We start from the raw sequence: 112657 nt of genomic DNA on the forward strand, positions 1-112657 counted from the left end.
CTTCGCGGCCGGTGGGCGAACCAGTTTTCGACGGACGGATGACAAGTGATGACCGATAGCGACCTGCCGCGGATCCTGCTGATCGACGACGAACCGTCGATCCGCGAGCCGCTCAGCGAATATCTGACCGCGCAGGGGTTTTCGGTTACCGATGTCGCGAGCGCCGCCGAGGCGCGATCGGTGCTGCGCGCCAAATCGGTCGATCTGGTCGTCAGCGACATCATGATGCCCGGCGAGGACGGCCTTTCGCTTACGCGTCACCTGCGCGAGACGAGCAGTATCCCCGTGATCCTGCTGACGGCGCGCGCCGAAGATACCGAACGCATCATCGGGCTGGAGATCGGCGCCGACGATTATGTCGTCAAACCGTTTAATCCACGCGAACTGGTCGCGCGCATCCGCACCGTGCTGCGCCGTACGCAGCAGGGCGGGCGCGCACTCGACACCGGCGGCACCTGTTATGCCTTCGGCGACTGGGTTCTGCGCGAGGTCGAGCGCGTTCTGGTCGACAGCGACGGGACCGAAGTCGCGCTGTCGTCGGGCGAATATCACCTGCTCCACGCACTGCTCCGCCACCCGCGACAGGTGATGAGCCGCGACCGGCTGCTCGACCTGGTGCGCGGGCGCGAAGCCGACATCTTTGACCGCGCGATCGACAATCTGGTTAGCCGCCTGCGCAAGAAGATCGAGGTCGATCCGGCGCATCCGCAAATCGTCAAGACGGTGTGGGGGGGTGGCTATACGCTCGCATGCGAAGTCAAACGCCTGGACCCCTCGACATGAAGCTCCGCCTCTGGCCCCGCAGCCTTATCGGGCAATTGGTATTCGCGGTCGCGGTGATGCTGTTCGTTGCGCAGGCCGTCAATTTCGCTCTGCTCGCGCGCGGGCAGAAACAGCAGGCGCTGGCGCATGGCGGCGGCATGGCGGTCGCGCGGATCATCGACGCGATCGACCGCCAGGGGCGCGGACGTAGCGAGACATTATCCGACCGCGCCGACGATCCGCGCCGCGGTCGCATCCCGAAGCTATGGGTCGGAGACACCGTGCCGCCCGTTCCCGAACGGGCGGTTGCGATGCCGGAACTGGCGGACTATGTGCAAAGCCTGCTTGTCGAAGCGGAGATTCGAACACAGGGCGTGACGGCCTGGGCCCTGCCGCAACGACCCCGCCTGGGCCGCACGCGGCTGCCCGGACGCACGGTGCTGGTCGTCGCCGAAGTCGATGGACGCTTTTACGGGGTGCGGAGCCGGGTCGCATCGAGCGGCGGCCGGTTGCAGGGTTTTCTGGTCTGGCAGACGCTCTCGCTCTATCTGTTGCTGCTCATCCCGATCATGGTGATCGCGTGGCGCGTCGCGGCGCCGCTCCGCGACCTGACGCGCGCGGCGCGCGCCAACCCGGCGCAGCGAGAAACCGTGCCGCTTGAAGCGGCCGGGCCGTCGGACGTGCGCGACCTGATCGCCGCCTTTAACGCCTATCGTGAGCGGATCACGGCGATGCTGTCGGACAAGGACCGGATGCTCGGCGCGGTGGGCCATGACCTTCGCACCCCGCTTGCCAGCCTGCGCGTGCGCGTCGAGCAGGTCGACGATGACCGGTTGCGCGAAAAGATGATCGCCAGCATCGACGAGATGACTGCGATGCTGACCGACATATTGGCGCTGGCGCGGTCGGGCGCCGGAACCGAAGCGGCCGAGGCGGTTTCGCTACGCCAGCTGGTGGGCGAACTGGCTGCCGATTATCGCGAGAGCGGCAAGGATGTCGCGGCGGGACCGCTTGTCGAGGCGGTGGTGCGGGCGAGACCGATGCTGCTGAAACGCGCGATCCGCAACCTCGTCGACAATGCCGTGTCCTATGGAACGCGCGCGCGGCTGTCGGTGGCGGTCGAGGGCGGTGAGGCGCGGATCATCGTGTCGGACGATGGTCCCGGCCTGACCGACGAGCAGATCCGCACACTGGTGGAACCCTTTGCGCGCGGCGAGCAGTCGCGCAACCGCGCGACCGGCGGTGCGGGGCTGGGCCTGTCGATCGCACGCGAGATCGCCGAGGGCGAGGGCGGCACGCTGACGCTTGCCAATCGCGCGGGCGGCGGGCTCGATGCGGTGATCGCGTTGCCGGTTCGAGTATAGCAGTCTTCGGTCATGCCGGCCGTTCCAAAGTTCAGGAAAAGTCAGCCTTACGCGGCGGCCAGTTTGGCGCAGAGGCCGCGAAATCGCTTCAACGGTCAGTAAAGGTCAGCCTTACGCGGCCGCCGATTTGCGCCCTGGTGCCTCCACACATCCCCAACCCTGGCAGCGACATTTTTGTCTATTTATTGAAAGAGCCGAGATGGAGGCTGGCACAGCCGGGCCATGTAGGACAGCATTTTTTGCAGCGGATTTCTGGCTTACGGTGGAAAGCGGACACTAGGCTCAGCAGTCGCCTCCGGCATCGACGACCGTTCCGTTGATATGCCTTCCCGCACCTCGTCTATACGTCACCATTAACCATTTTTGCTTAGCCGAGAAACAATGAACTAGTAATGAAAACGGGCTTCTCTACGAGGGCGGTCTTTCATAGGGATTGTGCATGCATATAGTTTTCACGATTGCCGGACTTGGCGCCGGCGGGGCCGAACGTGTCCTACAGTTGATTACGGCGGACTGGGTACTTGATCGTCAAATCACGATAGTGTCTTTCGATGCACCAACTGATCCAATTTTTCATCCCTTTGATTCGAGTGTAAATTTTGTCCGACTAAATATCCCGGCGGCTAAGGCAGGATTGCTCAGCCAGGTTTTCACAACACTTCGACGTATCATAGCACTTCGTCGAACGGTCAAAAAACTAGATCCAGATGTGGTGATTTCTTTTCTGACTAAAATAAATGTCATATCTCTTATTGCGTGTCTTGGTACCAAATATCGCGTGATAATTTCGGAACGAAATAATCCGAAAATGCAGAAGGCTCATGGAAGTTGGAATTTTCTTCTCTCGTGTCTTCAATGGCGCGCCTCAGCGATAGTGATGCAAACCCGACGTAGTTTGGAAGTTCTTTCGGGCAAGACGCGTGAACGTGCGTGCGTCATCGGAAATCCGGTTGAGCGGCTGGCAAGGCCTCTCGCGAAGCGCGGCCCGCCGGTTCTAGTCGCTGTAGGCAGGCTCACGCCGCAGAAAGGTTTTGACCTATTGATTGAAGCCTTTGCGGCGATCGCGCCCTTGCATCCCGATTGGACATTGCGCATTTGGGGCGAGGGCGAGTTGCGGCAGCAGCTACAGCTTCAAATTCAACGCCTTGGTCTTTCGGACAGAATTGAATTGCCGGGGAAGAGTAAAGACCCGGCAGCATGGATTGCGGGCGCCGATGCGTTCGTGTTCCCTTCACGTTACGAAGGTTTCGGGAACGCCCTTGCCGAAGCTGCAGGGGCTGGCCTTGCCGTCGTGTCGTTTGATTGTCCGTTCGGGCCTTCTGATATTATCGACCATGACCGAACGGGTCTTCTCGTTCCGGCTGGGAATGTGGAGGCGTTATCATCGGCGCTCGACCGCGTGATGGCGGATGAAGACTTGCGCAGAAATCTGGGTGCAGCCGCGCGCGCCGACATTCAGCGGTTTGCGCCCGATAAAATTATTGCGAAATGGGACGCCTTGTTGGACCGAGTGCTCGAGGACTCTTCTGGCGCTAGGTGAACCGCACTTGGGAAAAAAGACACCCGGTTTCAGCGAAATATGATGCAGTGCAATTGAGGTGACCTGAAACCATGACCGCGTCCGAGACGTTTTACTGAAAGCGTCGCGCCGCCTCCACCAATCGCTACATTCGCAAACGTTCCAATCAGACGTAGATTGCAATCGCCTGGCTCCCGCTCAGAATCGGCTCGCCCGCGCGGTTCCACAGCATCATGTCCTGCACCGACAGGCCGTGGCGCGCATAGCCGGTCCTTGCCGAGAGCAGCCACCAGCCGTCGTCGGTTGTCGGCGCGGCGGTCAGCATGTTGACCGTCCAGTTCATCGAGCTGATCGGTCCGAACTCGCTGAACAGCGCCATCGCGGCAGGGGGCAGCGCGTCGCCCATCGCCAGCAGTGCGACCGCGGGATGGCATACGGGTTCTTCGACGAAGCGCACCCAGGTCAGATATTCGCCGATCTCCTTTTTCCACGCAAAACGCGGCCCCGTTGTCGGGCGCATGTCGAAATGGCGCGTGAAGGCCGGGCGCGCGCGATGTTCGGGCACGGGCGCCAGCGTTTCGGGGTCGGGCGCGGCGGGCATCGCCAGCCGATCATGGTCGACATGGCTCGATCGGTCGGGCGAGAAGGCAAAGACTGCGGCGGTGCCGAATCCCATGTCGCTCGATACGCCGGCGTCGATAAACAGCGAGGATTTCGACTGGCGCAGCACGCGCGTTTCGACCGTGCAGTCGCCGCCCACGGGGCCGACGAAACTGATCTGCGCATAGCGGAGCGGCACGTCGGTCGGGTGGAGCGTCATCGTGCCCGCGAGCGCGACCGCCGAGCTGATTCCGCCATAGGCGGTGCGGCCCTGCATCCAGCCGTCGTCGATATGCGCCTTGGCCGCGCCGTCTTCGGTGCGCAGCGTCGAAAGCAGCGCGTCGAGCGCGCTGGGAGAGGTTTCAGCGGTCATTGGGCTCTGTTCTCTTCATTCGATCCAGCAAATCCGCTCGCCCTGAGCTTGTCGAAGGGCCGTCCTCTTTTCTTCCGGCCCCGTGACGAAGAACGGTGCTTCGACAGGCTCAGCACAAACGGACGAGGGGTTAGCTTTCGATCTGAAAGGTCAGGCCGGCATTGGCGGTCAGCCGGCCGATCAGCGCCTGACCAAGTAGCGCGCCCGGCGTCCACACGCCGCCTGCGCCCTTGTTTTCGAGCAACGCCATGCCCGTTTCGGCGAGCATCTTCGACGTCGAGCCGTAGCCGGGGTCGCGGTCGCCCTGAATGCTCGCGCGCACCGTCGTCCCGTCCGGATATTCGCCGATGAAGAGGATGTCGTAGAAGCCGTTTTCGCGCTCCTCCTTGCTAGGGCCCTCACCGGGCTGCAACTTGGAATCGCCGAACGGGTTGGCCTTGGCCATGGCTTCGGCCATCGCCTTGCCGGCATCGCCGATCGTCGTCATCACCATCTCGTCATAGACGAGGTCGGCGCCCCATTGGTGGCCGAGCAGGAAATTGGTGCGATGGACGTTCTTGGTGTTGATCGGCGCCATGATGAAGGGGGCGGTCCAGGTGCCGGTGGCGCCGTCATATTCGGGGATCAGCCCGGTTGGTTGCGAGGGCCCCTCGAAGCCGGGGGTCAGCGCGAAGGAGGATTGGAGCAGCATCGCGAGCGAGGGCTTTTTGGCGACGGCTTTCAGCGTTTCGGTGAGGCTTGCGATCGTGCCGCCCGACGCACCGCCCGCCATCTTGCGCACGCGACCCTTGACGCGCGGCGCGGGCTTGCCGTGGCGGCGCACCGCTTCCGCCTGCAAAAACAGCACGCCAAGGTCGAACGGAATCGAATCGAAACCGCACGAAAAAGTGATCCGCGCGCCCGACATCTTTGCGGCGGCTTCGTGCGTGTCGATCATCTCGCGCATCCAGCCGGGCTCGCCGCACAGGTCGGCATAGGCGGTGCCGGCGCGGACGCAGGCGGCGACGAGGTCGCTGCCGTAAAGCTGATAGGGGCCGACGGTGGTGAGGATGACCGTGGCGCGCGCCGCCATCGCGTCGAGGCTCGCGGGATCGCTCGCGTCGGCGACGACCAGCGGCGTGTCGGCATCGGCGCCGATCAGGTCGCGCACCTCGGCGAGCTTGGCAAGGCTACGCCCCGCCATCGCCCATTTGGGGGCATCGGCGCGGCCGCGATAATGCTGCGCCAGATATTCGGCGACGAGGCGCCCGGTGAAACCCGTTGCGCCATAGACGATGATGTCGAACTCGCGGCTGGCCATGCTAGCCTCCCTTTACGTAAACGTAAGGAGAGGCTAGCGCAGCCTGCGCGCGATGCCAAGCGCCAAGCGTCAGCGGCGCCAGAAGGGCCGCTTCTTGACTACGACCGGCTCGCCGACAACGGCTTCGGCACGTCCTTCGGCTCGCGCAGCACGCACTTCAGCCGCGGTAGCGCGCAGCTGCGCGTCGCGGGCGGCGAGTTCGTCGCGGCGGCGCTGGCGCAGCGCATCATAGCTCCAGCGCGTGTGACCATATCCGAACAGGCAGAGGAGGCCACCGGCAATCGCCAGGTTCTTCATCGCCGCCATGGCCTGTACCGGGTCGGTGAATTCGCGGTGAAAGAACAGAATCGTTGCAAGCACGAAGCCCGCGAGCAGGACCGACCACAGCCGCACCGCGATGCCGAGTGCGATGCACACGCCGGCGATCAGTTCGAACAGGCCGGTCGGAATGGCCAGACCGGAAGGAAGGCCGGTGGCGGTGATCATCGCATCGGTATTATTGACGTGGATCAGCTTGTTGATCCCCGAAACGATAAAAATCAGCGAGATGAAAAGGCGCCCGATAAAGACCGCGATCATCGACATGCGTCGTCCTCCAAACGATGCCCCCGCCGCTTGTGCAAAGAGGACGCTTGGGAGGACGACTGGTTCCTGACGGTGCCCCGACGACCGGTTACAGCTTGGGCAGCGTAACGCCCTTTTGCCCCATATATTTGCCCGCGCGGTCGGCGTAGCTCGTCTCGCAGGGCTCATTGCCTTGCAGGAACAGGAACTGGCACGCGCCTTCGTTGGCGTAAATCTTGGCGGGCAGGGGGGTGGTGTTGGAAAACTCCAGCGTCACATGGCCCTCCCAGCCCGGTTCGAGCGGGGTGACGTTCACGATGATACCGCAGCGTGCATACGTCGATTTGCCGAGGCAGATCACGAGCACGTCGCGCGGGATGCGGAAATATTCGACGGTTCGGGCGAGCGCAAAGCTGTTCGGGGGGATGATGCAGACGTCCGTTTCGCGGTCCACGAAATTCTTCGGATCGAAATCCTTGGGATCGACGATCGTGCTGTCGACATTGGTGAAAATCTTGAACTCCGGCGCGACACGCGCGTCATAGCCATAGGATGACAGGCCATAGCTGATGCAGCCGTCGCGCCGCTGCGCCTCGACGAAAGGCTCGATCATACCCTGCGTTTGGGCGGCTTCGCGAATCCAGCGGTCGGAAAGAATGGCCATGCTTGTCTCTTGTCGGGATGGCGGGCGTTGCGCAAGCGGTCAGTCTGGAATGAGGCCGAGGTCCTTGGGACCAAAGGCGGCGGGCAGCAACTGGCTGAGCCGGTAGGTTCTGACCGTCTCTCCGTCGCCCGAAGCGCAATGGACCAGGATATCGACCTTCGACCGCTCGGCGGCTTCGTTCAATATCTGGCGGCAGCGTCCGCACGGATTGACGGGGGCGGCGCCCAGCAATTCGTCGCCATGGGGACGCCCGCCGACGATCGCGACCTCGGCCAGTTCGCCGATCCAACCTTCGTTCGCGATCTTCGCCACCGCGGCGGTTTCGGCGCAGAGCGTCAGGCCGTAGCTTGCATTTTCGACATTGGCGCCGGTCACGACGTCGCCGTTCTTGAGCAGCAGCGCGGCGCCGACGTGAAAACCCGAATAAGGGGCGTAAGCGCGGCTCGCGGCGTCGCGCGCCGCGTCGATCAGCGCGTCGCGGGTCGGTTCGGTCATCGCATCTCTCCTCGTGCGCGCAGCGCATTCCAGCCGACGGTGCCTTCGGCGCCCGACAGGCGGACATAATCGTTCGCTTGCCACATCGCCCACGGGTGCGCGCCGTAATCGGGCTCAAAGAAATCGCGCCGCAGCCAGGTCGTGCGCGCGATGCCGCGTGTCACCTGATAATCAGCCTCGAAGGCAGGGCCCGGCGCGATCACGCTTCGCTTGCCCATATGCGCCTCGATCTGCGCGAGGAAAGTCGCGAGTTCGGACAAGAGCAGCGCGCGCGTCGGCCGGTCGGGGCAGTGGTCGTCATAGTCGAGCCAGACGACCGCCGGCAGCAAATCGGCGCGGCGCGGGACGTGGCGGATAAAATTCGCGGCCTGATCGGTCGCGAGGCGGCAAAGGCTGTAGCGGTGGACAGCGCCCGCCTGCACCCCGGCGTCGCGCGCGCCCATGAGATTGCGTGCAAATTTCGCGTCGATGCCCGCCGCGCCATTGGTCGCGGCAATATAGGCGAAATCGGCGCCCGCAGCCTTGATCGATCCCCAATGGACATCGCCATTGCCCGCGTCGATCGTCACACCCTGCACCGGATAGATGGCGCGGTCGGGCGTCCAGCGCGCGGCCCACCACAGCGCGATACCCGCGGCAAGGAGCAGCAGCACGACGCTGGCACCGATGCGGCGCAGGAAGCGCGCGATCGCACCGCGCCAGTCGCCGCCGCTCCTTGTTCCATGTCCACCCCTGATTGCCCCCGCCTTCATCGTCAGCCCTTGATATGCAGCACGCAGATCAGCGTGAACAGCCGCCGTGCGGTGTCGAAATCGACCGCAATCTTGCCGTCGAGCCGATCCATCAACATCTCGGCTGCTTCGTTATGCAGCGCGCGGCGCGCCATATCGACGGTCTCGATCTGCTGCGCGGTCGAGGTCTTGATCGCCTGATAATAAGAGTCGCAGATCGCAAAATAGTCGCGGATCGGGCGACGGAAGCGGCCGAGGCCGAGGATGATTGCCTCGAGCGGAGAGCCATCTTCGCGTGATATTTCAAAGATCAGGCGGCCGTCCTCGACACGCAGTTTCAACCGGTACGGCCCGGCGTAGCTGTCGGCATGGCCGCGCTGCGGGACGAACTTGTTGTCTTCAATAAGGTCGAAGATCGCGACGCGCCGCTCCTGCTCGACATCCGGATTGCGCCAGACGATCGAGCCTTCGTCGAGCTCGACTGAAATGATGCGCTGCTTGGAAGGATCGGCGTCGGACATGTGACCGTGCTTCTACCTGCCGTGCGGCGAAGGGCAAGGGGGGCGACTTATTCACAGCATTCCACAGTTATGATATGCCTGCCGACATCGCCGGTTGCGCCGCCACCGCCACCGGCCCATGAAGGCCGTCATGCCCGAATTAGCCCTTATCCCCACCCCGGCAAGCACCGGGGATGAGCGTCAATTGCCCCGCAATATCGAGGCGGAGGCCGCGTTTTTGGGCGCGATCCTGATCGACAATCGAGTCGTCGAGGACCTTCCCGTTGCGCTGACCCCCGACCATTTCTTCGAGCCGCTGCACGGCCGCATCTTTCAGCAGACGATGGCGCTGATCGAGCGCAACAGCATCGCCACCCCGGTGACGCTGAAACCCTATTTCGAGGCCGACGAGGCGATGAAGGCGGTCGGCGGCGTCGGTTATCTGGCGCAGCTCACGGGCAGCGGTGCGGGCCTGATCGGCGCGCGCGACTTTGCGCGGCAGATTTTCGACCTCGCGCTGCTGCGCGAACTTGCCGGGGTAGGGCGGTCGCTCGTCGAGAACGCGCTTGATACCAGCGAACGCGTCGATCCGCAGGCTCAGATCGAGGAAGCCGAAACCGCGCTGTATCGCGTTGCGGGGGGCGAAGCCGAGATGGGGTCGGTCAAAAGCTTCAGCCAGGCGAGCCTCACCGCGCTGCAAGCGGCCGAGCGCGCCTTGAACTCGGGCGGCCATCTGTCGGGCATCACCACCGGCATCGCGAGCATGAATGCCAAGATCGGCGGGATGCATAACAGTGACTTGATGATCCTCGCGGGACGTCCCGGCATGGGCAAGACCTCGCTCGCCACCAACATCGCCTATAACGCCGCCGAACGCTGGCGCCGCGACGAAGAGGACGGAATCCCGCCCGAAAAGAATATGGGCGCCAAGGTCGCTTTCTTCAGCCTCGAAATGTCGGCCGACCAGCTGGCGACGCGCGTGCTTGCCGAACAGTCGGGGGTGTCGGGCGAGGCGCTGCGCATGGGCAAGATCAGCAAGGAGCAGTTCCAGCAGCTCTCACGCGCCGCGCAGACGCTCCAGACGCTGCCGCTCTATATCGACGATACGCCTGGGCTGACGATCGCCGGGCTGCGCACGCGCGCGCGGCGGCTGCAGCGACGCCACGGGATCGGTTTCATCATCGTCGACTATCTTCAGCTCTTGCAGGGTTCGTCGAAAAGCGGCGACAACCGCGTGCAGGAAATTTCGGAAATATCGCGCGGTTTGAAGACGTTGGCGAAGGAACTTAACGTTCCGGTGATGGCGCTGTCGCAGCTCAGCCGCCAGGTCGAAAGCCGCGAGGACAAGCGGCCGCAGCTCTCCGACCTGCGCGAATCGGGCTCGATCGAACAGGATGCCGACATGGTGCTGTTCGTGTTCCGTGAGGATTATTATGTCGCCGCTCGCGAACCCAAGCGCCCGATCGAGGGCGATGACGTCAAGATCCACGCGCAGCACGAGGAATGGGCGGCTGAAATGGAGCGCGTTTTCGGCCTTGCCGAAGTCATCGTCGCCAAATCGCGCCATGGCTCGACCGGCAAGATCCGCCTGCACTTCGAGGCGAAGACAACGAAATTTAGCGACTTAGCCGACGATAGTCAGGCGTATGAGGATTATGAGTAGGCTGGCAGAATAATCGTCATCCCAGCGAAAGCTGGGATTGTTAGCGGCGGTTTTGTAACCGTAGCGGCCCCAGCTTTCGCTGGGGCGACGGGTTTGGCTAGATTGACGTGTCGGCCAGATCGCTCCAATCTGGATTGCTTGCTTCGATCAACTCGATTTTCCATTGTCGTTTCCAAGCCTTCATCGCTTTCTCGCGTGCGATTGCTTCTTCGATCGTCGGATATTCCTCGGCGAGGACAAGCATGGTTAGTCCGTATTTTCGGCAGAAGGCCGATCCTCGTCCCGTTCTGTGTTGAAAAATGCGTGCTGCAATGTCGGCCGTGACTCCAATGTAGAGTACGCCGCCGCGCTTGTTGGTCATGATATAGACATATCCGCCCCGGCCCATGCCAACAGCCTAGCGCAAGGTGGCCAGCGATCCCAGCTTTCGCTGGGATGACGATTGATTAGAACGCCGGGTCGTTCGCTGGGTCATCGTCGATCGGCGTCACCACCACCTCGTGGATCCCGCATTCGGTCTTGTCCCACCCGCGCCAGCGGCCCGAGCGCGGGTCTTCGCCGGGCTTGACCTTCGACGTGCAGGGCGAGCAGCCGATCGACGGATAACCTTGCGCTTCCAGCGGATGCCGCGGCAAGTCGTGCTCGGCAAAATAGTCGTCGAGCATCGCGCGCGTCCAGTTGGCGAGCGGGTTGAATTTGAGGCGGCCGGTGGTGCCGTCGAGCTCGAAGCGCGGCAGGCCCTGCCGCGTCGCCGACTGAAAACCCTTGCGGCCGGTGATCGAGGTGTCGAAACTCGCCAGCGCCTTTTCGAGCGGCTTCACCTTGCGGATTTCGCAGCAGCCGTCGGGATCGTACGACCAACGCAGCTCGGTCGCGTCCTTTTTCGCCAGATCGTCGGGATCGGGAGTCAGATTGACGATGTTGAGCTTCAACCGCGTCGCCAGTTCGTCGCGATAGGCGAGCGTTTCGGGAAAATGCTTGCCTGTGTCGAGAAACAGCACCGGCATGTCGGGCGCAACTTGGGCGACGAGATGGAGCAGGACGGCGCTTTCGGCACCGAAGCTCGACACGATCGCGGTTTCGCCGAGCAGGCCCGCGCCGATCACGCTCGCGACGACCTCGGCGGCGTCCTGGCCGCGGAAAAGGTTGTTGAGGCGGATGACGTCGGCGTCGGTGAAACGCGGCGCGACGTCGATGCGGTCGCGCTTTCTATCATTTGCCTCTCCGTTCGTGCCGAGCGAAGTCGAGACACCGTGAAGGCGCGGGTCGTCGATGGGCATCTCGACGTCGCTCGATGCGAACGGAAATTTGGGATCATGGTCAGCCATGACGTAATTTCCATATCGGCACCGCGCCGTCGGCCGCGGTCTGATAATGTTCGGGCCAGCGCGACAGCGCGGCCTCGACATCGGCGGGATTGAGCGATTTTTCGGGCGCAAAGCTGTCGAAACCGCAGCGCTTCATATAGGCGATCTGGTCAACGAGGACGTCGCCCTGCGCGCGCAGTTCGCCCGTGAAACCGGCCTCGCGAAGAATACGCGCCGACGAATAGCCGCGACCATCGCGGAACTTCGGGAAAGCGACCTCGATCAGCTTGAGCCGGTCGAGAAAAGGGATGAGCGCGCGCGCGTCCTCATCGGATTCGAGCCGCACAGCGGTCGCGTTCGACTGTTCGAGGAAGGCGTCGAGCGTGACGCAGGGTTCTTCGCCGTCCGAGTGAATATGTTCGACCATCTCTATTCTCCGTTCGTGTCGAGCGAAGTCGAGACACCGTGAAGGCGCGCACGACCGATGGGCATCTCGACTTCGCTCGATGCGAACGGAATTTTTGACGAGCAGTTACCCATAAATCGCTTCCTTGAACGGAGCCATGCCGACGCGGCGATAGGTGTCGACGAAGCGTTCGCCGTCGGTGCGCGTCGCAAGATATTTGTCGGTGACGCGCTCGATCGCATCGACGATGCCGTCCTCGTCAAAGCCGGGGCCGGTGATCGTGCCGAGGCTGACGTCCTCCGCGCCCGATCCGCCGAGCAAAAGCTGGTAATTTTCAGTGCCTTTGCGATCGACGCCAAGGATGCCAATATGGCCGGCGTGGTGGTGACCGCAGGCGTTGATGCAACCCGAAATCTTGAGCTTGAGTTCGCCCAGTTCCTTCTGACGGCCGAGATCCGAGAAGCGCCTCGCGATCTTTTGCGCGACCGGTATCGAGCGCGCATTGGCGAGGCTGCAATAATCGAGCCCCGGACAGGCGATGATGTCGCTGATCAGGTCGAGGTTCGGTGTCGCAAGCCCCGCGGCGTCGAGTGCCTGCCACACCGCGTAAAGATCGGCCTTGCGGACGTGCGGCAAGACGATGTTCTGCGCGTGCGTAACGCGCAGTTCGTCATGGCTATATTGCTCGGCAAGGTCGGCCATCAGGTCGATCTGCGCCGAGCTGGCGTCGCCGGGGATGCCGCCGACGGGTTTCAGGCTGATGTTGACGATCGCATGGCCCGGCACCTTGTGCGCGGCGACATTCTGGTCGAGCCAGACCGCGAAATCGGGATCGCTGCGGTCGATGTCGTCGGGCACCGACCCGTCGAGCGGCGGAGGCGCGAACTGCGCGGCGATGCGGTCGAACTCGGCCTTCGGCGGGTCGATGCCGAGCGACTTCACATGCGCAAACTCTTCCTCGACCTGGCGGCGATATTCGTCGGCGCCAAGCTCGTGGATCAGGATCTTGATCCGCGCCTTGTAAATATTGTCGCGGCGGCCGTAGCGATTGTACACGCGCAGGCACGCCTCGGCGTAGCTCAAGAGATCGTCGAGCGGCACGAAATCCTTGATCAGCGGCGCGATCATCGGCGTGCGACCCATGCCGCCGCCCACGTAAAAGGCGGCGCCGTGCTGTCCATCCTTTTCAACGATCTGGATGCCGATGTCGTGGAGGCGCATCGCGGCGCGATCCTCGTCGGCGGCAATCACGGCGATTTTAAATTTGCGCGGCAAATAGCTGAATTCGGGGTGAAAGCTCGACCATTGGCGCAGCAGTTCGGCCCACGGCCGCGGATCGGTGATCTCGTCGGCGGCGGCGCCCGCCCATTGGTCCGAGCTGATGTTGCGGATGCAATTGCCGCTTGTCTGGATCGCGTGCATTTCGACCGAAGCCAGATCCTCGAGGATGGCTGGTGCATCTTCCAGCTTGATCCAGTTATACTGGATATTCTGACGCGTCGTGAAATGGCCGTAGTCGCGGTCATATTTGCGCGCGATATGCGCGAGCATCCGCATCTGACGGCTGTCGAGCGTGCCGTAGGGCACCGCGACGCGCAGCATATAGGCGTGAAGCTGAAGATAGAGGCCGTTCATAAGGCGCAGCGGCTTGAACTGGTCCTCGGTGATTTCGCCCGCGAGGCGGCGGCGCACCTGATCCGAAAATTCGGCGACGCGCGCCGCGACCATCGCATGGTCATATTCGTCATATTTATACATGTCAGATCACCCAGTCGCCGGCCGCGGGATCGGCGGGTTTCAAAGTCAGGTCGGGGCGCACGGTGGGGCCGAGCGCGCGGATACGATCCTTGATATGCGCGGGGCGCGGGCCGTCGGGCGTCATCTCGCCCGCGATGATATAGGGGGCGTTAACCCGGCGCGCGCCCTCCTCGGCGGCAAGGATCGCCTCGCCATGCTCGCCGACATCGGCGGCGTCCTCGATATGCAGTGACCAGTCGCTGCCGGTCCACCAGGTGACAAATCCTGTTTTCAGGTCGTTACCCGTGAGCAGTTTCATGCAAAATTCCCCAATTTTTCGGCGACGCCAGGTGCGCCGAGGCAGTCGAGCGCATCGGCGCGCGCCGCGACCTTGCCGACGATGATCAGCGCCGGGCTTTGCACCTTTTCGCGCGCGACGAGGTCGCCGAGGTCGGCGAGCAGGGTGCGCAGGATGCGGGCATCCTTGGTTGTGCCGCGCTCGACCACCGCGGCGGGCAGATCGGGCGAAACGCCGTCGGCGATCAGCTTGTCGGCGATCGCGCTGGCGGTCGCGAGGCCCATATAGATAACGAGCGTGCGGCCATGGCCTGCAAGCCCCGACCAGTCCTGATCGGAAAGATCCTTGCACTGGCCCGCAACGAAGCTGACCGCGCTCGCGTCATCGCGGTGAGTGAGGGGGAGGCCCGCCTGCGCGGCGCAGCCCGCGGCCGCGGTGATGCCGGGGACGACCTCGACCGCAACGCCCGCGTCGCGCGCCGCATCGAGTTCCTCGCCGCCGCGGCCGAAGATGAAGGGGTCGCCGCCTTTCAGGCGCACGACCTGCTTTCCGGCCAGCGTTTCCTTGACGAGCAGCGCGTTGATCAGTTCCTGCTTCATCGTGTGACGGCTGCGCTGCTTGGCAACGCTGATCCGCTCAACATGCGGCGGGATCAGCGCAAGCACAGCTTCGCCGACGAGGCCGTCATGGACGACGAGATCGGCGCTTTGCAGCAGCCGTGCGGCGCGCAATGTCAGCAGGTCGGGATCACCGGGACCGGCGCCGACCAGCCAAAGCTTGCCCGCAGGAGGGAGAGTCTTTTCCATGCTGGAAACATGGTTTGCCCGCCTCAAAAGCGCAAAGCAGGCTTTGTTGGCGGGGGTGTAGGTAAAATTGCGCCGCCGTGTTCCACCGCAATGACGGGCCTTAGAGGTACTTCTTCGTCACCAGCTGTGATCCTTCGGGATCGCGCAACCCCACGCCGATCGAGGCCCGCATCGCGTCGCTTTCGGCGCTCGCGACCGGATAGGCGCAATAATCGGCGGCGTAAAAGGCGCTCGGGCGATGATTGCCCGACAGGCCGATGCCGCCAAAGGGGGCGGCCGACGAGGCGCCGTTGGTCGGGCGGTTCCAGTTGATTACCCCGGCGCGCGCATTGGCCCAGAACTGGTCGTAAAGTTGCGGCGTGCCGCCGACCAGCGCCGCCGACAGGCCGAATGCAGTATTGTTCGCCTCGGCAATCGCCGCCTCGAACGTCTCGACGCGGATCACCTGCATCAGCGGGCCGAACAGTTCGACGTCGGGGCGCTCCGTCATCGCGGTGACGTCGATGATGCCGGGGGTCAGGAATGGGCGATCAGCAACCGGGCGCGTCATGTGGCGGATAACCTGCCCGCCGTTCGACATCAGGATCAGAAAGCTTTCGGTGAGCGCGTCGGCCGCGTCATTGTCGATCACCGGGCCCATATAGGGCGCGGGGTCGGCGTGCGGATGATCGACGATTAGCCGGTTCGCAAGGTCGCGCACTTCGTCGATCAGTGCATCGGCGAGGCTGTCCCTGACGATCAGCCGCCGCGCGTTGCTGCATCGCTGCCCGGCGCTGAGGAACGCCGACTGGACGATGATGATCGCCGCAGTGCGAATGTCGGCGGTGTCCCACGCAACGATCGGGTTGTTGCCGCCCATTTCGAGCGCGAGCATCTTGCCCGGCTGCCCCGCGAACTGGCGGCTCAGGGCCAGCCCGGTGCGCGCCGATCCGGTGAAGAGCAGCCCGTCGATGCCGGGATGGCCGGCAAGCGCTTTGCCTGTATCCGGGCCGCCGATGACAAGGCGCAGCACTTCGGCCGGCACGCCCGCGCTGTGGAACAGTTCGACGAGCTTGGCGCCGACCGCCGGAGTTTTCTCGGACGGTTTGAAGACGACCGAATTGCCCGCGATCAGCGCGGGGACGATATGGCCGTTCGGCAAATGCGCCGGGAAATTATAGGGGCCGAGCACCGCGAGCGCGCCGTGCGGTTTGTGACGCACGGCGCTCCGCAGACCCATCGCGCCTTCGATGCGGCGATTGGGGGTGCGTTCGGCGTAAGCCTTGACCGAAATATCGACCTTGTTCGCGACCGATTCGACCTCGGTGCGCGCTTCCCAGAGCGGCTTGCCGGTCTCGCGCGCAATCAGGTCAGCGAGCGCGTCGCCCTCGGCTTTCACCCGATCGGCGAAACGGCGCAGCGTCTCGGTGCGAAAAGTGACGGGTTTTGCCGCCCATTCGGGCCAGGCGCGCCGCGCAATCTCGACCTCGGCGTCGACGTCGCTCACCGTGCCGCGCCAAAGCTGTTCGCCGGTGGCGGGTTCGAAGGAAAGCAGCTCTTCGCTCATGGTCGACCCGCTCTTATCGGCGAAAGCCGGCGGCGGCAACCGCGACGGGCGCTTTCGCGACGGATTGCTTGCACCTTGGGGCCGGGTTGGCGATAGACTTGCCGCGAATCCTGCGCGTCGTGGCGAGCGGGGCGAATATCCAAGGGGACGATCGATTCTGGCCAGACAGGACAGCCGCCGCGAATGGGCCGACCATTTTTGGTGGTCGCATGACGGCGTCCGGCTGCACGCACGCGTCTATGCCGGACCCGACGGAAGCGAGGACGCGCCGCCGATCCTGTGTATGCCCGGCCTTGCGCGCAACGCCCGCGATTTCGAGGAACTGGCCCCGCATCTGGCAAAGTGGCGGAAGATCATCGTGATCGAGTTTCGCGGCCGCGGCGAAAGCGCCTACGCCAAGGATGCGATGACCTACGTCCCGCTTACCTATGTGCAGGACGTCGTGGCCTTGCTCGACGATCTCGGCATCACGCGCTTTGCGACGATCGGCACCTCGCTCGGCGGGCTTGTGTCGATGCTGATGGCGGCGAGCCTGCCGGGGCGGATCGTCGGCGCGGTGCTCAACGACGTCGGGCCCGAGCTTCAGGCGGCGGGGCTCGAGCGCATCCGCGACTATATCGGCGCGGGGGGCAGCCAGCCGACGTGGATTCACGCCGCGCGCGCCTTTGCCGACCTAAACGGCGCCATTTATCCCGATTATGGGATTCACGACTGGCTGCGGCTGACCAAGCGCACGCACAAGCTGACCCCAGAAGGGCGGATCGTCACCGATTACGACAAGCAGATCGCGGCGCCGCTGCGCGTTCCCAACGGCGGCGACGCGGGCATCGACCTGTGGCCCGCCTATCGCGCGCTCGCGGATATGCCGCTGCTGATCCTGCGCGGCGCGCTGTCGGACATATTGGCGCGCAGTGCGGCGGAAAAAATGGCCGCCGAATTGCCCGGCGCGCGCTTCGTCGAAGTGCCGGGGGTCGGCCACGCGCCGACGATGGACGAACCCGAAGCGCGCGCGGCGATCGACGCGTGGGCGGCGGAACTACCGCAAGCGTGAGCGCCCGCGAGTCCCAGGCGCGCTGGCCGGTCCGCATCCTGCACCTCCATTCGAGCTTTTCGCTCGGCGGCAAGGAAGCGCGGGCGGTGCGGCTGATGAACCTGATGGGGGGTCGCGCGCGTCACACCATCCTGTCGGCCGTGCCGGAGGCACTTGGTGCCCGTGAGGCGATTGATCCCGCCATTGGTGTGGATTTTCCGCAGGATGCGCCGCCGCTGCACGGAAAACCATCGCTCGACCGCTATCGGATGCTGGCGCGATACATGGGCGGCTTCGACCTCGTGCTCAGCTATAATTGGGGGGCGATGGACGGGGTGATGGCGCACCGCATATTCTCACGCCGCAATCGTCTGCCGCCGCTGATCCATCATGAGGACGGCTTCAACGAGGATGAAAGCGTCCGTCGCAACTGGAAACGCAACATGTTCCGGCGCCTTGCGCTGCCAACCGCCCAGGCGCTGGTGGTGCCGTCAACGCTGCTCGAACGGATCGCGGCGGATGAATGGCGCGCGGGCGAACGGGCGGTGATCCGCAACGGGATCGACACCGCCTCCTATCAGGCCCCGCCATCGGTTGCGATTCCGGGGCTGCAGCGGCGGCCGGGCGAGGTGGTGATCGGTACCGTCGCCGGGCTGCGCAAGGTCAAGGATCTGCCCCGGCTGGTGCGCGCGGTGGCGACGCTGCCCTCCAATGTCCGGCTGGCGATCGTCGGCGAGGGGCCGGAGCGTGATGCCATTAAGGCCCAAGCCGCGGCGTGCGGCCTGGCCGATCGCCTCGTCATGCCTGGCTTCATGGCCAAACCCGCGCGCTGGATCGGGCATTTCGACCTGCTGGCGCTTTCGTCGCTCAGCGAGCAGGCGCCGATTGCGGTGATCGAGGCGATGGCCGCAGGCTTGCCGGTGGTCAGCCCCGACGTCGGCGACGTCGCCGCGATGGTTTCGGAGGCGAACCGGCCATACGTCGCCGCCGACGAGGCAGGTTTCCGCGCAGCGCTTACGCAACTGTGCGAACAAGCGTCGCTGCGCGCGGATGTGGGCGCGGCCAACCGGCGCGCCGCGGCGGCGCGGTTCGACGAATCCGATATGGTCGGCGCTTACGAAAAGCTCTATGCTCGCGCCCTTCAAGGTTATGGGCCGTTCAGCGGCGGATGGGTCGGCGTCGATTGACAAGCGGGCCGAATTTCCGCTTACGCAAGCGGTAACGGGGAGCCGGTTCGCGATCGCGCATCGGCGGAAAGAGAGAAGGTTTAGCGTGTTCAAAGGTTTGAAGCCCATTCTTTACGGCGGGCGTGAAGTGTGGCCGCTCGTCGAAGGCGGCAAGGGCGTGTCGGCGACGAACCATATGTCGAGCGGTGCCTGGGCGGCGGCGGGCGGTATCGGTACCGTGTCGGCGGTCAATGCCGACAGCTATGACGCCGAGGGCAAGATCATTCCGCAAATCTATCGTGCGCTGACGCGCCGCGAACGGCATGAAGAATTGATCCAATATGGCATTGAGGGTGCGGTAGCACAGGTCAAGCGCGCCTATGACGTGTCGGGCGGCAAGGGCGCGATCAACATCAACGTCCTGTGGGAAATGGGCGGCGCGCAGCAGATTTTGGAAGGCGTGCTGGAACGCACCAAGGGTCTGGTCGCGGGCGTCACCTGCGGCGCGGGAATGCCGTACAAGCTCAGCGAAATCGCGGCGCGGCACAATGTTCTGTACCTGCCGATCATCAGCTCGGCGCGCGCCTTTCGCGCGCTGTGGAAGCGCGCTTACAGCAAGGTGCCGCATCTGCTGGGCGCGGTAGTGTATGAAGACCCATGGCTCGCGGGCGGACATAATGGCCTGTCGAACGCCGAAGACCCGCTGGTGCCGCAGGATCCCTATCCGCGCGTCGCGGCGGTGCGCGAGACGATGCGTGCCGAGGGGATCGCCGACGACGTGCCGATCGTGATGGCGGGCGGCGTCTGGTATCTGCGCGACTGGGAGGATTGGATCGACAATCCCGAGCTCGGCCAGATCGTCTTCCAGTACGGCACGCGCCCGCTGCTGACCGAGGAAAGCCCGATCCCGCAACAGTGGAAGGACCGGCTGCGCACGCTCGACGAGGGCGATGTGCTGCTCCATCGTTTTTCACCGACCGGATTTTATTCGAGCGCGGTGCGGAACCCCTTTCTGCGCGACCTTGAGGCGCGCTCGGAACGCCAGATTCCCTATTCGAAACAGGAAGCGGGCGATCATGTCGTCCAGCTCGATGTCGGGGTAAAGGGCAAGAATTTCTGGGTCACCCCGCACGACCGGGACCGCGCCCGCGACTGGTATGCCGAAGGCTATACCGAGGCGCTGAAGACCCCTGACAATACGGTCGTGTTCGTGACCGACGCCGACAAGGCGATGATCCGCAAGGACCAGACCGACTGCATGGGTTGCCTGTCGCATTGCGGTTTTTCGTCGTGGAAGGACCATGACGATTACACCACCGGCTATCTCGCCGATCCGCGCAGTTTCTGTATCCAGAAGACGCTGCAGGACATCGCGCACGGCGGCGACGTCGAACAGAATCTGATGTTCGCGGGCCACGCCGCATTCAATTTCAAGACCGATCCCTTTTATTCGAACAACTTCACGCCGACGGTGAAGCAGCTGGTCGATCGGATTTTGACCGGGGATTGAGCGGCGCACTTGGTTGGTTTTGAAACTCGCACAAAGCGATGAAGGCACCAAGAGGTTCTAAACTCCGTTCGCCCTGAGCTCGTCGAAGGGTCGTCCTGTCCTTAAACGTCGAAGAAGTACGGTGCTTCGACAAGCTCAGCACGAACGGAATAGAGGGATTTCTTTATGGCTTCGTGGCTTTGTGCGAGCCCAACCAGCGGCAAGCCTCAGACCCATCCCTCCAGCACTTGATCGGGCGGGCGGTGTCCGTCGCACCAGGCGCGGATATTGGCGATAACCTTTTCGCCCGATGCTTCGCGGCCTTCGATCGTCGCCGAACCGAGGTGCGGGAGCAGCACGACATTTTGGAGCGCGAGCAGCGTGGGGTCGACCGCAGGCTCGTGTGTATAGACGTCGAGCCCGGCCCCAGCGATGCGGCCGCTCTGGAGCGCCGCGATCAGCGCCTTTTCGTCGACGATCTCGCCGCGCGCGGTGTTGATGAGATAGGCGGTCGGCTTCATCGCGCCGATGCGCGCGGCGTTGACCATTTCGTGCGTTTCGGCAGTGTGCGGACAATGGATCGTCACGACGTCGCTGATGCGCAGCAGCGTGTCGACGCTGGCATGATAGCTCGCGCCCAATTCTTCCTCGATCGTCTCGGGCAGTCGCCGGCGGTTGTGGTAATGGATCGACAGACCGAACGCGCGCGCGCGGCGCGCGACCGCGAGGCCGATGCGTCCCATGCCGATGATGCCGAGCAGCTTGCCGCCGACGCGGTGCCCGAGCATCGCGCTCGGCGCCCAGCCGGCCCATTTGCCCGATCGCATCAGCTTCTCGCCCTCGGCCAATCGCCGCGGGACGCTGAGGATCAGCGCCATCGTCATGTCGGCGGTGTCCTCGGTAAAGACCCCCGGCGTGTTCGACACCATGATGCCCTTCGCGCGCGCGGCGGCGAGGTCGATATGATCGACCCCGGCGCCGAAATTGGCGATCAGTTTAAGCCGTTCGCCCGCCGCTGCGATCACCTCAGCGTCGATCGTGTCGGTCACGGTCGGGACGAAAACGTCGCAATCGGCGACGGCAGCTTTCAGCTCGTCCTTCGTAAAGGCTTGGTCGTGCGCTGACAGCGCCACGTCGAACAATTCGGCCATGCGCGCTTCGACATGCGGCATCAGCTGGCGGGTGACGATGACGCGCGGGCGTTTCGGACGGGATGAATCGGGCATGGCCGCCGATAGAGCGCGCTCGCGCGGAGGGGTCAAGGGGGCAGGCGGGGTTAGGACTGTGGATGACCGCGCCTTTGCCCGATACGGCCGGTTGATAAAGGTGCGTGAGTTTGACAAGGGAAGGGGATGACCAGCCGCAAATTTGCCCTGATTTTGCTCAGCCTCGCCGTCGTGGGACCGGCTTCTGCGCAATCGGACCCCGAACTCCCCTATTGGGCGTCGATCAGCGTCGACGAGGCGCGGATGCGCAAAGGGCCGTCGCCCGACGTGCCGGTATTGTGGGAATATCGGCGCAAGGATTTGCCGGTAAAAGTGATCGCGCGTCACGAAAACTGGCGCCGCATCGAAGACCCCGATGGCACGCGAGGCTGGATGGCGGCACGGCTCTTGAGCCGAACACGCACCGCGATCGTTACCGGCGGGGTGCGTCCGCTGCGCGCGGAGCCCAGCCCATCCGCGGCAATTGCCTATCGTGCCGAGCCCGGCGTCGTCGGACGGATTACCGAGTGCAAGGATGGCTGGTGCCGCTTTGACGTCAAGGGCCGCAAGGGGTGGATCGAAACGGATCATATCTGGGGCGATTAAGGGCGGCGCGGGAGCGGCGGGTTCCGACTGAAAGCGGACATAAGGAAACCCAACCCCTCCCCTAAAGGGGAGGGGCTTCCGTCGCGTCGAACTTCAGCTCACCACCTTAAAGCCGTCATCCAATCCGCCAACAAAAAGAAAGCCGGACGGTCGCCCGCCCGGCCCTCTTCGTCATCCGCGAGGCTTAACGCCAGCGGAAATGGTTGCGATAGACGCGGACCACCTTGCCGCTGCGTACATTGACCAGCAAAAGGTCATTGTAATGGCGCACATAGGCCAGGTTACGGCCCGGCCTCGGCACGCCCCAACGGCTGTCCCACGCCGGGCGATAGGCCGGCGCATAATAGGTCGGGCGCAGCGTCACGCCGACGCCGAACGACTGATAGCGGAAGGGCGCGCGATAGTTCTGATAACGCTTGTCGCGGCGCCAATCCTGCTTGCTGTCGCGAAGGTCGCGGCGGGCGTCGTTATATTCGCGACGTTCCTCGCGCACGTCGTCGCGGTCGCCATAGCGGACGGCATCCTTATATTCGCGGCGCTCCTCGCGGACATCGCGCCGGTCTTCACGGATCTCGCGCGTCTGCGCCTGCGCGGCCGCCGGGACGATCATCGCGGCGATCAGACCGGCGGTGAGAAATTTCATCTTCTTCATGTGCCATTCCTTTCAAATCCGTCAGGGGGAGGGGAGATCTGCCCGACGACAGGAAGAGCATTAGGCGCGTCCGTTTGAACGGTGCCGGAATGGAGCGTTTATGTTCAGGTCATTAGTGTCGCAATTTGTCGCGGAGTTTCGATGGGGTGGCGCGATCTTGCGATGAGTGCCAGGAACTTTCAATCGTGGCGCGAACCGGCTTTCGCCGGGTTCGCAACCACCGGGATTTTGTCGTCAGATCAGCTCGATCGCCACCGCGGTCGCTTCGCCGCCACCGATGCACAGGCTCGCGATGCCGCGCTTTTTTCCGTGGCGTTGCAACGCCGCGATCAGCGTGGTGATGATGCGCGTGCCGCTAGCGCCGATGGGGTGACCGAGCGCGGTCGCGCCGCCGTGGACGTTGATCTTGTCGTGCGGAATGCCGAGGTCGTGCATCGCGAACATCGCGACGCAGGCGAAGGCTTCGTTGACCTCGAACAGATCGACGTCGCTAATGCTCCAGCCGGTCTTGGCGAGCAATTTGTTGATCGCGCCGACGGGGGCGACGGTGAAATCCTTGGGCTCCTGCGCATGGGCGGCGTGTGCGACAAGGCGAGCGACGGACTTCGCACCCTTGGCATCGGCAACCGACTGGCGGGTGAGGACAACCGCGGCGGCGCCGTCCGAGATCGACGAGCTGGTCGCCGCGGTGATCGTGCCGTCCTTGGCAAAGGCGGGCTTCAGCGTCGGAATCTTGTCGGGCATCGCCTTGCCGGGGGCCTCGTCCGTATCGACAATCACGTCGCCCTTGCGACCTGCAATCGTGACCGGCGCGATTTCTGCGGCGAATGCGCCGCCGGCGATCGCGGCCTTGGCGCGGCTTAGCGACTCAAGCGTATAATCGTCCTGCTCCTGGCGGCTCAGCTGATAGGCGTCGGCGGTGTCCTGAGCGAAGGTGCCCATCGCGCGGCCCGCCTCATAGGCGTCTTCCAGCCCGTCGAGGAACATATGGTCATAGGCGGTATCGTGACCGATGCGCGCGCCCGAGCGATGCTTCTTGAGCAAATAGGGCGCGTTAGTCATCGATTCCATGCCGCCCGCGACGATCAGGTCGACGCTGCCTGCGGCGAGGGCTTCGGCGCCCATGATGACGGTCTGCATCCCGGAGCCACACACTTTGTTGACGGTGGTTGCTTGCACCGACTTCGGCAGGCCCGCCTTGATCGCGGCCTGGCGCGCCGGCGCCTGGCCGAGCCCGGCGGGCAGGACGCATCCCATATAGATACGCTCGATGTCGTCACCCGAAACGCCGGCGCGTTCGACCGCTGCCTTGACCGCGGTCGCGCCGAGATCGGTCGCGCTCGCGTCCGACAGGCTGCCCTGCATACTGCCCATCGGGGTGCGGGCATAGGACAGGAAAACGACGGGATCAGTGGCGGTCATATCGAGAGACTCCGTAGGGGAAAGATACGTCGGCGGGTCGCTTAGCCGAAATGCTGCACATGCGAAAGGGGCAGGAGGCACGATCGGCCCGGCTCGCGTTTTGCGGGGCGAAGGGCGGCTGAAACTGACGCCATGAGGGCAAAGTTCAGTGAAGTTCAGCCCAATGGCGAATCCGTTAGGCGTGCGGCCCGCGACGATCGACGGTGCAGTGGCGGGCGGGAGCGGGAAGGGCGCCGATCACCTTGAAGCATAGCGAACCATAGTAGGAAAGCGGTTTTTCAGGGGGCGAGGACAAGGCGAGTTTCCTAATCATCCAGCCATTCGCAGATGATTTTTCCCCGATGGCCATCGGGCGCCAGCGCGGCGCGCGTGGCTTCCAGCAACGGCGGCAGCGCCTGCGTGAAGGCGTAGGGCGGGTTTATGATGAACAGGCCCGCTCCGTTGTAGATGCCGGGCTGTTCGCGGTCGTACAGCCAATGTTCGACCACCAGAAATTTCGGGATGCCGAGCTTGCGCAGCTGCTGTTTCCACCGCCAATGCGTCTCGCGGTCTTTCAGCGGATACCAGATCACCGTCACGCCATGCGCCCATTTGCGATGCGCAGCGGCGAGCGTGGACGCGATGCGGGCGCGTTCATCGGTCTGTTCATAGGGCGGATCGACGACCACCACGCCGCGCGGGGTGCGCGTCGGCAGCATAGCCAGCCACAGTTCATAAGCGTCGCGCTGGTGCACGGCGGCGGGTGTACCGCGCATGGAGCCGCGCAAGGCATAGGCGTCATCGGGATGTTTTTCGTTGAGGATCAGGAAGTCCTGAGGGCGCAGCAACTGGGCCAGAACCTGCGGCGAACCGGGGTAGAGACGCGGTTCGGCCCCGGCATTTACCGCGCGTACGGCGGCGCGGTAATCGTCCAGCAACGGGTTGGCGTCGGCAAAGGCTCGCAATACGCCGGCTGTCGCCTCACCCGTGCGCCTCGCCTCGTCGCTGCCAAGGTCGTACAGCCCGCAGCCGGCATGGGTGTCGATAAGGGTCAGCGCGCCCGGTTTTTGCTGTAAGGCGCGCACGAGCGCGATCAGCAGGCCATGCTTGACGACATCGGCGCTGTTGCCGGCATGAAAGCTGTGGCGATAATTCATCGTAATTCAAAATCCTGGCGTTCTGCCTCCGCACGGGCGGTACGGCGCGGGAGCCGGGCGCGAGCGGTGGAAACATCGGGTCGGGTGCCCGTATAGGGTTCGACGGAAAGCTTCAAAACATTCTGCGTGCGGCCCGAACTCCGGCGTCGCGATCGACGGCCGAGGCGGGTCCATCGCGTACGCAGGTTTCAACTTGCAACTAGCCGTGCGTCATGGTGAAGTCGTGCAAGTCCAAAACAGGGAGACGGGTCATGGCGAGCGCGATCAAGCAGGATATTGCCGGTGAAACGGCGCGGATGCACGCGGTGCTGGCGGCGCAGAAAGCGAGCTTTACCGCGGCGATGCCCGAAAGTCTGGCAGTGCGTACCGACCGCATCGACCGCGCGATCGCGATGCTCGTCGATCATGCCGAGGATTTCGCGAAGGCGGTGAGCGAGGATTTCGGGCATCGCAGCCGCGAACAGACGCTGATGACCGACATCATGCCGTCGGTGAGCGCGCTGAAACACGCAAAAAGACATATGGCGAGCTGGGCGAAGGGCGAGAAGCGCAAGCCCACCTTTCCGCTGGGCCTGCTAGGCGCGAAGGCCGAGGTCGTCTATCAGCCGAAGGGCGTCGTCGGCGTCGTCGCGCCGTGGAATTTCCCCGTCGGCATGGTGTTCGTGCCGATGGCGGGTATCCTCGCGGCGGGCAATCGCGCGATGGTGAAGCCGAGCGAGTTTACCGAACATGTCTCGGCATTGATGGCGCGGCTGGTGCCTGAATATTTCGACGCGAGCGAAATGGCGGTGTTCACCGGCGACGCGGAGGTCGGAATCGCCTTTTCGAAGCTCGCTTTCGACCATATGATCTTTACCGGCGCGACGAGCGTCGGGCGGCACATCATGCGCGCCGCCGCAGATAATCTGGTTCCGGTGACGCTGGAGCTTGGTGGCAAGTCGCCGACCTTTATCGGGCGCAGTGCGAACAAGGATCTGGTCGGCCAGCGCGTTGCGCTCGGCAAGATGATGAATGCCGGGCAGATCTGCCTTGCCCCCGACTATCTGCTCGTCGCCGACGATCAGGAACTTGAGGTAATCGACAGCGTGACCAAGGGCGCCGCCGCGCTCTATCCGACGTTGCTGTCGAACGACGATTATACGTCGGTGGTGAACACGCGCAATTACGACCGCCTGCAATCTTACCTCACCGACGCGCGCGACAAGGGCGCCGAGGTGATCGAGGTCAATCCGAGCGGAGAAGATTTCGCGAGCGCCAACGGCCACAAGATGCCGCTCCATATCGTCCGCAACCCGACCGACGACATGAAAGTGATGCAGGAGGAAATTTTCGGCCCGATCCTGCCGGTCAAGACCTACAAGACGATCGACGACGCCATCGACTATGTAAACGCCCACGACCGCCCCCTCGGCCTCTATTATTTCGGGCACGACAAGAGCGAGGAGGACCGCGTACTGACGCGGACGATCTCGGGCGGGGTGACGGTCAACGATGTGCTGTTCCACAACGCGATGGAGGATCTGCCCTTTGGCGGCGTCGGACCGTCGGGAATGGGCAATTATCACGGGGTCGACGGCTTTCGCACGTTCAGCCACGCCCGCGCGGTGTACCGCCAGCCCAAACTCGATGTCGCAGGGCTGGCTGGATTCAAACCGCCCTATGGCAAGGCGACGGCGAAGACGCTGGCGAAGGAACTGAAGAAGTAGGGGAAGAAGCAAGCCCCTATTCCGTTTGCCCTGAGCTTGTCGAAGGGCCGTTCCTTCTCTTTGATGCTACAAAAAGAAGGACGGTGCTTCGACAAGCTCAGCACGAACGGATTTTCGTCACAGCCTCAATCCGCCCCAGCGATCTTGACGTCCTTGCCCAGCAAGGTTTTTACATACACCCGCTGAATCAGCACAAAGATCACCACCGTCAACGGCGCCGCGAGCAGCACGCCCAGGAACCCGAACAACAGCCCGGCCGCGACGACCGCGAACAGCAGCACCGCGGGCGGCACGTCGACCGCTTGCTTCTGAATCATCGGTTGCAGGAAATTGCCCTGAAGCTGCTGAATGACCAGAAACAGGACCAGCGTCCACAGCGCGGTCATCGGCGACACTGTGAAGGCGAGCAGGACGGCGGGGATGCCGGCAATGATCGGCCCGATCATTGGAATGACGTCGAGCAGGCCGGCAATCAGGCCGAGCCCGCCCGCCGCGGGCACGCCGAGCAATGCAAGCCCCGCCCAGGTGAGCGCCGCGACGACGAGCGAGGATACGGCCTGTCCCACCATCCAGCCCTTCAGTCCGCGCGCCGCATCGTCGAGCGCGAGCGCCGCCGTCGGCTCGGCGCGCGCAGGCATCAACATGAGCAGCCCGCGACGATAGGTGGCGGGATCGCTGGCGAGGAAGATTGCCGCAACGAGCACAAGCACGAAATCGGCGACCCCGCTGCCCGCGGCGAGCGCATAGCCTCCGGCTTGCGAGACGAGCTGCGAAAAATCCTGGCTCCCCACCTCGGCGAGTTCGCGCACGCGCGCGCCAAGGCCATAGCGATCAAGGAACGCCTCGACTCCGCGCAGGGCCTGCGGCAGTTGCTGCTGAATCGTATCGATCTCGCGCGCGAGCTGCGATCCGAAGAGAATGAAGGCGCCGGCAAAGACGGCCACGATCCCGGCAACCGACAGCGCGAGCGCAATGCCACGCCCGACGCGCACGCGGCGCACGAGCGCACTTGCGATCGCATCGAACACCGCGCCGAGCACGACGGCCGCAAAAACCAGCATGAAAAAGCGCGTCAGGCTGACAGCGAGCCATGCGACGCCGACGATAGCGATCACGATGGCCGCTGCCATCGCGATCCGTCCGGGGCCGAAAGCGGGCGCGAGAGGCGCCTCGGTGGGGGCGGGGCATGCCTTGTTCTGCTCAATCATATGCCTCATCTTATGCACGAAGCCGCTTATCCACTAGACGGAAAGTATCTTTTTGTGGCAACGGCTGCCCCGCATCGGCGAGCGCGGGGAGTCGAAGTCCGCGCCGTCGCCGTCCACGGGCCCCTGTGGTGAAATTGGTAGACGCGCTCGACTCAAAATCGAGTTCCGCAAGGAGTGCTGGTTCGAGTCCGGCCAGGGGCACCAAAGCTGTCGAGGTCGACGGCACAGAGTTTCTGGTTATCGCAACATATGTGCTCGTCGATAGGCGCTGGTCGTTAAAGCTCGGGCAGGTTACCGGCGATGGGCAACAATCAGGATTAAAAAAGGGCGCTGAAGTAATGCATCAGCGCCCTTTTTTCTCAGAATCTCTGAAATGCTCAGTTGGCTGGCCGACCGCCAGTGGCCTGCGTGACCGCCTCCGCGAATTGCTCTGCGGTATATGCCGCTGCGAGTCCGGATGGTGACATCAGAAAGGCGTCGCGCGGCAGGCTAACATCTTCGCCGGCGGGTGTAGTGACCACCACAGCTTCGGCGCTTGCGGATTTCACCTTGCCGAGCACTGCTGCGCCTTTGAGGCTGCGAACTTCGGCACCGGTGACGAGTGCGGCGGCAACCGCGGCATCATCGGCAGCGGCGGCGGTATTTACTTCCTTCATTGCGGCTGCGAACTGCTCGGCGGTAAAGCTGGTTTGAAGACCAGCCTGGCCCATGAAAAATGCGTTACGCGGCAGTTTGACTTCGCCGCTCGGCGTCGTCAGCACGACCCCCTCGGCATCCGCAAGCTTCACCTTGCCAAGCACCGCGGTGCCGTTCGCGCTGCGCACGTCGGCACCAGGTTGCAGCGCTGCGGTCAGCTGCGCTTCGCCTGCGGCTGCGGCCTGATCGACGGCCGCCATAACCTGCGCCTTGGTCGCGCCGATGGTCGGGCCTTTTTCAAGCATACCAAAGGATGCGCTGGGGAGGGTGACCTGCTTGCCGTAGCCCAGATCAACGATGACATTCGCGCCTTGTACGGTCGTAACGGAGCCGAGCTCGACGCCTTCGGAATCAAAGACCTTGGTTCCGACCGAGAGATTCACCGCCGCCGAGGCGGCATCCTGCGCAACCGCCGGCGCCGCGGCAACAGCTGCCATGGTAAGAGAAAGAGTTGCGACAAAGCCTGCGAATTTCCGCATTGCTTACGATCTCCTTGAGATAATGGGGATTGGAACGATGAATCTTGAACGCGTATGAAGCGTCAGGAGCTACGCCAAGACTGATGAACCGTGCGTATGACAAGACGAAGCGACGTTATCTTGCCGAATGGTTCGAGCTGACGCAGCTGTAGGTCATAGGAAACCGGGATTTTTGCGCTGTGGGTCTCGCAACTGCATCTTCGCGCGCAATGACGGGGGGACTTGCAAGCCGCACGGGCTCCACCTAAATAGCGATTGTGCGGGCCGGGCCCCTCTGGCGTCGGCGGGATATTTCCCGCTGCGTGATGTCGGACCGCATCGGGTGACACCGATGCTCTGGCCCTTCCTCCCCCTGTTCGAGGGTTCGGCATCGGCGTCACCTGCTTGATTTATCAATCAGGAGGCCCTTTTCGATGATCTTTCATCCTAATTTCTATCGTCTGGCTCTGCTCCATCGCCAGCTTGCCGAAGCCGAACGGCGCGAAGCACGGCGTCAAAGCGCCAGCCCGTTTCGGCTGCTCCGGCTAAAGACGCTGAAGCTTGCAGTTAAAGAGCGGTTGGCCGCGCTGACCTTGCGGTCCCTAAACCCGTCGGCCCGCGCAGCGCTCGCCCTGTAGACTTCAGATCACGCGCCGCGCGCGCTGTCGAACGGCGGCCCGCGCGGCATATCCAGGGAAAAGACCATGGAATTTCTGTTTGCTGACTGGCTGGGCACCCCGGCCTGGTTTTGGCTGGCCTTTATCGCGATCGTTATCGCGCTGACGGCTTTCGACCTTGGCATCCTGAACAAGGAAAACAAGGAAATGGGAATCGGCGAAAGCTTGAAGCTCTCGGCGCTCTACATTGGAATCGCACTCGCGTTCGGTGCGTGGGTCTGGGCCGCGAAAGGGGGCGAGGCGGGGCTGCAATATTACACCGGCTTCTTCATCGAGAAGGCGCTGTCGATCGACAATATCTTCGTCATCTCGCTGATCTTCACGACCTTCGCGATTCCGCCGCGCTATCAATATCGCGCGCTGCTCTGGGGTATCGTCGCGGTGATCGTGCTGCGCGGGATCATGATTGCGGGAGGCGCGGCGCTCGTCACCGAATATGGCTGGCTGCTCTATGTGTTCGCGGCCTTCCTTGTGTTCACGGGGATCAAGATGCTGTTCGCGGGCGAAAAGCCGATGGACGTGGCGGGGAACCCGGTGGTCAAGTGGCTGTCTCGGCATATCCCGATCACCAACGAGTTGCACGGCGAGAAGTTCTTCGTCCGCGTGCCCGACGGGAAGACGGGCAAGCTGATCCTCGCAGCAACACCGCTGTTCCTCGCGCTCGTTGTCATCAATCTGGCCGACCTGGTGTTTGCGGTCGACAGCGTGCCGGCAATCTTTGCGATCACGACCGACACGTTCATCGTCTACACGTCGAACATCATGGCGATCCTGGGGCTGCGCGCGCTGTATTTCGCTTTGTCGGCGATGGTTCACCGCTTCCATTACCTTAAATATGCGCTTGCGCTGGTGCTGGTATTCATCGGGTCGAAGATATTTGTCGCCGACTTTATACTAGGTGGCGACAAGTTCCCGCCGCTTGTCAGTCTGGGCGTGACCGTGGCGTTGATCGCGGGCGGTATCATCTGGTCGCTGATCAAGACGCGCGACGAGGAAGTGCCCTTGCCTCAATAAAATGCCCGCCGGAAGCTTTGCGGCTTCCGGCGGACAGGCTTTCCTCCCCAGGAAAGCTCGGGAGGCGCGGGACGAGTTTGCAAAGGCGTCCCGCGCCAAGAGGGTTGGCGCGAGGGGTTGCAACGGGCCCCTCGCGCCGAACTCGCTTAAGCGGCGAACTGGTTCATCGTGTTGTCCTTGCCAGCAGCCTTCAGGGCTGCTTCGCCAGCGAAATATTCCTTGTGGTCGTCGCCGATGTCGCTGCCCGACATATTCTGGTGCTTCACGCAGGCGATGCCCTGACGGATTTCGGCGCGCTGGACGCCCTTGACGTAGCCCAGCATCGCTTCGTCGCCGAAATATTCCTTGGCCAGATTGTCGGTCGACAGCGCCGCGGTGTGATAGGTCGGCAGGGTGATGAGGTGGTGGAAGATGCCCGCCCGCTTTGCTGCGTCGCGCTGGAAGGTGCGGATGCGGTTGTCGGCTTCTTCGCCGAGCTCGGTGCCGTCATAATCGACGCTCATCAGCTTGGCGCGATCATAGGCACTGACGTCTTTGCCCTCGGCCTGCCAGCTGTCGAACACCTGCTGGCGGAAGTTCAGCGTCCAGTTGAAGCTCGGTGAATTATTGTACGCAAGCTTCGCATTCGGGAAGACTTCGCGGATGCGATCGACCATGCCCGCGATCTGTTCGATGTGCGGCTTTTCGGTCTCGATCCACAAGAGGTCGGCGCCGTTCTCGAGACTGGCGATGCAATCCATCACGCAGCGGTCCTCGCCGGTTCCGGGGCGGAACTGATAGAGGTTCGAGGGCAGGCGCTTCGGACGCATCAGCTTGCCGTCGCGGTTGATCAGCACGTCGCCGGGGTTGCCCGCGCCGTCGACTTCTTCGCAATCGAGGAAGCTGTTGTAGCGGTCGCCGAGGTCGCCGGGTTCCTTCGAGAAGGCGATCTGCTTGGTCAGGCCGGCGCCGAGGCTGTCGGTGCGCGTCACGATGATGCCGTCCTCGACACCGAGTTCCATGAAGGCGTAGCGGCAGGCGCGGATTTTCGCGATGAAATCCTCGTGCGGGACGGTGACCTTGCCGTCCTGGTGACCGCACTGCTTTTCGTCCGAGACCTGATTTTCGATCTGCAGCGCGCAGGCGCCGGCCTCGATCATCTTCTTGGCGAGGAGGTATGTCGCCTCGGCATTGCCGAAGCCCGCGTCGATGTCGGCGATGATCGGCACGACGTGCGTTTCGTGATTGTCGATCGCGGCCTGAACCTGTTTCGCCTTGAGCTCGTCGCCCTCGGCGCGCGCGGCGTCGAGATCGCGGAACAGCATGCCGAGCTCGCGGGCGTCGGCCTGGCGGAGGAAGGTGTAGATTTCCTCGATCAGCGCGGGAACGCTGGTCTTTTCGTGCATCGACTGGTCGGGCAGCGGACCGAATTCGCTGCGCAGCGCCGCGATCATCCAGCCCGACAGATAGATGTAGCGACCCTTGACGGTGCCGAAATGCTTCTTGATCGAAATCATCTTTTGCTGGGCGATGAAGCCGTGCCAGCAGCCGAGCGACTGGGTGTAGTTCGCGGGATCGGCGTCATAGGCGGCCATGTCGGCGCGCATGATGCGCGCGGTGTAGCGGGCGATGTCGAGGCCGGTGCGGAACTTGTTCTGGGCGCGCATCCGGGCGACGCTTTCGCCGCTGATGCCGTCCCAGGTGCCGTCATAGTCGCGGATGAGGCGGCCGGCCTGTGCCATGTCTTCCTGATAACCCATCGTCGTATCCTTGTGCGGAGGTGATGGGTGGAAGTTGGCGAAGGTGTCGCGAAAAGGGAAAAGATTTGTCAATAATATTTGTGAAATATGGCCAATAGGTGTAAAGCGACATGTAATATTGTAAAGAAAGTTACAAAATGAGCGAGCGGCGGGTGTTTGCGGGGCCGGCGGTGCGGCGGGTGCGGCGCGAGGCGGGGATGACCCAAGCCGCCATGGCCGACGCGCTCGACATTTCGCCGAGTTACCTCAACCTGATCGAGAATGGTCAGCGGCCGCTGTCGGCCACAGTGCTGGTAAAGCTGGCCGAACGCTTTGCGTTCGATGCCGCGACCCTGGGCGGCGAGGAGGTGCCGGGGGGCGCGGCTGGGCTCAAGCGCCGGCTCGCCGACCCGCGCTTCGCCGACCTGGGGATCGGCGCCGAGGAGGTCGAGGAATGGCTTCAGACCGCGCCCGCGACCGCCGCGGCGTTCGCGCGGCTGTTCGACGCGGCGCCCGAAGCGGCAAGCGAAAGTGACGGCGACGCGCCCGAAGTTGCCGCGGTGCGCCGCGCGATCGAGAAATGGCGCAACCATTTCCCCGATCTGGACGCGCGGGCTGAGGAGCTGGCCGACGAGCTGCGGCTGGCGGGCGGCGACCTTTATGGCACGATTTCAGAGCGTTTGCGCACGCGCCACCAGCTCGGCATCCGCATTTTGCCCGCCGACGTGATGCCCGATCGGCTGCGCTGGCTCGACTGGCACGCGCGGCAACTTATGCTGAGCGAACTGCTGCGCCCCGCGTCGCGGACCTTTCAGGCGGCGGCGACGCTCGCGCAGATCGAGGCGAAGGGCGAGATCGACGCGCTGGTCGCGGGCGCCGAATTTGCCGAGAGCGCGGCGGCGCGGCTGTTCGAGCGGCACCTGATCCACTATTTCGCCGCGGCGCTGATGATGCCGTACAGCCGTTTTTTGCGGGCATGCGACGCGACGGGATATGATTTGCTGCTGCTCCAGCGGCGCTTTGGCGCGGGGTTCGAGCAGGTTGCGCACCGGCTGACGACGCTCCAGCGCGTCGGCGCGCGCGGGCTGCCCTTTTTCATGCTGCGCATCGACCGCGCGGGGCAGGGGAGCAAGCGGTACGCCGGGGCGAGCCAGTCGCCGCTGACCGACGGCGACGCGCGCTGTCCGCTGTGGGGCATCCACGAAGCCTTTGCGCGGCCGGGCGAAGTGATCGCCGATCTGGTCGAGCTGGAGGATGGATCGCGCTGGTTCACGCAAAGCCGCAATGTCGCGGCGCCGGGCGCGACGGGCAGCGGCACGCCCGCGCGCTTTGCCGTGTGCGTCGGGGTCGATGCCAAGGTCGCGGCGCCGCTGATCGCCGCGCGCGGGATCGACCTGATGCGCAGCCCCGCGACGCCGATCGGCCTCGGGTGCCGCCGCTGCACGCGCACGGGATGCGTGCAACGGTCGATGCCGCCGCTGGGAAGACCACTGCGGTTCAGGGATGGCGAGCGCGGGGCGAGCGCGTTCGATTTTGCGGGGGACTGAATCGCGCTAGCCAGTTTTGCGATAGCCGATTAACACCACGCCATGGGCGTTGGGGACATCAGCATCGAACGGCTGGAGAAACTGGTCGCGGAGGTAAAGCCTTCGGGCGGTTCGGAAATGTCGAACTATCAACTGTTCGTCGAGCGGCTGACCGGCGCGCTTGGCCTGCCGCAGCCCGAGTTTGCGCGCGAGGAAACGCGGTTCAACGATTATGTGTTCGAACGCAATGTGACGTTCCGCCACCCGAACGGCACCAGTTCGACGGGCCGGATCGACTGTTACAAGCGCGGATGCTTTGTGCTGGAAGCGAAACAGTCGGCGAAGCGGCAACAGGCGATCGAGAGCGAGCAGCTGGCGCTGGCGGGGATCGAGACCGCGCAGAAACTGGGTCACGCCAAACGCGGGACCAAAAGCTGGGACAAGGTGATGATCGCGGCGCGGCGGCAGGCGGAGGATTACGCCCGCGCGCTGCCGGTCGATCATGGATACCCGCCCTTCCTGCTGATCGTCGATGTCGGCAATGTGATCGAGGTTTACGCCGATTTTTCGGGGCTGGGGAAGAATTACGACCATTTCCCCGACCGGCAGAACTACCGCCTGTCGATGGACGACCTGCTGCTGCCCGAGGTGCAGGAACGGCTGGCGGCGATCTGGACCGCGCCGCAGACGCTGAACCCGACGCTGCGCGCGGCAGAGGTGACGCGCGACATCGCCGAACGGCTGGCAAAGATCGCCAAACGGCTGGAAAAGAAATATGCGCCGGTCGACATCGCGCAGTTCCTGATGCGGTGCCTGTTCACGATGTTCGCCGAGGATGTCGGGCCGGAGGATGAGGCGCAGCGCCTGATCCCCAATCGCGGGTTCGAGCGGCTGTTGCACCAGATGATCGACACGCCCGAACATTTCGCGCCCGCGCTGGAAAGCCTGTGGCGGGTGATGGACAGCGGCGGTTATGCGCCGCACCTGAATGCATCGATCAAGCGGTTCAACGGCGCGCTGTTCAAGGACAGCCGCGCGCTGAAGCTCGACCAGGACGACATATTGGAGCTGCACAATGCCGCCAGGCGGCGCTGGGGCGATGTCGAACCGGCGATTTTCGGCACGTTGCTGGAAAGCGCGCTCGACCCCACCGAGCGGTCGCAGCTGGGCGCGCATTATACGCCGCGCCCCTATGTCGAGCGGCTGGTGATCCCGACGATCATGGAGCCGCTGCGCGCCGATTGGGAAGAGGTCAAGGCGGCGGTCGAGGATCTGCGGCAACGCGGCGCGCATGACGCGGCGTTGCAGGCGGTGCGCGATTTCCACCACCGGCTCTGTACCCTACGCGTACTGGACCCGGCGTGCGGCACGGGCAATTTCCTGTATGTCAGCCTGGAACTGATGAAGCGGCTGGAGGGCGAGGTGCTCGACGCGCTCGACGCGCTGGGCGAAAGCGAATCGAAGCTGTTGCTGGACGGCGAAACGGTCAGCCCGCGGCAGTTTTTCGGGCTGGAGCTGAACCCGCGCGCGGTGCCGATCGCCGATCTGGTGCTGTGGATCGGTTTTCTGAAATGGCAGCTGAAGACGGTCGATGTGAAGGACATCCCCGAGCCGATCCTGAACGCCTATGGCACGATCCGGCATCAGGATGCGCTGATCGCCTATGACGCCAGGGAACTGGCGCGCGACGGACAAGGGAACCTCATCACCATCTGGGACGGGGTGACCAGGAAATTGCACCCGATCACCGGCGAGGAAGTGCCCGACGAGACGGCGCGCAAGGAAACCTATCATTATGTGAAACCGCGCCGGGCGGCGTGGCCCGAGGCGGAGTTTATCGTCGGCAATCCGCCCTTTATCGGCGGCAAGGACATGCGCGCCGAACTGGGCGACGGTTATGCCGAGGCGTGCTGGAAGGTGCGGCCCGATGTGCCCGGCGGCGCCGATTTCGTGATGCATTTCTGGGACGAGGCGGCGCGGCGGCTGACCGCCAAGCCCGCGAAGAAGGGCGCGGTCAACCCGCTGCGCCGCTTTGGCTTCATCACCACCAATTCGATCACCCAGACGTTCAGCCGCCGCGTGGTCGAGTGGTGGATGAATGCCAAAGACCCGCTGAGCCTGATCTATGCCGTGCCCGACCATCCCTGGATGAAATCGGCGGACAAGGCGGCGGTGCGGATCGCGATGACAGTCGCACAGGTGGGCAATCATGAGGGGGTGCTGGCCGAGGTGGTCGGCGAGGCGGCGCTGAACACGGATGCGCCGAAGGTGGAGCTGGATAAATCCGAAGGGAAGATAACTTCGCACCTACGTATCGGTGCTGATCTGTCAAAGTCACTGCCTTTGCTGGCGAATGAGCTTGTAGCAAGCCCGGGCGTGAAGCTTCACGGTGCAGGCTTTATCGTAACCCCCAAAGAGGCCGCTGGTCTTGGGCTTGGCAGCGTTCCGGGCTTGGAAGCCTACATACTTCACTATCGGCACGGACGCGATCTAGCCCAGCGACCGCGCGGCGTGATGGTGATCGACCTATTTGGGTTGACAGCAGAGCAGGTCAGGGATCGCTTTCCGGCTGTCTATCAGCGCGTCGTTGATCGCGTGAAACCGGAGCGGGACCAGAACAATCGAGCAGTTCGCCGTAACAACTGGTGGTTGTTTGGAGAAACGGCTCCACTCTTCCGCGAATATACAGCAGGAATTGGTCGTTATCTCGCAACTGGTGAAACCGCCAAACATCGCTTTTTTCAGTTCCTGGATGCCGCAACGCGTGCCGACAATATGCTCTTAGCGATCGGCTCAGACGCAGCCGATCATCTTGCGATCCTTTCCTCGCGCCTGCATGTTCACTGGGCTCTCACAACGGGAGGAACGCTGGAAGATCGCCCTCGCTATAATAAGACGAAGTGCTTCGATCCTTTCCCATTCCCCCTGAACCCATCTCGCCGTCTGACCGAACTCGGCGAACGGCTCGACGCCTTTCGCAAGGAGCGGCTGGCGGCGCATGACTTTCTGACGATGACGGGGCTGTACAATGCGCTGGAGCGGGTGCGCGAGCTGGACGCGGGGATCGGCGATCCGCTGACCGATGCCGAGCGCGACACCTATGACGCCGGGCAGATCGCGATCCTGAAGGAACTGCACGACGAAATCGACCGCGAAGTCTTTGCCGCCTATGGCTGGAGCGACCTGGGCCTAGCGCTGGTCGGCAAGCCCGGCGGGACGACGCCCAGCACGCACAAGAGCGCGGAGCAGGAGGCGGCGGAAGAGGAATTGCTCGTCCGGCTGGTCGCGCTCAATCAGGAACGCGCGGGCGAAGAGAAGGCGGGGGTGGTCCACTGGCTGCGCCCCGATTTCCAGAAGCCGCGGCTGGCCGCCAAGGTGAAGGGCGCGGTGCAGGTCGAGGCCGATCTGGGCGAGGTCGTGCGCGTCGAGGCGGTCAAATGGCCGAGCGACGGGCTGGACCAGATCCGCTCGGTCCGCGACCTGCTGGCACGCGCCGAATCGCCGATCGCCGCGCCCGTGCTGGCGGCGGCGTTCGGCGGGCGGACGACGCCGAAACGGCGCGAACGCGTCGAGCAGGTGCTGGAAACGCTGGTCGCGACCGGCGCCGCGCGGCGCGACGAGGCGACGCGCGGCTATTACCTGCCCAAATGATCGGGGGGTCCATGGGTGTCTCGACTTCGCTCGACACGAACGGAATGGAGGCGTTGCCGATTGAGCGCACGCCGCGCTAAACGACGGGCGAGCCCAGCAGTGCCGGTGATGTGCGCCATGGGTCCTGACCCTAGACGTTAGAGCGGCCGTTTCGGGCGCCTTGCCGGGAAGGCGATGGTTACCCCGCCGCTTAATATGACACGCCCCCTGCCGTATCTTGACCATGCGCGTCCTTAACGGGGCGCGGTGGGACCGAAATATGCTTGTTCGAATCAGACCGGAGGACGCCGAGATCGGCATGTTCATCCACGCCTTTGACGGTTCGTGGTTCGATCATCCATTCTGGCGGCGGCATTTCCGCGTCGAAACCGCGGAGCAGCTGCGCCGGATCCGGCTGGCCGACATCGACGCGCTGGTGATCGATGTCGACCGCAGCCTGGTGCCCGTCGGCGAAGCGGCGGTGGGGACCGCAGAACGCGGGGCGCCGCCGCCCGGGCGCGAAAAGGCCGAGGCAAACTCGGCAACATTGCGTGAGCCTTTGCGCAAACCCGCGTACCCCGGCGAAAGCCGGGGCCCAGAGCGTGACGGCGCGACGCCTGCTTCTGGCCGCCCTGGACCCCGGCCTTCGCCGGGGTACTGCGCTCGCTTGTTCGAAGGCGACAAGGGCCGATCGCGCGCCGCCGTGCCGTTCGGCCCGCCGCAGCCCGAGGCGCGCGACGTGCCGCGCGGTCGCCGCGGTTATGCCGCCGAATGCCGCCGCGCGCGGCGCACGATCGAGCGCACGCGCGAGGGGGTCGCCGACATGTTCGCCGCGGCGCGGCTGGGCCGCGCGGTCGATACGCGGCGGATGGCGCGGCTGTCGCGCGCGATCGCGGCGTCGATCGCGCGCGATGCCAAGGCGCTGATCAACCTCGTCCGGCTAAAGGAAAAGGACGAATATACCTATCTCCACTCGGTCGCGGTCTGCGCGCTGATGACCAATTTCGCGCGCCACCTGGGACTGGAGGAGGATGAAGTCGACGATCTGGGGATCGCGGGGCTGCTCCACGATGTCGGCAAGGTCGCGGTCGCCGATGCGGTGCTGAACAAGCCGGGGCGGCTGTCGCAGGCGGAGATGCGGTCGGTGCGCTCGCACCCGGTTGCGGGGCACGCGTTGCTTGCCGCGTCGCCCGGCGTGCCCGACGCGGCGCTGGACCTGTGCCTGCGGCACCATGAGAAGGTCGACGGGTCGGGCTATCCGGGGCGGCTGGCGGGCGAGGCGCTGTCGCTCGCGGCGCGGATGGGGGCGATCTGCGACGTGTATGACGCGGTGACGTCGAACCGGCCGTACAAGGAGGCGTGGAGCCCGTGCGAGGCGCTGACCGCGATGCAGGGGTGGGCAGGGCATTTCGACCCGGTGCTGCTCGACCGCTTTGCCGACAGCCTGGGCATTTTCCCGGTGGGGACATTGGTGCGGCTGTCGACGGGCGAGCTGGGGCTGGTCGCGGGCAGCGCGGGCGAGGGGGGCGAGGATGTCGTCGTGCGCGCCTTTTTCGATTGCGCGACATTGTCGGAGATCGCGCCGGTTGACCACGTGATCGCGCCGTCGGCCGAGCATCCGCGCATCGTGGGGCGCGACAGTCCGACCTTCTGGCGCTTTCCCGACTGGGAGGCGATGCGGATGCGGGTTTTGACCGAGCCGGCGGTGGGGGATGCACCCGCCGCCGCCTGAAACGTCGAAGGTCAGGCCGCCGCGGCTTGGGCCATCGCGACAAGGGTCGTGGCGATCAGCGCTGCGGCGAGCAGGCGCTGGAGCAGCGCTTTCGGGCGCGGACGGGGGCGCATGATCGCGAGCAGCGGGATCGCGATCGTCAGCGTCCAGAAGATTGCGATGAGCGGCGCACCATTGCCGACGAGGATGCGCGCGAGGAAGGTGAGCGTCAGCGCCAGCGGGACGCCCCAGATGACGCCGTCCCAGCCCGCGCGGAGCCGTGGTTCATGGAGGCCGCGCCGCTGGCGCTTGCCGAGCCAGATCGACGTGCCCGTGGCGACGACGATGGTGAGCGCGAGGCCGAAGATAATATAGGCGAGCTTGACCGGCAGGCCGCCGTAATTGCCGAAATGAAGATTATAGGTCGAGGCGGCGAGTTGCTGCCCCATATGCCCGTCGGACAGGCCGACCTTGCCATGATAGCTGCCGTCTGCGCCGAACTCATAGGTTTCGCCGTAGATCAGGCGGCGCGGATGTTCGGCGATCAGCTGGATATGCTGGCCGCGCGTCTGCGGATCGTGGAGGATGATATAGGTCGGGCGGACGTCGGGACGATTCTTTGCCAGCCAGGCGAGCGGCGCGGCGACATTGGCGAGCGGGGCGGGGGCGGCGTCGGGCGCGGCTTCTTCGCCGAAGATCGGCGCATAGGCGGCCTCGACGTCATTTTTGTAAAAAGCCGCGGCGAGGCCATAGGCGCCGACGACGCCGAGGCCGATCATCGCGCCGGTGAGCGCAATCGCGAGCGAGAAGGGCAGGGTCCAGACGCTCAGCCGATTGTGCCAGTCGGCGAGTCCGACGCCGTGATTGTCGCGCGCGCGGAGGCGGAAGGCATCGCGGAAGATGCGCGGGTGCGCGACGACGCCCGACAGCGCCAGCGCGACGATCATCACCCCGAAGATGCCGACGATCGTCATTCCGACGAGGCCGGGGATGTTGAGCGCATAATGGGCGCCGAGCAGAAAATCGGCCCAGGCGACCTCCTCGCGGCCCCAGATGCGGCCATCGGGTTCGATATGGAACGCCTGATGGTCGGTGGTGATCGTCGTGCGCGGCAGGCCTTCGACGGGCATGTGGACATAGAGGTGCGTCGTGCCGGGCTTGTCCTTTTCGGTGGCGAGGACGGCGGCGACGGCGCGCTGGACGGCATCGGGGGCGATCGCCGCCATTTCGGGGGCGCCGGGCTGCTCGATCCGCTGCCATTCCTGATAGAAAACGACGACGGTGCCGGTGAGGCAGATGAGGTAGAGCAGCGCCGAGGCGAGCAGGCCGATCGCGGCGTGGCCCGACAGCGCGCGCTGCACCGCGTCCTTGGAAATGGCAAGCGTCACAGAGCGCCTCCGATGAAGATCAGGCCGAGGCCGGCGGCGGCGGGGATGGCGAGCAGCATATATTGCGAACGGCGGCGCGGCAGCATGAGCAGCGCGAAGGCGAGGATGCCCCAGAGGAGCGGGAGCAGCAGCAGCGTCATCGCATTGCCGTCGGCGTCGCTCCACCCTGCGAGGCCCGCGAGCGCGCGCGCGCCAAGTGCGGCGAGCAGCGACGCGGCGAAGGCAAGCGGGACGGTGAGGAGGAAGGTCAGCAGGCGGCGGCCGAGGTGTCGGGGCTCGCCCGCTTCGGGGAGCATATGCGCCTTGCGGTCCGACGCGCGCGCCTTGCTGGCGGGGGCGGTCCAGCCGGCGTGCGCAAGCAGCAAAGCGGCGGCGGTCATGGCGAAAAGCGAGGCGACCGCGAGCCCCCACGCGCCGTCGCCGGCGAGCGCGAGCGCTGCGCCCGCGAGCATCAGCGCCCAGCCGATGCCGTTCTGCATCGCCGAGCGGCGCGGCAGGCTCCACGCGCGGCGGAGTTGCAGCACCGCGGCGACCGTTGCCGCGGCGCCGATCCACACGAGGGGCGCGGTCGCGCTCACCGGAAGCGGTAGCCCACGGTCGCCATCACATTGCGCGGCGCGCCGACGAAACAGTCGCCGCGCGCGAGGCACGATGCGAAGAACTTGTTGCCCAGCAGGTTCGTCGCGTTGACCGCGAAACGCCAGTTGTTCCAGTTGATCTCGGCGAGCGCATCGACCGTCGTATAGCTGGGGGTGACCAGCGACCAGGCGGGCCCCGTCGAGCGGCGCTTGCCCGTGTAGACGACCCCGGCGCCGAGCCGCAGCTGCGCTTCATCGACCAGCCCGAAGGTCTTGGTCGACCAGATCGAGGCGATGTGGCGCGGCAGATAGTCGAGGTCGGTATTCACCTCCGACTTCAGCTTGTTATAGCCGTAATTGACGAGCAGGTCGAAATTGCCGGGGAGCGTGTGGCTCGCCTCGACCTCGACGCCCTTGGTGGTCAGCTCGCCCGACTGCGCGGTGCCGCCGCCCGCGAGATAGAGCACGCGGTTGCGTTCCTTGACGCGAAAGCCGGTGACGGTGACGAGTGTGCCAGGGCGCGGGTTCCACTTGATCCCGGCTTCCCATTGTTCGCCGGTCTGCGGGCGGAACGGATCGCCGACGCTGCCGTCGGCATTTTCGTTGCGTCCGGCGATCGGCAGGAAGCTTTCGGTATAGCTGACGAAGGGCGAGAAGCCCGCGCCGATCTCGCCGATGATGCCCGCGCGGAAGGTCGTCGCATTGTCCTTGTTCCCCGCCGACGAGGTCACGCGGTCGCGCCGAGCGCCGAGAACGACCGACACGCGGTCGAAGAAGCGGATCTGGTCCTGGACATAGACACCGAGCTGTTTCTGCGAATCATAGGCGAACGGGCCGGTCGGATCGTAGGTGAGCAGCGCGTCATAATCGATGTCGTAGAGGTCGATCGTTTCGAAGCCGAACACACCGCGCTTGCCGACCTTGTTCCAGCTGTAGTCGATGCCGACGAGCAGCTTGTGCTCGATATTGGCGCCGGTGCTGAAATTGAACTGGAGATTGTTGTCGGTCGAAAAGACGTTCATCCGCGCGTCGCTGGCGTCGGCGTAGAGGCCGATGGTGCGGCGGTCGGCGGCGAAGGGGTCGGTGGGGTTCGAATAGCTGTTCGCATAATGGGTGAAATATTCAAGGTCGCTGTCGATATAGCGCGCCTTGAGGCTGAGCCGCACCGCGTCGGAGAAGTCGTGCGTGACGCTCGCCATGCCTTGCAGCGAACGGCCAGCGTAGCGGTCCCAACCGGGCTTACCGACGAAGGTGTAGGGGTCGAGCGGTCCCGGCGCGCCGGGGTTGGGGCGGAAGGTGCCGATGATCGGCAGGAACTGCGACGTCGAGCCCGTGTCGTCCTCCTGATAGAGGCCGGTGAGGATTATGTCGGTGTCGGGGGTCGGCTGCCAGCGGACGGAAGGGGCGAACATCACGCGGTCGTCGGGCACATGGTCGACATAGGTGCCCGCGTCGCGCGCGCGGCCGACGGCGCGGATTGCGAAGCTGTCCGACAGCGCGAGGTTGACGTCGGCGAGCACTTCCTTGCGGTCGAAGCTGCCATAGACGAGGTTGATTTCGCCCTGCGTTTCGAAGCCCGGGGCTTTCGACACGAGGTTGACGAGGCCGCCGATCGAGCCCTGGCCGAACAGCACCGACGCCGGACCGCGGACGATTTCGACGCGGTCGAAATTATAGGGGTCCGAGGTGATGCTGGCATAGTAGGAGAAGATGTCGCGCATCCCGTCGCGGAACTGCAGCGCGTCGATGCCGCGGACGTTGAAGCCGTCGACGCGCGTGTCGCGGCCATAGGGGTTGGCGAGCACGCCCGCGGCATATTTCACCGTATCGCTGATGCTGATCGCGCCCTGCGCCTCATATTGGTCGGCGGTGATGACCTTGACCGGCTGCGGCAGTTCGACAAGCGCGGTATCGGTCTTTGTCCCCGCATAGCCGGTGACGACTATCTGGTCCTGATCCTCGATCGCAGCCGAAGCGGCCTCGTCGGCAAAGGCGGTGCCGCCGGCCAGCGCGGTGCAGGCGAGCATGGCGATACGCGCAATTTTCACTTTGATTTTCCCCTGATTGTTCGGACGAGTCGCGACGCCGTCTAATGCGAGTCAGTCTCATTAACAACAGGGATCTAAAAATTCGAGGCATTATGGTGTGAATCTGCGCTTTTGCGCGGCGAAATCGATGACGTCCGCAAGAAGCGGGAACCTGCCGGGAAATGGGCTGGAGCGATCAGCGATCGACGGCTATTCGCGCGAGAAGCTGGCGCGATGGGGTGTAAGTGAAGGCATTGTTGGCTTCCACATTCCAGCCGTAGGTGTTGAACAGGCTCGTTGCTTGAATGCGCAACACGGCGGGCAGGGCACCTATGCGGAAGCGATAGCGCGCGCCGAGGTCAACCATGGTGCGTGCGGGGACGCGGACAATGTTGGCGGCATCGGCGTAACGACCGCCGGCATGTTGGATGCCGATGTCGAACGATAAGGCCGGGACCGGCGCCGGGCGCCAGTCGATCGTGCCGATCAGGATGCGCGAAGGGGTGCCGATCGGGCGGCGGCCGATGCTGCCGCTGGCGACCTCTTCGCCCGAGAGCGTCGCGTCGAGAAGCACGCCTCCCGCTACGAGAGTAAGCCCGGCGCCGGGCGAGCCGCTGAGCGAGGCTTCGATGCCGCGGTGGGTGACGGTGCCGAGGCGGCGGAAGAGATTGCCTTGATCGAGGCCATAATAGGGTTTCTCGATCGCGAAACCGCCCCCGATCAGCGTCATCGCGCCGGTCTTCCAGCGCAGCCCGCCGTCGACCTGCCGCGTACGGATCGCCGGTGGCGCTTCGTCGCGGTTGACCGCGGTTTCGGGGGCGACGTCGCTTTCCTCCAGCCCGCGCGCGGTCCCGCCGTAGAGCGCGAGCGACGGGGCCAGGTCGATCTCGGCCGCGACGCTGAACAGCCAGGGTTTCGCGGTCGATTGCGGGAGCGCGCCGGCGGGTGTCGTCACGCGTTTGCTGTAATCGGTGCGCTGGAGACCCAGGTTGATCCGAGCGAACCCGTCGATGCGCGCCTGCCACGCCAGCCCGGCGGTCCATTGCCGGACCTTGTCTTCGGTGCGCGGGCCGAAAATGAAATCGGGCCGCTCGACCGCAAGTTCCTCATCGAAAGGCGCGGGCGCGATCGACCGGCGATCCGACCCGCCATAGAAGCGAGTTTGCGCGCGGCCGCGGACCGAAAACAGCAGTTCGTGGCGCAGCTTGCCGGTTCCGAAGGCGCGCGCAATATTCATCTCGCCGCTGGTCGAGGCGTTCGAGCGGCGCGGGTTCGCGGTCACCGTTCGCGCGGCGAGCGTGCCGGGCGGCGCGGCATCGAGTAGCAGGGTATAGCCTTCGGTGGTGATATTCGCCGAGCGGAAGAGGCCGCCGCGCAGCGTGAAGTCGCCGAGCCGGGTGCGGCCGAGCGCGCCATAGGTCACGCGCTCCACCTCATAATCCGCCCAGTTCTGGCCGAGAAAGCGGCGGCGCGTCATGCGCGCGGGCAGGCTCTGGCCGTCGCCGATCACGATCGGATAGGATTCCTCGTCATCGACTTCGATGCGGCTCCAGAACGGCTTGATCTCTGTGACATCATTCGGGCGCCAGACGAGCGACAGCGAGGTCGAGAGCACATCGTTGCTGTTCCGGAAGGCATATTGGTTGCGGTAGAAGCCGGCGCCGCCCGCAAGGCCGAGCGCGCGGCCGTCGAGCGGGAGCAGCGCGTCGCCCTCGACCAGCCAGCCGCCGAAGCTGTCCCCCTTCGCTGCGATGCTGAGCACGGCGTCGTCTTCGGCCGCGCGGATGCGATAGTCGGCGATCCCCGAGGGCGCGGGAAAGGCATAGCCGAGCGCAGTGGGGCCGATACGGATGCGGTTGCCCGCGACGAGGCGGCTGGTGAGTTCGGTCTGACGGTCGATATAAAGGCCTTCGATGCGAACGTTTCCTGCGTCGGTTGGCGAGAAGCCGCGAACGTCGCCGGGATCGTAGATGCCCAGGCCCTCGCCGCCGATGTTCGACCCGAAGGCGTCCTCGGCGTCGAGCGCGGCGTTTTCGTCGACCCGCTGCGCAAGCGCAGGGGCGGCGAGCGCAAGCAGCGCGGTGGCGGTGAACAGGGTGCGAACGGGGAGAATGTGCTGGATCATGCCGCAGCCATTGCGACAATTTCGATTCTTGACATATCGCACCGATCGAGAGCTTTATGTGCGTATGACGCACAGCTTGGACCCGCTGCCACCGCTCGACGGACTCAATGCAATGCTCGCCGCGGCGGAGGCGGGGTCGTTCACCGGCGCGGCCGAGATAATGGGCATCACGCACGGATCGGTCAGCCGCCGGATCGCGGCGCTGGAAAGCTGGCTGGGCACCAGCCTGTTCGCGCGGCATGGGCGTGGGGTTCGGCTGACCCCCGCGGGACAGCGGTTCGCCGCCGAGGCGCGGCAGGCGCTGGGCCTGTTGTCGCGCAGCGCCGACCAGTGGCGGCCGCGGCGAGGGCGTCCGACGGTGCGGCTGGCGGTGGTGCCCGCGTTCGCGCGCCTGTGGCTGTTGCCGCGCCTCGCCGAGCTGGAACGCGGCAATATTCATGTCGAGGTGGCGATGGATCACCGCCCGATCGACCTGACCGCGCAGGAAGCCGATATTGTGATCCGGTACGGGCGCGGTTCGTGGGAGGGGCTTGAGACGCAATTGCTGTTTCGCGAGACGCTGCGTCCCGCCGCGGCGCCCGAGCTGGCGGCGAAGATCGGCGTCGATGCCGATGCCGAGGCGCTGCTGCGGCATCCGCTGCTGCACGATTCAGATGTCGCGCATTGGCGCGCGTGGCTGGGCGTTGCCGGGTCGCGCTATCGCCCGCGCTGGCAGGACCGGCGGTTCGAGGATTATGATACGGTGCTGACCGCGGCCGAGGCGGGGCTGGGCGTGGCGCTGCTCCGCAGTCCGCTCGCCTCCGCGGCGGTGGCGTCGGGGCGGCTGGCCTATGTTTCGCCGCGCGCCGAGCCCAATCCGGCGGCGCATTTCATCGGGATGCGCGCGGGCGAGAGCCGGTCGGCGGCGCTGGAGCTGGCGGCGCGGTTGCTGACGCTTGCGGCGCCCTAGACAAACCGCTGCCCCCGATCCTGCCGAAGCGCCACCGTCAGGCCGGCTTCGGAAGGATCGGGGGCGGGCGGAGAAGCATCAGGCCATTTGTGCGGCGACCCAGCGGTCGATCAGCGATTCGAGCACCGAAGCGGGCATCGCGCCCGCCGACAGCGCAGTGTCGTGGAAGCCGCGCAGGTCGAACTTGTCGCCGAGCGCAGCCTTCGCCTTTTCGCGGATTGCGACCCAGCGCGTCTGGCCGACCATGTAGCTGGTCGCCTGCCCCGGCCACACGCAATAGCGTTCGATCTCGGTGATGTTCGACGCTTCGGCGGTGCCGAGCGAGTCGTTGTAATAGGCGATCGCCTTTTCGCGGCTCCAGCGAAAATGGTGGAGGCCGGTGTCGACGACGAGGCGCGCGGCGCGGAACATGTAGGATTGCAGATAGCCGAGCTGGCCCCACGGATCGTTTTCGTAGACGCCCATTTCGTCGGCGAGCTGTTCGGCATAGAGGCCCCACCCCTCGGTATAGACCGAATAGGCGGGCAGACGGCGCAGACGCGGGATGCCGGTCGCTTCCTGCGCGAGCGCGATCTGGTGGTGATGCCCCGGCGATGCCTCGTGATAGGTCAGCGTCGGCAGCGTCCAGCTGGGGTTTTCGGCGGTGTCGCGCAGGTTGATATAATAAGCGCCGGGGCGCGATCCATCGGCGGCCGGGATCTGATAATAGCCGCCCGGCGCACCTGCCTCGATCTCCGGCGGGACGCGGCGGATGTCGCATTTCGCTTTCGGCAGGCGGCCGAACGCCTCGGGCAGGCGGCGCTGGATTTCCTGGATCTGCTCGTTGAGTTTGGCGATGAGGTCGGCCTTGCCCTTGTCGGTGTTGGGATAGAGGAAGCGCGGATCCTTGCCGAGCGCGCGCAGGCGCTCGGCAACGGTGCCCTTCGTTATGCCCTGCTTTTTGAAGATCGCGTCGGCGCGCGCGGTGAGCGCGGCCATCCGGTCGAGGCCGAGCTGGTGAACCTCTTCGGCCGACATGCCTGTCGTCGTCGCGAACCGCAGCGCATAGGCATAATATTCGTCGCCCTTCGGCAGGCGCCACACGCCGGCGTCGTGCGTCGCGCGCGGGCGAACGGCGCGGAGTTCGGCGGCCTGGCGCTGCATCGCGGGATAGATTTTATCGCGAACGATCGCGGCGCAGCGCGTTGCCCAATTGCCGGGGATTTCGGCGGTCTTGGCCTTGATATTGGTGGTCAGGATATTCGCGTCGGGCGCGGGCGCCATGATGCTGTCGAACAGGCCCAGCGCGCGGTCGATGACAAAATCGGGCGGGATGATGCCCGCGGCGTGATCGGCCTGAATCCGTCCGGTTTCATTGTCGAGCTGGACCGCGAAATCGGCGCAGCGCGCGAGATAGGCCTCGGCATCGGCGGCGTTGGCGATGCTGTGCTGGTTGGTGAGGAAGTCGGGAATCGAGCGGTAGGTGCCGCTGAGCTGCGTCACCGGGTGCGGTTCAGGCCAGCTGTGAAGGCCGTAGCTGAACGTGTCGTAAGCTTTGACATAATCCTCCCAGGGGCCGCGGAAGGTTTCGTAGTTGACGAGGTCCATGCCGGAGAGCTTGGTGGGGTCGATCGTCGCCAGCTGCTTCAGCCCGTAGCGGTAGAGATCGTGTCCCTTGCGGATCCCCGCGGGCGAGCGGTCGGCGAGCTTTGCCTTGGCGGCGGCGCGGTCGCCCTTGTCGGCGCCGAGCGCGGTCGCGAATTCGGGATCCTGGTCGAGCAGCATCTCATAGATGCGCTCGTAGATTGCGGTGAGCCGCGCGCCCTCGCCGTCGGGAACTGCCGAAAGGGCGGCGCGCGCAGGCGAGCGGACACCGGCCAGCATCGAGGATGCCGCGGCGGCGGCAAGCAGGGTGCGACGGTCAAGCATGACAGAATCTCCGAAAAAAATGAGCGGGCGCGAAAACGATCCCGCGCCGATAAGTGTGTTATTATAGCAAGGCAGTATGAGTGCAAGGGGCTGATCGGGGTGCGGTGAAACATGATCCAACGCGTGCGCAGCGAAGTGTAAAATTAACCGACAGTTGACGCCTGCGCGATAATATCGCGTCCGCATGTTCCGATTATTCAAACATTATGTTCCGCATGCGGTCGTCTGGCTCGCGCTCATCGAATTCGGCGCGCTGCTGGGCGCGGCCGAGGGGGCGTGGCATATTTACGCCTGGCAGGCAGGGTTCGACGCGGGGCCGCTGGGCGAGCGCCTGCTGCCACTCCTGACCTTTGCCGCGGCCAATTCGCTCGCGATGATGGCGACGGGGATGTACGGAAGCGAAGGGCTGCGCTCGATGCGCTTTGCGACCGCGCGCCTGCTCGCCGCGGTCTCGCTCGGCGTGATTTTTCTCTCGGTGCTGCGGTTCCTGCTGCCCACCGCGACGCTGTGGCGCGCGAACAGCGTCTATGCGATGGGAATCGCGATCGCTGCGCTGTTCCTGATCCGGCTCGCGCTTACCCAGTCGGCGGGGGCCGACGCCTTTCGCCGCCGTATCCTGGTGCTCGGCGCGGGTCCGCGCGCGGCGCGGCTTGCGGCGCTGGCCGACGCGCCAGGAAGCGGGCTCGACATCGTGGGCTTCGTCGCGATGAGCGGGGCCGAGACGACGGTGCCGCACGCGGTGCCGCGGCAGGAGATTGCGAATCTGTCCGAGCATGTCGTCGCGCTCAGCGCGGGCGAGGTGGTGCTGGCGCTCGAGGAGCGGCGCAAGGCGCTGCCGCTCGCCGACCTGCTGCGCGTCAAGACGACGGGGGTGCATGTCAACGACATTGCGAGCTTTATCGAGCGCGAGACGGGGCGCGTCGACCTGGCGACGACCAATCCAAGCGGGCTCATTTTTTCCGACGGTTTTTCGGCGGGGCAGCGGATTTCGAAGGTTGGCAAGCGGTTGTTCGACATTGCCGCGAGCTTGATCGTGCTCGTCATCGGCCTGCCGCTGATGATCGTCGCGGGCATCGCGGTGAAGCTCGACAGCCGCGGACCGGTTTTTTACCGCCAGCCGCGTGTCGGGCTGTTCGGCCAGCCCTATGACATGTTCAAGATCCGGTCGATGCGCACCGACGCCGAAGCAGAGGGCAAGGCGGTCTGGGCGAGCGAGAACGACCCGAGGATCACGCGCGTCGGGCGAATCATCCGCACGCTGCGCATCGACGAGCTGCCGCAGCTGTGGTGCGTGCTCAAGGGCGACATGAGCTTTGTCGGGCCGCGCCCCGAGCGGCCGAGCTTTGTCGCCGAGCTCGAAAAGGCGCTGCCCTATTATGCCGAGCGGCACATGGTGAAGCCGGGGCTGACCGGCTGGGCGCAGATCAACTATCCCTATGGCGCGTCGGTCGAGGATGCGCGCGTGAAGCTGGAATATGACCTCTATTATGCCAAAAATTATTCGCCCTTCCTCGACCTGCTGATCCTTCTCCAGACGGTGCGCGTGGTGCTGTGGCCGGAGGGGGCGCGGTAGCCGTGTCGGGGCTGGACAGCCTTTCGCAGATTCTGTCGGCCATGGCGCTCGCGGGATTTGCCGGCGCGGCGCTGTGGCTGCTGGTGCGGCCGCGTCAGCGCATGGCGGCGCTGATGCCCGCGCCGCGCCTGCTTGCGCTCGCGGCCGCGACGAGTGCGCTGTGGGCGGGGGCGATGATGGCGTTTACGCCGGGTGCGCCGCAGGTGATCGTCGCGCAGATGCTGCGCGACCTGGCGATGCTGATGTGGCTCGGCGCGACCTTCTGGTCGCCGCGCGCGCCGATGTCGCGGCCGCTGCGGCTGATCGCGCGGATGCTCGCGACGATCTGTTTGCTGACGCTGTTGTTTGGCGGAGCGGCCTTTTTGTTCGGCGGGGCGGCGGCCGACCCGTGGATGGGACGGACACTGGTCATTGTCGCGATGGTCGTGGCGGTGGGCGGGCTCATCGTCCTCGACGCGGGCGTGCGCCACGGCGGCGCGGGCCTGAGGATGCCGGTGATGGCGGTCGCGGGCGGCTTTGCGATGCTCTGGGCCTATCAGCTCAACGTCGAACTGATCGGCGCGCTGACGGGTATGCGCGCGTCGGCGCTGATCGCGCTGCTCCCCGCGGTCGCGCTGCTGACGCTGCCGACCTATGTCGTCGCCGCGATGGATGTCGGGCGCGAGCGGATGCGGCTGTCGCGTACGGCCGCCACGCGCACGCTGATCCTGCTCGGCGCCGCGAGCTACCTGATCCTCATCGCGTTTACCGTCGCGGTCGCGCGCGCCGCGGGGGGCGATTATGCGACGCTGGCGCAGGCGATTTCGCTGGTCGCGCTGCTCGGCGCGGCGGCGCTGATGCTCGCTTCGGCCCGGTCGCGGGCGTGGCTGTCGGTGATGATCTCGAAGCATTTTTTCGAGCATCGCTATGATTATCGCGCCGAATGGATGCGCTTTACCGCGACGCTGGGGCAGGGTGACGACGAGCAGGACCGCAATCTGTATCGCCGCGTCGCCAAGGCACTGGCCGAGCTGACGGGCAGTCCCGGCGCGTTGCTGATGACGCCGGCTGCGGCGGGAGGCTTTCGGATCGCCGAACAATGGCGCTGGCCCGGCGGAATTGCCGAAGATGCGACGCTGTCGCTGCGATCGGCGTTCATGCTTCAGGAAACGCAGCATATCGTCGAGCTGGATGCCGAGCGGCGCGGGACGGGCGGGGACAATGTGGGGGGACGGGATCTGGCGATCCCCGACTGGCTGATCGTCGACACGCGCGCTTGGGTGATCGTGCCGGTGCTGCATTTTCAGCGGATGATCGCGATCGCGGTGCTGCATCGTCCGGCGGTGTCGCGCGCGCTCGACTGGGAAGACCTCGACGTGCTGCGCATCGCGGGGCAGCAGGCGGCGAGCTATATCGCCGAATCGCAGAGCCAGCAGGCCTTGTCCGAAGCGCGGCGCTTCGACGAGTTCAACCGCCGCTTTGCCTTCATCATGCACGACATCAAGAATCTGGCGAGCCAGCTGGGCCTGCTCGCGCGCAACGCCGAGCGCCACGCCGACAACCCCGATTTCCGCGCCGACATGACGCAGACGCTTAAAATTTCGGCGGGGCGGCTGTCCGACCTGCTCGTCCGACTGTCGCCGCGCGAACGCGGGCGCGCTGCCGAGCCGGGGCGGGTACTGATCGAACCGGTGCTGAACGACATCGCCGCCGAAGTACGGCCGCGCCGCGAACTGTTCGTCGGCTGTAAGGCAGGGCTCGCGGCGTGGGCCGACGCGGGATCAATCCGGCAGATCGTCGCCCATCTCGTCGCCAATGCGATCGACGCCTCGGCCGCCGAAACGCCCGTTCAGGTCGTCGCCGTGGCCGAACAGCGGCGGGTGCGGATCGATGTGATCGACCAGGGGTGCGGGATGACGCGCGAGTTTGTTCGCGACGAGCTGTTCAAACCCTTCGTTTCGACGAAAGACAGCGGGTTCGGCCTCGGCGCGTTCGAAGCATTGCAGATCGCGGAGGCGATGGGGGGGGCGATCGAAGTGGCAAGCGAACCCGGCAGGGGCAGCAATTTCACGCTGTGGCTGCCGCTGGCCGACGCGGAGGGCGGCGCGGCAATCGGTGCGCAGATGATGAAAGCGGGACGGACATGAGCGAGGCGATGGCGGACAAGCGCAAGCTGCTGGTGGTCGAGGACGACCCGGGCCTGCAGACGCAGCTCAAATGGGCGTATGAAGATTATCGGGTGCTGGTCGCGGGCGATCATGACGCGGCGATCGAAATGCTGCGCGCCGAGGAGCCCGACGTCGTGACGCTCGACCTGGGATTGCCGCCCGACCCCGATGGCACGCGCGAGGGATTCCGGACGCTGAAAGCGATCATCGAGGCCAAGCCCGATACCAAGGTGATCGTCGTGTCGGGGCATGGCGAGCGCGCGAGCGCCTTGAACGCCATCGCAAGCGGGGCGTGGGATTTTTACCAGAAGCCGATCGACATCGATGCGCTGGGCCTGATCGTTGCGCGCGCATTTCACGTCCGCGAGCTGGAGGTGGAGAATGCGCGGTTGACGAGCGAGGGGGCGAGCGACAACCGGGTGCTCGGCGGCATGATCACCGGCGCGCCCGAAATGCTGAAGGTGGCGCGCATAATCGAGCGCGTCGCGAGCCTCGATGTATCGGTGATGCTGCTGGGCGCGAGCGGGACCGGCAAGGAATTGTTGGCGCGCGGGCTGCACGAGGCGAGCGGTCGGCGCGACGGCGCGTTCGTCGCGATCAACTGCGCGGCGATCCCCGAAAATCTGCTCGAAAGCGAATTGTTCGGGCACGAAAAAGGCGCTTTCACCGGCGCGGTCAAGACGACCGAGGGCAAGATCGAGCTGGCGCATGGCGGCACGCTGTTCCTTGACGAGGTCGGCGACATCCCGTTGCCGTTGCAGGTCAAACTGCTGCGATTTTTGCAGGAGCGGACGATCGAGCGGATCGGCGGACGCAAGGCGATCGCGGTCGATACGCGGATCGTTTGCGCGACGCACCGCGACCTCGATGCGATGATCGCCGAACAGCGATTTCGCGACGATCTCTATTACCGGCTCGCCGAGATGGTGGTGAAAATCCCTTCGCTCGCCGAACGGCCGGGCGACGCGGTTCTGCTCGCGCGCCATTTCCTTCATCAATATGCGCCCGAGATGAACCCCGGCGTACGCGGCTTTGCGCCCGACGCGCTGCAGGCGATCGACGAAGGCCGATGGCCGGGAAATGTGCGCGAACTGGAAAACCGGATCAAGCGCGCGGTCATCATGGCCGACGGCAAGCTGCTGACGCGCGACGACCTCGACATCGCCGGTGTGGCGAGTGATGGCGGGGAAGGGGGCGAGGCGGCGTGGCTGAACCTGCGCAGCGCGCGCGAGGCCGCCGACCGCGTCGCGATCCGCCGCGCGATGACGCAAAGCGAAGGCAATATCTCGCACGCAGCGAAACTTCTGGGGATCAGCCGTCCGACGCTTTACGATTTGCTGAAGCAATATCGGATGCAGGGCTGAATGGGGCGACGAAACGCCTTATCCCTTCGTCATTGCGAGCGAAGCGAAGCAATCCAGTGTAGCGTAAACCGCTCTGGATTGCTTCGCTTCGCTCGCAATGACGAATTTGCGGATGACAAATGGATAAGCGCCAAACAAGTTCAGGATGACGATGGATGAGAGGATTCTCATTCACCGCATTGTTGCTCGCGGCGGCGGCGCTTTCGGCGTGCGGCGGCTCGGCCGAATCTCCGCGCGGCGGGCTGGAAGCGCGGCGTGCCGCGTTGAGCCAGGCGATCGCCGACGACCCCAGGGCGATCGCCGAGCGCGTCGCGCTCGCGCGCGTGGCGATTGCGCTCGGCGACGGGATTGGCGCCGAAGCGGCGGTGAAGGGCGCGCTCGCGGCGGGGGCGAATGACGCAGCGCTGCGCCCGTTGCTCGCGCGTGCCTATGCATTGCAGGGGGACGGACAGCGCGCGCTCGCGGCGCTCGACGCCGGGCCGATCATCCCCGAAATGCGGGGCGAAGCCGCGTGGGTCGCGGGCGACGTCCAGCTTGCGAACGGCAATCTGGGGGCGGCGCGCGACGCCTATGACCGCGCGGTGCGCGCGTTGCCGCGCAATTCGGCGCTATGGGTCGATGTCGCGCGGTTTCGCGATGCCAGCGCCGATATGCGCGGCGCGCGCGACGCGGTCGATTATGCGATCGAACTCGACGCGGCGAACAGCGGGGCGCTGGCGTATAAGGCCAATCTGGTGCGGAGGGCCGAAGGATTGACCGCATCGCTGGCGTGGTACGACCAGGCGCTTGCCGCCGATCCGGGCAATGCCGCAGCGCTGATCGACCAAGCGGCGACGCTCGGCGACCTTGGCCGCTATCGCGACATGCTGTCGGCGCTGCGCCGCGCGGCGGCGCTCGTCCCAAGCGATCCCCGGATATATTATCTGCAGGCGGTGCTCGCCGCGCGCGCCGGAAATTACCCGCTCGCGCGCAGCCTGCTGCAACGCACACGCGGCGAGATGGATAGCGAACCGGGGTTCATGCTGCTGAGCGCGGTGGTCGAGCTCGAACTGGGCGGCGAGGCGGTCGCGGCGAACTGGGCCGAACGACTGTTGGCCGAACAGCCGCATAATTTCACCGCGCGGCGCATGTTGGCGGCGGCCGAATGGACAGGCGGCGATGCCGAGGCGGCGCTGGCCGCACTGCGCCCGCTCGTCGTGCGGCCCGACGGCGACAGCTGGTCGCTGCTGCTCGCAGCGCGCGCGGCGGCCGAGCTGGGGCGCGACATCGAGTCGGCCGATTATCAGGCGCGCGCCGCGACGCTGACGCGCGGCGAGGCGGTGCCCTTTGCGGTCGACGAGGATTATGGCCTGCTGACGATGGCGGCCGATGCCGCGCCGCTCGATCCCGCCACGGCGATCCCCGCGATTTCGGCCGATCTGGCGCGCGGCAATGCGGAACGGGCGATCGCGCGGGCGGCGCGGCTGCGCGATGCCAATCCGGGGGTCGCCGATGCGCACATGCTGCTTGGCGATGCGGCGATGGCGGGCGGGCGTTATGCGCTGGCGGTAGAGGCGTATCGTGCGGCGCGCGATCTTGATGGGGGAGAGCGCACGACGTTGCGGCTGGCGAACGCGCTTTATCGCGCGGGCGATGCGGCGGGGTCGGGCGCGGCGATCATGGCGCTGCGCGAGCGCCAGCCGTCGAGCATCGCCGCCGACCGGATCGCGGGCAATCTGGCGATGGAGCGCGAACAGTGGGACGCGGCGATCGCGCATTTCGACCGCGTGCGGCGCCGGATCGGCGACCGCGATGCGGTGGTGCTGCGCGAACTCGCGCGTGCCTGGGCGGCAAAGGGCGACGATGCCCGCGCGCTGGTGCTGATCGACCGCGCCTATCGGTTGCAGCCGCTGAACGCGGGGATCATGGAATTTTACGCGGCGCTGCTGGAGCGGCGGGGAAAAAGGCAGGCGGCGGCGGATTTGCGCGAGAAGGCGGCGCAGATCGGGCGGTAGGGGGAGTGGCTGGACGCGACCGATTGCGGCCATTCATCTCCCTCCCGCTTGCGGGAGGGGTCGGGGGTGGGCAGCGACGGTGCGATGGCCCACCCCGCTGCGACTAACGAACAAGTTCGTAAGTCTCGCTGCCCCTCCCGCTTGCGGGAGGGGACTCTAGCTCAACGGCTCAAGGACAATTTCCCAATCTCTAACCGGCCGACGACCTCAGGCCTCGGTCAAGTCCAGCAGCGTCCGCGCGTCGAGGCCGATGCGGCGCATCTGCTGCGCGACCGGGGGCCAGACGTTCGTCAGGAAATCGGCGCGCATCAGGTCGCGCAGGCGATCGGTCGCGCCGTCGGCGACAAACATTCCGACGCCGCGTTTCACTGTGACCAGCCCTTCGTCCTGAAAGGTCTGATAGGCTTTTGCGACGGTGAGCGGATTGGCGCCCTCGTCGGCGGCAAGGCTGCGCACCGACGGCAGCATGTCGCCGTCGCGAAAGGTGCCGTCGAGGATCGCGTTGGCGATCACATCGCGCAGGCGCTGGTACACGGGTTTGGACTGATCGAGCATGGCGCCTTAATGCCATAAGACAGCAGCACAGTCAAACGCCGCTTATTGCGCCTCCTGTGACAATGATGAAATTAAATGTCCCAAGTACGAACGGTCGCGTCATATTCGGGCCGCGGGCGTTCGGACAGAGGGCCGCTGGCGGTGCCGAAGAAGAAATAGCCGACAACGCGATCGCCGTCACCCGCGCCGAATGCCGCCGCGACGTCGGGGCTGTAGGCGGCCCAGCCGGTGAGCCAGCTGCCGACGAAACCGTGCGCATGCGCAGCGTGGAGCAGGTTCATGCCGACTGCGCCCGCCGACATCTGTTGTTCCCAGACCGGAATCTTCGCGTCCTTCACGGGGGTGGAAAGGAGGACGAGCAGCGTCGGCGCCTGCTGCGCGAACTGGTCGAGCGCAGAAAGATTGAGGCTCGCGGCGCCGGGATTCTCCTTGACCCACGCGCGCTTGAGCAAATCCGCAAAGGCCGCGCGCTGGTCGTCGGCGACGGTGACGATGCGCCAGGGGGCGAGCTTGCCATGGTCGGGCGTGCGCAGCGCGAGTTCGATGATCGCGCGAAGCTGCGCGGCGTCGGGGCCGGGCGCGACCATTTCGCGCGCTTTGCCCGAGCGGCGGGTCGCGAGGTGGGCGAGGAGCGAGGAGGTGTCGTTGAACATCGCGGCCATGTGGCCTTTTGCGACGGCGAGCGCAAGTGTTGCGAACGGTTCGCAACATTATGCCGCGCGATCACGATAGTTTCGCGCGCAATTAGATTCTTCCCATACGCAATTTTCGCGCTAGGTTGCCCCATTCGCGCGGCGGGGAGCCGCGCCCACGATAATCGGGAAAAGGGACGCTTTGATGAAAGACATGAGCCTCTGGCAGGAGGGCGACTGGATCGCGGCCATCGCGCTGATCGTATTAGCGGGTTTCCTGAGCATCGGTGCGCTGATCGCCACCAGCCGGAAACCCGAGTTCGCAGGCCACCCCAAGGGCCTCTACATGCTTTTCTTCGCCGAAATGTGGGAGCGTTTCTCCTATTATGGCATGCGCGCCATCCTGATTTTCTATCTGACGCAGCACTGGCTGTTCAGCGACAGCAAATCGAGCCTGATCTATGGGGCCTATACCAGCCTCGTTTATATTACTCCGGTGCTCGGCGGCTATCTGGCCGACCGTTATCTGGGCCAGCGCAAGGCGGTGCTGTTCGGTGGCCTGCTGCTGGCCGCGGGGCACAGCCTGATGGCGGTCGAGGGCGTTGGCGGGCAGGATGATCCGACGATCAACGTCTTCTGGGCCGCGCTGGCCTTCATCATCGTCGGATCGGGCTTTTTGAAAGCCAATATCTCGGTGATGGTCGGGCAGCTTTACAAGCTCACTGATACGCGCCGCGACGGCGCCTATACGATCTTTTACATGGGCATCAACGTCGGCGCGGCGCTCGGCACGATCCTGGTCGCCTATCTTGGCCAGACGATCGGCTGGGGCTTTGGATTCGGCCTTGCGGGCATCGGGATGCTCGCGGGTCTGGTCGTGTTCGTGCTGGGCAAGGGCGTGCTGAACGGCGCGGGCGAAGCGCCGGCGCCGCTCGCGAAATCGCGCGAAATGACGATCTACGCGATCGGTTTTGCGTCGGTCGCGGTGATCTGGGCGCTCGTGCAATATCAGGATGTGATCCAGTCGTTGCTCGTCGTCTCGGGCATCGCGCTCCTCGGCTACGTTCTTTACGAGAGTTTGAAGCTCGAAAAGGAACCGCGCGAGCGCATGTTCGCGATCCTGTTCCTTATCAGCCTCAATCCGCTGTTCTGGGGCCTGTTCGAACAGGCGGGCGGGTCGATGAACCTGTTCACCGATCGTTTCGTCGATCGCAGCGGCGTGCCCGCGGGCATCTTCCAGTCGATCAACCCGATCATCATCATCCTGGTCGCGCCGATCTTTGCCGCGCTCTGGGTATGGCTCGGCAAGCGCGGCGCGGAGCCTTCGGCGCCCGCCAAGTTCGGCCTGGCGCTCGCGCAGATGGGGCTGGCCAACCTTGTCCTGGTGTGGGGTGCCGAGGCCTATGGCGTCGCCGCGATGACGCCGGTGTTTCTGGTGTTCGCTTATTATTTCTTCGCGACGACCGGCGAACTCTGTCTCAGCCCGGTGGGACTGAGCGCGATGAACCGGCTGGCGCCGAGCTTCCTTGCGTCGCTCATTATGGGCGCATGGTTCTATATGACCGCGGTCGGCAATTTCGTGGCGGGCAAGATCGGCGAGGCGACCGGCGGTCACGACGGGCAGATGACCAAGCAGGGCCTGCTCGACATCTATGAATTGTTCGGCTGGATATCGATCGGCGCGGCGGTGGCGGTGCTGCTCGTCAGTCCGATCGTCAAGCGCTGGATGCACCTCGATACGCTGCGCGACCGCGACGACGGTCTGGCGGGCGTTGGCGAGGCCGAGGCACAAGCGGCGGGTATCCATCCCGAACCAAAAAGGGCGTAATCCATGAAGACTGGTGTGAAAGGCAGCCTGCTGGCTGCGGTGTCGCTGGCGCTTGTCGGCTGTGCGGCGACGGGCGGCAGTGCGGCGTCGGCGGGGGACAAGCCCGCGGCGAACGCCGAGAAGCCGACGAAGTTCGACAAAAACCCCTATCCATCGACCTACAAGCCCTATGCGGGGCGGCCGACGGCTGTGCGCGGGGTGACGATATTCGACGGCGAAGGCGGGCGGATCGACAATGGCGTCGTGATCTTCGCAGGCGGCAAGGTTGAAGCGGTCGGCGGCGCCGATACGGCGATCCCGGCGGGGTATGACGTGATCGACGGGACGGGCAAGGTTTTGACCCCGGGCATCATCGACATCCACAGCCACCTTGGCGATTACCCGTCGCCCGGCGTCGACGCGCACGACGACGGCAATGAGGCGACGTCGCCGACGACGCCCGAAGTCTGGTCCGAACATAGCGTGTGGCCGCAGGATCCGGGGTTCAGCCGCGCGCTGGCGAACGGCGGCGTGACCGCGCTCCAGATTCTGCCGGGCAGCGCAAACCTGATGGGCGGGCGGTCGATCACACTCAAGAATGTGCCCGCGCGCACGGTGCAGGGGATGAAGTTCCCGGGCGCGCCCTATGGCCTGAAAATGGCGTGCGGCGAAAATCCGAAGCGCGTCTATGGCGGCAAGGGGCGGATGCCCTCGACCCGCATGGGCAATTTCGCGGTCAACCGCGCGACCTGGGCGAAGGCGGTCGCGTACAAGAAGAAGATGGACGACGGCAAGGCGGTCGATCGCGACCTGGCGATGGAAACGCTCGCCGGCGTGCTGTCGGGCGAAATCCTGATCCACAATCACTGCTACCGCGCCGACGAAATGGCGCTGGTGATCGATATGTCGAAGGAATTCGGGTACAAGGTATCGACCTTTCACCACGCGGTCGAAAGCTACAAGATCGCCGACATATTGGCGAAAGAGGGCATTTGTTCGGCGATGTGGGCCGACTGGTGGGGCTTCAAAATGGAAGCCTATGACAGCGTGAACGAGAATATTCCGCTGGTCCACAATGCAGGCGCGTGCACGATCGTCCATTCGGACGACGCGAACCAGATCCAGCGGCTCAATCAGGAAGCGGCCAAGGCGCTCAAGGCCGGGCGCCGCATGGGCATCGACGTCAGCGACGCCGTGGCGTGGAGCTGGCTGTCGTACAATCCCGCCAAGGCGCTGGGCATCGCCGAGCAGACGGGCAGCCTGAAAGCGGGCAAGATGGCCGACGTCGTGCTGTGGAACGGCAACCCGTTCAGCGCCTATACGCGGCCCGAAAAGGTCTGGATCGACGGCGCGCTGATGTTCGACGCGATGGACCCCAAACGGCGGCCGGTGAGCGATTTCGAACTGGGACAGCCGGGTGAAGGAGATGTGAAATGAGCAAGCCCTTCACCGCCTTTCCCTCCCGTTTGCATCGAGCGAAGTCGAGATGCCCATCGTTCGTGCGCGCCTTCGGGGTGTCTCGACTTCGCTCGACACGAGCGGGGTTGGGGAGTGCGCTGGTTGCAGCCTTGGCGTTTGCCGCACCCGCCGCCGCCCAGGACATCGCCATCACCAACGCCAAGCTCGTCATCGGCGACGGAAGCGCGCCGATCGATGGCGGCACGGTCGTCGTGCGCGGGGGCAAGGTCGTTGCGGCGGGTGCGGGCGTCGCCGTGCCTGCGGGCATCGAACGCGTCGACGCCGAGGGCCGCTATGTGACGCCGGGCATCGTCGCGGCGTTCAGCCGTGTCGGGCTGACCGAGGTGGATGCGGTCAGCGGCACCAACGACCGTTCGGCGCCGCGCACCCGATTTTCGGCGGGGCTCGACATCGCGCCTGCCTTGAACCCGATGGGATCCCCGGTCGCGGTCAACCGCGCGTCGGGCGTGACGCGTGCGATCGTCGCGCCGAGCGGAAGCAGCAATTTGTTCGCCGGGCAGGGTGCGGTTGTCGACCTGGCCGACGACATGGACATGGTAACCAAGCCGCGCGCACTGCAGTTCGTGGCGTTCGGTGAGGACGGGTCGGCGAAGGCGGGCGGCAGCCGCGCCGCGACCTTCCTGCTGTTCCGCGAACAGTTGCTGGCGGCGCGCAGCTATGCCCGCAATCCCGCGGCGCTCGCCGAATGGGGCAATGACGCGATGCTCCAGCGCGCCGATGCCGAGGCGCTGGTGCGGTTAATCGACGGCACGACGCCGTTGTTCGTGCGCGTCGACCGCGCCGCCGACATCGTCAATGTGCTGAAGCTGAAGGGCGAGTTCCCGGCGATGAAGCTGGTGCTCGTCGGCGTGACCGACGGCTGGCTCGTCGCGCGCGAGATCGCCGCGGCGAAGGTGCCGGTGCTCGTCTCGCCGCTGAGCGATCTGCCCGACAGTTTCGAGCGACTGGCGGCGACGCAATCGAACGCCGGGCGGCTGAAAGCCGCGGGGGTCGATGTGTCGGTCGGCGTGTTCGACGACGATGATGCGCACAAGATGGGCTATGCGACGCAATATGCGGGCAACCTCGTCGGATTGGCCCGCGTTCCCGGCGCGAGCGGGATGACGTGGGATCAGGCCTTTGCGTCGATCAGCAGCGCGCCAGCGCGTGCGGTCGGCATGGAGGGCAGCATCGGATCGCTGCGCCCCGGCCGCGCCGGCGACGTCGTGATCTGGGACAATGATCCGCTCGAGCTTGGCAGCCGTCCGACCGCGATCTGGATCGACGGCAAGGCGCAGTCGCTGACCACGCGGCAGGATCGCCTGCGCGATCGCTATGCGACGCCGCAGGAGGGCGCGTTGCCGAAGGCGTATGACCGGTAGAAAGAATTGCTTTGCGTCATCCCGGCGAACGCCGGGATTTCGTCGTTGGATGAGAATGCAACGGTGAGATCCCGGCCTTCGCCGGGATGACGTTCGGGGCATATCGCGCCTACCGCCCTGCATTATGTTGACGATGTTATCTTTGTGGTTCACGATGTTGTCACCGCAAACATCGCGACTCGCCTGAGCGGTCATCGGGCCGGGACGCGGACGGATTGACGATCAACGAGGGGGTCCGCCATGCAACCGATGTCGCTGTTGATTACCACCTGCATCCTGTTCGTTGGCACTCACTTGCTATTGTCGCATCCGCTGCGCGCCGGGCTGGCGAGCCGACTGGGCGAGCGCGGGTTCCAGATCGTCTATTCGATCGTCGCGATCGCTACCTTCATTCTGGTGGTGCAGGCGTGGCGGGGGATGCCGCCCGAGCCGCCGTTATGGGCGGTCGGCGATGGCTTGTGGATCATAGCGTCACTGATCGTGCTGTTCGCGAGCATTTTGTTCGTGGGGTCGCTGGTCGGCAACCCCGCGCTGGCGGCGCCGGGCGCCGAAAAAGCCGCGCGGGCCGCGCCGCGCGGCGTGTTCGCGATCACGCGGCACCCGATGATGTGGGGTTTTGCCCTGTGGGCGCTGGCGCATGTCATGGTGATGCCGACGCCGGGGCAGATCATGTTGTCGGCGACGATCGCTTTCCTCGCGCTCGCCGGATCGGCGGGGCAGGATGTCAAGAAGGCGCGGCTGATGGGCGACGCCTGGCGCGGCTGGGCGGCGCGAACGAGCTTTATTCCCTTTGCACGGCAGACAAGCGGCGCGGCGTCGTGGGCCGAAACGATCCCGCGCCCGCATGCGCTGTTCGGCGGGATCGTCGTCTGGCTTGCCGCGACCTGGGCGCATGGCGCGCTCGGCTATATGGTCGCCGGGATATGGCGCTGGATCGGATAGCCGCAGCGTGAACGCCGACACGCACCTCAACGACCTGTCGCTGCGGCTGCTCGGCCGCGCGTTCGACGAGCTCGATGCCGAGGAAAGCCGGGTGGTGCAGGCGATCGCGCAGCGCGCGCCGACGAGCCGCGATGCCGCCGACCTGGGCGATGCGCAGGCGAGCGCGGGCGACCGGCTGGCCGACCGCGTCGCGGCGGTCGGCGGGTCGTGGGGGTTCATCATCGCCTTTGCCGTCGTGCTGCTCGGCTGGATGTTGCTCAATTCGCAGGTGCTCCAGCGTTTCGGAATGGCCTTCGACCCTTACCCGTTCATCTTCCTCAACCTGATGTTGTCGACGCTTGCCGCGATTCAGGCGCCGATCATCATGATGAGCCAGAACCGGCAGGCCGCGAAGGACCGGCTGACTGCCCGCGTCGATTATGAGGTCAACCTGCGCGCCGAGCTGGAGATCATGCGGCTGCAGCACAAGATCGATGCGCTGATGGAGAAGGTCGATGCGTTGGGGGCGCGGGGAGATGCGGGCGGGGCGTCGTAGGAGTGCGCGGCCTGTCCGCTTTGGGGTGGTGAGCGGACGTAAAATCCTCCCTGTCGCGAAGCGATGGGGAGGTGGCAGCGCGGAGCGCTGACGGAGGGGCTTTGGCGCTCCCGTCGCAGCCCCTCCACCACGCCCTTCGGGCGCGGTCCCCCTCCCCATGGCTTCGCCACAGGGAGGACTAAGGACCGCAACCGGTCGCCACCGCGCGCAACCTTACCGCCGCACCATCCGCATCCCGATTTCACCATAGCGCGGGCCGCTGGTCCCGCCCTTCGGCGCCGCGGCGTCGATCGTGGCGAGGTCGTCAGCGGTCAGCGTGACGTCGACGGCGCCGACGCTGTCCTCCATCGTCGCGCGGCGCTTGGTGCCGGGGATGGGGACGATGTCCTCGCCTTGCGCGAGCAGCCAGGCGAGCGCGACCTGCGCCTTTGACACGCTGTGCTTGCCCGCGACCGCGCCGATCGCATCGACGATCGCGAGGTTGGCGGGCAGGTTTTCGTCCGAATAGCGCGGATCATTGCGGCGCCAGTCAGTCTCGGGCAATTCGTCGCGGCTGCGCACCGCGCCCGCGAGGAAGCCGCGGCCGAGCGGCGAATAGGGAACGAAGCCGATGCCATGTTCGCGGCAGACGGGCAGGATATCGTCCTCCACATCGCGCTCCCAGATCGAATATTCGCTTTGCAGCGCGGTGATCGGCGCGGCCTTTGCGGCGCGGCGGAGCGTTTCGGGGCCGGCTTCGGACAGTGCGATGTGGCGGACCTTGCCCTCTTTGACCAACTCCATCATTCCGCCGACCGTCTCCTCGATCGGCACATCGGGATCGACGCGGTGCTGGTAGAAAAGGTCGATCGTGTCGATACCGAGCCGCTGGAGCGAGCCCTCGCAGCTTTTGCGCGCATTGTCAGGTGATCCATCGACGCCGGTGATCTGCGTGCCTTCGAAGCGGAACCCGAATTTGGTCGCGATGACGAGCCCCTCGCGCTTGCCCCTGATCGCCTGTCCCAGCAGTTCCTCGTTGCTGAACGGGCCATAGATTTGCGCGGTGTCGAAAAAGGTGACGCCGAGGTCGATCGCGCGGTGGATGGTGCGCGTCGATTCATCGAGGTCGGCGGCCTCGCCATACAGGATATTGCCGCCCTTGATCATCGGCATACAGCCGATGCCGATCGCCGAGACGCTGAGGCCATGGCCAAGATTGCGGTATTTCATCGATCGTCTCCTGCGGGCTCGTCTTCAACGCCGTCGGCGGCATATTTGGTCGCGGCGACGTCGCCTATCACATTGCCGAGGGTGCGGAAAATATCGGGAAAGGTCTCGACCGCGACGAGCAGCCCCAGCGGTGCGACGGGGACGCCCATCGATACCGCGATCGGCGCGATCGAGGTCACGAAGCTGATCGATCCGGGCAGGCTGACCGAAGAGAGCGCCGCGGCGATCGCCACGGCAAGCCCGACCGCCATTTCCCACGGCGTGAGCTCGATCCCGAACAGCCAGGCGACGTAGATGACGACCGCGAGGTTCATCGCCGGGCTGGTAAAGCGGAACAGCGCGACCGCGAGCGGCAGCACGACGTCGGCCTTTTTCCGGTCGACGCCGAGATCTTCGGACGCCGCCAGCATGGCGGGCAGGCTGGCGAGCGAGCTTTGCGTGCTGAGCGCGACGGCGAGCGTCGGCACCATCGCGCGGGCGAAGCGCGGCAGGGGAACGCCGACAACGATCCAGGCGAGAAGCAAGCCGAGGATGAGGCAGCAGATGCCGATTCCCGCGAGGATCAGCACATAATGGACGAGACCGCCGAATGCCGCGACCCCCGCTTTCACGGCCAGCGCATAGCCCAGCGCGAAGACGCCGATCGGCGCGAGCGCGAGCACCCAGCCGATGACGATCAGCATTGCGTCGCCCAGCGCCTTGAACAGGCCGGAGAGCGTTGCGCGCTGAACGGGGTCCAGCTTGGTGATGGCAAAGGCAAAGATGGTGGTAAAGACGATCAGTGGCAGGATCGCCGTTTCGGCCGCCGCAGCGACCGGGTTGGTCGGGATCAGCGACAGAAGGAAATCGCCGAATGTCGGCGACGCTCCCGCCTGGGCCGCGCCGCCCAATCCCTCGCGCAGCGCCGCGGCGGCGCCTGCCGACAAGGGGAACAGGCGCAGCAGCAGCGGCGTCATCAGCAGCGACATCAGGCCCGTCAGGGTGATGGCGCCGAGGAAGATCATCACGGCGCGAAAGGCGAGCCGCCCCGCGCGCGCAGCGTCGGCGGTCGCGGTGATGCCGGTGATGAGCAGCGCGACGACAAGCGGTACGATCGTCATCTTGAGCGCGTTGAGCCAGAGCAGACCCACCGGCTCGACAAAGGGCAGCGACGCGGTGCCGGCATCGGGCGCCACCAGGTCGATGGCGATCCCGAGCAACATGCCGGCGACAAGCGCCGAAAGGATAAACCAGGCAGATTTCAAGATGGATTCTCCCCGCGTGTCATTTGGGCCTGCTTGCCAAGCAATTGAGCGTGACTTAGAGCAGCTTGCAGACGAAACGGGAACCGGTTTTTGGGCCGGACCTGCTCCCGCGGGAGGCGTCCCGCCAAGGCAATGCTCCGAGCGGGCCGCGGATCGAACGACAGAGGTGACATGCGCAAATTTTTCGGAACCGACGGGATTCGCGGGCTGACGAACAAGGTCCCGATGACCGCCGAGGTCGCGATGCGCGTCGGCATGGCGGCGGGCGCGCATTTCCTGCGCGGGCAGCACAAGCACCGCGTCGTGATCGGCAAGGACACGCGCCTGTCGGGCTATATGCTGGAAAATGCGCTTGTTGCGGGATTCACGAGCGTCGGGATGGACGTGGTGCAGGTCGGCCCGATGCCGACCCCGGCAATCGCGATGCTGACGCGCTCGATGCGCGCCGACCTGGGCGTGATGATTTCGGCGAGCCACAATCCGTATCAGGATAACGGGATCAAGCTGTTCGGCCCCGACGGTTACAAGCTGTCCGATGCCGACGAAGCGGAGATCGAACGGCGGCTGGGCGAAGAACCGCAACTGGCCGAACCGGCGCATATCGGCCGTGCGAAGCGGATCGACGACGCCCGCGGGCGCTATATCCACGCGGTGAAGCAGAGCCTGCCCGAAACGGTGCGTCTCGATGGACTGCGCATCGTCCTCGATTGCGCGAACGGTGCTGCCTATAACAGCGCGCCGACGGTGTTCTGGGAACTGGGCGCCGATGTGGTGGCGATCGGCGTGTCGCCGAACGGTGTTAACATCAACGACAAATGCGGATCGACTGCACCCGCGCTGCTCCAGGAAACGGTGGTCGCGAGCGGCGCCGACATCGGCATCGCGCTCGACGGAGACGCCGACCGGCTGATCGTCGTCGACGAAAAGGGCCGACTTGTCGATGGCGACCAGATCATGGCGCTGATCGGCGCAAGCTGGGCGCGGCAGGGGCGGTTGAAGGGCGGCGGCGTCGTGGCGACGGTGATGTCGAATCTGGGGCTCGAGCGCTTTCTGGAAGGGCAGGGGCTGCGGCTCGAGCGCACCAAGGTTGGCGACCGTTATGTGCTTGAACGGATGAAGGAAGGTGGCTTCAACGTCGGCGGCGAGCAATCGGGGCATATGATATTGTCCGATCATGCAACGACGGGCGACGGCACGCTGGCCGCGCTCCAGCTGCTGGCCGAGCTCGTCACGGCGCAAAGGCCGGCGAGCGAGTTGCTCCATCAGTTCGATGCCGTGCCGCAGCTTTTGAAGAATGTCCGCTTTGCGGGCGGCAAGCCGCTGGAGGACAGCAATGTCATCGTGGCGATTGCCGAGGGCGAGGCGGCGCTGAACGGCCGCGGGCGCCTTGTCATCCGCCCGTCGGGCACCGAACCCCTGATCCGCGTGATGGCCGAAGGCGACGATGCGGGCGAAGTCGAGCGCGTCGTCGACATGATCTGCGACGCCGTGCGCGCCGCTGTTTGACAAATTTTACCTAACTGAAAGAGACACGATATGCTTGAAATGCGACCCGATTGCGAACGCTGCGGACGCGATCTGCCCGCCGACATCCACGGCGCCTTCATCTGCTCGTTCGAATGCACTTTTTGCGCGAACTGCGCCGACAAGCTCGACGAGCGCTGCCCCAATTGCGGCGGCGACCTGCTCGACCGGCCGCTTCGCGAAGGCGCGGCGCTGGCGAAGTTTCCGGCCTCGACGGAGCGGAAATACAAGGGGTGACGCTTTTCTCTCTTCGTCATGCCGCACCCTTCGGCCGGCTTGATCCGGCATCCATCTCCGCACCGGCGCCATGGATCCCGCATCAAGTCCGGGGCGGCGAGTTGGTATGGGCCGCTCTATGACCCCGCGCGTCCTGATTATCGCCGGATCGGACAGCGGCGGCGGCGCGGGGATTCAGGCCGACATCAAGGCGGTGACGATGCTCGGCGGCCACGCGATGACCGCGATTACCGCGATCACCGCGCAGAACACGCTGGGCGTGCAAGATGTGCATCCCGTGCCGACCGCGATGGTGCTGGCGCAGATCGACAGCGTTGTCGCCGACATCGGTGTTGACGCTGTTAAGATTGGTATGATCGGCAGCGCGGAAACGGCGGCGGCGGTGGGCGAGCGGCTGGCGCGTCCCGACCTGGCCGAGGCGCCGTTGGTGTTCGACCCGGTGATGGTCGCGACGAGCGGATCGGTGCTCGCCGACGCGGCGACGATCGCGGCGTTCCGCGCGCTGCTGCGGCGCGCGATGGTCGCGACGCCCAACCTGCCCGAACTCGAAGCGCTGGGCGGCGAGGAGGCGGTGCTCGCGCATGGCTGCTCGCTGCTGATCAAGGGCGGCCACGGCGCGGACGCGACCGTGACCGACCGCCTGCTCGAACCCGGCGAGGGTGAGGTTGCGCGCTGGGAAGCGCCGCGGATCGACACGCCGCACAGCCATGGCACCGGCTGCACGCTCGCGAGCGCGATCGCGTCCGGGCTGGCCGGGGGAATGCCGCTGGAGCCGGCGATCGCGCGCGCGCGCGATTTCGTACGGCTGGCGTTGCTCGACGCGCCGGGACTGGGGCAGGGGCACGGCCCGATGGGGCAGCAGATGGTGCGCAACGACGGGCTGTTCACTGGCCCCGCGCTCAACCAGATCACCTTGCCCGCGCGCGATTATGCGGCGTCGGTGGCCTTCTACAAGCAGCTGGGGCTGACGCAGATCGTCGATAGCCCGGGCAATGGATATGCACGCTTTGAGGCGGCGAACGGCGTCACGCTGTCGATCCACGTCGGCGAAGGCGATGCGGGGGGAGCGGCGACTTATCTGGAGAGCGGCGCGCTCGATGCGTGGGTGGCCTATCTCGCGCGGCGCGGGGTGCGCTTCGACCAGATGCCGAAGGATGAGGACTGGGGCTGGCGCGAGGCACGATTGACCGATCCCGCCGGGAACCGGCTGTGCCTGTATCAGGCGGGCGAATATCGGAGGTATCCGCCGTGGCGGGTGTAGCTCCCCTCCCGCTTGCGGGAGGGGTCGGGGGAGGGCATGGTTCGAGAATGCTCGCCTTCGACAGGCCCTCCCCTAACCACTCCCGCAAGCGGGAGGGGGACACATGATCGTCGGCGTCGACGAAGCCGGACGCGGGCCGCTCGCGGGGCCGGTGGTCGCCGCGGCGGTGCTGCTGTGCGAGGGCGGCATCGTGGGGCTCGACGATTCGAAAAAGCTCAGCGCCAAACGCCGCGGTGAACTTGAGATCGAGATCAAGGCGCGCTGCCGCTGGGGTATCGGCGAAGCCAGCGTTGTCGAAATTGACAGTGTTAACATATTGCAGGCGACCTTCCTGGCGATGACGCGTGCGGTCGAGGCCCTGGGGTTCGAGCCGCAGGACATATGGGTCGACGGCAATCGCCTGCCCAAATGGCGTTACAGCGCGCGCGCGATCGTCGGTGGCGACGCGCTGCACCCGTGCATTTCGGCGGCGAGCATCCTGGCGAAGCAGCATCGCGACCGTTTCATGGCGGCGGCCGCGCGCGATTTCCCGGATTTCGGGTGGGACAGCAACATGGGTTATGGCACGGCCCGCCACCTTGCGGCGCTGCGCCAGCACGGCCCGACGCCGCTCCACCGGACCAGCTTTGCCCCGGTTGCGCAAATGCAGTTGATTTGACGCTCGGCAACCCCGCCGCGCGCGAAGATTTTTTTGGCAGGTGAGTCCCCGCCGCCACACCACCAGTGGTTGAGTCTCTGCGCTGTGCAAGACTCCATATGTCGTGGGGGACTCGTTTCGTTCCTGTCCCGTTAACCATTATGACACCCGGAATCCCTAGAATCCGTGGCTTGACGGCGGACTCTGCCGGACTCATCAGGGGCTTCTTTCGATCGAAGAGCGGGGTGATGCATGGGTGTGATGGAACGGGTGAAGGCGCCGGCGACGAAGCAGCGGACGCCGAAGATCGCCCCCGCGGACCTGCCGCTCGACTGCATTTTGCAGGGCGATTGCGTCGAGATGATGCGCAGCCTGCCCGCGGCGTCGGTCGACATGATCTTTGCCGATCCGCCCTATAATCTCCAGCTCGGCGGCGACCTGCTTCGCCCCGACGGCAGCCAGGTCGATGCGGTCGACGATGATTGGGACAAGTTCGACAGTCTGGCGACCTATGACCGCTTCACCCATGCGTGGCTGAAGGAAGCGAAGCGCATTTTGAAACCCGGCGGCAGCATCTGGGTCATCGGCAGCTATCATAATATCTTCCGCGTCGGCGCGGCGTTGCAGGACCAGGGTTACTGGATCCTCAACGACATCGTGTGGCGCAAGGCGAACCCGATGCCCAATTTCAAGGGCACGCGCTTTACCAACGCGCATGAAACGCTGATCTGGGCGTCGATGGGCGAAAAGGCGCGCTATACGTTCAATTATCGCGCGATGAAGACGCTGAACGACGAGCTTCAGATGCGCAGCGACTGGCTGATCCCGATCTGCGGCGGACAGGAGCGGCTGAAAAAGGGCGGGCACAAGGTCCACCCGACGCAAAAGCCGGAAGCGCTGCTCTATCGCATCCTGCTCGCCTGTTCGAACCCCGGCGACGTGATCCTCGATCCCTTTTTCGGTACCGGCACGACCGGCGCGGTCGCGAAGCGACTGGGGCGGCATTATATCGGCATCGAGCGCGAGGATGATTATATCGCCGCGGCGAAAGAACGCATCGAACTGGCGCTGCCGCTCGACGAGAGCGCGGTGAAGACGATGATGGCGCCGAAGGCGGCGACGCGTGTTGCGTTCGGTACGCTCGTCGAATGCGGGATGATCGCGCCGGGCACGGTGCTGACCGACACGAAACGCCGCTGGAAAGCGAAAGTGCGCGTCGATGGCAGTCTCGATTGCGAAGGCCAGGCGCCGGGGTCGATCCACAAGGTCGGGGCGGGGGTGCAGGGCGCGCCGAGCTGTAACGGCTGGACCTTCTGGCATGTCGATACGGGCAAGGAATTGCGGGTGATCGACGCGGTGCGGCAGGATTGGCTGCTGGCGAACGAGGCTTAGGCGCAAAGAATGATCGTCGCCCCCGCGAAGGCGGGGGCCGCTATAGGCTTTGCGCAAGGTTGCCAGCGGCCCCCGCCTTCGCGGGGGCGACGCATTTACGGGGAAACGCATGTTCGCACCATTGACCAAGCTCGACCTCGGCGCTGCATCGGCGGATGCAAAAATCTATCTCCGCCCAACCTGCTTCGTCGATCGCCCGCACGAGCTGGACGAGGGCGCGTTGCGCATCGCCGACACGATGGTCTGGTTCGCAGCCTGGCACGTCAGCCTGCGCAACAGTGCTGCGGTTCGTTCGGCGATCGTTCCGGTAGCCGAACTCGGCGACTGGATCGCGGCAATGCCCGATCGGCTGGGCGAAATGGCGCAAGCACAGCGCGCAGGCATCGCCCGGCCGCGCGGCAATCTCCAGCTCGGCGAACGCACGATCCGGCTGGGCGAGCCCCAGCTGATGGGGATTTTGAACGTCACCCCCGACAGTTTCTCCGATGGCGGCAAGCATATCGACGCCGCGGCGGCGATCGACGCGGGCTTTGCGATGGGCGCCGCGGGCGCGGCAATCATCGACGTTGGCGGCGAATCGACGCGGCCCGGCGCGCCGCTGATCTGGGAAGGCGACGAGATCCGGCGCGTCGAGAGCGTCGTTGCGGCGCTGGCGAAGGGCGGGGTCGCGGTGTCGATCGACACGCGCAAGGCCGCGGTGATGGAGGCCGCGCTCGCAGCGGGGGCGGGCATCGTCAACGATATTTCGGCGCTGCGCTATGACGACCGCGCGATGGAGGTTGTCGCGCAGGCGCGGTGCCCGGTGGTGCTGATGCACGCGCCGTCGGCCAAGAGCGATCCGCATGAGGGCGGGGCTTATACGAACGTCCTGTTCGACGTGTACGACATGCTCGCCGAGCGCATCGCGGCGTGCGTCGCGGCGGGGATCGACCGGTCGAAGATCATCGTCGATCCGGGGATCGGCTTCGGCAAGGGGGTGGGCGACAATCTGGCGCTGGTGAACGGGCTGGCGCTGTTCCACACGCTCGGCTGTCCGATATTGTTCGGCGCGAGCCGCAAGCGGATGATCGGCGCGCTCGACAATGAGGCCGCGGCTGACCAGCGGCTCGGCGGGACGATTGCGCTGCATTATCAGGCGGCGGCGCACGGCGCGCAGCTGCTGCGTGTGCACGACATTGCCGAGAACCGGCAGGCGCTGCGGGTGTGGCGCGGTTTGCGGGATGCTGCGTTGACGGCCTGAAATCAGGCCGCGGTGTCGATCCCGAGATCGCTCAATTTGCGATAGAGCGTCGAGCGGCCGATGCCGAGACGGCGCGCGACTTCGCTCATGCGGCCGCGGTAGTGGCCGATCGCGAGGCGGATGACGTCGGCTTCGATCTCTTCAAGCGGACGCAAATTGCCGTCGGGCAGATAGAGCGTGACGCCGATCGCCTCGCCGTTGATCGCGACATCGCCGTCGCTGGCGGTGCCGCCGCCGAGCGTCGCTTCGATCGCGCGGAAATCGGCGGCGGTCAAGACGTCGGTTGTGCTGGCGACCGCGGCGCGGAACAGCACATCCTGAAGCTGGCGGACATTGCCGGGCCAGGCATAGGCGGCGAGCAGGCGTAGCGCGTCGTCGGTGATGCCGATCGGCCCCATGCCCGGCAAGCCGCCGATGCGCGCGAGCAGATGGCGCGCGAGCGGGCCGACGTCGCCGCGGCGTTCGGACAGCGAGGGCAGCGTGAATTGCGCGCTCGACAGGGCGTAGAACAGGTCTTCGCGGAAATGGCCCGCCTCGATCAGCTTGTCGAGCGGGCTGGTGCTGGTGGCGATGATGCGTACGTCGACGGTCTGGCGGATCGACCCGCCGATCATCTGCACTTCGCCCGATTTCAGGAATTCGACGAGCTTCGCCTGCGTTTCGAGCGGGATGCATTCGACATGGTCGATGATGATGCTGCCGCCATCCGCCTGCACAAGCCGGCCGACCTGGCGGTCGAAGGCGCCGGGGAAGGCGCCGCGTTCGTGGCCGAACAGCCCCGATCCGATCAGGCCCGGCGACACCGCCGAACAATCGACCATGACGAGCGGACCGCGCGCGCGCGGGCTGGCGCTGTGGATGGCGCGCGCAAAGACTTCCTTGCCGGTGCCGGGCTTGCCGTTGATCATCACCGGCACGCGCGCGCGGGCGGCCTTGGCGGCAATGGCGAGCGCGCTGCGGAAATTGGGGCTCGAGCCGATGATTTCCTCGAACGCGAGCGGCGCGCGCAGCTTTTCGGTGAGCGGGCGCAGCTCGCCTTGCGGGCCGCTGTCGGCCATCACGCGATCGAGCGCTTCGAGCAGGCGGTCGGGCGCGATCGGTTTTTGCACGAAGTCGCTCGCCCCGGCGCGCATCGCGGCGACCGCGACCTCGACGCCGTTGCGCATCGTGATGACGACGAGCGGCAGCGCGGGGCGCCAGCGGCGCAGCTCGATCACGAATTGGGCGATGTCCATGCCCGGCGCGCCCTGATCGACTAGCACGGCGTCGAGGGCCATGCCTTCCTGCGTGCCGAGCTTGGCAAGCGCGGTGTCGGTGTCGGCGGCGATCATACTGCGCCAGCCGCCGCGCGAGACGAGCGCCGACAGAAAGCGCTGCTGTGCAGGCTCGCTATCGACAATCATCACCATTCGCGTGTCGCGCGTGCTTGCCATCGTTTCGAATCTGCCCCCTGGAGCGCCATGGATATGGTCGGTGTCGTGAACGGCTTGTGTATCGGCGATGGGTAAAAGGGCGATTAAGGCCATTCGCCTTTTAGAGAGCGCCCGGACGATCGAGCCAAACCGGCTATTGAGCATCGCCATGGGCGTGGCTAAGACCGGCGCGACAGCCGATTCTGGCGATTCCGGGCGGCGCGCTGGGCGCGGGCGCCGGGACGGGTGAAGGGGAAAAGCGATGGCACAACAGGAAATGAAGGCGGCAAACGAAACCTATTCGGGTTTCCTCGGCTTGCTGAAGGTCGGATCGATCCTGACCGCGATCGTGACGGTGGTCGTCGTTCTCCTGATCGCGTCCTGACCTGTCCGGCATGCGCATCGCTGTCCTGAAGGAGCTCGCTCCCGGCGAGACCCGCGTCGCCGCGACCCCCGAAACCGTGAAAAAGTTCATCGGGCTGGGCGCCGAAGTTGCTGTCGAATCGGGGGCAGGCGAAGCGGCGTCGGTCGCCGATGCCGACTATGCCGCCGCGGGCGCCAGCGTCGGCGACCGCGCCGCGACGCTGAAAGGCTCGAACATCATCCTCGCCATCCAGGGGCCCGACCCGGCGAGCCTCAAAGGCTTTGCCGAGGGCGCCTGGCTCGCCGCCGGGCTCAACCCGTTCGGCGAGCGTGCGCGCGTCGATGAATATGCAAAGCTGGGGATCGAGGCGCTGGCGATGGAGTTCATGCCGCGCATCACGCGCGCGCAATCGATGGACATCCTGTCGAGCCAGGCGAACCTCGCCGGTTACAAGGCGGTGCTGATGGCGGCGAGCGCCTATGGCCGCGCCTTTCCGATGATGATGACCGCCGCGGGCACGGTGAGCGCCGCCAAGGCGTTCGTGATGGGCGTCGGCGTCGCGGGCCTTCAGGCAATCGCAACCGCGCGGCGTTTGGGCGCGCAGGTCAGCGCGACCGACGTGCGCTCGGCGACCAAGGAACAGATACTCTCGCTTGGCGCCAAGCCGATTTTCGTCGAAAATGTCGCGGGGATCGAAGGCGAGGGTGCGGGCGGCTATGCCACCGAAATGTCCGACGAATATAAGGCGGCGCAGGCCGAACTCGTGTCGTCACACATCGCCAAGCAGGACATCGTCATCACCACCGCGCTGATCCCGGGCCGCCCCGCGCCGCGGCTGATTTCGGACGCGCAGCTCGCGACGATGCGGTCGGGTAGCGTGATCGTCGACATGGCGGCCGAAAGCGGCGGCAATGTCGAAGGGTCGGTGTCGGGCGAGGCAAAGCGCATCCACGGCGTCACCGTGATCGGCGCGAAAAATATCGCGGCGCTGATGCCCGCCGACACGAGCGCGCTGTTCAGCCGCAACCTGTTCAACTTCCTCTCGGCCTTCTGGGACAAGGAGCAGGGCAAGCCCGTGCTCGACGAGGAGATCGGCAACGCCGTGCGGCTGACGCAGGGCGGCAAGGTCGTGAACGAGCGATTGTTGGGGTAACCGAACCATGGGCTTGTTCAGCGCTGGCAACATCGACGTATCGCGCGCACAGGCCGAGTTTCAGGCGTGGCTGATCGACGGCGAGCAGGTGCTCGCCGCGTTCCGCACGATTCGCGACACGGTGCTGCTGACCAACTACCGCTTCATTTTCGTCGATGTGCAGGGGCTGACGGGATCGAAGAAGGATTTTCAAAGCATTCCCTGGCGGTCGGTGACGCGCTTTTCGTTCGAGACCGCGGGTACCTTCGATCTCGATGCCGACATGAAGGTCTGGGTTTCGGGTGCCGCGACGCCGCTCGAGGTCAAGATTTCGCGCAAGAGCGACCCGCAGCGTATCCATCAGCTGATGACGCGCCTGATCGTCAGCCGCTGACGATAATGAAAAATGGCCGTTTTTGGCCTTTTCTTCGTCGGTCGGCTGGCTACTATGGGGCCTTAGCCCATATGTTTGAACAACCGGAGATTGCCCGATGCCGCGCGCGAAACCTGTCGCTCTTCCTTCGCTTGTCCTGACCGCCGCGCTTTCGCTGGGTCTTGCCGCGTGCAGCAGCGAGCCCGAAACGACGACCAAGACCGAAACGGTCGGCGATGCGATCGGCGCCGACGCGGCGGCGGGCGGGATGGCCGCCGACAAGACGATCGCCGACAATATCGCGAGGTCGTCGATTCACACCTCGCTCGCCGCCGCGCTGACGCAGGCCGGGCTGGCGCAGACCCTGGCGGGCGCAGGGCCCTTCACCCTCTTCGCCCCGACCGACGCCGCCTTTACGCAGGTGCCGCCGGTGACGCGCGACGAGTGGATGCGCCCGGGGCAACAGAGCGTGCTTGCCGGCGTGCTCAACTATCATGTCGTTCCGGGCAAGCTCACGGCGTCCGACCTGAGCGCGCAGATCGACGCCGCGGGTGGGCAGGTCACGCTGAAAACCTCCGATGGGCAGGAGCTTGTGGCGCGGAAATCGGGCGATTCGATCCTGCTCACCAGCGCGTCGGGCAACAAGGCGATCGTTACGCAGGCCGATGTCGAGCAGGCGAACGGCATTATGCATGTGATCGACGCGGTGCTGCTGCCGCGGATGTAGGGGGGGTGCCCTCGCGCCCCCAAGATGGCGCGGCGCGGGGCAGGTTTAGACCGAAGCTAGTCGTCGCCCCCGCGAAGGCGGGGGCCGCTGTCGGTTTACGCAGCGACGTAGGAAAAGGTCGATGGCGGCCCCCGCCTTCGCGGGGGCGACGTTCTGAGGCAGTGTTTGATCACGCAGGCCAAAACCTCCACCGACGAAATTTTATGTCTCGTCGCACCCGCATTCCTTGCTTCACAAAACATAGGCGCTTCTTTTTTGACAGCTTAGGAGTCGACAGGCTGGCATCGTCACGGCAAGAGGTGCGCCAAGCGGAATCAGCAGGGGAGCGCGCCGTGGATTTTATCGCCATTTTTTCGATTTTCGTGCTGGCGTGCTTCGTCGGCTATTTCGTCGTCTGGTCGGTGACCCCGGCGCTGCACACGCCGCTGATGAGCGTCACCAACGCGATTTCCTCGGTCATCATCGTCGGTGCGCTGATCGCCGCGGCAGCGGCGGGATCTGCGACGTCGAAATGGCTGGGCCTCGCGGCGGTGGTGATGGCGAGCATCAATATCTTCGGCGGTTTCGCGGTCACCGCGCGCATGTTGGCGATGTACAAGAAGAAGGAGCGCTGAGATGGAATTTCAGTCGATCCTAGCCGCCGCGGCTGGCGGCCACGGCGCCGTGAATCCCTGGGCGGCGATCGCCTATCTGATCTCGGGCGTCTTCTTCATCCTCGCGCTGCGCGGCCTGTCGTCGCCCGCCTCGTCGCAGCGCGGCAACCGCTTTGGCATGATCGGCATGACGATCGCGGTTGTCACGACCTTGCTGACGCATGTCCCGCGGCTCGATGGCGGGGCGCTCGATAGTGTTGCGCTGATCGAAATCCTCGCGGCGATCGGTATCGGCGCGGTCATCGGCATCGTCATGGCGCGGCGTATCGCGATGACCGCGATGCCGCAGCTGGTCGCGGCATTCCACAGCCTTGTCGGCCTCGCCGCCGTGGCGGTTGCGGCGGCGGCCTATCTCAATCCACAGGCGTTCGGCATCGCCGATGCCGCGGGGCAGATTTACACGGTCAGCCGCATCGAAATGGGGCTCGGAATCGCGATCGGTGCGATCACATTTTCGGGATCGGTGATCGCCTTTCTCAAGCTCAACGGCAATATGTCGGGCGCGCCGATCATGCTGCCCGCGCGGCATGTCATCAACCTCGGCACGCTCGCGGCGATCATCGGTCTTGTCGCCTATTTCACCTTCGACCAGTCGCCATGGGTGTTCTGGACGGTCACGGGCCTCAGCTTCCTGATCGGCTTCCTGCTCATCATCCCGATCGGCGGCGCCGACATGCCGGTCGTCGTGTCGATGCTCAACAGCTATTCGGGCTGGGCCGCGGCGGCGATGGGCTTCACGCTCGGCAATACCGCGATGATCATCACGGGCGCGCTTGTCGGCTCGTCCGGCGCGATCCTGTCGTACATCATGTGCCGCGCGATGAACCGCAGCTTCATCAGCGTGATCGCCGGCGGCTTCGGCGGCGACGATGCGGCGGCGGGTGCCGGCGGCGCGAAGGAACAGCGGCCGTGGAAGCCGGGCAGCGCCGACGACGCCGCCTTCCTGATGAGCCAGGCCGAAAATGTCATCATCGTGCCCGGTTACGGCATGGCGGTGGCGCAAGCGCAGCACGCGCTGCGCGAAATGGCCGACCTGCTCAAGAAAGAGGGCGTGAACGTCAAATATGCGATCCACCCCGTTGCGGGGCGAATGCCGGGACATATGAACGTGCTGCTCGCCGAGGCGAATGTGCCCTATGACGAGGTATTCGAGCTGGAGGACATCAACGGCGAGTTCGCGCAATGCGACGTCGCGTTCGTCATCGGTGCCAACGACGTCACCAACCCGTCGGCCAAGACCGACAAATCGTCGCCGATCTACGGGATGCCCGTGCTCGACGTTGAAAAGGCGAAGACGGTGCTGTTCGTGAAGCGCTCGATGGGCGGGGTCGGCTATGCCGGCGTCGACAACGACGTGTTCTACATGGACCAGACGATGATGCTGCTCGGCGATGCCAAGAAGATGGCCGACGACATCGTGAAAGCGCTGAACGGCGGGGGGCACTAAGTTGCACGTCGCCCCCGCGAAGGCGGGGGCCGCTATCGGCCTTGCATAAGGTTTCCAGCGGCCCCCGCCTTCGCGGGGGCGACGATTTTAAAGAGGACCGAATATCCAAATGCGTAAAATCGGCCTGATTGGCGGGATGAGTTGGGCATCGACCGAGCTTTATTACCGCCATCTCAACAAGGGGGTGCAAAAGCGCCTCGGCACCGCCTGTTCGGCGCCGATCCTGATGGAGAGCCTGAACTATTGCGACCTGTCGCGGATCACGACCGACGCGCAATGGGATCATGCCAGGGCGGTGCTGATCGCATCGGCGCAGCGACTGGAGGCGGCGGGCGCGACCGCGCTGATGATCGCCGCCAATTCGATGCACAAGGTGGCGGAAGATGTCGCCGCCGCAATCACGATTCCGCTGCTCCATATCGTCGATGAGACGGGCGAGAAGATGAAGGCCGACGGCGTCAAGGCCGCGGCCGTGATCGGCACGCGCAACGTGATGACCGAGCCCTGGTTCCGCCAGCGGCTCGTGCGCCACGGGCTGACGCTCGCACCCTATGACGCAACGCGCGCCGACGAAATCGACCGGATCATTTACGAAGAGCTGATGCTGGGCAAGGTCAACGAAGCGTCGCGCCGCACGATGAAGACCTTTATCACCGACATTGCGAAGCAGGATATTCAGGCGATCGTGCTCGCCTGCACCGAGCTGGTGATGCTGGTCGATCCCGATGCCAATGTCCTGCCGATTTACGACACGACGCGGATTCATGTCGCGGCGGGGGTCGATTGGATCTTGGGCGGGGGGTGATCGAAAAATCCTCCCTGTCGCGAAGCGATGGGGAGGGGGACCGCCCGCGAAGCGGGTGGTGGAGGGGCTTCGACGGCCGCGCCATTAGCCCCTCCGTCCGCGCTTCGCGCTGCCACCTCCCCATCGCTTCGCGACAGGGAGGACCAAACTAGCCGATCTTCGTCCACGTCACTGTGCGGCAAATGACCGAAACGCAGCCTTTCATCATCATCTTGTCGCCTTTGACGCTGAGATGCGCCTTGTAATAGCGGCCGTCTTCGGGGCTGTAGCCCTGACCCTTCCAGACGTTGCCGTCGGGGGCGAGATCCCAATAGATGCGCAGGCCCGTGACCTTGCGGCCGCGCTTGGCCTTGTCGGGGTTGCGTTCGTCGAGCTGGCCGCCCGCGGGCTGCTTGATCAGCAGGCGCTCGATATGGCCGCACATGTTGGCGCCGCACGGCGTCATCACGACGATGCCCTTGCCGTCGTCGGTTTTCCAGCGGCCCGCGAGGGCGGGCGGCGCGGCGGCGAGCGAGGGACCGGCGACAAGGGCGGCGAGCGCCAAGGCATAACGGTGAAACAATGCGACCTCCCCGGATTAGCTACAGCCATGTCAGCAACATGGCTTGGCATTGCCGCAGTCTTGCACCATGCTGGCAAAAAACAAGGGAGAGTCTGATGCGATTCCATCATCTCGTCGTGTCTTTTGGTCTTGCACTGGCTTTGGCGACGCCTGCGGCGGCCAGGACGATCGGCGTGGCGGCCGATGCCCCCGACGCCAACGAAAAATTGCAGGAGGCGCTGATCCTCGCGCAGCCGGGCGATGTGGTCGAACTGGGCGCGGGGGTGTGGAAGCTGACCGACGGGCTGTCGCTCGACGTTGCCAATGTGACCGTGCGCGGCGCGGGGACGGGCGAGGGCGGGTCGATCCTCGACTTTTCGGGACAGCAGGGCGCGGGCGAGGGGCTGCTCGTCACATCCGACGATGTGCTGCTCACCAATTTTGCCGTGCTCAATACGAAAGGCGACGGCATCAAGTCGAAGGGCGCCGACCGTATCGTCTATCACAAGCTGCGCGTCGAGTGGACCGCGGGGCCAAAGGCGACCAACGGCGCCTATGGCATCTATCCGGTCGAAAGCACCGATGTGCTGGTCGACAGCGTCTATGTCCGCGGCGCGTCGGATGCGGGCATCTATGTCGGCCAGTCGAAGAATATCGTCGTGCGCGAATCGGTCGCGACTGAAAATGTTGCGGGGATCGAGATCGAGAACAGCTACGACGCCGATGTTCACGACAATATCGCGAACCGCAACACCGGCGGCATCCTGGTGTTCGACCTGCCCAGCCTGCCGATGCAGGGCGGGCACAATGTCCGCGTCTTTTCCAATATCATCAACGATAACAGCGTCCCCAACTTCGCGCCCGCGGGCAATATCGTCGCGAGTGTGCCGACGGGCACCGGCGTGCTGGTGATGGCGAACCGCAATGTCGAGATTTTCGACAATATTTTCGACCGGAACGGCACCGCCAATGTGATGATCGTCGGTTACCGCTACGAGCATAAAGACCCGAAATATCAGCCGTTGCCGCGCGCGATCGTCGTGCGCGACAACCAGCATGGCAAGGCGGGCTATGCCCCCGCCTTCCCCGGCGGCGCCGAGATTGCCGCGGCGATGGGCGGCACGCTTCCGCCGGTGCTGTGGGACGGGTCGGGCGACGCGATCGTCAACGACGATGTCGGCGTGCTGTCGCTGAACCTGCCCGACATGGCGATGCCGCAAAGCGCGGCAAAACCTTCGCCCGCCGACCTGAAAGACACGGCGCCCGCGCCGCTGCCGGGCATCACGCTGCCCGCGAGTATGGAGGCGAAGATCCGGTGAAGCGCGTCGTTGCCGCGATCGCCGCGGCGTTGCTGAGCAGTAGCGGCGGCACGGCGCTTACCCCGCCGACCGTCGACGAGGCGCTGGTCGAAAGCGACGCGATGCCCGCGAAGCTCTCCGCCTTCGGCCTGTTTCGCGGCAATGATCCGCTCCGTCCGGTGGCGGGCATCGCCTATACGCTGCGCACGCCCTTGTTCAGCGATTATGCCGACAAGCATCGGTTCATGCTGATCCCGGATGGAAAAAAGGCTGCGGTGGGGGCCGATGGCGCCATCGACTTTCCGGTCGGCACGGTGCTGGTCAAGAGCTTCGGCTGGAGCGACGTTAACGCCGGGCGCCCGGTCGAAACGCGGCTGCTGATCCGCCGCGCCTCGGGCTGGGCGGCGCTGCCCTATATCTGGGATGCCGATGGCAAGGATGCGACGCTGGCGCTGGGCGGGCGGCGCGTGCCGGTGAGCTTTGCCACCGCCGCGGGCGAGCGGCATTCGATCCGCTATGCCGTGCCGAACAAGAATCAGTGCAAGGAATGCCACAGCCTGAACGGCGAAATCGTGCCGATCGGGCCCAAGGCGCGCAATCTCGTGCTCGACCCCGCCGCACCGGCGGCGCTGCGCGCGCGCTATTTCGCGCAGCCCGCTGCGCTGGAGCCAGCGATGCCCGTGTGGGACGATGCGACCAGCGGCAGCGTTGCGGAGCGCGCTCGCGCCTATCTCGACGTCAATTGCGCGCATTGCCACAATCCGGCGGGCAGCGCGTCGAACAGCGGGCTGTTCCTGCGCTGGACCGACGATGCCGCAGGCGTGAACTATGGCATCGGCAAGCGCCCGACCGCGGCGGGGCGCGGCAGCGGGGGCATGGATTTCGCGATTGCGCCGGGAGCGCCGGATCATAGCTTCATGATCTATCGCCTCCAAAGCACCGATCCCGGCATTGCGATGCCCGAGGTCGGGCGGTCGACGGTGCATAAGGAGGGTGCGGCGCTGCTGCGGCAATGGATTGCGGAAATGCCGGAGGGTGGTTCGCGCTGACCCGCCTAAATGTCATTGCGAGCGCAGCGAAGCAATCTCCAGCTTCCGGAGCACTTGGACGATAGCTGGAGATTGCTTCGTCGCTCCGCTCCTCGCAATAACGATGCTGTGATGTTCGGGCGCTTGCTAAACCGCATTGGTTTATCTTAGGTCCGCGCATGACCAACCTCGTCCTCCACGATTATTTCCGCTCCTCGGCCAGTTTTCGCGTCCGCATTGCGCTCAATCTCAAAGGCCTCAATTATGAGCGCGTCGAGGTCAGCCTGATCGCGGGCGAGCAGCGCAGCGACGCGTTCCTCGAACAAAATGCGCAGGGGTTCGTGCCGATGCTCGTCGTCGATGGCGAGCCGATCATTCAGAGCATGGCGATCATCGACTGGCTCGACCGCACCTTTCCGCAGCCGCGGCTGATCCCCGAGGAAGCGATGCCGCGCGCGGTCGCGCTGGCGCAGGCGCAGGTGATTGCGAGCGACATTCACCCGCTCAACAACCTGCGCGTGCTCAAATATCTGACACGCGACCTGGGGTTGAACGAGCAGACCAAGGACCGCTGGTATCGCCATTGGATCGTGCAAGGCTTCGACGCGCTCGAAGCGATGGCGGGCGACGGCAGGTTCCTTGGCGGCGACACGCCCGGGATCGCCGACTGCTGCCTCGTGCCGCAATTGTACAATGCGCGGCGGTTCGACGTGCCACTCGACGATTATCCGCGGCTGGTGGCGATCGAGGCGGCGTGCATGGAACTGGAGGCATTCCAGAAGGCGCATCCCGATGCGGTGAAGCCCGCGTGATCCGCCTTTTTGCTGGTGTTGCGGCGCTGGCGCTGCCGTGTGTCGCAATGGCGCAGGACGCGCCGGAAGGGCAGGTCGACGAAGAATTTGACGGCGGCTGCTGCGCATGGATTGGCCAGCGCATTCCGCATGAAATTATCGTCGTTACAGCCAGTGGCCTGCTGCCGCGACCCGACGGCGATTCGGCGCAGGGTTTCAGCGTGATTTCAAACCTCGACCCCGGCCTCGGCACGCGCATCGAAAACCGCCTGCGCGACGAGGCGGGCATCGTCCAGTTCCGCCGCTCCGACGGGCGCAGCGCGCATCCGACGAGCCAGGGCGTGACGCTGCGCGGGCTCGGCGGCAACGCATCGAGCCGTGCGCTAGTGACGCTCGACGGGGTGCCGCAGGCCGACCCCTTCGGCGGCTGGGTGGCGTGGAGCGCCTATGACGCGATCCGGCTCGGCGGGATCGTCGTCACGCGCGGCGGCGGCAGCGGCGCCGACGGGCCCGGCGCGCTCGCGGGAACGATCGGGCTGCATTCGGAGATGACCGACGGCGCCGAAGCGAGCCTTGCCTATGGCAGCCGCGATGGCTGGGATATGTCGGCGAGCGCGGGCGGGGCGATAGGCAGCGGGCAGGTGGCGATCGACGGTCGCTACAGCCGCGGCGATGGTTTCGTTCCGGTCGTCAAGGGCCAGCGCGGCCCCGCCGATCGCGCCGCGCCCTATGAACAGGGCGGATTGGGCCTGCGCCTCCGCTTCGACGCGGGTGAGAGCAGCCGCATCGAGGCCAGCCTGCGCGGCTTTGCCGACCGGCGCGACCGCGGAACCGATTTCAGCCGAAGCAAGATCGACGGCGTCGACGCCAGCCTGCGCTTCGTCCGCGACCCCGCGGGCGGCGCGCAATGGCTCGCGCTCGCCTATGTCCAGCTCCGCGATCTGGAGACGGGTTTTGCCAGCGTCGCGGCGGATCGCAGCAGCGCGGCGCCCGTGCTGTTCCAGCGCGTTCCCGCGACGGGGCTGGGTGCGCGCGTCGAATATCGTCCGGCGGTTGGCGGCACGAACCCGCTGCGGCTCGGCGCCGATTGGCGGCGGACGACGGGGCGGACCGAGGAGGATTTTTTCTTCGCCGCGGGCGTGCCGCAGCGTCACCGCAGCGCGGGCGGCAGCAGCGACACGGTCGGCGCCTTTGCCGAATGGACGGCGGGCGACCGCAATGACGGTTTTCTCTGGACGCTGAGTGGGCGCGTCGACCGCTGGTGGCTGAGCGGCGGCTATCGCCGCGAGGGTAACATCGGCGGTGCGCCGATCAGCGACGCGCGCTTTGCCGACCGGCAGGGCTGGGAAGGCAGCGGGCGCGCGGGGGTGCGGTGGAGTCGCGATGGCGTGGCGCTGCGCGCGGCGGCCTATCGCGGCTGGCGCCTGCCGACGCTCAACGAGCTGTATCGGCCGTTCCGCGTCGGCGCCGAGGTCACGATGGCGAATGAGGCGCTGAAGCCCGAGCGGCTGTGGGGCGGCGAGGTCGGCATCGACTGGGCTTCGGGAGGCACCCGTCTGTCGATGACAGTCTTCGCCAACCGGCTGACCGATGCGATCGCCAATGTGACCATGGGACCGAACCTCAACCAGCGGCAGAATCTCGACGCGATCGACAGCAAGGGCGTTGAGGTCAGCGCCGAACAGGGTATCGGCCCGCTGACGCTGCGCGCGACATATGCCTATACCGATGCCGAGGTCGATGCGTCGGGCACCGCGGCGGTGCTCGATGGGCGGCAACCGGCGCAGATCGCCAAACATGGCGGCAGCGTGTCGCTGCGCAGCAATGCCGTCGGTCCGCTAGGCGGCTTTGCGACGCTGCGTTACGTCGGCGCGCAGAATGAGGACGATCTGGGACTGCTGCGGCTGGACGATGCGCTGACGCTCGATGCCGGGCTGTCGTGGCGGCTGGCAGACGGGATCAGCGTCGAGGCGCGCGGCGAAAACCTGTTCGACGAACTGGCCCCCGCGGCGATTTCATCGGCGGGCATTGTCGAGCGCGCGACCCCGCGGACATTGTGGATCGGGGCGCGGATGGCGTTCTGAACCGAAAACTACTGTCGCCCCCGCGAAGGCGGGGGCCGCTGTCGGTTTACGCAGCGACGGAGGAAAAGGCCGATTGCGGCCCCCGCCTTCGCGGGGGCGACGGATGCGGCTGCCTCGATCTTGCAATCATCCTTTCATCCCGCGCTCACCGGGATTGCGCACCGATAACAGGCCGTTTAGGCTTCGTAGGCCGGGGTTGGTGAGGGAAACAGGACAGCATGGCCGCGAAGAAGCTCAATCTCGACAATTTCCTGCCTTATCGCCTGTCGATCGCTTCCAACGCGCTGTCGAGCCGGATTGCCGCCGAATATGAAGACCGCTTCGGTCTCAAGATCCCCGAATGGCGACTGATGGCGATCCTGGGTGAAGGAACGCCCAAGACGCAGCGCGAGCTTGTCCAGGCGACACGCATGGACAAGGTGACGGTGAACCGCGCCGCGAAGGGGCTGGCCGACCGCCAGCTGATCGCGCGTCAGGCGCACGAGGCCGACGGGCGCTCGCATCATCTGGCGCTCACCGACACGGGGCGTTCGCTGTATGACGCGATCGTCCCCGCGGCGCTCGCGAGCGAGGCGCAGCTGGAGGCCAACCTGAGCGCCGACGAACGCGCGACGCTGATGGCCTTGCTCGCCAAGCTGGTCGCCGCCGCCGAAACCTATGACTGACCCCGCCTATCGCGCCGCGCCGGCGGACGCGCTGCGCATCGAGCCGCTGGGCGAGCTCACCGCGATTTTCGACCGGCGGTCGATGCAGACGCACCTCGTCGTCGCGCCGCTTCCCGAAATGCTGGCGTTGATGGGCGAGGGACCGTGCGACGCCGCGCTGCTCGTCAAGCGGCTCGAAACCGCCTTCGACCTGAGCAATGCGGGCGACGTGCGCGCGCGCGTCGCCGAACGGCTCGCCGAGCTTGCGGACATGGGGCTGGTGGCGAAGGCGTGAGATATGTGAGCCGCATTGCCGTCGGACCGGTGCAATTCCGCATCGGCAGCGACTGGCGCGAACCCGTCGCGGCGCTCGACCGGCTCTACGCCGCCTATCCGCGCGACGACACCCGGCCTGCCGATGCAACGGTGCGGTTGTTTGCGGCGCGGCCGTGGCGGCGCTGGCTGCGCCCGTCGGTGCATATCGGCGGCGATTTCGTCGTTCCCGACGCGCTGCCGCTGCCGCTGTCGATGGGGCTGCTCGCCGCCGAGATGGCGATGAATTTGCAGGTGGCATTGGGCTGGCGGCGCCACCTGCTGCTCCATGCGAGCGCGGTCGCGAAGGACGGGCGCGCGCTCATCATGTCGGGCGAATCGGGGTCGGGGAAATCGACGCTCGCGGCGCTGCTCGGCGAAGGCACCTGGCGGTTGATGGGCGACGAGTTCACGCTGATCGATCCTGCGGGCGGCGAGGCGCTCGCCTTTCCGCGGGCAGTGAGCCTGAAGAATGAAGCGATCGCCGAGGTCGCTGCGCGCGTCGATGCGACGCGGCTGGGGCCGCTGCTCACGGGCACGCCCAAGGGCGACATCCGCCATCTGATGCCGCGCGCCGACGCCATCGCGGCGATGCACGAACCCGTGCGCCCGGCGCTCCTCCTGTTCCCGCGCTTCGGCGGCGCGGCGGCGATCGAAGCGATGGGCGAGGGCGAGGCGTTCGTGCGGCTGACCGAAGCATCGACCAACTATGTCGCGCTGGGCGAGGCGGGCTTTGCCGCGCTGACGCGGCTGGTGCGCGAAACGCCCGCGTTCGGCATATCCTATCCCGACAGCGCCACCGGCATCGCATTGGTCGAGCAACTATGGGCGGAAGCGATCGCATGAGCGCGGTGCGGACCTTCGTCGACCTGCTCGCCGGGCGGCGCGAGGCGGCGACGCTGACGCCGCGCGATTGGGACGGGGTGATCGGCGTCGCGCGCGCCGAGGCGATGCTGGCGACGCTTGCGCATCGGCTGGAGGATGCGGCGCTGCCGCCGTCGGTCGCCGCGCTCTTCGCCGACCAGCGCGCCGCGGCACAGGTCGCGACCGCACAGGCTTTGTGGGAAGCCGAAATGGCGCGCCGGGCACTTGCTCCCGAAGGGATCGAGTTCGTGCTGCTCAAGGGTGCCGCCTATGCTGCCGCGGGAATGTCGTGCAGCGTCGGGCGCCAGATCGGCGACCTCGATATATTGGTGCTCGCCCCCGACATCCGCCGCGCCGAAAATGCGCTGCTCAATGCGGGGTGGGAGTGGGTGAAGTCCGACCCCTATGACGATTTCTATTACCGCGCGCATATGCACGAGCTGCCGCCGATGATCCACAAGGCGCGCGACCGGATGATCGACGTGCACCACACGATCCTGCCGCGCACGCACCGGATCACGCCCGATGCGCTCGCGCTCGTCAGCGATGCGGTGGTCATCGCGGGCGGCCATGCGGTTCTCTGCCCCGCCGATATGGCGGTGCATTGCGCGGCGCATATGCTCGTCGATGGCGACTTGCAGGGCGGACTGCGGAACCTGTGGGATTTTCACTGCCTGACGCGCGATTTTGTCGCTGCTGATGCGGGGTTTTGGGCCAAGCTCGACGCGCGGGCGGACCTGCATGGGCTGCGCGCCGCGGTGCGCCGGGCGGCGCGGCTGGCGCGCGATCTTTATGGGAGCGCGCTGCCTTCGGGCTTGGACGGACAGGATGCCAGCGATAGCTGGTATCGCCGTCGCCTGCTCGCGCGCGACGATTGGGGGCGGGTGACGCATCCGCTGCTCGAACAGGCCTTCTACATCCGCTCGCACTGGCTGCGGATGCCGCCGCTGATGCTTGCGAAGCATCTGTGGACGAAGTGGCGGAAGCGCTCATAGAGCCCCTCCCCTTCAGGGGAGGGTTATAGCTTGCCGAGCAGCGGCACCAGATCGTCGAAATGATCGATAAAATGATCGGCGCTGAGTTCGGCGACCGGGCCATCGAGAAAGCCGAAACCGGCAGCGACGCTAGGAATGCCCGCGCCGCGTGCGGCCTGAATATCGAGGATGCTGTCGCCGACGAACGCCGCCCGCCCGCCGCCGCATCGCTCGACCATCGCGCGGATCGGCGCGGGTGAGGGTTTGGCGCCGCCCGGCCCGAGCGTGTCGCCGCCGATGATGGTCGTCATGCGGTCGGCCAGCCCCAGCTCGCCGAGCAGCTTGCGCGCGAGCGCTTCGAGCTTGTTCGTCACGATTGCGGTGCGGACGCCGAGCGCATCGAGCCGGTCGAGCGCCGCGATCGCGCCGGGGAAGGGGCGGCTTTGCACCGCGATATGCGCGTCATAGAAGCGGAGGAGTTCGGGGTAGAGCCGCTCGACCGCGCCGTCGGGCGCACCGCCGGTCGCGCGCAGCCCCTGTTCGAGCATATGTTTGGCACCGCGCCCGATCATCGGCCGCACCGCCGCTTCGCTCAGCGGCGCGCGGTCCATTAGCGCCAGCGCGTGATTGACTGCCGCGGCGAGGTCGCCGAGCGTATCGACGAGCGTGCCGTCGAGGTCGAAGCCGACGATCTCAAAGGGAAATCCGTTCATCGGCCGCGCATGGCGCGATGTGCTGGAAACCGCAATGATTTGCTGGCATGGCAGCGCGCATGAGCAACCCGATCGCCGCTATCGTCCTTGCCGCGGGCAAGGGCACCCGCATGAAGTCCGACTTGCACAAGGTGCTGCACCCAGTCGCCGGGCGGCCGATGCTGCTCCACCTGATGGCGAGCGTCGACGAATTGAACCCGGCCAAGAAGGTCGTGATCGTCGGCGACAAGGCCGACCAGCTCGAAGCCGCGCTGGCGGGAACCGCCGAACTCGCGGTCCAGGAACCGCAGCTCGGCACCGGCCATGCCGTGCAGCAGGCGGAGCGCGCGCTGGCGGATTTCGATGGTGATGTGCTGATCCTTTATGGCGACGTGCCGTTCGTCCCCGCCGCGACGATGCGGGCGATGATCGACCGGCTCGGCGCCGCCGATGCGCCCGCGGTCGTCGTGCTTGCCTTCGAGCCCGCCGATCCGCTGCAATATGGCCGTGTCATCACCGATGGCGACCATGTCACCAAGATGGTCGAGCACAAGGATGCGACCCCAGAGGAGCGCGCGGTGCGGCTCTGCAATTCGGGGCTGATGGCGGCGAAGGCGTGCGACCTGTTCGCGCTGCTCGCGCGCGTCACCGACGACAATGCCGCGAAGGAATTTTACCTAGTCGACATCGTGAACATCGCGAACGCCGACGGGCGCCATTGTGCGGTCGTGAAGACCGCTCCCGATGACGTTGCGGGCATCAACAGCCGCGCCGAACTCGCGGCCGCCGAAGCGCAATGGCAGGCGTTCAGGCGCGACGAAGCCATGGCCGGGGGCGCGTCGCTGCGCGCGCCCGAAACCGTGTGGTTTTCCTGGGACACCGAACTCGGCCGCGATGTCACGATCGAGCCCAATGTCGTCTTCGGCCCCGGCGTCAACATTGCCGATGGCGCGACGATCCGCGCCTTCAGCCATATCGAAGGAGCCACCGTCGGCGTAGGCTGCGAAGTCGGACCCTTTGCGCGGCTGCGGCCCGGCACGGTGCTCGGCGAAAAGGCGAAGATCGGCAATTTCGTCGAGGTAAAGAAGGCGGTACTAGGGAAGGGCGCCAAGGCAAACCACCTGTCGTACATTGGCGACGCCAGCGTCGGGGCGGGCGCGAACATCGGCGCGGGGACGATCACCTGCAATTACGACGGCTATTTTAAGTATAGGACAGAGATTGGCGAACGGGCCTTCATCGGATCGAACAGCGCGCTCGTCGCGCCGGTCAAGATCGGCGCCGACGCGATCGTTGCCGCGGGAAGCACGGTGACGCGCGACGTCGCCGATGGCGAGCTGCGCATCGTCCGCGGCGAGCAGCTGGTCAAACCCGGCTGGGCCGACCGCTTCCACGACGCGATGCGCAAGAAGAAGGCAGAGAAGAAATGAGCGATCGCTACACCGACCAGCCGTTCCTGCGTTTCGTCGACGCCTGGGTGCTGAAAGCGATCGGCCACCTCGACGCGGCGACCGAGACCTATTGCAAGGCGATGGTGCCGCAGCTTGAGCAAAGTTTCGGGCTCAAAGGCAGCTGGGAGCAGATCGTTGAGCAGCAGATGAAGTTCGGGCCCGAACTGCCCGCGCAGATCCGCAAGATCTGGCTGGACGGCAAAGCGCGCTTTGCCGAGGGAAACGGCGCGGCGCCCGATCCGGTGCAGTTCGCAATGATCTTCGTCGACCGCAATTTCGGGCGCGCATGAGCGCGTTGATCGTCCGAGCGGCGACGCGCGCCGATTATGACCAGTGGCTGCCGCTGTGGGATGGCTATAACGCTTTCTATGGGCGCAGCGGCGACACCGCGTTGGCGCCTAAAATCACCGCCGCGACGTGGGAGCGCTTCTTCGACCCCTACGAACCGCTGACCGCGCTCGTCGCCGAACAGGATGGATTGCTGCTGGGCCTGGTCCACTATCTCCTGCACCGCAGCACGACGGCGCTCTTGCCCTCGCTCTATCTCCAGGATCTTTTCACCGCTGCCGATGCGCGCGGGAAGGGCGTCGGGCGCGCGCTGATCGAAGCGGTCTATGCCGCCGCAAAGGTACAAGGATTGCCGCGCGTTTACTGGCTGACGCATGAAACGAACGAGACGGCGATGATGTTGTACGATCAGATCGCCGAAAAGTCGGGCTTCATCGTGTATCGCAAGATGTTCCCCGATTGACATGATATCATGATATGATATCATTATATCAATGACCCGCATTCTCGCCGATCTTCCCGATGAAGAGATCAAGCGTCTCGACCGTATTGCCTATGAACAGGGCAAAAGCCGGGCGGCTGTGCTGCGCGATGCCGTCGCGGCCTATCAGGCTCGGCCGGCGTCGGATGATGGCGATTGGATCGATCGCGGCTTCGGGCTCTGGTCCCGAAACGGCATTTCTGTTGATCCCTATGATTATGACCGGAAGCGCCGGGCCGAATGGACGCGGCCCTGGGATGATGATTATGAGGAAGTGCGCGCAGAATCGCCGGACATGTTCGACGCCGAGGATGACCGCCAGCGGCAAATCTATCTCGATATGATTGCCGGGAAATATCCCGAGCCGAAGAGCCCGCACCCCAAGTGAGCGGTTATACGTTCGATGCAAATATCGTCATCGACGCGCTTGCCGGTTATCCGCCGGCGCGGGTCGAAATCCAGCGCGCCGCGCGCAATGGCGCCCGCCCGTGGATCAGCCGGATGGCGTGGATCGAAGTGATGTCCAAGGGCGACGAAAGCGTTGTCAAGGAAGCCATGGCGTTTCTGGCGCATTTCGGTCTCGATGAAATCGACGACGAAATCTCTGCGAGGGCAGCGGCGCTGCGCCGCGACCGGCCGCGGCTGAAGTCGCCCGACGCCATGATCCTTGCCACCGCCCAAACGCGCGGTCGCGTACTCATTACCCGAAACATCAAGGATTTCCCGGCCAACATGCCGGGCATCCGTGTCCCCTATACGCTCTAGGACGAAAGCAGACCCACATGTGCGGAATCATCGGAATTATCGGCAAGGATCAGGTCGCCGAGCGCCTGGTCGATGGCCTCAAGCGCATGGAGTATCGCGGCTATGACTCGGCGGGCGTCTGCACCGTGCAGGACGGCCAGCTGATCCGCCGCCGTGCCGAGGGCAAGCTGGGCAATCTGGTGAAGGAACTCGCCGGCAACCCTGCGCCCGGCACCGTCGGCATCGCGCACACGCGCTGGGCAACGCACGGCGCGCCGACGACTAGCAACGCGCACCCGCACGCGACGGGCGAGGTCGCGCTTGTCCACAATGGGATCATCGAGAATTTCAAGCCGCTGCGCGAGGCGCTGACCGCGCGCGGTCGCCGTTTCGAGAGCGAGACCGATACCGAGGTCGTCGCGCATCTCGTCAGCGAACAGGTCGAGGCAGGCAAGTCGCCGACCGAAGCGGTGCAGGCGGTGCTGCCTGAGCTTCGCGGCGCCTTTGCGCTCGCCATCGCCTTTCGCCAGCATCCCGATTTGCTCATCGGAGCCCGCCTCGGCTCACCGCTCGTCGTCGGCTACGGCGAGGGGGAGACCTATCTTGGCAGCGATGCCTTGGCGCTCGCGCCGCTGACGCAAAAGATCGCCTATCTCGACGAGGGCGACTGGGTCGTTATCACGCGCGACGGCGCACAGATTTACGACGCCAAAAATAACCCTGTAACGCGCGAGATTACCACCTCGGGCGTCACCGCCGCGGCGGTCGAAAAGGGCAATTATCGCCATTTCATGCAGAAGGAGATTTTCGAGCAGCCCACCGTGGTTGCGCAGACGCTCTCCTCCTACATCCGCCCGCTCGAACAGACCGTCGCACTGCCGCAGATGGATTTCGACCTTGCGGGCGTAGATCGCATCACCATCGTCGCGTGCGGCACCAGCTTTTACGCGGGGATGGTCGCCAAATATTGGTTCGAAACTTTCGCGCGCGTCCCCGTCGACATTGATGTCGCCAGCGAGTTCCGCTACCGCGATCCCGTGCTGCAACCCGGCGGGCTCGCGCTGTTCATCTCGCAATCGGGCGAGACCGCCGACACGCTCGCGGCGCTCCGCCATTGCAAGGGCAACGGGCAGACGATCGCGGTCGTCGTCAATGTTCCGACGAGCAGCATGGCGCGCGAGGCCGATTTGCTGCTCCCCACCCACGCGGGGCCGGAGATCGGCGTCGCATCGACCAAGGCCTTTACCTGCCAGCTCGCGGTGCTCGCCGCGCTCGCCGCGCATCTCGCGCTCAGGAAGGGCAAGCTCAGCGCCGACGAGGAGCGCGAGATCGTCAGGCATCTGATCGAAGCGCCCGCTGCGCTCAACGCCGCGCTCGCGCACGACGAAGACATCGCCGCGATGGCGCACCTCGTCGCCCCGGCGCGCGACGTGCTTTATCTGGGCCGCGGTCCCGATTATCCGCTGGCGCTTGAAGGCGCGCTCAAGCTCAAGGAAATCAGCTATATCCACGCCGAAGGCTATGCGTCGGGTGAAATGAAGCATGGCCCGATCGCGCTGATCGACGAAGCCGTCCCGGTGATCGTCCTCGCGCCGAGCGGTCCGCTGTTTGAAAAGACGGTCAGCAACATGCACGAAGTGATGGCACGCGGCGGCAAGGTTGTGCTGATCAGCGACGCCGACGGCATCGCCGAAGCGGGCGAGGGCTGCATGGCGACGATCGAAATGCCCAAAGTCCACCCGCTGATCGCGCCGCTCGTCTATGCGGTGCCGGTGCAGCTCTTGGCCTATCATGTGGCGGTGGCGAAGGGGACGGATGTCGACCAGCCGCGGAATCTGGCGAAGTCAGTGACGGTTGAGTGAGCTGGGAAGCAAGCTGCCACTGCGGCGCCGTCTCGGTGCGGCTTACTAAGCCGCCCGAAGAGATCGCTGAATGCAATTGCTCGCTCTGCTATTCTCACGGCATCCTCTGGGCCTATTACTCGCCGCGCGATGTGATCATCGAAGGTCCGACGCAGACCTATAATCGTCCCGACCGGGCGAACCCGAATTCGGATCTGCATTTCTGCGCGACGTGCGGCTGCGCGACGCACTGGTCGGCGACCGCGGGGCTGATTGAGCGGATGGGCGGGGAGGTCGATATGATGGGCGTCAACATGCGGCTGTTCGCGCCGGAACGGCTCAGCGGGCTGCGGCTCGTCTTTCCCGACGGGCGCGGCTGGTCGGGCGAGGGGGCGTGGGATTATGCGCGCGATGCCGGGGTCATGCCCTGACGCCATGTCCTACGCAGCGGTGATCTTCGACTTCGACGGCGTCGTCGCCGACAGCGAGGTGCGCGCGAACCAGTCGCTTGCCGAAAGCCTGACCGCGGCGGGGATGCCCGCGACCTATGACGAGTGCCTGCGCGACTATTACGGCCATAATTGGCAGGAGACGCAGCGGCGGATCGAGGCGCGTTACGGCCGCCCGCTGCCCGCCGATTTTCGCGAGACGCACCGCGAACGGGCGCGGGCGCGTTATATGGAAGGATTCGACGCGGTGCCGGGCGTCGCCGACTTTCTGGATGCGCTGGGACCGATGCCGCGCGCGATCGCCTCGTCGAGCCGCGCCGAATATATCGGCTGGGCGCTTGGCCTGTTTGGGCTCGGTCATCATTTCGGGGCGCATGTCTACAGCGCCGACGGGTGGGATCGCGGGAAGCCGCACCCCGACATCTATCTGGCCGCGGCGAAGGGGCTGGAAGTCGAACCGGCACGTTGCCTTGCGATCGAAGATTCGCCGACTGGCGCGCAGGCGGCGCTTGCAGCGGGCATGACCGTGGTCGGCTTTTGCGGCGCGGGGCATATCGTCGATCGCGCGGCGCACGGCACTATGCTGCGCGAGGTCGGTGTGCATCATGTGGCGATGGGGTTTGAGGAGATACGCATCCTCGCTGTCGCGTAGCGATGCGCCAAGGGCTGACACAAGAGGGGCAATGGTGCCGACGTTGCGCCCACCACGCCCCGCGGGCGCCGTCCCCCTCCTCATGGCTTCGTCACAAAGAGAGCCAAAAAAATCACTATCCTACAGGGCGATGCTGGATTAGTTTTGCGGCCGGTTCGGTCCCGATGGCCGGTCAAAAAATCAAATTGCGAGTGAAGTTGCGCAGTTTTCTGCGACTTTCCGAAAAAGCCCCCAAGGAGAGTTTTTGCATGTGTACCGAAAAGATGGAAGCCGAGCGCGACCGCGCCGGAATGCCCGTATCGCGCCGCAGCTTTGCCGCGCTCGCGGGCGTCGGCGCGCTCATGGCGGCGCTGCCTGCGCGCGCGATGGCGGGCAAGCCGGTGAAGGGCCGCGACGTTACGATTAAGACCGCCGGCGGCGTCTGCGATGCCTATTTCGTCGCACCGGCGGAAGGCAAGCATCCCGCCGTGCTGATGTGGCCCGACATTCGCGGGCTGCGCCCCGCCTTTCGCCAGATGGCCGAGCGATTGGCCGGCGAAGGCTATGCTGTGCTGTGCGTCAATCCCTTCTATCGCTGGCAAAAGGCGCCGGTTGTCGATGCCCAGAATGATTGGGGTGTCGCCGCCGTGCGTGAAAAATTGTTCGGTTATTACAGGGAATTGAAGCGCCCGCTCGTCGAAACCGACGCCGCGGCGCACCTTGCCTTCCTCGATGCGCAGGCGGAGGTTGATACCAAGCGGAAGATCGGTACGAGCGGCTATTGCATGGGCGGGCCGATGACCATCTATACCGCGGCGCTGAAGCCCGATCGGGTCGGCGCGGCGGCGAGCTTTCACGGCGCCAGCGTCGCCACCGACAAGCCCGACAGCCCGCACCTGCTGATCGCCGCCAGCAAGGCCGGCTATCTTTTCGCCATCGGCGAGGATGACGACAAGGAAACGCCGAACGAGAAAGTCTTGCTGAAGGCCGTGCTCGAACCGCGCCCGGAGTGGCATGAGGTCGAGGTCTATCCGGCGCAGCACGGCTGGTGCCCGCCCGACGGCCGCGTCTATGACGAAGTGCAGGCCGAAAAGGCTTGGAGCCGCCAGGGCGAGTTGTTCAAGGCGAGTTTGTAAACAGGCTTGATGCCGTTCGTGTCGAGCGAAGTCGAGACCCGCTGAGCGCGTGTGCTGACGATGGGTATTTCGACTTCGCTCGATGCGAACGGGGGCTATGCGCGAAAATCAGTGCGCGTGTGCGCCGCCGCCCGCGGCATAGCTCGCATAAACGCGCTGACCGCCGGGGCCGAAGGTCATGACCTTATAGGCTTCGCGGTGATCGCCGTGCTCCATGCCGGGCGATCCGATCGGCATCCCGCCCACGGCAAGCCCCTTCACGCCCTTCGGCTTCTCGCGGAGCAGGCGGGCGATGTCCTTTGCGGGCACATGGCCCTCGATCACATAGCCACCGACGAGCACGGTGTGGCAACTGCGCAGCGCCTGCGGCACGCCCTGCTTGTCCTTCACCGCCGCCATGTCGGCCGAGTTGACTACCGCGACCTTTCCGCCGAACGATGCCTTAACCTGTTCGAGCCATTTGAGGCAGCAGCCGCAGCCGACATCGCGGAACATCACCGGGTTCGCGGCGTGCGCGGTGCCGATGGCAGCGACGGAGGCGGCGAGGGCAAACAACGTACGACGGGCAGAAAACATCGCAAATCCTTTTGGCAGTTACCTTATCGAAGCTATAGGCCCGACGCATGAAAGTCCATTTTATCCGCTCCGGCGAGCGCCGGTACAGCATGAAGATCGAACGTGCAGGCGCGCCGACGCTGGTAATGGATCCCGCGCCGGGATTCGATCCCGACGTCCCGCACGACATGGTGCATTTCGTCGTCGAAGCAGCACTGGGGCTGAAATCGGGGGTGTTCGGCCAGATTGCGAACGGCGGCGATGCGGGCTCCTTCCGGGTCGCCGCCGACGATCTGTCGGCAAAGGACCGTCAGCGCGCCGCGCGCAAGCAGGTTGCGAAGGGCGCCAAGCTGGTGAAGGCGCAAGGACGCGACGGCGAATTGTCCGAACTTGCCGCGTTCGTGTTCGACATCGACTGGCGCAGCCACAAGCGCGCCGACAGCGCGGCGCAGCGTGCGGCGCTGGGGGAGGCGGAGCGGACGCGCGCCTCGCTCAGTGCCGACGAACGCGCGCGGATCGACGCCGAGCGGCCACGCGTGTTCGCGGATTTCGACCGGCTGTCAAAGGCGTGGCGCGCGCTGCGGGTCGGTGAGGCACTGACTCTTGATTGGCCGACTTTGCGTGTGATCGCCTCGCCCGAAGGAGGTTCGTCATTGCGAGCGTAGCGAAGCAATCCAGAGCGGCGTTGCGCAGCTCTGGATTGCCGCGTCGCCTTCGGCTCCTCGCAATGACGGCATTCGGTACTCACCCCATCGGGTAGAGGATTTCCTTGCTGACCTTGTGCAGCGCCTTCATCACCTCATCGGGCAGGATGAGGTCGGCGGCATCGAGGATCGGATCGAGCTGATCATAAGCGCTCACCCCGACGATCGTCGACGCGACGAAATCATGTTGTTTCGACCAGGCGGTCGCCATCGTCACCGGGTGCAGCCCCGCGTCCGCCGCGATCTGCAAATAGCGTTCGGCCGCCGCGAGGCTTTTTTCGTTGACGAAGCGGCGGCCCATCGCCGCCTGCCGCCCCTCCATCGCGAGATAGCGCGAGAAGCGCGCACCCTCGGGCGTCGCGCCGCCCTGATATTTGCCCGACAGCACCCCGCCGGCGAGCGGCGAATAGGGGAGCAAACTGACGCCTTCCTGTTTGCACACCTGCGCCAGTTCATCCTCGAAACGGCGGTTGTTGAGGCTGAAATTATTCTGGATCGTATGGTAACGCGCGGCGCCCAGCCGCTCCGACGCGGCGAGCGATTTCATCAATCCCCAGCTCGTCTCGTTCGAGCAGCCGAGGATGCGGACCTTGCCGATCCGGACGAGTTCGTCGAGCGCGTCCATCATCTCGTCGTAAGGCGCGTCATGGTCGGGCCAGTGGGTCTGGTAGAGGTCGACATAATCGGTCTGGAGCCGCGTCAGGCTGTCGTCGATCGCCTGAACGATATTCTTGCGGTCGAGCGCGGTCATGCCGCCGCGGCACGGCGACTTGAACCACACATGGCTCGGCCCCGATACCTTGGTCGCGAGAATGATCGCGTCGCGGTTCTTGGTCTTCATCCAGCGCCCGACGATCTCCTCGGTGCGGCCGACCCATTTGATGTCGGGTGGGACCGGATAACCCTCGGCGGTGTCATAGAAACTAATGCCGTCGTCGAAACAGCGGTCAAGGATGCGGAAGGCTTCAGCCTCGTCGGTCTGGCTGCCGAAGGTCATCGTCCCCATGCAGATGTCGGACACATGGATGGCGCTCTTGCCAAGGCGGCGGCTCTGCATGGATTGGGTCTCCGGTCGGGAAGGCGGAGCGCCGTGTGTAGGTTGCAAGCCGCAACCTTGCAATCAGATCAGCATCGCGAGCGATCCGACGAGCAGCGCCGCCATCGTCCAATTGAACGCCCTAAGCCGCGCCGGGTTCGACAGCCAGCCGCGCAGCGAGACACCCATCACCGCCCACAGGCTGACAGAGGGCAGGTTGATCAGGCCGAAGATTGCCGCGACGAGCAGCACCGCGGCGAAATTGCGGTCGGGGGCATAGAGCGCGATCGCGGTCAGCGCCATCGACCAGGCCTTGGGGTTCACCCACTGGAACAGCATCGCCTGGACAAAACTCATCGGTTTGCCGCGCGCGCCTCCGTCGGTATCGGGTGCCGCGGCATTGGCGATCTTCCACGCCAGCCACAGCAGATAGGCGACGCTCACCACCTTGAGCGCCAGGTTCAAGACAGGGAACAGGTCGAACAGGCCCATCAGCCCGACACCGACGAGCACGATCATCAGCATAAATCCGATGCCGACGCCGAGCGCGTGCGGCACGGTACGGCGCAGGCCGAAATTAGCGCCCGATGCCATCAGCATCATATTGTTCGGCCCCGGCGTGATCGACGACACGAGCGCGAAGGCGGAAAGCGCGGCGAGGGCAGTCTGGTTCATGGAAGCAATATAATGCGCATCGATGCGCGATGGATTGCAAAGATAGACCAATTTCGGATAGATCATGCAATCTATGACCAAAATTGATACCATCGGCCGCAAGATATTGCAGGAATTGTCCCGCGACGGGCGAATCTCGAACCTCGAGCTTGCCGATCGCGTCGGCTTGTCGCCGTCGGCATGTCTGCGCCGCGTGCAGGAGCTGGAGCGCAGCGGCGTAATCCGGGGCTATCGCGCGGTCATCGACCCTGCGAAGCTGGGGCTGACCTTCCTTGCCTATGTGACCGTCGGCCTGTCGTCGCACACCAAGAAGTCGCAGGCCGATTTCGAGGCGGCGATGGCCGACGCGCCCGAAGTGCGCGAATGCCATAATATCACCGGGACGATCGAATATCTGCTGCGTGTCGAGACCGCGGATCTCGTGTCCTACAAGCATTTCCACACCGAGGTGCTGGGCGTGCTGCCGCAGGTGAATTCGATCACCACCTATGTGCTGATGGATTCGCCGAAGGACGAGAGGGCCTAATCAGCCGTCGCCCCCGCGGAGGCGGGGGCCGCTGTCGGTTTGCGCAGCGACATAGGAAAAGGCCGATTGCGGCCCCCGCCTTCGCGGGGGCGACGAGTCTCCTTGAACCTTGCATGATCCAACCGCATATCGGTTTCATGACGAAACTTTCCTTCCTCGATCTCGTACCCGTCGCCGATACCGGCACGATTGCGCAGTCGCTTGCCAACGCCGCCGATCTCGCCCGCCATGCCGAAACGCTCGGCTACCACCGCTATTGGGTCGCCGAGCATCACGGCATGACCGGAATCGCGAGCGCGGCAACGTCGGTCGTGCTGGCGCATCTGGGTCAGGCCACCCAACACATTCGCATCGGATCGGCCGGCATCATGCTGCCGAACCACGCGCCGATGGTGATCGCCGAGCAGTTCGGCACGCTCGAAGCGCTGTTCCCCGGCCGTATCGATCTGGGCCTCGGACGCGCGCCGGGATCGGATCAGCGCGTCGCGCGCGCGCTGCGCCGCACGCTCGCCAGCGACGAGCGCCAGTTCCCGCAGGATGTGCTCGAGCTTCAGGCCTTCCTGGCCGGCGACGAACAACTCGGCATCACCGCGGTGCCGGGGGCGGGCACGCACATTCCGCTGTGGATATTGGGGTCGAGCACCTTTGGCGCGCAGCTCGCGGCGATGCTCGGCCTGCCTTACGCCTTCGCGAGCCATTTCGCGCCCGACGCGCTCGACGAGGCGCTCGACATCTATCGCCGCCAGTTCAAGCCGTCGGCGCAGCTTGCCGAGCCCTACGCTGCCGCGGCGTTCAATGCCTTCGCGGCCGACACGCGCGAGGAGGCCGAACTGCTTGCCTCGTCGCAGCAACAGGCCTTCGTCGCGCTGCGCACCGGCAATCCCGGCAGGATGAAACCGCCGCTCGCGGGATACAAGGACAGCCTGCCGCCCAATGCACGCGCGATCCTCGACCATGTGCTGCAATGTTCGGCAATAGGGACGATCGACGACATCGCGGCGGGCTTGAAAGGCTTTATCGCGCGCACCGGGGTCGATGAAGTCATCATCGCGTCCTCGATTTATGACCATGAAGCGCGCAAACATTCGCTCGCATTGACGATGAAAGCGACCGAGGGCCTTTAATCCGGATCGTCAGACGTCGCGGGCCGGAAGCTCATGCTGGCGAGCCGCCATTTCGCATCGGGGCCCATCAACTCCTCTGCGGTCGGAATTTTGGGTGGTGGCGGGCAGTCGACTTCGGCGGCGATATAGCGCCCGGTTTCGCGCAGCCGCACCTCGACATCGCCGAACCGGGCCTTGAGCGCGGCGATCAGCGCGGTGGCATCGTCGGACAGTTCATTGGAATCAAGCGCGCGGGGCGTCCCGTCGAGCAGCTCGGCGACGGCCTGTTCGAGCGCGCCGACCGCGTCCTTGCCGATCGAAAATGAAATGAACAGCGCGGCCGTGGCGTCGGCCCACCACCAGCCCAGCCCGATGCCAACGACACCTGCCATGCCGGCCAGCCCCGTCTGCCAGTCGGCCTTTTGCATCAACGCGTCGGTGTGGAGGACCTTGTCCTTGATCCGTTCGGCGACGGGATGCTTGAGCCGTCCGAGGATCATCGGTGGAACAACCGAATAAGCGAGGGCGGCGAGCATCAGCCAGCCAAGCCAGATCGTGTGCCCGAAAAGCGTGATGCCGCCGACGGTCGGATGTTCCTGCCGCAGCAGCGTTGTTATGCTTTCATAGGCGAGAAAGGCGCCGACCGAGAGCAATGCGGTCGCCGCGACGAGGAAGGCGAGGCTGTTCGCACGGCGATAGCCGAAGGGAAAGCGCGGATTGGGGTGGCGACGCTCCCACCGGGCAGCGAGCAGGAAAACGATTGCGGGCACGAGGCTCAACAGATCTTCGATCACCGCGGCCTTCATTGCCTGGCTGGCGCCCATCACCAGCCACATCACGATCACGACGCTTCCCATCCAGCCAAGCGTCCACAATTCGAGTCGTTCGCCGCGCCGAACGTCGGCTGCGATTACTGCCGGAATGCCGCCATGAAGGTTCATTTGGCGCTGTCCGTGACGGCGCGATCGATCGCAAGGATCAGGGCGTTTTCGCCGTTGCGCCGTGCGATGCGCAGTATAGGCTGCCGACTATCCACCGGCTCGGCCTGGCCGACGGGCTTTGACAGCGAAACATCGGTCATCCATGGCGATCCCTTCGCGAAATGGCCGACGACGGCGTCGAGTTCCCCATCCTCCAATCCGCGTAGCGCATGTTCGGCAGAAAGACTGACGACCTTGAGCTGGGCATCATGTTGCTTCGCATAGTGGGTAAGCAAAGCGAGCGCGGGTGGGGCGTCGGGCGTCCCCGGAAGCACCGCGACATGCATTTCCCCTTCGCGCGCAATTCTTTCGGTGCTCCCCTCGGCGTCACGCGGCAACGTGTTGCATCCGGCAAGTGCCGCAACAAGGATAAGCGGAGCGAATGCGCGATTCATCGTTCCGCGAACGCAGCGGCTTCGCCTTGGTTGCACGGCCAGCACTCATGTTGACGCGGCTCCGGCGTGGGCGGTATAGGAGCCGTCCGAGCAAGGGCGGCCCGAACGGGGTCGCCTTTTTACTTTTGACGGAAAGGTGCCTGCCATGTCGATCACGCCGCTGATGCCCGTATACCCCCGGTGCGCTGTGCGTCCGGTGCGCGGCGAGGGGGCTTATCTGATCGGCGAGCGCGGCGAGCGCTATCTTGATTTTGCGAGCGGCATCGCGGTCAACTTGCTCGGCCACGGCCACCCGCACCTGACGAAGGCGATTCAGGAGCAGGCCGCGACACTGATGCACGTGTCGAACCTGTACGGCAGCCCGCAGGGTGAAGCCTTTGCCCAGCGTCTCGTCGACAACACTTTTGCCGACACCGTCTTTTTCACCAATTCGGGCGCCGAGGCTGTCGAATGCGCGATCAAGACTGCGCGCGCCTATCATTCGAGCGCAGGCAACGCGGAAAAGCATAACCTCATCACCTTCAACAACGCCTTCCACGGCCGCACGCTCGGCACGATTTCGGCAACCAATCAGGAAAAGCTGCGCAAGGGATTCGATCCGCTGCTGCCCGGCTTTGCCTATGCGCCGTTTGACGATCTCAACGCCGCGCTTGATCTGGTCGACGATAATACCGCGGGCTTCCTGATTGAGCCGGTGCAGGGCGAGGGCGGCATCCGTCCGGCGTCGCAGCCCTTCCTTCAGGGCCTGCGCGACATCTGCAACGAACGCGACCTGATGCTGATTTTCGATGAGGTTCAGTGCGGCGTCGCGCGCACCGGCACGCTCTATGCCTATGAACAATATGGCATCGCGCCCGACATCATGGCAACGGCCAAGGGCATCGGCGGCGGTTTCCCGCTCGGCGCGTGCCTCGCCACCGAAAAGGCGGCGCGCGGCATGGGGATCGGCACCCACGGATCGACCTATGGCGGCAATCCGCTGGCGATGGCGGCGGGGCAGGCGGTGTTCGACGTGATTTTGGAGGATGGCTTCCTCGATCAGGTCAAGGCAACCGGCGAGCGGCTGCGCGGCGCGCTCGAACAGCTTATCCCGAACCACGATCAGCTCTTTGAAAGCGTGCGCGGCATGGGGCTGATGCTCGGCGTCAAGCTGCGTTCGGACAGCCGCGCTTTTGTTGCGCACCTGCGCGACAATCACGGGCTGCTGACCGTCGCGGCGGGCGACAATGTCGTCCGCGTGCTGCCGCCGCTCAACATCGAACAGTCGCACATCCACGAATTTGTCGAGAAATTGTCGGCGGGCGCGGCGAGCTACACGCCGCCCGAAGCGTAATGCCGCATTTCCTGAACCTCGCCGACGCGGGCGGCGATGCCGTCGCCGCGATGATCGCCGACGCGATCGATCGCAAGGCGGCGCGCGCGGGCTGGCCCAAGGCGCGGGTCGATGCCGACAAACCGCTCGCCGATCATGTGCTGGCGATGGTGTTCGAGAAGAATTCGACGCGCACGCGCGCCTCGTTCGACATCGCGATCCGTCAGCTCGGCGGGGTGCCGATGATCCTCGACGCCGGCACGACCCAGCTAGGCCGCGGCGAGACGATCGCCGACACGGCGCGTGTGCTGTCGCGCTATGCCGATGCGATCATGATCCGCACCGACGACCATGCCAAGGCAGAGGAACTCGCCGAATATGCGAGCGTGCCCGTCATCAACGGCCTCACCGACCTGTCGCACCCATGCCAGATCGTTGCCGACCTCTTGACGATCGTCGAGAGCGGCAAGGCGCTGCCGGGGCTTGAACTCGCGTGGCTCGGTGACGGCAACAATGTGCTTGCCTCGCTAATCGAGGCGGCGGGACTGTTCGGATTCAACGTGCGCGCCGGGGTGCCGCAGGGTTATGAGCCCGACGCGAACTTTGTCGAGGCGGCGCGCGCAAAGGGCGTCCGCATCGACATCATGCGCGACGCGCGCGAGGCCGTCACGGGCGCCGACCTGGTCGTCACTGACACCTGGGTGTCGATGGGGCAGGACCATGCGCACAACAAGGTCGCGGCGATGGCGCCGTTTCAGGTCGACGAGCGGCTGATGGCAGGGGCGAAGGGCGACGCGCTGTTCCTCCATTGCCTGCCCGCGCACCGCGGCGAAGAGGTGGTCGACGCGGTGATCGATGGCACGCAGTCGCGCGTATGGGACGAGGCGGAGAACCGCGTCCACGCGCAGAAATCGATTCTGCTCTGGGCGCTGGGCAAGCTGTGAGGCGACGGGCGTGAGCGAAACGATCGAGACCTGGTTCGACCAGCCGCTGCTGTTCACCATTGCGGAGCGGCATGTGCGCGGGCGTTTGGTGCGGCTTGGTCCCGTGCTCAACACTATCATGTCGGCGCACAGCTATCCACCGGTCGCTGAAAAGCTGCTCGCCGAGGCGCTGGTGCTCACCGTGCTGCTCGGCTCAACGCTGAAGACCGAGGACAGCCAGCTGACCCTGCAAGCGCAGACCGGCGGCGGTCCCGTCGAATTGCTCGTCTGCGATTACAAGGCGGGCGAGCTGCGCGGCTATCTGAAATTCGATGCCGAGCGGCTGGCGGAGGTGGGGTCCGATCCCACGCTGTTCGCGCTGTTCGGCGAGGGCTTTCTGGCGATCACCTTCGATCAGGCAGCAACGGGCGAACGCTACCAGGGCATCGTCCCGCTCGAGGGATCGTCGATCGGCGATGCCGCCGAACATTATTTCGAACAGTCCGAACAAATCCCCAGTCTGATCAGCCTCGCCGCGCGCCACGATGCCGAGGCGGGGTGCGTCGCGGGCGGGCTGCTGCTTCAGCATCTTCCCGAGGGCGAGGTGGGGCGCGACCGGCTGCACGTGCGGCACGACCATCCCGAATGGGACCATGCCAAGACGATCTCCGCGACGCTGAAGGACGAGGAACTCACCGACCCCGCGACCTCGCTCGAAACGCTGGCATGGCGCCTGTTTCACGAGGATGAAGTGCGCGTCGAGCCCGGCACCATGGTGTCGCGCGGTTGCCGATGCAGCACCGATTATTTCGCGGGCGTGCTGGCGCAATTCCCGGCTGCCGAGCGCGCAGAGATGGCGGACGAAATGGGTGACATCGTCGTCGATTGCGCCTTTTGCTCGCGTTTCTTCCCCATTCCGCTAGCTGAAATCGCCGATCGCGAACGCGAGGCCTGACGGGGTATTTGCTGCGGCTTTAGCGGCAAAGCGAGACAATTCGGCGCCAAGCGGTTGAAATTGGGACCGTGCGTTGTTAGCTTACGAAGGAGCAGGGTCGCAATCCATAGCTCAGGCAGGTCATGGACGGACGAATGGCGATCTTCTCTCCCCTTACGCGAATTATGTTCTTGGCGCTCGGCTTTGCGAGCGCAAGTGCCGTCCCGGCGCAGGCGCCATCGCTGGCTATGCTCGATCGTCTCGAAAAAGGCAGCTGGCAATTGCGTGAACGCGGCGCGACCGCGGTGTTGCAGACCGTGTGCATCGGCGACGCGCGCCGGTTGATCCAGATCCATCATCCGGGGGCGAATTGCGCGCGTTATGTCATCGAAGACAAGCCTAATGCGGTGACGGTCCATTATACTTGCCCCGGTGCGGGGCATGGCCGGACAACGATCCGCAGCGAGACCAACCGGCTCGTGCAGATCGACACGCAGGGGATTGCGGAGGGCAGGCCTTTTTCGCAGGCGATCGAGGCACGTCGCACCGGCGCTTGCTGAACCAATATATTTTTAACCATTATCGGCTATGAAGTAAGAGTGGCATACCGATGTGTGCCCTTCTCCCTAACGGCTTACATGCCGGAACTGGGCCGTGCGGCGAATGCCTCGCGGCCCGTTTCTTTGGCGCGCCGCGGCACTTGCGCCCCCGGCGGACGCAGCCTATCTGGCGCCGATGCAAAATGTGTCCGGAAAATCGGTGATCGTCCTTCTGTCGGGCGGGCTCGACTCGATGGTCTGTGCCGGCCTCGCGCGCGAGGCGGGTGCGCGGATCGTGGCGCTGACGATCGACTATAACCAGCGGCACCGCGTCGAGCTGGAATCGGCCGCGCGCATCGCCGATCATGTCGGCGCGGCCGAGCATATTGTCCTGCCGCTGGACCTTCGCCGCTTTGGCGGGTCGGCGCTGACCGACGACATCGACGTGCCGAAGGAAGGGGTAGGAACCGACATTCCGGTGACCTATGTCCCCGCGCGCAACCTGATCTTTCTGTCGCTGACGCTGGGTCTCGCCGAAGCGCGACAGGCCGCGGATATCGTGATCGGGGTCAACGCGCTCGACTATTCGGGCTATCCCGACTGCCGTCCCGAATTTATCGCGGGGTTCGAAAAGCTGGCGGCGCTCGCGACGCGCGACGGCGATCAGGGCACGCAATTTCATATCCACGCGCCGCTCCAGCACATGACCAAGGCCGACATCGCTGCCGAGGCCGCGCGGCTCGGCATGGACGCGGCGATGAGCTGGTCATGTTACGATCCGACGCCCGAGGGCCTGCACTGCGGCGCGTGCGACAGCTGCCGTTTGCGCAGCAAGGGTTTTGCTGACGCCGGGCTCGCCGACCCGACGCGCTACGCCTGATCCGATGGCCTATTCGGTCAAAGAGATTTTCCTCACGCTCCAGGGGGAGGGCGCGCGGGCGGGCCGCCGCGCCGTCTTCTGCCGTTTTGCGGGCTGTAATTTATGGACCGGTCGCGAACAGGACCGCGCGAAAGCCGTCTGCAAATTCTGCGACACCGATTTTGTCGGCACCGACGGCACATTGGGCGCGAAGTACCGAGATGCGGCGGCGCTTGCCGACACGATCGCCGATAGCTGGGGGCCGGGCGTCGATGACCGCTATGTCGTGCTGACGGGCGGCGAGCCGATGTTGCAGGTCGATGCCGCGCTGATCGATGCGCTGCACGCGCGCGGTTTCGCCATCGCAATCGAAAGCAACGGCACCCTGCCGATCCCGCGCAGCATCGACTGGATCTGCGTCAGCCCGAAGGCCGGGAGCGAACTGGTGCAGCGGAGCGGCGACGAGCTCAAACTCGTTTGGCCACAACCGGGCAGCGATGTTGCGGCACTCGTCGGGCTCGATTTCAAGCATCGGCTCGTGCAGCCGCTCGACGATCCGAACGCCGCGGCCAATGTGCAGGCGTGTATCGACCTCGTGATGGACGATCCGCGCTGGCGCCTCTCGCTCCAGACGCACAAGAGTCTGGGGCTGCGCTAGCGTCTATTCGCCCTTTTTCGCGGGAGCGTCGGGGGTGACCGCCTTTTTGACGGCGGGCATATCGACCGCGTCGGGATTCTCGTCGGCCTCGGCGGGCGGCGCGGTCTCGTCCTCGCCTTCGCTTTCATCGGGATCGGTGGTCTTCTTCGCCGTCCCGTCGTCGGGAACGCTGTTATCGACGGCGGTACCGTCGCTGACCGCATCGTCGAGGATAATCATCGAATCGCTCACCGATCCGGGCTGAACCTCGACCGCGTCGAGCTTGGTCGTCGACGTGCCGCCGGTGTCGCCGCCGCCGCACGCGGCGAGGCCAAGGAGAAGGAGCGAAGGCAGAAGGGTCCGGGTCATGCGCTGGTCCTAATCGCTTGGCCGCAGCTTGTCGAGAAAGGCAGGAAGCGTCGCCGCCAGCGCGGCATCGACATCGGCAAAGCCGGCTTTCTTGCCGAGTGCGGTGAGACTGGTGACGGGATATTCGGCGATCCCACACGGCACGATGCCATTGAAATGCGTCAAGTCGGGCGCGACGTTCAGCGAAAAGCCGTGCATCGTCACCCAGCGTTTGACGCGCACGCCGATCGCGCCGATCTTTGCCTCGCGTCCCTGTTCGTCGTCGGTCCATATGCCGATGCGGCCATCGGCGCGTCGCGCTTCGATGCCCAGCAGCGCCAGCGCATCGATCACCCAGCCCTCAAGCGCGTGGACATAAGCGCGCACATCGCGTCCGCGGCGCGTCAGGTCGAGCTGGACATAGCCGACGCGCTGGCCGGGGCCATGATAGGTATAACGCCCACCGCGTCCGGCGTCATAGACCGGAAAGCGCGGATCGAGCAGCTCGGCCGGATCGGCGCTCGTTCCGGCGGTGTAGAGGGGCGGATGTTCGAGCAGCCAGATGCGTTCGTCCGCTTCGCCCGCGTGGATGGCTGCAGCACGCGCCTCCATCTCGACAAGCGCCGCCGCATAGTCGGTCAGGCCCGGACTAATGGTCCATTGGGGGGGCGGAAGTGAGGGCATGACGCGGGCTATCTGGCGCGTCGTCGGCGTCGGCGCAAGGCCTACCGGACTTCGAGCCAACGGGGCTGGACAGACAGGGTGAATAGCGTCACTTTCGTTGCGACAGGGAAATCGGAAAATCACGGGGTATCAATGACAAAATTCGACATGGGCGCGGCGTGGGACGACACATTGCTGCTGCTCAGATCGCACAGGGCGCTGATCGGCGCGATCGCCGGCGTGTTTTTCTTTCTGCCCGCGCTCGCCTTCGCATGGTTTGGCCCCGTGCCGATCGAGCCGCCCGCGGGCACCGAGATCGAGCAGGTGATGGAAACATATCGTGAAAGCTTTCGGCAGATGATCCCCGGCCAGATCGCCGTCGCGCTCAGCACGATGATCGGCACCGTCGCGATCCTGCGGCTGTGGCTCTCGCGGACCGGCGTCAGCGTCGGCGAAGCGCTGACCTTTGGCCTGATGCTGTTTCCTACGATGATAGCGGCGCAGATCCTGTCGGGCATCGGCATCGGTTTCGGCTTCGTCTTGCTGATCGTTCCGGGCCTTTACCTGATCGGTCGATTGGCGCTGGTGGCGCCGGCGATTGCAGACCGGAGCATCTATAATCCGTTTGCCGCGATCCGGACGAGCTGGGACCTGACCAGGGACAATGGCTGGGCCGTGTTCTTTTTCCTGTTTCTCGTCGCGCTTGTCATTTTCATCGCCGCACTCATCGTCGGCGGAGTGGTCGCGGTCGTCGCGGGGACCGAGCCTGGCTTTGGCCGCATGGTCGGCGGTTTGGTAGAAGCGGCGTTCGGTGCGATCGGCAGCCTTTTTTCGGTAGCCGTCGCCGCGGCCGCCTATCGCCAGCTGGCGCTGCGCAGCGCATCCGACGTGTTTCAGTGACCGATAAAATGCCCGGATATAAATAGGCAAGCCGCCCCGCGCGACGTCACAAAGGCTCTCACCCGCTTCGGATTGCATGGAGAATAAGGTTCGATAACAGGGGGAAGTGACATGACGAAAATGAGTATCGGAGCGGCCTTTTCGGAGACCTTCGCGTTTCTGAAAGCCAATTGGATGCAGATGCTGATGTGGGTCGGCGGAGCGCTGGTCCTCGTTGGTTTGCTCGCCTACCTGTTTCTCGGATCGACATTTACAGCGATGGCGATGGCGCCGAACGATCCGTCGGTGGTCATGGGCGCGTTCGGCAGCATCGCCGTATTCGCGCTGATCGCCGCAGTCATCTTTTATGGCGTGTCGATGCTCATCTGGCGCGGCGGAATGCATCCCGGCGAAGCGCCGAATTTTGCTTGGGCGTTTCAGGCCGGGCCTGCTCTGGCCTTTGGCATGATGGTCGTGATGATCGCCGCCTATATCGTCATTTTTATCGTCATGTTCATCCTGACGCTGATTTTCGGCGCGGCGCTTGGCGGAATGGGCGCATTTTCGCCGGCGGCGCTCGAATCGGGCGATGTCGGCGCGATCGGTGGTGGAGCGATCCTGGTCATGATCCTCTTCTACATCGCGTTCGTCGTTTTCCTGTTGTGGGTGCAGGGCCGTTTCTTGATCGCGGGACCGGTGATGGCGGAGCGCCTGACGCGCAATCCGGTGACGGGCCTTGGCGAATCGTGGCGGCTGACCGGGCCGTCGCAGTGGGGAATCGTCGGTTTCTACCTGCTCTTCGCGATCGGCATGTTTGTCTATGTACTGGTGGCGGGGATGATTTTTGGCGGGGTCTTGGGCGCGATCGCCGGGGGGTCAGACCTTGGCGCGATGCTGACGATGATCGTCGTCGGAGCGCTCGTCTACCTTCCGGTCATCATGCTGACATTTTCGATGCCGGTCGGCGTCTATCGCGCGATCGCCCCGCGGGCATCGGGCGAGATATTCGCCTGATCGACGCAAGCATGGGCGACGGGGCGCTCCGGTAAACGGGGCGCCCTTTTCGCGTCAGCTCCACTTGGCGAGCGGCGGCAGACTCATCAGGATGGCGTCGATATTGCCGCCGGTCTTGAGCCCGAACAATGTCCCGCGGTCGTAGACAAGGTTGAACTCGGCATAGCGACCGCGCCAGATCAGCTGTTCTTCGCGCTCGGCGTCGCTGAAGGGCTGCTTCATCCGGCGGCGCACGATCTGGGGAAAGACATTAAGAAAAGCCTCGCCCACCGCCTGTGTCAGCTGGAAATTGCGATCGAACTCGGCATCGTCGCCGCATTCGAGATGGTCGTAAAAAATGCCGCCGACGCCGCGGTGGACGCCGCGGTGCGGGATATAGAAATAATCCTCGGCCCATTTGGCATAGCGTTCGTAGACGTCGGGACCAAAGGGCGCGCAGGCGGCGCGCAGCCGCGCATGGAACGCATCGGTATCTTCCTGATACGGAATCGGCGGATTGAGGTCGGCGCCGCCGCCGAACCAGCGCTTCGTTGTGACGAGGAAGCGCGTGTTCATATGCACCGCGGGGACGTGCGGGTTCGCCATATGCGCGACGAGGCTGATTCCGGTCGCAAAAAAGCTGGGGTCGTCGCCCGCGCCGTGGATCGACGCGGCAAAGTCGGGCGCGAACTGGCCGCCGACGGTCGAGACATTGACCCCGACCTTTTCAAAGACCTCGCCGGTCATCACCCCGCGCACGCCGCCGCCGCCTTCACCCGGCTCCAGCCCGTCGGCCTCGCGATCCCAGGGCGTGTAGGTAAAGCGCGCGTCGCTGCCGGCTTCGGCCTCGATCGCCTCGAACTCGGCGCAGATGCGGTCGCGAAGCGATTCGAACCAGTCGCGCGCGCGCTGTTGCTGCGGATCGAGCGGGATCATGACGGAAAGCCTTTCGTTTGCCGGAGCGCCTCGGCGAGCGCGATGCCAGCGGCGACCGCGACATTCAAGGATCGAAAGCCGGGCCGCATCGGAATCGCGACCCGTGCGGTGGCGGCAGCGTGGACACGCGGCGGGACGCCCGCGCTTTCCGATCCGAACATGAGCACGTCGCCGTACTCGAACGTGAAGTCGGGAAGCGGGGTAGCACCCGCGGTGGTCAGGAGAACGAGCCGCCCGCCGCTGCCCCGCGACCAGTCGCAAAAGCCGTCCCAATCGGCGTGGCGCCGGACATCGGCGCGCGCGGCATAGTCCATTCCCGCGCGCCGCAGCGCCGCGTCGCCAAAAGGAAAGCCGCACGGCTCGACAATGTGCGCGGATACGCCAAAGCAGGCGGCGGTGCGCAGGATCGTGCCGACATTGCCGGCGATGTCGGGTTGAAACAGCGCAATCTCCATCCCGCCCCCTTACAGGCCAAGGCGCTGTGAATCGAGAGGCTTGCCCGCGGCGGGGCGGCCCGGTGCGCGAAGCGGAAATTGCCTGTTGGCAAGCCCCGACTGTGCGGCTATCAGGCCCGCAATTCCCGGAGGGGCCGCCGGGTTGTGCGCTTTCGTGCGCGTGCAACAGGGCGGAACATGGCTTCGGGAATGATTTCTAGTTCACCCATGCAAGGGCAGTCGAATGGCCAGTGAAACTGAACTCAACGCCGGTATCGAGGATGGCGTACGCCGCCGGGATTTCATCAATATTGCGGCGGTGAGTTTCGCGGGTGTCGGGGCCGTCGCCGTCGTGCTGCCGCTCGTCAATCAGATGAATCCGTCGGCCGACGTTCTGGCGCTGTCGACGACCGAAATCGACATTTCGGCGATCCAGCCCGGCCAGGCGATCAAAACCAGCTGGCGCAAGCAGCCTGTGTTCGTCCGCAATCTGGTCGCCAAGGAAATCGCCGAAGCCAAGGCGGTGCCGCTGGGCGATCTGCGCGATCCCGAAACGATCGACCAGCGCACCAAGCCCGGTAAGGAAAACTGGCTGATCACGCTGGGCGTCTGCACCCACCTCGGTTGCGTGCCGCTCGGCGCCGCTGAGGGCGAGAACAAGGGCGACTTTGGCGGCTACTTCTGCCCCTGCCACGGATCACACTACGACACCGCGGCGCGCATCCGTAAGGGCCCGGCACCCAAGAATCTGGTTGTGCCGCCCTATGAATTCAACAGCGACACTGTCGTGACGATCGGCTGAGGAGCGAGATAAGATGAGCTTTCCCTGGGCCAAAAATTATGAACCCCAGCAGCCGCTGATGAAGTGGCTGGACGAGAAGCTGCCGCTGCCGCGCCTCGTCTACAATGCGATCGGCGCAGGTTACCCCGTGCCGCGCAACCTCAACTATTTCTGGAACTTCGGCGTGCTCGCCGGCGCCGCGCTGATGATCCAGATCATCACCGGCCTCATCCTGGCGATGCACTATGCTGCCAATGTCGGCGTGGCGTTCAATTCGGTCGAGCATATCATGCGCGACGTCAACGCCGGGTGGTTCATTCGCTATGCGCATATGAACGGCGCGAGCATGTTCTTCATCGTCGTTTACCTGCACATTTTCCGCGGCCTTTATTACGGATCGTACAAGGCGCCGCGCGAAATGGTGTGGCTGCTCGGCGTCGTGATCTTCCTGCTGATGATGGCAACCGCCTTCATGGGCTATGTGCTGCCGTGGGGCCAGATGAGCTTCTGGGGCGCGCAGGTGATTACCGGTTTCTTTTCCGCGATCCCGATCGTCGGCGAGCCGGTGCGCCAGTGGCTGCTCGGCGGCTTCGTTCCCGACAATGCGACGCTCAACCGCTTCTTCTCGCTCCACTATCTGCTGCCGTTCGTGATCCTGGGGGTCATTATCCTGCACATCTGGGCGCTGCACATTCCGGGGTCGAACAACCCCACGGGCATCGAGGTGAAGGACGAACAGGACACCGTCCCGTTCCACCCCTATTACACCGCGAAGGACGGCTTCGGATTGGGTATCTTCCTGCTGGTGTTCGTCGCGCTGACCTTCTTCAGCCCGAACATGCTGGGTCACGCTGACAATTATATCCCGGCCAACTCGCTGTCGACGCCGGCGCATATCGTTCCTGAATGGTATTTCCTGCCCTTCTACGCGATCCTGAAGGCCTTCACCTTCAACTTCCTGTGGATCGATGCGAAGCTGTGGGGCGTCATTGCGATGTTCGCATCGATCGCGCTCCTGTTCTTCCTGCCCTGGCTGGACAGCTCGCCGGTGAAGTCATCGACCTATCGCCCGCTGTATCGCTGGTTCTTCTGGGTGCTCGTCGCCGACGTGCTGCTCCTCGGCTGGTGCGGTATGCAGCCCGCCGAACAGCCGTGGGTGATCCTCAGCCAGATTGGCGCGATCTATTATTTCGCCCACTTCCTGGTCATTCTGCCGATCGTCTCGCGGATCGAACGTCCGCTGCCGATGCCGAATTCGATCACCGAAGCGGTCCTTGCAAAGCATGCCGACGACAAGTCGGCGGCCACGGCCTGAGCGCCAGACTTTAACAGGAGCTGATACAGCCATGGTTCGCCCGCTCGGATTTCTCGTCGGCCTCGGTTTCATCACCGCGCTGGTGCTCGCGATCTTCACGACGCCGCTGAAGAATGAACCCAATGTCGCCCATAGTTTCGTCAAGCATCCCCGGCATTTGAAGCTGGCGAGCGAC

General features: G+C 65.0%; 110 protein-coding genes and 1 tRNA gene (1 of these 111 only partly in view). 69 read left to right on the forward strand and 42 right to left on the reverse strand.

What is annotated here, in order from left to right:
- Positions 1–48 precede the first annotated feature (48 nt).
- From VSX77_RS14150 to VSX77_RS14160, 3 genes are all read left to right on the forward strand, one after another.
- On the forward strand, positions 49–783 hold the full coding sequence (locus VSX77_RS14150; protein ID WP_338425247.1) for a response regulator: 735 nt from the start codon (positions 49–51) through the stop codon (positions 781–783).
- On the forward strand, positions 780–2126 hold the full coding sequence (locus tag VSX77_RS14155; RefSeq protein ID WP_338425248.1) for a sensor histidine kinase: 1347 nt from the start codon (positions 780–782) through the stop codon (positions 2124–2126). The genes VSX77_RS14150 and VSX77_RS14155 overlap by 4 nt, the downstream gene beginning before the upstream one ends.
- A gap of 439 nt (positions 2127–2565) precedes the next feature.
- Positions 2566–3666, forward strand: a complete 1101-nt coding sequence (locus VSX77_RS14160) for a glycosyltransferase family 4 protein (protein ID WP_338425249.1) — start codon at positions 2566–2568, stop codon at positions 3664–3666.
- 145 nt (positions 3667–3811) lie between these two features.
- Here the strand turns inward: VSX77_RS14160 and VSX77_RS14165 are convergent, their stop codons facing one another.
- The 7 genes from VSX77_RS14165 to VSX77_RS14195 all read right to left on the reverse strand — a co-directional run bounded on the left by VSX77_RS14165 (position 3812) and on the right by VSX77_RS14195 (position 8893).
- Positions 3812–4618 (reverse strand): acyl-CoA thioesterase, encoded by an 807-nt coding sequence (locus tag VSX77_RS14165; protein WP_338425250.1) that lies wholly within the window; start codon positions 4616–4618, stop codon positions 3812–3814.
- A gap of 130 nt (positions 4619–4748) precedes the next feature.
- On the reverse strand, positions 4749–5918 hold the full coding sequence (locus tag VSX77_RS14170; RefSeq protein WP_338425251.1) for a saccharopine dehydrogenase family protein: 1170 nt from the start codon (positions 5916–5918) through the stop codon (positions 4749–4751).
- Positions 5919–5987: 69 nt separating this feature from the next.
- Entirely contained in the window at positions 5988–6503 is a 516-nt protein-coding gene (locus VSX77_RS14175) for a DoxX family protein (RefSeq protein WP_338425252.1), read from the reverse strand.
- A gap of 88 nt (positions 6504–6591) precedes the next feature.
- Entirely contained in the window at positions 6592–7146 is a 555-nt protein-coding gene (gene dcd / locus VSX77_RS14180) for a dCTP deaminase (RefSeq protein ID WP_093512738.1), read from the reverse strand.
- Positions 7147–7185: 39 nt separating this feature from the next.
- Positions 7186–7641, reverse strand: a complete 456-nt coding sequence (locus VSX77_RS14185) for a cytidine deaminase (RefSeq protein ID WP_338425253.1) — start codon at positions 7639–7641, stop codon at positions 7186–7188.
- On the reverse strand, positions 7638–8393 hold the full coding sequence (locus tag VSX77_RS14190) for a GH25 family lysozyme (protein ID WP_338425254.1): 756 nt from the start codon (positions 8391–8393) through the stop codon (positions 7638–7640). The genes VSX77_RS14185 and VSX77_RS14190 overlap by 4 nt, the downstream gene beginning before the upstream one ends.
- 2 nt (positions 8394–8395) lie before the next feature.
- Positions 8396–8893: a UPF0262 family protein gene (locus VSX77_RS14195; RefSeq protein WP_338425255.1), complete on the reverse strand. Its 498-nt coding sequence runs from the start codon at positions 8891–8893 to the stop codon at positions 8396–8398.
- Between the two features lie 130 nt (positions 8894–9023).
- On the opposite strand from VSX77_RS14195, the gene VSX77_RS14200 reads away from it, so the two are divergent.
- Positions 9024–10535 (forward strand): replicative DNA helicase, encoded by a 1512-nt coding sequence (locus VSX77_RS14200; RefSeq protein ID WP_338425256.1) that lies wholly within the window; start codon positions 9024–9026, stop codon positions 10533–10535.
- A 97-nt stretch (positions 10536–10632) separates the two neighbouring features.
- On the opposite strand, the gene VSX77_RS14205 is transcribed toward VSX77_RS14200, so the two are convergent.
- The 7 genes from VSX77_RS14205 to astD all read right to left on the reverse strand — a co-directional run bounded on the left by VSX77_RS14205 (position 10633) and on the right by astD (position 16635).
- A complete protein-coding gene (locus tag VSX77_RS14205) occupies positions 10633–10923 on the reverse strand; it encodes a GIY-YIG nuclease family protein (RefSeq protein ID WP_338425257.1) in 291 nt (96 codons plus the stop codon).
- Positions 10924–10981: 58 nt separating this feature from the next.
- Positions 10982–11815 (reverse strand): phosphoadenylyl-sulfate reductase, encoded by an 834-nt coding sequence (locus tag VSX77_RS14210; protein WP_338427278.1) that lies wholly within the window; start codon positions 11813–11815, stop codon positions 10982–10984.
- A gap of 40 nt (positions 11816–11855) precedes the next feature.
- Positions 11856–12269: a DUF934 domain-containing protein gene (locus tag VSX77_RS14215; RefSeq protein ID WP_338425258.1), complete on the reverse strand. Its 414-nt coding sequence runs from the start codon at positions 12267–12269 to the stop codon at positions 11856–11858.
- A gap of 105 nt (positions 12270–12374) precedes the next feature.
- A complete protein-coding gene (locus VSX77_RS14220; protein WP_338425259.1) occupies positions 12375–14006 on the reverse strand; it encodes a nitrite/sulfite reductase in 1632 nt (543 codons plus the stop codon).
- Position 14007: 1 nt separating this feature from the next.
- Entirely contained in the window at positions 14008–14304 is a 297-nt protein-coding gene (locus VSX77_RS14225; RefSeq protein ID WP_338425260.1) for a DUF2849 domain-containing protein, read from the reverse strand.
- Positions 14301–15089 carry a uroporphyrinogen-III C-methyltransferase gene (gene cobA / locus VSX77_RS14230; protein WP_338425262.1) on the reverse strand — a complete coding sequence of 263 codons (789 nt, stop codon included), beginning with the start codon at positions 15087–15089 and terminating at the stop codon, positions 14301–14303. The genes VSX77_RS14225 and cobA overlap by 4 nt, the downstream gene beginning before the upstream one ends.
- A 100-nt stretch (positions 15090–15189) precedes the next feature.
- Entirely contained in the window at positions 15190–16635 is a 1446-nt protein-coding gene (astD, locus tag VSX77_RS14235) for a succinylglutamate-semialdehyde dehydrogenase (protein ID WP_338425264.1), read from the reverse strand.
- A gap of 157 nt (positions 16636–16792) precedes the next feature.
- Between astD and VSX77_RS14240 the strand changes: the two genes are divergently transcribed.
- The 3 genes from VSX77_RS14240 (at position 16793) to VSX77_RS14250 (ending at position 20341) form a co-directional block, all read left to right on the forward strand.
- Positions 16793–17686: an alpha/beta fold hydrolase gene (locus VSX77_RS14240; protein WP_338427279.1), complete on the forward strand. Its 894-nt coding sequence runs from the start codon at positions 16793–16795 to the stop codon at positions 17684–17686.
- Complete coding sequence (locus tag VSX77_RS14245) at positions 17683–18852, forward strand: glycosyltransferase (RefSeq protein WP_338425265.1); 1170 nt, start codon at positions 17683–17685, stop codon at positions 18850–18852. The genes VSX77_RS14240 and VSX77_RS14245 overlap by 4 nt, the downstream gene beginning before the upstream one ends.
- Positions 18853–18937: 85 nt before the next feature.
- Positions 18938–20341, forward strand: coding sequence for an NAD(P)H-dependent flavin oxidoreductase (locus VSX77_RS14250; protein ID WP_338425266.1), 1404 nt, complete (start codon positions 18938–18940; stop codon positions 20339–20341).
- A gap of 206 nt (positions 20342–20547) precedes the next feature.
- Here the strand turns inward: VSX77_RS14250 and VSX77_RS14255 are convergent, their stop codons facing one another.
- Positions 20548–21546 (reverse strand): 2-hydroxyacid dehydrogenase, encoded by a 999-nt coding sequence (locus VSX77_RS14255; protein WP_338425267.1) that lies wholly within the window; start codon positions 21544–21546, stop codon positions 20548–20550.
- Positions 21547–21672: 126 nt separating this feature from the next.
- Here VSX77_RS14255 and VSX77_RS14260 point away from each other — a divergent pair, with 126 nt between their 5' ends.
- Positions 21673–22131 (forward strand): SH3 domain-containing protein, encoded by a 459-nt coding sequence (locus VSX77_RS14260; protein ID WP_338425269.1) that lies wholly within the window; start codon positions 21673–21675, stop codon positions 22129–22131.
- Between the two features lie 184 nt (positions 22132–22315).
- On the opposite strand, the gene VSX77_RS14265 is transcribed toward VSX77_RS14260, so the two are convergent.
- The 3 genes from VSX77_RS14265 to VSX77_RS14275 all read right to left on the reverse strand — a co-directional run bounded on the left by VSX77_RS14265 (position 22316) and on the right by VSX77_RS14275 (position 25341).
- Positions 22316–22783: a hypothetical protein gene (locus VSX77_RS14265; protein ID WP_338425271.1), complete on the reverse strand. Its 468-nt coding sequence runs from the start codon at positions 22781–22783 to the stop codon at positions 22316–22318.
- Positions 22784–23017: 234 nt separating this feature from the next.
- Positions 23018–24205, reverse strand: coding sequence for an acetyl-CoA C-acyltransferase (locus tag VSX77_RS14270; protein WP_338425272.1), 1188 nt, complete (start codon positions 24203–24205; stop codon positions 23018–23020).
- Positions 24206–24510: 305 nt separating this feature from the next.
- Positions 24511–25341, reverse strand: coding sequence for a 23S rRNA (adenine(2030)-N(6))-methyltransferase RlmJ (locus VSX77_RS14275; RefSeq protein ID WP_338425273.1), 831 nt, complete (start codon positions 25339–25341; stop codon positions 24511–24513).
- 251 nt (positions 25342–25592) lie between these two features.
- Between VSX77_RS14275 and VSX77_RS14280 the strand changes: the two genes are divergently transcribed.
- Complete coding sequence (locus tag VSX77_RS14280; protein WP_338425274.1) at positions 25593–27047, forward strand: coniferyl aldehyde dehydrogenase; 1455 nt, start codon at positions 25593–25595, stop codon at positions 27045–27047.
- A 125-nt stretch (positions 27048–27172) separates the two neighbouring features.
- Here the strand turns inward: VSX77_RS14280 and VSX77_RS14285 are convergent, their stop codons facing one another.
- A complete protein-coding gene (locus VSX77_RS14285) occupies positions 27173–28255 on the reverse strand; it encodes an AI-2E family transporter (protein WP_338425275.1) in 1083 nt (360 codons plus the stop codon).
- Between the two features lie 119 nt (positions 28256–28374).
- Between VSX77_RS14285 and VSX77_RS14290 the strand changes: the two genes are divergently transcribed.
- Positions 28375–28459: transfer RNA gene (locus VSX77_RS14290), tRNA-Leu, on the forward strand.
- A gap of 173 nt (positions 28460–28632) precedes the next feature.
- On the opposite strand, the gene VSX77_RS14295 is transcribed toward VSX77_RS14290, so the two are convergent.
- Positions 28633–29430, reverse strand: a complete 798-nt coding sequence (locus VSX77_RS14295; protein ID WP_338425276.1) for a hypothetical protein — start codon at positions 29428–29430, stop codon at positions 28633–28635.
- Between the two features lie 413 nt (positions 29431–29843).
- On the opposite strand from VSX77_RS14295, the gene VSX77_RS14300 reads away from it, so the two are divergent.
- Positions 29844–30047 (forward strand): hypothetical protein, encoded by a 204-nt coding sequence (locus VSX77_RS14300; RefSeq protein ID WP_338425277.1) that lies wholly within the window; start codon positions 29844–29846, stop codon positions 30045–30047.
- Positions 30048–30113: 66 nt separating this feature from the next.
- The gene (locus VSX77_RS14305; protein ID WP_338425278.1) at positions 30114–31100 is read left to right on the forward strand and encodes a TerC family protein; all 987 of its coding nucleotides are present in this window, start codon (positions 30114–30116) and stop codon (positions 31098–31100) included.
- Positions 31101–31246: 146 nt separating this feature from the next.
- Here VSX77_RS14305 and VSX77_RS14310 read toward each other — a convergent pair whose 3' ends face one another.
- Positions 31247–32839 (reverse strand): isocitrate lyase, encoded by a 1593-nt coding sequence (locus VSX77_RS14310; protein WP_338425279.1) that lies wholly within the window; start codon positions 32837–32839, stop codon positions 31247–31249.
- Between the two features lie 137 nt (positions 32840–32976).
- Between VSX77_RS14310 and VSX77_RS14315 the strand changes: the two genes are divergently transcribed.
- The 3 genes from VSX77_RS14315 (at position 32977) to VSX77_RS14325 (ending at position 39706) form a co-directional block, all read left to right on the forward strand.
- On the forward strand, positions 32977–34365 hold the full coding sequence (locus VSX77_RS14315) for a helix-turn-helix domain-containing protein (protein WP_338425280.1): 1389 nt from the start codon (positions 32977–32979) through the stop codon (positions 34363–34365).
- Positions 34366–34407: 42 nt separating this feature from the next.
- Entirely contained in the window at positions 34408–37995 is a 3588-nt protein-coding gene (locus VSX77_RS14320; RefSeq protein ID WP_338425281.1) for a class I SAM-dependent DNA methyltransferase, read from the forward strand.
- Between the two features lie 259 nt (positions 37996–38254).
- Positions 38255–39706, forward strand: a complete 1452-nt coding sequence (locus VSX77_RS14325; protein ID WP_338425282.1) for an HD-GYP domain-containing protein — start codon at positions 38255–38257, stop codon at positions 39704–39706.
- Between the two features lie 11 nt (positions 39707–39717).
- Here the strand turns inward: VSX77_RS14325 and VSX77_RS14330 are convergent, their stop codons facing one another.
- From VSX77_RS14330 to VSX77_RS14345, 4 genes are all read right to left on the reverse strand, one after another.
- Positions 39718–41073: a PepSY-associated TM helix domain-containing protein gene (locus VSX77_RS14330; RefSeq protein WP_338425283.1), complete on the reverse strand. Its 1356-nt coding sequence runs from the start codon at positions 41071–41073 to the stop codon at positions 39718–39720.
- Positions 41070–41651, reverse strand: coding sequence for a hypothetical protein (locus VSX77_RS14335; protein ID WP_338425284.1), 582 nt, complete (start codon positions 41649–41651; stop codon positions 41070–41072). Before VSX77_RS14335 ends, VSX77_RS14330 begins: the two co-directional genes overlap by 4 nt.
- Positions 41648–43678: a TonB-dependent siderophore receptor gene (locus VSX77_RS14340; protein ID WP_338427280.1), complete on the reverse strand. Its 2031-nt coding sequence runs from the start codon at positions 43676–43678 to the stop codon at positions 41648–41650. Before VSX77_RS14340 ends, VSX77_RS14335 begins: the two co-directional genes overlap by 4 nt.
- A 196-nt stretch (positions 43679–43874) precedes the next feature.
- Positions 43875–45803: a TonB-dependent receptor domain-containing protein gene (locus VSX77_RS14345; RefSeq protein ID WP_338425285.1), complete on the reverse strand. Its 1929-nt coding sequence runs from the start codon at positions 45801–45803 to the stop codon at positions 43875–43877.
- Between the two features lie 64 nt (positions 45804–45867).
- Between VSX77_RS14345 and VSX77_RS14350 the strand changes: the two genes are divergently transcribed.
- Positions 45868–46752 (forward strand): LysR substrate-binding domain-containing protein, encoded by an 885-nt coding sequence (locus tag VSX77_RS14350; RefSeq protein WP_338425286.1) that lies wholly within the window; start codon positions 45868–45870, stop codon positions 46750–46752.
- Positions 46753–46830: 78 nt separating this feature from the next.
- Here VSX77_RS14350 and VSX77_RS14355 read toward each other — a convergent pair whose 3' ends face one another.
- On the reverse strand, positions 46831–48660 hold the full coding sequence (locus tag VSX77_RS14355; protein ID WP_338425287.1) for a DUF885 domain-containing protein: 1830 nt from the start codon (positions 48658–48660) through the stop codon (positions 46831–46833).
- Positions 48661–48844: 184 nt separating this feature from the next.
- Here VSX77_RS14355 and VSX77_RS14360 point away from each other — a divergent pair, with 184 nt between their 5' ends.
- The 4 genes from VSX77_RS14360 (at position 48845) to VSX77_RS14375 (ending at position 55738) form a co-directional block, all read left to right on the forward strand.
- On the forward strand, positions 48845–50233 hold the full coding sequence (locus tag VSX77_RS14360) for a TIGR03013 family XrtA/PEP-CTERM system glycosyltransferase (RefSeq protein ID WP_338425288.1): 1389 nt from the start codon (positions 48845–48847) through the stop codon (positions 50231–50233).
- Between the two features lie 2 nt (positions 50234–50235).
- Positions 50236–52359, forward strand: a complete 2124-nt coding sequence (prsK, locus tag VSX77_RS14365) for an XrtA/PEP-CTERM system histidine kinase PrsK (protein WP_338425289.1) — start codon at positions 50236–50238, stop codon at positions 52357–52359.
- An 8-nt stretch (positions 52360–52367) separates the two neighbouring features.
- Positions 52368–53744: a PEP-CTERM-box response regulator transcription factor gene (gene prsR / locus VSX77_RS14370; RefSeq protein ID WP_338427281.1), complete on the forward strand. Its 1377-nt coding sequence runs from the start codon at positions 52368–52370 to the stop codon at positions 53742–53744.
- Between the two features lie 155 nt (positions 53745–53899).
- The gene (locus VSX77_RS14375; protein ID WP_338425290.1) at positions 53900–55738 is read left to right on the forward strand and encodes a tetratricopeptide repeat protein; all 1839 of its coding nucleotides are present in this window, start codon (positions 53900–53902) and stop codon (positions 55736–55738) included.
- Between the two features lie 207 nt (positions 55739–55945).
- On the opposite strand, the gene VSX77_RS14380 is transcribed toward VSX77_RS14375, so the two are convergent.
- Together VSX77_RS14380 and VSX77_RS14385 are read right to left on the reverse strand one after the other, a co-directional pair.
- Positions 55946–56293: a GntR family transcriptional regulator gene (locus VSX77_RS14380; protein WP_338425291.1), complete on the reverse strand. Its 348-nt coding sequence runs from the start codon at positions 56291–56293 to the stop codon at positions 55946–55948.
- A gap of 71 nt (positions 56294–56364) precedes the next feature.
- On the reverse strand, positions 56365–56946 hold the full coding sequence (locus tag VSX77_RS14385; protein ID WP_338427282.1) for a nitroreductase family protein: 582 nt from the start codon (positions 56944–56946) through the stop codon (positions 56365–56367).
- Between the two features lie 184 nt (positions 56947–57130).
- Here VSX77_RS14385 and VSX77_RS14390 point away from each other — a divergent pair, with 184 nt between their 5' ends.
- The 5 genes from VSX77_RS14390 to VSX77_RS14410 all read left to right on the forward strand — a co-directional run bounded on the left by VSX77_RS14390 (position 57131) and on the right by VSX77_RS14410 (position 63049).
- The gene (locus VSX77_RS14390) at positions 57131–58753 is read left to right on the forward strand and encodes a peptide MFS transporter (RefSeq protein ID WP_338425292.1); all 1623 of its coding nucleotides are present in this window, start codon (positions 57131–57133) and stop codon (positions 58751–58753) included.
- 3 nt (positions 58754–58756) lie between these two features.
- The gene (locus VSX77_RS14395; protein WP_338425293.1) at positions 58757–60169 is read left to right on the forward strand and encodes an amidohydrolase; all 1413 of its coding nucleotides are present in this window, start codon (positions 58757–58759) and stop codon (positions 60167–60169) included.
- Between the two features lie 131 nt (positions 60170–60300).
- On the forward strand, positions 60301–61572 hold the full coding sequence (locus tag VSX77_RS14400; protein WP_338425294.1) for an amidohydrolase family protein: 1272 nt from the start codon (positions 60301–60303) through the stop codon (positions 61570–61572).
- Positions 61573–61812: 240 nt separating this feature from the next.
- Positions 61813–62514 (forward strand): NnrU family protein, encoded by a 702-nt coding sequence (locus VSX77_RS14405; RefSeq protein WP_338425295.1) that lies wholly within the window; start codon positions 61813–61815, stop codon positions 62512–62514.
- A 7-nt stretch (positions 62515–62521) separates the two neighbouring features.
- The gene (locus VSX77_RS14410) at positions 62522–63049 is read left to right on the forward strand and encodes a DUF1003 domain-containing protein (RefSeq protein ID WP_338425296.1); all 528 of its coding nucleotides are present in this window, start codon (positions 62522–62524) and stop codon (positions 63047–63049) included.
- A 213-nt stretch (positions 63050–63262) separates the two neighbouring features.
- Here the strand turns inward: VSX77_RS14410 and VSX77_RS14415 are convergent, their stop codons facing one another.
- A complete protein-coding gene (locus VSX77_RS14415) occupies positions 63263–64258 on the reverse strand; it encodes an aldo/keto reductase (protein ID WP_338425297.1) in 996 nt (331 codons plus the stop codon).
- Positions 64255–65502 carry a dicarboxylate/amino acid:cation symporter gene (locus VSX77_RS14420; RefSeq protein ID WP_338425298.1) on the reverse strand — a complete coding sequence of 416 codons (1248 nt, stop codon included), beginning with the start codon at positions 65500–65502 and terminating at the stop codon, positions 64255–64257. Before VSX77_RS14420 ends, VSX77_RS14415 begins: the two co-directional genes overlap by 4 nt.
- A gap of 171 nt (positions 65503–65673) precedes the next feature.
- Between VSX77_RS14420 and glmM the strand changes: the two genes are divergently transcribed.
- From glmM to folP, 6 genes are all read left to right on the forward strand, one after another.
- On the forward strand, positions 65674–67008 hold the full coding sequence (gene glmM, locus VSX77_RS14425; protein ID WP_338425299.1) for a phosphoglucosamine mutase: 1335 nt from the start codon (positions 65674–65676) through the stop codon (positions 67006–67008).
- A gap of 30 nt (positions 67009–67038) precedes the next feature.
- Positions 67039–67263 (forward strand): DUF1272 domain-containing protein, encoded by a 225-nt coding sequence (locus VSX77_RS14430; protein ID WP_338425300.1) that lies wholly within the window; start codon positions 67039–67041, stop codon positions 67261–67263.
- Between the two features lie 118 nt (positions 67264–67381).
- A complete protein-coding gene (gene thiD / locus VSX77_RS14435) occupies positions 67382–68524 on the forward strand; it encodes a bifunctional hydroxymethylpyrimidine kinase/phosphomethylpyrimidine kinase (protein ID WP_338425301.1) in 1143 nt (380 codons plus the stop codon).
- Between the two features lie 103 nt (positions 68525–68627).
- On the forward strand, positions 68628–69182 hold the full coding sequence (locus VSX77_RS14440; RefSeq protein WP_338425302.1) for a ribonuclease HII: 555 nt from the start codon (positions 68628–68630) through the stop codon (positions 69180–69182).
- Positions 69183–69413: 231 nt separating this feature from the next.
- Positions 69414–70553, forward strand: a complete 1140-nt coding sequence (locus VSX77_RS14445; protein ID WP_338425303.1) for a site-specific DNA-methyltransferase — start codon at positions 69414–69416, stop codon at positions 70551–70553.
- A gap of 109 nt (positions 70554–70662) precedes the next feature.
- Complete coding sequence (gene folP, locus VSX77_RS14450) at positions 70663–71793, forward strand: dihydropteroate synthase (RefSeq protein WP_338425304.1); 1131 nt, start codon at positions 70663–70665, stop codon at positions 71791–71793.
- Positions 71794–71795: 2 nt separating this feature from the next.
- On the opposite strand, the gene VSX77_RS14455 is transcribed toward folP, so the two are convergent.
- Entirely contained in the window at positions 71796–73226 is a 1431-nt protein-coding gene (locus tag VSX77_RS14455; protein WP_338425305.1) for a sigma-54-dependent transcriptional regulator, read from the reverse strand.
- 241 nt (positions 73227–73467) lie between these two features.
- Between VSX77_RS14455 and VSX77_RS14460 the strand changes: the two genes are divergently transcribed.
- From VSX77_RS14460 to VSX77_RS14490, 7 genes are all read left to right on the forward strand, one after another.
- Positions 73468–73590, forward strand: a complete 123-nt coding sequence (locus tag VSX77_RS14460) for an aa3-type cytochrome c oxidase subunit IV (RefSeq protein ID WP_338425306.1) — start codon at positions 73468–73470, stop codon at positions 73588–73590.
- A gap of 10 nt (positions 73591–73600) precedes the next feature.
- Positions 73601–74722 carry an NAD(P) transhydrogenase subunit alpha gene (locus VSX77_RS14465; RefSeq protein WP_338425307.1) on the forward strand — a complete coding sequence of 374 codons (1122 nt, stop codon included), beginning with the start codon at positions 73601–73603 and terminating at the stop codon, positions 74720–74722.
- A 7-nt stretch (positions 74723–74729) separates the two neighbouring features.
- Entirely contained in the window at positions 74730–75095 is a 366-nt protein-coding gene (locus VSX77_RS14470) for a PH domain-containing protein (RefSeq protein ID WP_338425308.1), read from the forward strand.
- A 97-nt stretch (positions 75096–75192) separates the two neighbouring features.
- Positions 75193–75801, forward strand: coding sequence for a fasciclin domain-containing protein (locus tag VSX77_RS14475; protein WP_338425309.1), 609 nt, complete (start codon positions 75193–75195; stop codon positions 75799–75801).
- A gap of 332 nt (positions 75802–76133) precedes the next feature.
- Positions 76134–76415: a proton-translocating transhydrogenase family protein gene (locus VSX77_RS14480; RefSeq protein WP_120219471.1), complete on the forward strand. Its 282-nt coding sequence runs from the start codon at positions 76134–76136 to the stop codon at positions 76413–76415.
- Between the two features lies 1 nt (position 76416).
- Entirely contained in the window at positions 76417–77901 is a 1485-nt protein-coding gene (locus VSX77_RS14485) for an NAD(P)(+) transhydrogenase (Re/Si-specific) subunit beta (RefSeq protein ID WP_338425310.1), read from the forward strand.
- Between the two features lie 109 nt (positions 77902–78010).
- A complete protein-coding gene (locus VSX77_RS14490) occupies positions 78011–78706 on the forward strand; it encodes an aspartate/glutamate racemase family protein (protein WP_338425311.1) in 696 nt (231 codons plus the stop codon).
- 148 nt (positions 78707–78854) lie between these two features.
- On the opposite strand, the gene VSX77_RS14495 is transcribed toward VSX77_RS14490, so the two are convergent.
- Positions 78855–79268: a DUF2147 domain-containing protein gene (locus VSX77_RS14495; protein WP_338425312.1), complete on the reverse strand. Its 414-nt coding sequence runs from the start codon at positions 79266–79268 to the stop codon at positions 78855–78857.
- A gap of 95 nt (positions 79269–79363) precedes the next feature.
- Here VSX77_RS14495 and VSX77_RS14500 point away from each other — a divergent pair, with 95 nt between their 5' ends.
- The 8 genes from VSX77_RS14500 to VSX77_RS14535 all read left to right on the forward strand — a co-directional run bounded on the left by VSX77_RS14500 (position 79364) and on the right by VSX77_RS14535 (position 87263).
- Positions 79364–80566, forward strand: coding sequence for a parallel beta-helix domain-containing protein (locus VSX77_RS14500; protein WP_338425313.1), 1203 nt, complete (start codon positions 79364–79366; stop codon positions 80564–80566).
- Positions 80563–81594 (forward strand): SO2930 family diheme c-type cytochrome, encoded by a 1032-nt coding sequence (locus tag VSX77_RS14505; protein WP_338425314.1) that lies wholly within the window; start codon positions 80563–80565, stop codon positions 81592–81594. The genes VSX77_RS14500 and VSX77_RS14505 overlap by 4 nt, the downstream gene beginning before the upstream one ends.
- A 158-nt stretch (positions 81595–81752) precedes the next feature.
- The gene (gene maiA / locus VSX77_RS14510) at positions 81753–82385 is read left to right on the forward strand and encodes a maleylacetoacetate isomerase (RefSeq protein WP_338425315.1); all 633 of its coding nucleotides are present in this window, start codon (positions 81753–81755) and stop codon (positions 82383–82385) included.
- Positions 82382–84448 carry a TonB-dependent receptor gene (locus tag VSX77_RS14515; RefSeq protein WP_338425316.1) on the forward strand — a complete coding sequence of 689 codons (2067 nt, stop codon included), beginning with the start codon at positions 82382–82384 and terminating at the stop codon, positions 84446–84448. The genes maiA and VSX77_RS14515 overlap by 4 nt, the downstream gene beginning before the upstream one ends.
- A gap of 218 nt (positions 84449–84666) precedes the next feature.
- Positions 84667–85113: a MarR family winged helix-turn-helix transcriptional regulator gene (locus VSX77_RS14520; RefSeq protein WP_338425317.1), complete on the forward strand. Its 447-nt coding sequence runs from the start codon at positions 84667–84669 to the stop codon at positions 85111–85113.
- The gene (locus VSX77_RS14525) at positions 85106–85387 is read left to right on the forward strand and encodes an HPr-rel-A system PqqD family peptide chaperone (RefSeq protein WP_338425318.1); all 282 of its coding nucleotides are present in this window, start codon (positions 85106–85108) and stop codon (positions 85385–85387) included. Before VSX77_RS14520 ends, VSX77_RS14525 begins: the two co-directional genes overlap by 8 nt.
- A complete protein-coding gene (locus tag VSX77_RS14530) occupies positions 85384–86250 on the forward strand; it encodes an HprK-related kinase A (RefSeq protein ID WP_338425319.1) in 867 nt (288 codons plus the stop codon). The genes VSX77_RS14525 and VSX77_RS14530 overlap by 4 nt, the downstream gene beginning before the upstream one ends.
- Positions 86247–87263 carry a nucleotidyltransferase domain-containing protein gene (locus tag VSX77_RS14535; RefSeq protein ID WP_338425320.1) on the forward strand — a complete coding sequence of 339 codons (1017 nt, stop codon included), beginning with the start codon at positions 86247–86249 and terminating at the stop codon, positions 87261–87263. Before VSX77_RS14530 ends, VSX77_RS14535 begins: the two co-directional genes overlap by 4 nt.
- A gap of 23 nt (positions 87264–87286) precedes the next feature.
- Here VSX77_RS14535 and VSX77_RS14540 read toward each other — a convergent pair whose 3' ends face one another.
- On the reverse strand, positions 87287–87955 hold the full coding sequence (locus VSX77_RS14540) for an HAD-IA family hydrolase (RefSeq protein ID WP_338425321.1): 669 nt from the start codon (positions 87953–87955) through the stop codon (positions 87287–87289).
- Between the two features lie 47 nt (positions 87956–88002).
- Here VSX77_RS14540 and glmU point away from each other — a divergent pair, with 47 nt between their 5' ends.
- From glmU to VSX77_RS14585, 9 genes are all read left to right on the forward strand, one after another.
- On the forward strand, positions 88003–89364 hold the full coding sequence (glmU, locus tag VSX77_RS14545) for a bifunctional UDP-N-acetylglucosamine diphosphorylase/glucosamine-1-phosphate N-acetyltransferase GlmU (protein ID WP_338425322.1): 1362 nt from the start codon (positions 88003–88005) through the stop codon (positions 89362–89364).
- Positions 89361–89675: a hypothetical protein gene (locus VSX77_RS14550; RefSeq protein ID WP_338425323.1), complete on the forward strand. Its 315-nt coding sequence runs from the start codon at positions 89361–89363 to the stop codon at positions 89673–89675. The genes glmU and VSX77_RS14550 overlap by 4 nt, the downstream gene beginning before the upstream one ends.
- On the forward strand, positions 89672–90136 hold the full coding sequence (locus VSX77_RS14555; protein WP_338425324.1) for a GNAT family N-acetyltransferase: 465 nt from the start codon (positions 89672–89674) through the stop codon (positions 90134–90136). The genes VSX77_RS14550 and VSX77_RS14555 overlap by 4 nt, the downstream gene beginning before the upstream one ends.
- Before the next feature lie 31 nt (positions 90137–90167).
- Positions 90168–90542, forward strand: coding sequence for a CopG family transcriptional regulator (locus VSX77_RS14560; protein WP_338425325.1), 375 nt, complete (start codon positions 90168–90170; stop codon positions 90540–90542).
- Positions 90539–90919, forward strand: coding sequence for a PIN domain-containing protein (locus tag VSX77_RS14565; RefSeq protein ID WP_338425326.1), 381 nt, complete (start codon positions 90539–90541; stop codon positions 90917–90919). Before VSX77_RS14560 ends, VSX77_RS14565 begins: the two co-directional genes overlap by 4 nt.
- Before the next feature lie 17 nt (positions 90920–90936).
- Positions 90937–92760: a glutamine--fructose-6-phosphate transaminase (isomerizing) gene (gene glmS / locus VSX77_RS14570; protein WP_338425327.1), complete on the forward strand. Its 1824-nt coding sequence runs from the start codon at positions 90937–90939 to the stop codon at positions 92758–92760.
- Entirely contained in the window at positions 92757–93170 is a 414-nt protein-coding gene (locus VSX77_RS14575; RefSeq protein ID WP_338425328.1) for a GFA family protein, read from the forward strand. Before glmS ends, VSX77_RS14575 begins: the two co-directional genes overlap by 4 nt.
- Before the next feature lie 4 nt (positions 93171–93174).
- The gene (locus tag VSX77_RS14580) at positions 93175–93840 is read left to right on the forward strand and encodes an HAD family hydrolase (protein WP_338425329.1); all 666 of its coding nucleotides are present in this window, start codon (positions 93175–93177) and stop codon (positions 93838–93840) included.
- Positions 93841–94088: 248 nt separating this feature from the next.
- Positions 94089–94955: a dienelactone hydrolase family protein gene (locus VSX77_RS14585; RefSeq protein ID WP_338425330.1), complete on the forward strand. Its 867-nt coding sequence runs from the start codon at positions 94089–94091 to the stop codon at positions 94953–94955.
- 108 nt (positions 94956–95063) lie between these two features.
- Here the strand turns inward: VSX77_RS14585 and VSX77_RS14590 are convergent, their stop codons facing one another.
- Positions 95064–95531 (reverse strand): DUF411 domain-containing protein, encoded by a 468-nt coding sequence (locus tag VSX77_RS14590; protein WP_338425331.1) that lies wholly within the window; start codon positions 95529–95531, stop codon positions 95064–95066.
- A 47-nt stretch (positions 95532–95578) separates the two neighbouring features.
- On the opposite strand from VSX77_RS14590, the gene VSX77_RS14595 reads away from it, so the two are divergent.
- Positions 95579–96175 carry a hypothetical protein gene (locus VSX77_RS14595; protein ID WP_338425332.1) on the forward strand — a complete coding sequence of 199 codons (597 nt, stop codon included), beginning with the start codon at positions 95579–95581 and terminating at the stop codon, positions 96173–96175.
- Positions 96176–96254: 79 nt separating this feature from the next.
- On the opposite strand, the gene VSX77_RS14600 is transcribed toward VSX77_RS14595, so the two are convergent.
- Entirely contained in the window at positions 96255–97271 is a 1017-nt protein-coding gene (locus tag VSX77_RS14600; RefSeq protein ID WP_338425333.1) for an aldo/keto reductase, read from the reverse strand.
- 63 nt (positions 97272–97334) lie between these two features.
- On the reverse strand, positions 97335–97925 hold the full coding sequence (locus VSX77_RS14605; RefSeq protein ID WP_338425334.1) for a LysE family translocator: 591 nt from the start codon (positions 97923–97925) through the stop codon (positions 97335–97337).
- Positions 97926–97998: 73 nt separating this feature from the next.
- Between VSX77_RS14605 and VSX77_RS14610 the strand changes: the two genes are divergently transcribed.
- Together VSX77_RS14610 and VSX77_RS14615 are read left to right on the forward strand one after the other, a co-directional pair.
- Entirely contained in the window at positions 97999–98451 is a 453-nt protein-coding gene (locus VSX77_RS14610; RefSeq protein ID WP_338425335.1) for an Lrp/AsnC family transcriptional regulator, read from the forward strand.
- 137 nt (positions 98452–98588) lie between these two features.
- Positions 98589–99575: an LLM class flavin-dependent oxidoreductase gene (locus VSX77_RS14615; protein WP_338427283.1), complete on the forward strand. Its 987-nt coding sequence runs from the start codon at positions 98589–98591 to the stop codon at positions 99573–99575.
- On the opposite strand, the gene VSX77_RS14620 is transcribed toward VSX77_RS14615, so the two are convergent.
- Positions 99572–100495, reverse strand: coding sequence for a cation diffusion facilitator family transporter (locus tag VSX77_RS14620; RefSeq protein WP_338425336.1), 924 nt, complete (start codon positions 100493–100495; stop codon positions 99572–99574). The two genes, VSX77_RS14615 and VSX77_RS14620, sit on opposite strands and share 4 nt — an antisense overlap.
- Complete coding sequence (locus VSX77_RS14625) at positions 100492–100929, reverse strand: hypothetical protein (RefSeq protein WP_338425337.1); 438 nt, start codon at positions 100927–100929, stop codon at positions 100492–100494. The genes VSX77_RS14620 and VSX77_RS14625 overlap by 4 nt, the downstream gene beginning before the upstream one ends.
- A gap of 145 nt (positions 100930–101074) precedes the next feature.
- Here VSX77_RS14625 and VSX77_RS14630 point away from each other — a divergent pair, with 145 nt between their 5' ends.
- The 6 genes from VSX77_RS14630 (at position 101075) to queE (ending at position 106154) form a co-directional block, all read left to right on the forward strand.
- Entirely contained in the window at positions 101075–102262 is a 1188-nt protein-coding gene (locus tag VSX77_RS14630) for an aspartate aminotransferase family protein (RefSeq protein ID WP_338425338.1), read from the forward strand.
- The gene (argF, locus tag VSX77_RS14635) at positions 102262–103185 is read left to right on the forward strand and encodes an ornithine carbamoyltransferase (RefSeq protein ID WP_338425339.1); all 924 of its coding nucleotides are present in this window, start codon (positions 102262–102264) and stop codon (positions 103183–103185) included. The genes VSX77_RS14630 and argF overlap by 1 nt, the downstream gene beginning before the upstream one ends.
- A gap of 10 nt (positions 103186–103195) precedes the next feature.
- Entirely contained in the window at positions 103196–104119 is a 924-nt protein-coding gene (locus VSX77_RS14640; protein ID WP_338425340.1) for an Hsp33 family molecular chaperone HslO, read from the forward strand.
- Positions 104120–104253: 134 nt separating this feature from the next.
- On the forward strand, positions 104254–104658 hold the full coding sequence (locus VSX77_RS14645) for a DUF3617 domain-containing protein (RefSeq protein WP_338425341.1): 405 nt from the start codon (positions 104254–104256) through the stop codon (positions 104656–104658).
- 175 nt (positions 104659–104833) lie between these two features.
- The gene (gene queC / locus VSX77_RS14650) at positions 104834–105517 is read left to right on the forward strand and encodes a 7-cyano-7-deazaguanine synthase QueC (RefSeq protein WP_338427284.1); all 684 of its coding nucleotides are present in this window, start codon (positions 104834–104836) and stop codon (positions 105515–105517) included.
- Positions 105518–105521: 4 nt separating this feature from the next.
- Positions 105522–106154 (forward strand): 7-carboxy-7-deazaguanine synthase, encoded by a 633-nt coding sequence (gene queE / locus VSX77_RS14655; RefSeq protein WP_338425342.1) that lies wholly within the window; start codon positions 105522–105524, stop codon positions 106152–106154.
- Between the two features lie 3 nt (positions 106155–106157).
- On the opposite strand, the gene VSX77_RS14660 is transcribed toward queE, so the two are convergent.
- Positions 106158–106502, reverse strand: coding sequence for a hypothetical protein (locus VSX77_RS14660; RefSeq protein WP_338425343.1), 345 nt, complete (start codon positions 106500–106502; stop codon positions 106158–106160).
- 9 nt (positions 106503–106511) lie between these two features.
- Positions 106512–107165 (reverse strand): lipoyl(octanoyl) transferase LipB, encoded by a 654-nt coding sequence (gene lipB, locus VSX77_RS14665; protein WP_338425344.1) that lies wholly within the window; start codon positions 107163–107165, stop codon positions 106512–106514.
- A gap of 132 nt (positions 107166–107297) precedes the next feature.
- Between lipB and VSX77_RS14670 the strand changes: the two genes are divergently transcribed.
- Both VSX77_RS14670 and VSX77_RS14675 read left to right on the forward strand, forming a co-directional pair.
- Complete coding sequence (locus VSX77_RS14670) at positions 107298–108044, forward strand: hypothetical protein (RefSeq protein ID WP_338425345.1); 747 nt, start codon at positions 107298–107300, stop codon at positions 108042–108044.
- 111 nt (positions 108045–108155) lie between these two features.
- Positions 108156–109037 carry a hypothetical protein gene (locus VSX77_RS14675; protein ID WP_338425346.1) on the forward strand — a complete coding sequence of 294 codons (882 nt, stop codon included), beginning with the start codon at positions 108156–108158 and terminating at the stop codon, positions 109035–109037.
- Between the two features lie 54 nt (positions 109038–109091).
- On the opposite strand, the gene hemF is transcribed toward VSX77_RS14675, so the two are convergent.
- On the reverse strand, positions 109092–109952 hold the full coding sequence (gene hemF / locus VSX77_RS14680) for an oxygen-dependent coproporphyrinogen oxidase (RefSeq protein WP_338425347.1): 861 nt from the start codon (positions 109950–109952) through the stop codon (positions 109092–109094).
- Positions 109949–110407, reverse strand: coding sequence for a tRNA (cytidine(34)-2'-O)-methyltransferase (locus VSX77_RS14685; protein WP_338425348.1), 459 nt, complete (start codon positions 110405–110407; stop codon positions 109949–109951). The genes hemF and VSX77_RS14685 overlap by 4 nt, the downstream gene beginning before the upstream one ends.
- A 223-nt stretch (positions 110408–110630) precedes the next feature.
- On the opposite strand from VSX77_RS14685, the gene petA reads away from it, so the two are divergent.
- The 3 genes in view from petA to VSX77_RS14700 are tightly spaced (at most 31 nt apart) and all read left to right on the forward strand, a layout consistent with a single transcriptional unit that may run on beyond the window.
- The gene (gene petA, locus VSX77_RS14690; RefSeq protein WP_338425349.1) at positions 110631–111188 is read left to right on the forward strand and encodes a ubiquinol-cytochrome c reductase iron-sulfur subunit; all 558 of its coding nucleotides are present in this window, start codon (positions 110631–110633) and stop codon (positions 111186–111188) included.
- Between the two features lie 13 nt (positions 111189–111201).
- Positions 111202–112482 (forward strand): cytochrome b, encoded by a 1281-nt coding sequence (locus tag VSX77_RS14695; protein ID WP_338425350.1) that lies wholly within the window; start codon positions 111202–111204, stop codon positions 112480–112482.
- 31 nt (positions 112483–112513) lie between these two features.
- Positions 112514–112657, forward strand: partial view of a cytochrome c1 gene (locus VSX77_RS14700; protein ID WP_338425351.1) — the start only. Its footprint extends 666 nt past the window's final position; 144 of the gene's 810 nt are visible here — the first part of the coding sequence; it begins with the start codon at positions 112514–112516; its stop codon lies off the right edge, out of view.

This window comes from Sphingopyxis sp. TUF1 (genome assembly GCF_036687315.1).
Taxonomy (GTDB): Bacteria; Pseudomonadota; Alphaproteobacteria; order Sphingomonadales; family Sphingomonadaceae; genus Sphingopyxis; species Sphingopyxis kveilinensis.

Bases quoted from the DNA above. Each gene is read 5' to 3' on its own strand.
- VSX77_RS14150 (WP_338425247.1), top strand. From the start codon at position 49: ATGACCGATAGCGACCTGCCGCGGATCCTGCTGATCGACGACGAACCG.
- VSX77_RS14155 (WP_338425248.1), top strand. From the start codon at position 780: ATGAAGCTCCGCCTCTGGCCCCGCAGCCTTATCGGGCAATTGGTATTC.
- VSX77_RS14160 (WP_338425249.1), top strand. From the start codon at position 2,566: ATGCATATAGTTTTCACGATTGCCGGACTTGGCGCCGGCGGGGCCGAA.
- VSX77_RS14165 (WP_338425250.1), bottom strand. From the start codon at position 4,618: ATGACCGCTGAAACCTCTCCCAGCGCGCTCGACGCGCTGCTTTCGACG.
- VSX77_RS14170 (WP_338425251.1), bottom strand. From the start codon at position 5,918: ATGGCCAGCCGCGAGTTCGACATCATCGTCTATGGCGCAACGGGTTTC.
- VSX77_RS14175 (WP_338425252.1), bottom strand. From the start codon at position 6,503: ATGTCGATGATCGCGGTCTTTATCGGGCGCCTTTTCATCTCGCTGATT.
- dcd (WP_093512738.1), bottom strand. From the start codon at position 7,146: ATGGCCATTCTTTCCGACCGCTGGATTCGCGAAGCCGCCCAAACGCAG.
- VSX77_RS14185 (WP_338425253.1), bottom strand. From the start codon at position 7,641: ATGACCGAACCGACCCGCGACGCGCTGATCGACGCGGCGCGCGACGCC.
- VSX77_RS14190 (WP_338425254.1), bottom strand. From the start codon at position 8,393: ATGAAGGCGGGGGCAATCAGGGGTGGACATGGAACAAGGAGCGGCGGC.
- VSX77_RS14195 (WP_338425255.1), bottom strand. From the start codon at position 8,893: ATGTCCGACGCCGATCCTTCCAAGCAGCGCATCATTTCAGTCGAGCTC.
- VSX77_RS14200 (WP_338425256.1), top strand. From the start codon at position 9,024: ATGCCCGAATTAGCCCTTATCCCCACCCCGGCAAGCACCGGGGATGAG.
- VSX77_RS14205 (WP_338425257.1), bottom strand. From the start codon at position 10,923: ATGGGCCGGGGCGGATATGTCTATATCATGACCAACAAGCGCGGCGGC.
- VSX77_RS14210 (WP_338427278.1), bottom strand. From the start codon at position 11,815: ATGCCCATCGACGACCCGCGCCTTCACGGTGTCTCGACTTCGCTCGGC.
- VSX77_RS14215 (WP_338425258.1), bottom strand. From the start codon at position 12,269: ATGGTCGAACATATTCACTCGGACGGCGAAGAACCCTGCGTCACGCTC.
- VSX77_RS14220 (WP_338425259.1), bottom strand. From the start codon at position 14,006: ATGTATAAATATGACGAATATGACCATGCGATGGTCGCGGCGCGCGTC.
- VSX77_RS14225 (WP_338425260.1), bottom strand. From the start codon at position 14,304: ATGAAACTGCTCACGGGTAACGACCTGAAAACAGGATTTGTCACCTGG.
- cobA (WP_338425262.1), bottom strand. From the start codon at position 15,089: ATGGAAAAGACTCTCCCTCCTGCGGGCAAGCTTTGGCTGGTCGGCGCC.
- astD (WP_338425264.1), bottom strand. From the start codon at position 16,635: ATGAGCGAAGAGCTGCTTTCCTTCGAACCCGCCACCGGCGAACAGCTT.
- VSX77_RS14255 (WP_338425267.1), bottom strand. From the start codon at position 21,546: ATGCCCGATTCATCCCGTCCGAAACGCCCGCGCGTCATCGTCACCCGC.
- VSX77_RS14260 (WP_338425269.1), top strand. From the start codon at position 21,673: ATGACCAGCCGCAAATTTGCCCTGATTTTGCTCAGCCTCGCCGTCGTG.
- VSX77_RS14265 (WP_338425271.1), bottom strand. From the start codon at position 22,783: ATGAAGAAGATGAAATTTCTCACCGCCGGTCTGATCGCCGCGATGATC.
- VSX77_RS14270 (WP_338425272.1), bottom strand. From the start codon at position 24,205: ATGACCGCCACTGATCCCGTCGTTTTCCTGTCCTATGCCCGCACCCCG.
- VSX77_RS14275 (WP_338425273.1), bottom strand. From the start codon at position 25,341: ATGAATTATCGCCACAGCTTTCATGCCGGCAACAGCGCCGATGTCGTC.
- VSX77_RS14280 (WP_338425274.1), top strand. From the start codon at position 25,593: ATGGCGAGCGCGATCAAGCAGGATATTGCCGGTGAAACGGCGCGGATG.
- VSX77_RS14285 (WP_338425275.1), bottom strand. From the start codon at position 28,255: ATGATTGAGCAGAACAAGGCATGCCCCGCCCCCACCGAGGCGCCTCTC.
- VSX77_RS14295 (WP_338425276.1), bottom strand. From the start codon at position 29,430: ATGCGGAAATTCGCAGGCTTTGTCGCAACTCTTTCTCTTACCATGGCA.
- VSX77_RS14300 (WP_338425277.1), top strand. From the start codon at position 29,844: ATGATCTTTCATCCTAATTTCTATCGTCTGGCTCTGCTCCATCGCCAG.
- VSX77_RS14305 (WP_338425278.1), top strand. From the start codon at position 30,114: ATGGAATTTCTGTTTGCTGACTGGCTGGGCACCCCGGCCTGGTTTTGG.
- VSX77_RS14310 (WP_338425279.1), bottom strand. From the start codon at position 32,839: ATGGGTTATCAGGAAGACATGGCACAGGCCGGCCGCCTCATCCGCGAC.
- VSX77_RS14315 (WP_338425280.1), top strand. From the start codon at position 32,977: ATGAGCGAGCGGCGGGTGTTTGCGGGGCCGGCGGTGCGGCGGGTGCGG.
- VSX77_RS14320 (WP_338425281.1), top strand. From the start codon at position 34,408: ATGGGCGTTGGGGACATCAGCATCGAACGGCTGGAGAAACTGGTCGCG.
- VSX77_RS14325 (WP_338425282.1), top strand. From the start codon at position 38,255: ATGCTTGTTCGAATCAGACCGGAGGACGCCGAGATCGGCATGTTCATC.
- VSX77_RS14340 (WP_338427280.1), bottom strand. From the start codon at position 43,678: ATGCTCGCCTGCACCGCGCTGGCCGGCGGCACCGCCTTTGCCGACGAG.
- VSX77_RS14345 (WP_338425285.1), bottom strand. From the start codon at position 45,803: ATGATCCAGCACATTCTCCCCGTTCGCACCCTGTTCACCGCCACCGCG.
- VSX77_RS14350 (WP_338425286.1), top strand. From the start codon at position 45,868: ATGACGCACAGCTTGGACCCGCTGCCACCGCTCGACGGACTCAATGCA.
- VSX77_RS14355 (WP_338425287.1), bottom strand. From the start codon at position 48,660: ATGCTTGACCGTCGCACCCTGCTTGCCGCCGCCGCGGCATCCTCGATG.
- VSX77_RS14360 (WP_338425288.1), top strand. From the start codon at position 48,845: ATGTTCCGATTATTCAAACATTATGTTCCGCATGCGGTCGTCTGGCTC.
- prsR (WP_338427281.1), top strand. From the start codon at position 52,368: ATGGCGGACAAGCGCAAGCTGCTGGTGGTCGAGGACGACCCGGGCCTG.
- VSX77_RS14375 (WP_338425290.1), top strand. From the start codon at position 53,900: ATGAGAGGATTCTCATTCACCGCATTGTTGCTCGCGGCGGCGGCGCTT.
- VSX77_RS14380 (WP_338425291.1), bottom strand. From the start codon at position 56,293: ATGCTCGATCAGTCCAAACCCGTGTACCAGCGCCTGCGCGATGTGATC.
- VSX77_RS14385 (WP_338427282.1), bottom strand. From the start codon at position 56,946: ATGTTCAACGACACCTCCTCGCTCCTCGCCCACCTCGCGACCCGCCGC.
- VSX77_RS14390 (WP_338425292.1), top strand. From the start codon at position 57,131: ATGAAAGACATGAGCCTCTGGCAGGAGGGCGACTGGATCGCGGCCATC.
- VSX77_RS14395 (WP_338425293.1), top strand. From the start codon at position 58,757: ATGAAGACTGGTGTGAAAGGCAGCCTGCTGGCTGCGGTGTCGCTGGCG.
- VSX77_RS14405 (WP_338425295.1), top strand. From the start codon at position 61,813: ATGCAACCGATGTCGCTGTTGATTACCACCTGCATCCTGTTCGTTGGC.
- VSX77_RS14415 (WP_338425297.1), bottom strand. From the start codon at position 64,258: ATGAAATACCGCAATCTTGGCCATGGCCTCAGCGTCTCGGCGATCGGC.
- glmM (WP_338425299.1), top strand. From the start codon at position 65,674: ATGCGCAAATTTTTCGGAACCGACGGGATTCGCGGGCTGACGAACAAG.
- VSX77_RS14430 (WP_338425300.1), top strand. From the start codon at position 67,039: ATGCTTGAAATGCGACCCGATTGCGAACGCTGCGGACGCGATCTGCCC.
- thiD (WP_338425301.1), top strand. From the start codon at position 67,382: ATGACCCCGCGCGTCCTGATTATCGCCGGATCGGACAGCGGCGGCGGC.
- VSX77_RS14440 (WP_338425302.1), top strand. From the start codon at position 68,628: ATGATCGTCGGCGTCGACGAAGCCGGACGCGGGCCGCTCGCGGGGCCG.
- VSX77_RS14445 (WP_338425303.1), top strand. From the start codon at position 69,414: ATGGGTGTGATGGAACGGGTGAAGGCGCCGGCGACGAAGCAGCGGACG.
- folP (WP_338425304.1), top strand. From the start codon at position 70,663: ATGTTCGCACCATTGACCAAGCTCGACCTCGGCGCTGCATCGGCGGAT.
- VSX77_RS14455 (WP_338425305.1), bottom strand. From the start codon at position 73,226: ATGGCAAGCACGCGCGACACGCGAATGGTGATGATTGTCGATAGCGAG.
- VSX77_RS14460 (WP_338425306.1), top strand. From the start codon at position 73,468: ATGGCACAACAGGAAATGAAGGCGGCAAACGAAACCTATTCGGGTTTC.
- VSX77_RS14465 (WP_338425307.1), top strand. From the start codon at position 73,601: ATGCGCATCGCTGTCCTGAAGGAGCTCGCTCCCGGCGAGACCCGCGTC.
- VSX77_RS14470 (WP_338425308.1), top strand. From the start codon at position 74,730: ATGGGCTTGTTCAGCGCTGGCAACATCGACGTATCGCGCGCACAGGCC.
- VSX77_RS14475 (WP_338425309.1), top strand. From the start codon at position 75,193: ATGCCGCGCGCGAAACCTGTCGCTCTTCCTTCGCTTGTCCTGACCGCC.
- VSX77_RS14485 (WP_338425310.1), top strand. From the start codon at position 76,417: ATGGAATTTCAGTCGATCCTAGCCGCCGCGGCTGGCGGCCACGGCGCC.
- VSX77_RS14490 (WP_338425311.1), top strand. From the start codon at position 78,011: ATGCGTAAAATCGGCCTGATTGGCGGGATGAGTTGGGCATCGACCGAG.
- VSX77_RS14500 (WP_338425313.1), top strand. From the start codon at position 79,364: ATGCGATTCCATCATCTCGTCGTGTCTTTTGGTCTTGCACTGGCTTTG.
- maiA (WP_338425315.1), top strand. From the start codon at position 81,753: ATGACCAACCTCGTCCTCCACGATTATTTCCGCTCCTCGGCCAGTTTT.
- VSX77_RS14520 (WP_338425317.1), top strand. From the start codon at position 84,667: ATGGCCGCGAAGAAGCTCAATCTCGACAATTTCCTGCCTTATCGCCTG.
- VSX77_RS14525 (WP_338425318.1), top strand. From the start codon at position 85,106: ATGACTGACCCCGCCTATCGCGCCGCGCCGGCGGACGCGCTGCGCATC.
- VSX77_RS14535 (WP_338425320.1), top strand. From the start codon at position 86,247: ATGAGCGCGGTGCGGACCTTCGTCGACCTGCTCGCCGGGCGGCGCGAG.
- VSX77_RS14540 (WP_338425321.1), bottom strand. From the start codon at position 87,955: ATGAACGGATTTCCCTTTGAGATCGTCGGCTTCGACCTCGACGGCACG.
- glmU (WP_338425322.1), top strand. From the start codon at position 88,003: ATGGCAGCGCGCATGAGCAACCCGATCGCCGCTATCGTCCTTGCCGCG.
- VSX77_RS14550 (WP_338425323.1), top strand. From the start codon at position 89,361: ATGAGCGATCGCTACACCGACCAGCCGTTCCTGCGTTTCGTCGACGCC.
- VSX77_RS14555 (WP_338425324.1), top strand. From the start codon at position 89,672: ATGAGCGCGTTGATCGTCCGAGCGGCGACGCGCGCCGATTATGACCAG.
- VSX77_RS14560 (WP_338425325.1), top strand. From the start codon at position 90,168: ATGACCCGCATTCTCGCCGATCTTCCCGATGAAGAGATCAAGCGTCTC.
- glmS (WP_338425327.1), top strand. From the start codon at position 90,937: ATGTGCGGAATCATCGGAATTATCGGCAAGGATCAGGTCGCCGAGCGC.
- VSX77_RS14580 (WP_338425329.1), top strand. From the start codon at position 93,175: ATGTCCTACGCAGCGGTGATCTTCGACTTCGACGGCGTCGTCGCCGAC.
- VSX77_RS14585 (WP_338425330.1), top strand. From the start codon at position 94,089: ATGTGTACCGAAAAGATGGAAGCCGAGCGCGACCGCGCCGGAATGCCC.
- VSX77_RS14590 (WP_338425331.1), bottom strand. From the start codon at position 95,531: ATGTTTTCTGCCCGTCGTACGTTGTTTGCCCTCGCCGCCTCCGTCGCT.
- VSX77_RS14595 (WP_338425332.1), top strand. From the start codon at position 95,579: ATGAAAGTCCATTTTATCCGCTCCGGCGAGCGCCGGTACAGCATGAAG.
- VSX77_RS14600 (WP_338425333.1), bottom strand. From the start codon at position 97,271: ATGCAGAGCCGCCGCCTTGGCAAGAGCGCCATCCATGTGTCCGACATC.
- VSX77_RS14605 (WP_338425334.1), bottom strand. From the start codon at position 97,925: ATGAACCAGACTGCCCTCGCCGCGCTTTCCGCCTTCGCGCTCGTGTCG.
- VSX77_RS14610 (WP_338425335.1), top strand. From the start codon at position 97,999: ATGACCAAAATTGATACCATCGGCCGCAAGATATTGCAGGAATTGTCC.
- VSX77_RS14615 (WP_338427283.1), top strand. From the start codon at position 98,589: ATGACGAAACTTTCCTTCCTCGATCTCGTACCCGTCGCCGATACCGGC.
- VSX77_RS14620 (WP_338425336.1), bottom strand. From the start codon at position 100,495: ATGAACCTTCATGGCGGCATTCCGGCAGTAATCGCAGCCGACGTTCGG.
- VSX77_RS14625 (WP_338425337.1), bottom strand. From the start codon at position 100,929: ATGAATCGCGCATTCGCTCCGCTTATCCTTGTTGCGGCACTTGCCGGA.
- VSX77_RS14630 (WP_338425338.1), top strand. From the start codon at position 101,075: ATGTCGATCACGCCGCTGATGCCCGTATACCCCCGGTGCGCTGTGCGT.
- argF (WP_338425339.1), top strand. From the start codon at position 102,262: ATGCCGCATTTCCTGAACCTCGCCGACGCGGGCGGCGATGCCGTCGCC.
- VSX77_RS14645 (WP_338425341.1), top strand. From the start codon at position 104,254: ATGGCGATCTTCTCTCCCCTTACGCGAATTATGTTCTTGGCGCTCGGC.
- queC (WP_338427284.1), top strand. From the start codon at position 104,834: ATGCAAAATGTGTCCGGAAAATCGGTGATCGTCCTTCTGTCGGGCGGG.
- queE (WP_338425342.1), top strand. From the start codon at position 105,522: ATGGCCTATTCGGTCAAAGAGATTTTCCTCACGCTCCAGGGGGAGGGC.
- VSX77_RS14660 (WP_338425343.1), bottom strand. From the start codon at position 106,502: ATGACCCGGACCCTTCTGCCTTCGCTCCTTCTCCTTGGCCTCGCCGCG.
- lipB (WP_338425344.1), bottom strand. From the start codon at position 107,165: ATGCCCTCACTTCCGCCCCCCCAATGGACCATTAGTCCGGGCCTGACC.
- VSX77_RS14670 (WP_338425345.1), top strand. From the start codon at position 107,298: ATGACAAAATTCGACATGGGCGCGGCGTGGGACGACACATTGCTGCTG.
- VSX77_RS14675 (WP_338425346.1), top strand. From the start codon at position 108,156: ATGACGAAAATGAGTATCGGAGCGGCCTTTTCGGAGACCTTCGCGTTT.
- hemF (WP_338425347.1), bottom strand. From the start codon at position 109,952: ATGATCCCGCTCGATCCGCAGCAACAGCGCGCGCGCGACTGGTTCGAA.
- VSX77_RS14685 (WP_338425348.1), bottom strand. From the start codon at position 110,407: ATGGAGATTGCGCTGTTTCAACCCGACATCGCCGGCAATGTCGGCACG.
- petA (WP_338425349.1), top strand. From the start codon at position 110,631: ATGGCCAGTGAAACTGAACTCAACGCCGGTATCGAGGATGGCGTACGC.
- VSX77_RS14695 (WP_338425350.1), top strand. From the start codon at position 111,202: ATGAGCTTTCCCTGGGCCAAAAATTATGAACCCCAGCAGCCGCTGATG.